General features: G+C 62.8%; 101 protein-coding genes and 1 tRNA gene (2 of these 102 only partly in view). 55 read left to right on the plus strand and 47 right to left on the minus strand.

What is annotated here, in order from left to right:
* The 3 genes in view from RE4_RS13155 to RE4_RS13165 are tightly spaced (at most 35 nt apart) and all read right to left on the minus strand, a layout consistent with a single transcriptional unit that may run on beyond the window.
* Positions 1-1,385 carry the 5' portion of an HNH endonuclease signature motif containing protein gene (locus RE4_RS13155; protein ID WP_060938706.1) on the minus strand. Its footprint begins 73 nt before the window's first position, so the window shows 1,385 of its 1,458 coding nt (coding positions 1-1,385); the start codon lies at positions 1,383-1,385; its stop codon lies off the left edge, out of view.
* A 35-nt stretch (positions 1,386-1,420) separates the two neighbouring features.
* A complete protein-coding gene (locus RE4_RS13160; RefSeq protein ID WP_060938707.1) occupies positions 1,421-2,071 on the minus strand; it encodes a DUF6308 family protein in 651 nt (216 codons plus the stop codon).
* A complete protein-coding gene (locus tag RE4_RS13165) occupies positions 2,064-2,654 on the minus strand; it encodes a hypothetical protein (RefSeq protein WP_020968068.1) in 591 nt (196 codons plus the stop codon). Before RE4_RS13165 ends, RE4_RS13160 begins: the two co-directional genes overlap by 8 nt.
* 158 nt (positions 2,655-2,812) lie before the next feature.
* Here RE4_RS13165 and RE4_RS13170 point away from each other — a divergent pair, with 158 nt between their 5' ends.
* Entirely contained in the window at positions 2,813-3,580 is a 768-nt protein-coding gene (locus RE4_RS13170) for an SDR family NAD(P)-dependent oxidoreductase (protein WP_060938708.1), read from the plus strand.
* 55 nt (positions 3,581-3,635) lie between these two features.
* Here the strand turns inward: RE4_RS13170 and RE4_RS13175 are convergent, their stop codons facing one another.
* Both RE4_RS13175 and RE4_RS13180 read right to left on the minus strand, forming a co-directional pair.
* Positions 3,636-5,963 carry a putative bifunctional diguanylate cyclase/phosphodiesterase gene (locus RE4_RS13175; protein WP_060938709.1) on the minus strand — a complete coding sequence of 776 codons (2,328 nt, stop codon included), beginning with the start codon at positions 5,961-5,963 and terminating at the stop codon, positions 3,636-3,638.
* A gap of 138 nt (positions 5,964-6,101) precedes the next feature.
* The gene (locus RE4_RS13180; protein ID WP_060938781.1) at positions 6,102-7,658 is read right to left on the minus strand and encodes a TM0106 family RecB-like putative nuclease; all 1,557 of its coding nucleotides are present in this window, start codon (positions 7,656-7,658) and stop codon (positions 6,102-6,104) included.
* Positions 7,659-7,782: 124 nt separating this feature from the next.
* Between RE4_RS13180 and RE4_RS13185 the strand changes: the two genes are divergently transcribed.
* The 8 genes from RE4_RS13185 (at position 7,783) to cysC (ending at position 14,874) form a co-directional block, all read left to right on the plus strand.
* The gene (locus RE4_RS13185; RefSeq protein WP_003944178.1) at positions 7,783-8,436 is read left to right on the plus strand and encodes a DUF6474 family protein; all 654 of its coding nucleotides are present in this window, start codon (positions 7,783-7,785) and stop codon (positions 8,434-8,436) included.
* Between the two features lie 14 nt (positions 8,437-8,450).
* A complete protein-coding gene (locus RE4_RS13190) occupies positions 8,451-8,966 on the plus strand; it encodes a hypothetical protein (protein WP_060938710.1) in 516 nt (171 codons plus the stop codon).
* Positions 8,967-9,018: 52 nt separating this feature from the next.
* Positions 9,019-9,687: a YcnI family copper-binding membrane protein gene (locus tag RE4_RS13195; RefSeq protein WP_060938711.1), complete on the plus strand. Its 669-nt coding sequence runs from the start codon at positions 9,019-9,021 to the stop codon at positions 9,685-9,687.
* Positions 9,687-10,205, plus strand: a complete 519-nt coding sequence (locus RE4_RS13200; protein ID WP_020905707.1) for a copper resistance CopC family protein — start codon at positions 9,687-9,689, stop codon at positions 10,203-10,205. Before RE4_RS13195 ends, RE4_RS13200 begins: the two co-directional genes overlap by 1 nt.
* Positions 10,206-10,209: 4 nt before the next feature.
* Positions 10,210-11,151 carry a CopD family protein gene (locus RE4_RS13205; RefSeq protein WP_060938712.1) on the plus strand — a complete coding sequence of 314 codons (942 nt, stop codon included), beginning with the start codon at positions 10,210-10,212 and terminating at the stop codon, positions 11,149-11,151.
* Positions 11,152-11,273: 122 nt separating this feature from the next.
* The gene (gene stf0 / locus RE4_RS13210) at positions 11,274-12,083 is read left to right on the plus strand and encodes a trehalose 2-sulfotransferase (protein WP_019746329.1); all 810 of its coding nucleotides are present in this window, start codon (positions 11,274-11,276) and stop codon (positions 12,081-12,083) included.
* Positions 12,080-12,994 carry a sulfate adenylyltransferase subunit CysD gene (gene cysD, locus RE4_RS13215; protein ID WP_019746328.1) on the plus strand — a complete coding sequence of 305 codons (915 nt, stop codon included), beginning with the start codon at positions 12,080-12,082 and terminating at the stop codon, positions 12,992-12,994. Before stf0 ends, cysD begins: the two co-directional genes overlap by 4 nt.
* Positions 12,994-14,874, plus strand: coding sequence for an adenylyl-sulfate kinase (gene cysC / locus RE4_RS13220; RefSeq protein ID WP_020968064.1), 1,881 nt, complete (start codon positions 12,994-12,996; stop codon positions 14,872-14,874). Before cysD ends, cysC begins: the two co-directional genes overlap by 1 nt.
* On the opposite strand, the gene RE4_RS13225 is transcribed toward cysC, so the two are convergent.
* From RE4_RS13225 to RE4_RS13240, 4 genes are read right to left on the minus strand one after another with little or no spacing between them, the layout of a single operon-like run.
* Positions 14,871-16,241 (minus strand): sulfatase family protein, encoded by a 1,371-nt coding sequence (locus RE4_RS13225; RefSeq protein WP_020905704.1) that lies wholly within the window; start codon positions 16,239-16,241, stop codon positions 14,871-14,873. The two genes, cysC and RE4_RS13225, sit on opposite strands and share 4 nt — an antisense overlap.
* A gap of 56 nt (positions 16,242-16,297) precedes the next feature.
* Positions 16,298-19,495, minus strand: coding sequence for a carboxyl transferase domain-containing protein (locus RE4_RS13230; protein ID WP_060938713.1), 3,198 nt, complete (start codon positions 19,493-19,495; stop codon positions 16,298-16,300).
* Positions 19,492-21,189: an AMP-binding protein gene (locus RE4_RS13235; RefSeq protein ID WP_060938714.1), complete on the minus strand. Its 1,698-nt coding sequence runs from the start codon at positions 21,187-21,189 to the stop codon at positions 19,492-19,494. Before RE4_RS13235 ends, RE4_RS13230 begins: the two co-directional genes overlap by 4 nt.
* Before the next feature lie 25 nt (positions 21,190-21,214).
* Positions 21,215-21,850, minus strand: coding sequence for a TetR/AcrR family transcriptional regulator (locus RE4_RS13240; protein WP_019746323.1), 636 nt, complete (start codon positions 21,848-21,850; stop codon positions 21,215-21,217).
* 1 nt (position 21,851) lies between these two features.
* Here RE4_RS13240 and RE4_RS13245 point away from each other — a divergent pair, with 1 nt between their 5' ends.
* On the plus strand, positions 21,852-22,031 hold the full coding sequence (locus RE4_RS13245) for a hypothetical protein (protein ID WP_060938715.1): 180 nt from the start codon (positions 21,852-21,854) through the stop codon (positions 22,029-22,031).
* A gap of 1 nt (position 22,032) precedes the next feature.
* Here RE4_RS13245 and RE4_RS13250 read toward each other — a convergent pair whose 3' ends face one another.
* Positions 22,033-22,620, minus strand: coding sequence for a DinB family protein (locus tag RE4_RS13250; protein WP_019746321.1), 588 nt, complete (start codon positions 22,618-22,620; stop codon positions 22,033-22,035).
* 18 nt (positions 22,621-22,638) lie between these two features.
* Between RE4_RS13250 and RE4_RS13255 the strand changes: the two genes are divergently transcribed.
* The 4 genes from RE4_RS13255 to RE4_RS13270 all read left to right on the plus strand — a co-directional run bounded on the left by RE4_RS13255 (position 22,639) and on the right by RE4_RS13270 (position 26,347).
* Positions 22,639-23,886 carry a hypothetical protein gene (locus RE4_RS13255; RefSeq protein WP_060938716.1) on the plus strand — a complete coding sequence of 416 codons (1,248 nt, stop codon included), beginning with the start codon at positions 22,639-22,641 and terminating at the stop codon, positions 23,884-23,886.
* Positions 23,887-23,951: 65 nt separating this feature from the next.
* A complete protein-coding gene (locus RE4_RS13260) occupies positions 23,952-25,601 on the plus strand; it encodes an MFS transporter (protein WP_019746318.1) in 1,650 nt (549 codons plus the stop codon).
* A gap of 3 nt (positions 25,602-25,604) precedes the next feature.
* Positions 25,605-26,057, plus strand: a complete 453-nt coding sequence (locus RE4_RS13265) for a DUF6325 family protein (protein WP_060938717.1) — start codon at positions 25,605-25,607, stop codon at positions 26,055-26,057.
* Positions 26,054-26,347: an SHOCT domain-containing protein gene (locus RE4_RS13270; protein WP_019746316.1), complete on the plus strand. Its 294-nt coding sequence runs from the start codon at positions 26,054-26,056 to the stop codon at positions 26,345-26,347. The genes RE4_RS13265 and RE4_RS13270 overlap by 4 nt, the downstream gene beginning before the upstream one ends.
* Before the next feature lies 1 nt (position 26,348).
* Here the strand turns inward: RE4_RS13270 and RE4_RS13275 are convergent, their stop codons facing one another.
* The 5 genes from RE4_RS13275 to RE4_RS13295 all read right to left on the minus strand — a co-directional run bounded on the left by RE4_RS13275 (position 26,349) and on the right by RE4_RS13295 (position 31,220).
* Positions 26,349-27,035: a SagB family peptide dehydrogenase gene (locus tag RE4_RS13275; RefSeq protein ID WP_060938718.1), complete on the minus strand. Its 687-nt coding sequence runs from the start codon at positions 27,033-27,035 to the stop codon at positions 26,349-26,351.
* Between the two features lie 4 nt (positions 27,036-27,039).
* Positions 27,040-28,020 (minus strand): ABC transporter substrate-binding protein, encoded by a 981-nt coding sequence (locus RE4_RS13280; RefSeq protein WP_047889351.1) that lies wholly within the window; start codon positions 28,018-28,020, stop codon positions 27,040-27,042.
* Positions 28,017-28,811 (minus strand): ABC transporter ATP-binding protein, encoded by a 795-nt coding sequence (locus RE4_RS13285; protein WP_020968054.1) that lies wholly within the window; start codon positions 28,809-28,811, stop codon positions 28,017-28,019. Before RE4_RS13285 ends, RE4_RS13280 begins: the two co-directional genes overlap by 4 nt.
* Positions 28,808-29,875 (minus strand): FecCD family ABC transporter permease, encoded by a 1,068-nt coding sequence (locus tag RE4_RS13290; protein ID WP_060938782.1) that lies wholly within the window; start codon positions 29,873-29,875, stop codon positions 28,808-28,810. Before RE4_RS13290 ends, RE4_RS13285 begins: the two co-directional genes overlap by 4 nt.
* 85 nt (positions 29,876-29,960) lie before the next feature.
* On the minus strand, positions 29,961-31,220 hold the full coding sequence (locus RE4_RS13295; protein ID WP_060938719.1) for an MFS transporter: 1,260 nt from the start codon (positions 31,218-31,220) through the stop codon (positions 29,961-29,963).
* A gap of 92 nt (positions 31,221-31,312) precedes the next feature.
* On the opposite strand from RE4_RS13295, the gene RE4_RS13300 reads away from it, so the two are divergent.
* The 5 genes from RE4_RS13300 to RE4_RS13320 all read left to right on the plus strand — a co-directional run bounded on the left by RE4_RS13300 (position 31,313) and on the right by RE4_RS13320 (position 36,454).
* A complete protein-coding gene (locus tag RE4_RS13300; protein WP_003943543.1) occupies positions 31,313-31,501 on the plus strand; it encodes a streptamidine-related RiPP repeat protein in 189 nt (62 codons plus the stop codon).
* Positions 31,502-31,595: 94 nt separating this feature from the next.
* The gene (locus tag RE4_RS13305) at positions 31,596-32,408 is read left to right on the plus strand and encodes a hypothetical protein (protein WP_060938720.1); all 813 of its coding nucleotides are present in this window, start codon (positions 31,596-31,598) and stop codon (positions 32,406-32,408) included.
* Entirely contained in the window at positions 32,405-33,832 is a 1,428-nt protein-coding gene (locus RE4_RS13310; RefSeq protein WP_060938721.1) for a CocE/NonD family hydrolase, read from the plus strand. Before RE4_RS13305 ends, RE4_RS13310 begins: the two co-directional genes overlap by 4 nt.
* Positions 33,825-35,165, plus strand: a complete 1,341-nt coding sequence (locus tag RE4_RS13315; protein ID WP_060938722.1) for a YcaO-like family protein — start codon at positions 33,825-33,827, stop codon at positions 35,163-35,165. The genes RE4_RS13310 and RE4_RS13315 overlap by 8 nt, the downstream gene beginning before the upstream one ends.
* On the plus strand, positions 35,162-36,454 hold the full coding sequence (locus RE4_RS13320; protein WP_060938723.1) for a YcaO-like family protein: 1,293 nt from the start codon (positions 35,162-35,164) through the stop codon (positions 36,452-36,454). Before RE4_RS13315 ends, RE4_RS13320 begins: the two co-directional genes overlap by 4 nt.
* Here RE4_RS13320 and RE4_RS13325 read toward each other — a convergent pair.
* Positions 36,401-37,372, minus strand: a complete 972-nt coding sequence (locus RE4_RS13325) for a saccharopine dehydrogenase family protein (RefSeq protein ID WP_060938724.1) — start codon at positions 37,370-37,372, stop codon at positions 36,401-36,403. The genes RE4_RS13320 and RE4_RS13325 overlap by 54 nt on opposite strands.
* A 51-nt stretch (positions 37,373-37,423) precedes the next feature.
* Here RE4_RS13325 and RE4_RS13330 point away from each other — a divergent pair, with 51 nt between their 5' ends.
* Positions 37,424-38,050, plus strand: a complete 627-nt coding sequence (locus tag RE4_RS13330) for a TetR/AcrR family transcriptional regulator (RefSeq protein WP_019746303.1) — start codon at positions 37,424-37,426, stop codon at positions 38,048-38,050.
* 6 nt (positions 38,051-38,056) lie between these two features.
* Here the strand turns inward: RE4_RS13330 and RE4_RS13335 are convergent, their stop codons facing one another.
* From RE4_RS13335 to RE4_RS13345, 3 genes are all read right to left on the minus strand, one after another.
* Complete coding sequence (locus RE4_RS13335; protein ID WP_003943598.1) at positions 38,057-38,497, minus strand: PAS domain S-box protein; 441 nt, start codon at positions 38,495-38,497, stop codon at positions 38,057-38,059.
* Between the two features lie 111 nt (positions 38,498-38,608).
* Positions 38,609-39,349 (minus strand): ABC transporter ATP-binding protein, encoded by a 741-nt coding sequence (locus RE4_RS13340; protein WP_020968047.1) that lies wholly within the window; start codon positions 39,347-39,349, stop codon positions 38,609-38,611.
* Positions 39,346-40,392: an ABC transporter permease gene (locus RE4_RS13345; protein ID WP_060938783.1), complete on the minus strand. Its 1,047-nt coding sequence runs from the start codon at positions 40,390-40,392 to the stop codon at positions 39,346-39,348. The genes RE4_RS13340 and RE4_RS13345 overlap by 4 nt, the downstream gene beginning before the upstream one ends.
* Before the next feature lie 114 nt (positions 40,393-40,506).
* Between RE4_RS13345 and RE4_RS13350 the strand changes: the two genes are divergently transcribed.
* From RE4_RS13350 to RE4_RS13365, 4 genes are all read left to right on the plus strand, one after another.
* Positions 40,507-41,709, plus strand: coding sequence for a sensor histidine kinase (locus RE4_RS13350; RefSeq protein WP_021332670.1), 1,203 nt, complete (start codon positions 40,507-40,509; stop codon positions 41,707-41,709).
* Positions 41,706-42,323, plus strand: coding sequence for a response regulator (locus RE4_RS13355; RefSeq protein ID WP_019746299.1), 618 nt, complete (start codon positions 41,706-41,708; stop codon positions 42,321-42,323). Before RE4_RS13350 ends, RE4_RS13355 begins: the two co-directional genes overlap by 4 nt.
* 313 nt (positions 42,324-42,636) lie before the next feature.
* A complete protein-coding gene (locus RE4_RS13360; protein WP_060938725.1) occupies positions 42,637-43,875 on the plus strand; it encodes an HNH endonuclease signature motif containing protein in 1,239 nt (412 codons plus the stop codon).
* A 144-nt stretch (positions 43,876-44,019) separates the two neighbouring features.
* Complete coding sequence (locus tag RE4_RS13365; RefSeq protein ID WP_030536654.1) at positions 44,020-44,835, plus strand: siderophore-interacting protein; 816 nt, start codon at positions 44,020-44,022, stop codon at positions 44,833-44,835.
* Between the two features lie 9 nt (positions 44,836-44,844).
* On the opposite strand, the gene RE4_RS31575 is transcribed toward RE4_RS13365, so the two are convergent.
* Complete coding sequence (locus RE4_RS31575; RefSeq protein WP_225989418.1) at positions 44,845-45,273, minus strand: hypothetical protein; 429 nt, start codon at positions 45,271-45,273, stop codon at positions 44,845-44,847.
* Positions 45,274-45,388: 115 nt separating this feature from the next.
* Here RE4_RS31575 and RE4_RS13380 point away from each other — a divergent pair, with 115 nt between their 5' ends.
* Entirely contained in the window at positions 45,389-46,345 is a 957-nt protein-coding gene (locus tag RE4_RS13380; protein ID WP_060938727.1) for a proline dehydrogenase family protein, read from the plus strand.
* Positions 46,346-46,405: 60 nt separating this feature from the next.
* Here RE4_RS13380 and RE4_RS13385 read toward each other — a convergent pair whose 3' ends face one another.
* The 3 genes from RE4_RS13385 to RE4_RS13395 all read right to left on the minus strand — a co-directional run bounded on the left by RE4_RS13385 (position 46,406) and on the right by RE4_RS13395 (position 49,801).
* Positions 46,406-46,849 carry an SRPBCC family protein gene (locus tag RE4_RS13385; protein ID WP_019746286.1) on the minus strand — a complete coding sequence of 148 codons (444 nt, stop codon included), beginning with the start codon at positions 46,847-46,849 and terminating at the stop codon, positions 46,406-46,408.
* A gap of 3 nt (positions 46,850-46,852) precedes the next feature.
* Positions 46,853-48,406, minus strand: a complete 1,554-nt coding sequence (locus RE4_RS13390; RefSeq protein WP_003943578.1) for a succinic semialdehyde dehydrogenase — start codon at positions 48,404-48,406, stop codon at positions 46,853-46,855.
* A 78-nt stretch (positions 48,407-48,484) separates the two neighbouring features.
* Positions 48,485-49,801, minus strand: a complete 1,317-nt coding sequence (locus tag RE4_RS13395; protein ID WP_060938728.1) for an MFS transporter — start codon at positions 49,799-49,801, stop codon at positions 48,485-48,487.
* 71 nt (positions 49,802-49,872) lie between these two features.
* Between RE4_RS13395 and RE4_RS13400 the strand changes: the two genes are divergently transcribed.
* Positions 49,873-50,844 (plus strand): GlxA family transcriptional regulator, encoded by a 972-nt coding sequence (locus RE4_RS13400; RefSeq protein WP_060938729.1) that lies wholly within the window; start codon positions 49,873-49,875, stop codon positions 50,842-50,844.
* 30 nt (positions 50,845-50,874) lie between these two features.
* Entirely contained in the window at positions 50,875-51,252 is a 378-nt protein-coding gene (locus tag RE4_RS13405) for a DUF5313 family protein (protein ID WP_003943558.1), read from the plus strand.
* 7 nt (positions 51,253-51,259) lie between these two features.
* Here the strand turns inward: RE4_RS13405 and RE4_RS13410 are convergent, their stop codons facing one another.
* Complete coding sequence (locus tag RE4_RS13410; protein ID WP_306305300.1) at positions 51,260-53,011, minus strand: oleate hydratase; 1,752 nt, start codon at positions 53,009-53,011, stop codon at positions 51,260-51,262.
* A gap of 22 nt (positions 53,012-53,033) precedes the next feature.
* Positions 53,034-53,960, minus strand: a complete 927-nt coding sequence (locus RE4_RS13415) for a TetR-type transcription factor C-terminal domain-containing protein (RefSeq protein WP_060938731.1) — start codon at positions 53,958-53,960, stop codon at positions 53,034-53,036.
* A 115-nt stretch (positions 53,961-54,075) separates the two neighbouring features.
* On the opposite strand from RE4_RS13415, the gene RE4_RS13420 reads away from it, so the two are divergent.
* From RE4_RS13420 to RE4_RS13430, 3 genes are all read left to right on the plus strand, one after another.
* Positions 54,076-55,029, plus strand: a complete 954-nt coding sequence (locus tag RE4_RS13420; protein ID WP_003943547.1) for a cyclase family protein — start codon at positions 54,076-54,078, stop codon at positions 55,027-55,029.
* The gene (locus RE4_RS13425) at positions 55,026-56,675 is read left to right on the plus strand and encodes a class I adenylate-forming enzyme family protein (RefSeq protein ID WP_060938732.1); all 1,650 of its coding nucleotides are present in this window, start codon (positions 55,026-55,028) and stop codon (positions 56,673-56,675) included. The genes RE4_RS13420 and RE4_RS13425 overlap by 4 nt, the downstream gene beginning before the upstream one ends.
* A 378-nt stretch (positions 56,676-57,053) precedes the next feature.
* Positions 57,054-58,502 carry a histidine-type phosphatase gene (locus RE4_RS13430; protein ID WP_047889331.1) on the plus strand — a complete coding sequence of 483 codons (1,449 nt, stop codon included), beginning with the start codon at positions 57,054-57,056 and terminating at the stop codon, positions 58,500-58,502.
* On the opposite strand, the gene RE4_RS13435 is transcribed toward RE4_RS13430, so the two are convergent.
* Positions 58,448-58,831 (minus strand): helix-turn-helix domain-containing protein, encoded by a 384-nt coding sequence (locus tag RE4_RS13435; protein WP_029254127.1) that lies wholly within the window; start codon positions 58,829-58,831, stop codon positions 58,448-58,450. The genes RE4_RS13430 and RE4_RS13435 overlap by 55 nt on opposite strands.
* 154 nt (positions 58,832-58,985) lie before the next feature.
* Positions 58,986-59,444, minus strand: coding sequence for a hypothetical protein (locus RE4_RS13440; RefSeq protein ID WP_019746277.1), 459 nt, complete (start codon positions 59,442-59,444; stop codon positions 58,986-58,988).
* 170 nt (positions 59,445-59,614) lie between these two features.
* Here RE4_RS13440 and RE4_RS13445 point away from each other — a divergent pair, with 170 nt between their 5' ends.
* Positions 59,615-60,511: an oxygenase MpaB family protein gene (locus tag RE4_RS13445; protein WP_060938733.1), complete on the plus strand. Its 897-nt coding sequence runs from the start codon at positions 59,615-59,617 to the stop codon at positions 60,509-60,511.
* A 182-nt stretch (positions 60,512-60,693) separates the two neighbouring features.
* Here the strand turns inward: RE4_RS13445 and RE4_RS13450 are convergent, their stop codons facing one another.
* Positions 60,694-61,158 carry a GNAT family N-acetyltransferase gene (locus RE4_RS13450; RefSeq protein ID WP_060938784.1) on the minus strand — a complete coding sequence of 155 codons (465 nt, stop codon included), beginning with the start codon at positions 61,156-61,158 and terminating at the stop codon, positions 60,694-60,696.
* 150 nt (positions 61,159-61,308) lie between these two features.
* On the opposite strand from RE4_RS13450, the gene RE4_RS13455 reads away from it, so the two are divergent.
* Positions 61,309-61,884: a hypothetical protein gene (locus RE4_RS13455; RefSeq protein ID WP_238076877.1), complete on the plus strand. Its 576-nt coding sequence runs from the start codon at positions 61,309-61,311 to the stop codon at positions 61,882-61,884.
* Positions 61,885-61,894: 10 nt separating this feature from the next.
* Here the strand turns inward: RE4_RS13455 and RE4_RS13460 are convergent, their stop codons facing one another.
* From RE4_RS13460 to RE4_RS13470, 3 genes are read right to left on the minus strand one after another with little or no spacing between them, the layout of a single operon-like run.
* Positions 61,895-62,830, minus strand: a complete 936-nt coding sequence (locus RE4_RS13460; RefSeq protein ID WP_060938735.1) for a tyrosine-protein phosphatase — start codon at positions 62,828-62,830, stop codon at positions 61,895-61,897.
* 51 nt (positions 62,831-62,881) lie between these two features.
* Positions 62,882-64,045 carry an Rv3169 family protein gene (locus RE4_RS13465; RefSeq protein ID WP_020968030.1) on the minus strand — a complete coding sequence of 388 codons (1,164 nt, stop codon included), beginning with the start codon at positions 64,043-64,045 and terminating at the stop codon, positions 62,882-62,884.
* The gene (locus RE4_RS13470; protein WP_060938785.1) at positions 64,042-65,265 is read right to left on the minus strand and encodes a phosphotransferase family protein; all 1,224 of its coding nucleotides are present in this window, start codon (positions 65,263-65,265) and stop codon (positions 64,042-64,044) included. The genes RE4_RS13465 and RE4_RS13470 overlap by 4 nt, the downstream gene beginning before the upstream one ends.
* A 124-nt stretch (positions 65,266-65,389) precedes the next feature.
* On the opposite strand from RE4_RS13470, the gene RE4_RS13475 reads away from it, so the two are divergent.
* Positions 65,390-66,013: a TetR/AcrR family transcriptional regulator gene (locus RE4_RS13475; RefSeq protein ID WP_029254121.1), complete on the plus strand. Its 624-nt coding sequence runs from the start codon at positions 65,390-65,392 to the stop codon at positions 66,011-66,013.
* 30 nt (positions 66,014-66,043) lie between these two features.
* Positions 66,044-66,520, plus strand: a complete 477-nt coding sequence (rraA, locus tag RE4_RS13480) for a ribonuclease E activity regulator RraA (protein ID WP_003943552.1) — start codon at positions 66,044-66,046, stop codon at positions 66,518-66,520.
* A 15-nt stretch (positions 66,521-66,535) separates the two neighbouring features.
* Here the strand turns inward: rraA and RE4_RS13485 are convergent, their stop codons facing one another.
* Positions 66,536-66,763, minus strand: coding sequence for an RNA-binding S4 domain-containing protein (locus tag RE4_RS13485; RefSeq protein ID WP_003943569.1), 228 nt, complete (start codon positions 66,761-66,763; stop codon positions 66,536-66,538).
* A gap of 88 nt (positions 66,764-66,851) precedes the next feature.
* Here RE4_RS13485 and lysX point away from each other — a divergent pair, with 88 nt between their 5' ends.
* The 4 genes from lysX to RE4_RS13505 all read left to right on the plus strand — a co-directional run bounded on the left by lysX (position 66,852) and on the right by RE4_RS13505 (position 73,205).
* Positions 66,852-70,208: a bifunctional lysylphosphatidylglycerol synthetase/lysine--tRNA ligase LysX gene (gene lysX, locus RE4_RS13490; RefSeq protein WP_019746266.1), complete on the plus strand. Its 3,357-nt coding sequence runs from the start codon at positions 66,852-66,854 to the stop codon at positions 70,206-70,208.
* A gap of 13 nt (positions 70,209-70,221) precedes the next feature.
* On the plus strand, positions 70,222-71,112 hold the full coding sequence (locus RE4_RS13495; RefSeq protein ID WP_081098357.1) for an alpha/beta fold hydrolase: 891 nt from the start codon (positions 70,222-70,224) through the stop codon (positions 71,110-71,112).
* A gap of 78 nt (positions 71,113-71,190) precedes the next feature.
* Positions 71,191-72,600 carry a GGDEF domain-containing protein gene (locus RE4_RS13500; RefSeq protein ID WP_020905658.1) on the plus strand — a complete coding sequence of 470 codons (1,410 nt, stop codon included), beginning with the start codon at positions 71,191-71,193 and terminating at the stop codon, positions 72,598-72,600.
* A gap of 5 nt (positions 72,601-72,605) precedes the next feature.
* Positions 72,606-73,205, plus strand: coding sequence for a histidine phosphatase family protein (locus tag RE4_RS13505; RefSeq protein WP_029254119.1), 600 nt, complete (start codon positions 72,606-72,608; stop codon positions 73,203-73,205).
* Here the strand turns inward: RE4_RS13505 and RE4_RS13510 are convergent, their stop codons facing one another.
* The 6 genes from RE4_RS13510 to RE4_RS13535 form a co-directional block, all read right to left on the minus strand.
* Positions 73,206-74,195 carry an ABC transporter ATP-binding protein gene (locus RE4_RS13510; RefSeq protein WP_021332638.1) on the minus strand — a complete coding sequence of 330 codons (990 nt, stop codon included), beginning with the start codon at positions 74,193-74,195 and terminating at the stop codon, positions 73,206-73,208. It lies immediately after the preceding gene.
* A complete protein-coding gene (locus tag RE4_RS13515) occupies positions 74,195-75,292 on the minus strand; it encodes an ABC transporter ATP-binding protein (protein ID WP_019746261.1) in 1,098 nt (365 codons plus the stop codon). Before RE4_RS13515 ends, RE4_RS13510 begins: the two co-directional genes overlap by 1 nt.
* Positions 75,289-76,383, minus strand: a complete 1,095-nt coding sequence (locus RE4_RS13520; RefSeq protein ID WP_020968023.1) for an ABC transporter permease — start codon at positions 76,381-76,383, stop codon at positions 75,289-75,291. Before RE4_RS13520 ends, RE4_RS13515 begins: the two co-directional genes overlap by 4 nt.
* Positions 76,376-77,332 (minus strand): ABC transporter permease, encoded by a 957-nt coding sequence (locus RE4_RS13525; protein WP_019746259.1) that lies wholly within the window; start codon positions 77,330-77,332, stop codon positions 76,376-76,378. Before RE4_RS13525 ends, RE4_RS13520 begins: the two co-directional genes overlap by 8 nt.
* A gap of 92 nt (positions 77,333-77,424) precedes the next feature.
* Positions 77,425-79,044: an ABC transporter substrate-binding protein gene (locus RE4_RS13530; RefSeq protein WP_020968021.1), complete on the minus strand. Its 1,620-nt coding sequence runs from the start codon at positions 79,042-79,044 to the stop codon at positions 77,425-77,427.
* A 182-nt stretch (positions 79,045-79,226) separates the two neighbouring features.
* A complete protein-coding gene (locus RE4_RS13535; RefSeq protein ID WP_020905652.1) occupies positions 79,227-80,822 on the minus strand; it encodes a Na+/H+ antiporter in 1,596 nt (531 codons plus the stop codon).
* Between the two features lie 26 nt (positions 80,823-80,848).
* Between RE4_RS13535 and RE4_RS13540 the strand changes: the two genes are divergently transcribed.
* Positions 80,849-81,169 (plus strand): UBP-type zinc finger domain-containing protein, encoded by a 321-nt coding sequence (locus tag RE4_RS13540; protein ID WP_019746256.1) that lies wholly within the window; start codon positions 80,849-80,851, stop codon positions 81,167-81,169.
* Between the two features lie 292 nt (positions 81,170-81,461).
* Complete coding sequence (locus RE4_RS13545) at positions 81,462-83,774, plus strand: thiamine pyrophosphate-binding protein (protein WP_060938736.1); 2,313 nt, start codon at positions 81,462-81,464, stop codon at positions 83,772-83,774.
* Positions 83,775-83,857: 83 nt separating this feature from the next.
* Here RE4_RS13545 and RE4_RS13550 read toward each other — a convergent pair whose 3' ends face one another.
* Positions 83,858-85,477 (minus strand): ABC transporter substrate-binding protein, encoded by a 1,620-nt coding sequence (locus RE4_RS13550; RefSeq protein ID WP_020905650.1) that lies wholly within the window; start codon positions 85,475-85,477, stop codon positions 83,858-83,860.
* Positions 85,478-85,838: 361 nt separating this feature from the next.
* Between RE4_RS13550 and RE4_RS13555 the strand changes: the two genes are divergently transcribed.
* Positions 85,839-86,741 carry an SDR family NAD(P)-dependent oxidoreductase gene (locus RE4_RS13555; RefSeq protein ID WP_020968018.1) on the plus strand — a complete coding sequence of 301 codons (903 nt, stop codon included), beginning with the start codon at positions 85,839-85,841 and terminating at the stop codon, positions 86,739-86,741.
* A 1-nt stretch (position 86,742) separates the two neighbouring features.
* On the opposite strand, the gene RE4_RS13560 is transcribed toward RE4_RS13555, so the two are convergent.
* The gene (locus RE4_RS13560) at positions 86,743-87,468 is read right to left on the minus strand and encodes a hypothetical protein (RefSeq protein ID WP_060938737.1); all 726 of its coding nucleotides are present in this window, start codon (positions 87,466-87,468) and stop codon (positions 86,743-86,745) included.
* A 150-nt stretch (positions 87,469-87,618) separates the two neighbouring features.
* Positions 87,619-88,491 carry a hypothetical protein gene (locus RE4_RS13565; protein WP_020968016.1) on the minus strand — a complete coding sequence of 291 codons (873 nt, stop codon included), beginning with the start codon at positions 88,489-88,491 and terminating at the stop codon, positions 87,619-87,621.
* A gap of 212 nt (positions 88,492-88,703) precedes the next feature.
* Here RE4_RS13565 and RE4_RS13570 point away from each other — a divergent pair, with 212 nt between their 5' ends.
* Complete coding sequence (locus RE4_RS13570; protein WP_060938738.1) at positions 88,704-89,252, plus strand: DUF732 domain-containing protein; 549 nt, start codon at positions 88,704-88,706, stop codon at positions 89,250-89,252.
* On the opposite strand, the gene RE4_RS13575 is transcribed toward RE4_RS13570, so the two are convergent.
* The 3 genes from RE4_RS13575 to gltB all read right to left on the minus strand — a co-directional run bounded on the left by RE4_RS13575 (position 89,253) and on the right by gltB (position 96,376).
* On the minus strand, positions 89,253-90,149 hold the full coding sequence (locus tag RE4_RS13575) for a cutinase family protein (protein WP_020905644.1): 897 nt from the start codon (positions 90,147-90,149) through the stop codon (positions 89,253-89,255).
* A 184-nt stretch (positions 90,150-90,333) separates the two neighbouring features.
* A complete protein-coding gene (locus tag RE4_RS13580) occupies positions 90,334-91,785 on the minus strand; it encodes a glutamate synthase subunit beta (RefSeq protein ID WP_020968013.1) in 1,452 nt (483 codons plus the stop codon).
* Positions 91,778-96,376, minus strand: coding sequence for a glutamate synthase large subunit (gene gltB / locus RE4_RS13585; protein ID WP_020968012.1), 4,599 nt, complete (start codon positions 96,374-96,376; stop codon positions 91,778-91,780). Before gltB ends, RE4_RS13580 begins: the two co-directional genes overlap by 8 nt.
* Before the next feature lie 556 nt (positions 96,377-96,932).
* Here gltB and RE4_RS13590 point away from each other — a divergent pair.
* The 4 genes from RE4_RS13590 to RE4_RS13610 all read left to right on the plus strand — a co-directional run bounded on the left by RE4_RS13590 (position 96,933) and on the right by RE4_RS13610 (position 101,219).
* Complete coding sequence (locus RE4_RS13590; protein ID WP_060938739.1) at positions 96,933-98,372, plus strand: phytoene desaturase family protein; 1,440 nt, start codon at positions 96,933-96,935, stop codon at positions 98,370-98,372.
* Positions 98,373-99,577: 1,205 nt separating this feature from the next.
* Entirely contained in the window at positions 99,578-99,949 is a 372-nt protein-coding gene (locus tag RE4_RS13600; RefSeq protein ID WP_024488228.1) for a TIR domain-containing protein, read from the plus strand.
* A 5-nt stretch (positions 99,950-99,954) separates the two neighbouring features.
* Entirely contained in the window at positions 99,955-100,938 is a 984-nt protein-coding gene (locus RE4_RS13605; RefSeq protein WP_024488227.1) for a caspase family protein, read from the plus strand.
* Positions 100,938-101,219: a hypothetical protein gene (locus tag RE4_RS13610; RefSeq protein ID WP_060938740.1), complete on the plus strand. Its 282-nt coding sequence runs from the start codon at positions 100,938-100,940 to the stop codon at positions 101,217-101,219. Before RE4_RS13605 ends, RE4_RS13610 begins: the two co-directional genes overlap by 1 nt.
* Before the next feature lie 546 nt (positions 101,220-101,765).
* Here the strand turns inward: RE4_RS13610 and RE4_RS13615 are convergent.
* Positions 101,766-102,563, minus strand: coding sequence for a DUF6338 family protein (locus RE4_RS13615; protein ID WP_127159951.1), 798 nt, complete (start codon positions 102,561-102,563; stop codon positions 101,766-101,768).
* Positions 102,564-102,961: 398 nt separating this feature from the next.
* Here RE4_RS13615 and RE4_RS13620 point away from each other — a divergent pair, with 398 nt between their 5' ends.
* On the plus strand, positions 102,962-103,378 hold the full coding sequence (locus tag RE4_RS13620) for a TIR domain-containing protein (RefSeq protein ID WP_024488225.1): 417 nt from the start codon (positions 102,962-102,964) through the stop codon (positions 103,376-103,378).
* Positions 103,375-104,334 carry a caspase family protein gene (locus RE4_RS13625; RefSeq protein WP_060938741.1) on the plus strand — a complete coding sequence of 320 codons (960 nt, stop codon included), beginning with the start codon at positions 103,375-103,377 and terminating at the stop codon, positions 104,332-104,334. The genes RE4_RS13620 and RE4_RS13625 overlap by 4 nt, the downstream gene beginning before the upstream one ends.
* 522 nt (positions 104,335-104,856) lie before the next feature.
* On the opposite strand, the gene RE4_RS13635 is transcribed toward RE4_RS13625, so the two are convergent.
* Positions 104,857-105,753 carry a toll/interleukin-1 receptor domain-containing protein gene (locus tag RE4_RS13635; protein WP_158630206.1) on the minus strand — a complete coding sequence of 299 codons (897 nt, stop codon included), beginning with the start codon at positions 105,751-105,753 and terminating at the stop codon, positions 104,857-104,859.
* A 1,383-nt stretch (positions 105,754-107,136) separates the two neighbouring features.
* Between RE4_RS13635 and RE4_RS13645 the strand changes: the two genes are divergently transcribed.
* Complete coding sequence (locus RE4_RS13645) at positions 107,137-107,478, plus strand: hypothetical protein (RefSeq protein WP_060938787.1); 342 nt, start codon at positions 107,137-107,139, stop codon at positions 107,476-107,478.
* Positions 107,479-107,531: 53 nt separating this feature from the next.
* Here RE4_RS13645 and RE4_RS13650 read toward each other — a convergent pair.
* Positions 107,532-107,617 (minus strand) — tRNA-Leu (locus tag RE4_RS13650).
* A 254-nt stretch (positions 107,618-107,871) separates the two neighbouring features.
* Between RE4_RS13650 and RE4_RS13655 the strand changes: the two genes are divergently transcribed.
* From RE4_RS13655 to RE4_RS13680, 6 genes are all read left to right on the plus strand, one after another.
* Positions 107,872-109,290: an FHA domain-containing protein gene (locus tag RE4_RS13655; RefSeq protein ID WP_060938745.1), complete on the plus strand. Its 1,419-nt coding sequence runs from the start codon at positions 107,872-107,874 to the stop codon at positions 109,288-109,290.
* Between the two features lie 186 nt (positions 109,291-109,476).
* Complete coding sequence (locus RE4_RS13660) at positions 109,477-109,941, plus strand: FHA domain-containing protein FhaB/FipA (protein ID WP_003943418.1); 465 nt, start codon at positions 109,477-109,479, stop codon at positions 109,939-109,941.
* Positions 109,938-111,362, plus strand: coding sequence for a PP2C family protein-serine/threonine phosphatase (locus RE4_RS13665; RefSeq protein ID WP_003943416.1), 1,425 nt, complete (start codon positions 109,938-109,940; stop codon positions 111,360-111,362). Before RE4_RS13660 ends, RE4_RS13665 begins: the two co-directional genes overlap by 4 nt.
* Positions 111,362-112,813, plus strand: coding sequence for an FtsW/RodA/SpoVE family cell cycle protein (locus tag RE4_RS13670; protein WP_003943414.1), 1,452 nt, complete (start codon positions 111,362-111,364; stop codon positions 112,811-112,813). Before RE4_RS13665 ends, RE4_RS13670 begins: the two co-directional genes overlap by 1 nt.
* Positions 112,810-114,276, plus strand: a complete 1,467-nt coding sequence (locus RE4_RS13675) for a peptidoglycan D,D-transpeptidase FtsI family protein (protein ID WP_007735774.1) — start codon at positions 112,810-112,812, stop codon at positions 114,274-114,276. Before RE4_RS13670 ends, RE4_RS13675 begins: the two co-directional genes overlap by 4 nt.
* Before the next feature lie 3 nt (positions 114,277-114,279).
* Positions 114,280-115,343 carry the 5' portion of a protein kinase domain-containing protein gene (locus tag RE4_RS13680; protein ID WP_019746232.1) on the plus strand. Its footprint extends 295 nt past the window's final position, so only the first 1,064 of its 1,359 coding nucleotides appear in the window; it begins with the start codon at positions 114,280-114,282; its stop codon lies off the right edge, out of view.

The following is a 115,343-nucleotide window of genomic DNA, read 5'->3' on the forward strand; positions in this document are numbered from 1 at the left end:
AGCATCACCGGCGTCCACAACCTGTATGTCTTCACCTGATGGTGATGACGACACAGGCATTGGAGGTTGCTCACAATGGTCCACCCTCCACGTCTCGGATCGGAAGGATCGTACTCGGTAATGTGGTCGAGTTGGCACCTGTTCGCGGGCACCGAACAACCAGGGAACCGGCAGTGACCGTCGACGGCCCGCACCAATGCGGCCAGAGCCGCTCCCGGAGCATAGGTCAGCGCGCCGGGAGGTGGATCGGGCTGGGCGCCATGCCCATCCGATCTTCGAACTATGTCCGGGGCTCGCGCGACCAACCGTTGCATCGCCCGAATCCGATCTCCGCAGCCTTTCGGTTCGCGACTCAGGCGATCGCGTCGGGCGACAAGCGGCAGGACAGCCGGAGTATGTTGCCGGCGCGGTCGATTCCCGGCGGCCTGAGAGCGAAAGTCGACAAACAGTGCCTGCCAAGTGGAATCGGCGGCAAGCTCGCGAGCAAAGTCGGGATCGATTGGCCCGTACCCGTCGATACTCGCGGGATCTGACGTCAACCCGAGGAGCGTCGGCAGATCGCACACGATGTGCAGCAACGGCTTCCGACGCGAGGGCGCAGTTGATCGACTTGCTGGGGATACTGCCTCGCACGTTTCGCTGCCACACTGGCAAGTCAGCCCGTTCTCACCGTGCAGGAGAGCAACCAGCGCGTCGGCCCGGCGCGTCGAGGCATTTCGTGGATCGTGGTTGCAGACGCTTCCGGCGGCCTCGTTGATCAGGCCGAGCGCTTCGACAGCCTCGTTCGCGCTGAGTGTTGCCTGCAACTGGGCGAGTCCGTGACGGTCTGCACGCGTGCGAACATCGCGGTGCTCCAGCATCTTCCGGCGACGTTCGGCAGCAGCATCCGGATCGTAGGCAAAGAGCTGACGTTCGATGTCGCGCTCCAGTTGCCCGGGCGGAAGACGGTGCGCCGAGGCAAGTACCCGGCGCTCGAGTGCTGCGATCGCCTCGGGGTCGACCCCGGTGAGTCCGTCGACAATCTTGCGCACGCGCGCATAGTCCAGCTCGCCGGCAGCAAATGCGGCCTTGGTGAGCGGAAGGAACTCGCGCAAGGCGTCACCGATCTCGATGTGAACTTCGGCTGTGCGCCGCGAACACGTGAGCATGACCGCGATCTCGTTGCACGCGATCCGCCACGCCTTGTCGACATCACCGGACACGTCGAGTTCCGCATTGAATCTCGACTCCGACAACATGGATGCACCGAGCACCTTCTGTGCGGCCAGCATGTTCTCGCTCTGCGCCGTTGCAAAGAGCATGTCCGGCAGCACGAGTGGATCGACGACAGGACGGCCGTCATCTACAACTGCCCCCACACCGCCCGTCGATCCATTATCGAACATACATTCGACACTAGACCTGCCCACCGACAAGAAAGCTAGAGTGCCGGTTTGTATCCCTTACCCTGCATCCAGGCGAGCAAATCCAGCACCCGGATCGCCGGAATGGCATCGTCCAGTCCGGCCCGAACTCGCAAGTCGAGCAATCGCACGTGTAATTCTCCGTCGTGCAAGGCCTCTCGTACCGGTTCCAGATGGGCAGCCTTCGTTCCCAACTCCCGCCCGATGACGTCGTCGTAGATCGGGTAGAGCCGCGGACGCTTGCGTGCGATCAGTTTGGACGCCATGGTTCGCCCGACGCCGTGAATCTCTCGAAGCGCCGTCTCCAACCGCCACACCGGAGATTCCGGAGTGAAGGGATCGGGTTCGTTCGACAGATCGCGATCGGGGCCCACGTCGGCCAGGAGTCGGTTCAGTTCGGCATTGTTCTCCCCGAGTAGGAAGAAGGCCCCTTGCGCCGGAACCTGAACCGACAGAAGCGTCACCGCAACAAGATCTTCCGCGGTAAAGGTGTTCGCATCACGATCGCGGTTGCCACTGGGATCCCAGGAATCCCACAGCGCACCGGTACGGAGATAGCCCGTCTTTCGGAGCGGCCTCGTGAAGTATTCCTGCAGCACGTCGACCGCGCCGGCATCGTCCCCGTCTCGCAGCACACGCGGGAGGCGGATGGGCAACTGATCAACCATGGTCGAGCGACCTTTCCAGTACATATTTGGCGAACCCGGAGTTGTGATATTGCCGAAATGGGCCCTTGCCCTTGGCAACAAGATGCTCCGCGAGTGGACGTACCGTCGTCACGTCGACAGGCAGTAGGGCGAACTGTTCCAACGCATCCGAGTCCTCGAGACTGCAGTCGATCACGGTCCCGTCGCCGTCGGCGGACGCCAACTCGGTGCGTCTGATGGCGACCAGATCGTGCTTGGCATCGAGTTCTTCGATGCTGCAGCCGGTTCGCGATTCCAGTGCCGAACTGGATACGTACACGGACATGACGTGCTCGATCGGCTTACCGCCGACCAGATGGCACTCGACGCTCAGAATCTCCATCGGACCGATGTTGAGTGTGAACAAGCGATGGCGCTCCGCCGATCGATTTGTCGACGGCAGGCAACTGATCGTCCACTGTTCGATCTCGACGGCGGCCGGCGCATCGAACGCGTAGGAGAGAACCTCGGCAATCAGCTCGGCAAGATCTTCGAAGAGCGGGTCGCGCTGCAACCGCTCGAAATTCTCGACAGAAGCGGCGGGACGCACAGGCGCCTTGCTCACGCAGGTCCCCTCTCGTCCGGTGCTTTGCTCTCAGACCTCGCGTCCAAGGTACCCAGCCCTACGCGGGTCTCGCGCGTTCGCCCTCACATACACCCTCGCGTTATGGTTCTCGACACGCACCACCGCCTTACCGATCGCTAACTCGAGGAGCACACGAAGTGGAAATCAAGGGAACCGCAGCACTGGTCACCGGAGCGGCATCAGGCCTCGGCGCCGCAACAGCCAAGCGCCTCGCCGACGCCGGCGCTACCGTCTTCGGCCTGGATCTGCCCACGTCGATCGAGCGCGCAGGCGACAACGTCCCCGCCGGCGTCACCCTCATCCCCACCGACGTGACCAGCGGCGAAGACGTCGAAGCAGCGATCAACCAGATCGTCGAGTCGGGCTCGCCGCTGCGTATCGTCGTCAACTGTGCCGGTGTCGGCTGGGCCGGACGCATCCTGTCCAAGAAGGGTCCGCACGACCTCGAGCTGTTCCGCACGGTCATCACCGTCAACCTGCTCGGCACCTTCAACGTCATGCGCCTCGCGGCCGACGCCATCTCCAAGACCGAGGCCGTCGACGAGTCCGGCCAGCGTGGCGTCGTCATCAACACCGCTTCCGTTGCTGCCTTCGAAGGACAGATCGGCCAGATCGCGTACTCCGCTTCCAAGGGCGGCGTGCACGGCATGACTGTTCCGGCTGCCCGTGACCTCGCGCAGTTCGGCATCCGCGTCAACACCATCGCCCCCGGCATCATCGACACCCCGATGCTCGCAGGCGTCACCGACGAGTACCGCAAGGGCCTCGAGGCCGGCGTTCCGTTCCCGTCCCGCCTGGGCCAGCCGTCCGAGTACGCGCAGCTCGCGCAGATGATCGTCGAGCACGACTACCTCAACGGCGAGACCATCCGCATGGACGGCGCTCTCCGCATGGCGCCGCGCTAACTTCCCTGCTGTGCGCCTTTATTAACCGCCCGCGGTTAATAAAGGCGCACGGTTGTCAGAACGAATGAAAATACCCACCACTGGATTGGGCAGTTGCGCTGAGGTACTCGGCCACTTCCGTCGCCGGCATCGGTCGGCTGACGTAGTAACCCTGAACCAATTCGCAACCCGCGGTGAGCAAGAGCCTCAGCTGGTCGGCCGTCTCCACGCCTTCCGCCAATGACTGCATACCGAGCGCCTTCGCCACCTCGACCACCGAAGTGACAACTGCCGAATCACCCTCGCTCAGTTCGGTGATGAACGACCGGTCGATCTTGAGAATGTCCAACGGCAGTTTCTTCAAACTCTCGAAAGACGAATAGCCAGTTCCGAAGTCGTCCAGGGCAATCGCAATTCCGGTGGCACGCAGGCGATCCAGCTCGGCGACGGCAAGCTCCTCTACCGCTCCCGTCTCTGTGATTTCCAGCTGAAGCCGTTTGCTGGACAGACCGGATGCCTCCAGCGCATCGTTGACTGCTGATCCGAAGCCGGACGACATCAGTTGCACCGGAGAGACGTTCACCGTCACGTAGGTGTCATCGGGCCAGGTCGTCGCTTCGGCGCAGGCCATGTGTAAAACCTGAAGCCCCAGCGGGACAATCAAACCCGTCTCTTCCGCGACATCGATGAAGATGCGCGGCGCAAGCACTCCCCGCACCGGATGGTTCCAGCGAAGCAGTGCCTCGAAACCCTCGACGCGGCCGGTGTCCGCACGAACCTGCGGTTGGTAGTACAGCTCGAACTGCCGAGACTCGATCGCGAGCCCAAGCTCTTGCAGGGCCGATGCTCGTTCCCTGGCCCGCGCCCGCAGCGCCGGTGAGTATTTTCCGACCCGGTTCTTGCCGGCAGATTTTGCCGCATACAGCGCCAGGTCGGCGGACATGACAAGCGTGTCCGCGTCTTCGGAATCTGCCGGTGAGCTGGCATAACCGATCGATGCACGAACCTCGATGCGATTCCCCCGCACGAAAAACGGCTCACGCAATGCACCCAGATAGCGAGCAAACACCTCGCCGCCGCCCCCTGTTCCCCGCAGGACGACGCCGAATTCGTCGCCACCGATTCGGGCACACATGGCACCGTCGACCACCCGATTGAGCCGTGCAGCAACGGAAATCAGCAATTTGTCGCCGACGGGGTGTCCTAACGTGTCGTTCACCGACTTGAAATTGTCCAGGTCGAGGATGCCGACAAGAACCTGCTCGCCGGTCCGGACAGCGCCGAGCGCGTCGGACAGCTCCGTGCCGAACGTCCGGCGATTCGGGAGCCCGGTCAGTCCGTCGGTTGCAGCGAGCCACAGAATTCGCCGCTCGTAGTTGTACTTCTCGGTGATGTCCGAGCCCACGCCTCGCCAACCCACGAACTCCATGGCCTCGGAAAGCCTGGGATGACCCGACAGAGACCACCATCGGTCGACGCCGCCGACACGAACGGGAATGACGACCTCTCGAAACGGCATGAGGCGGTCGAGGTGATCTCCGATGACGTGGACCGCGGCTCGACCACTCTTCGTCGAACCGACGTCGAGCCGATCCAACAATCCGCGCAGCGACAGGGTTCGCAGGTCGGAGACGGAGACTCCCGAGATCTGCGACAGCCGAGCGGAGGTGTGCGACAACGTCCCGGTGGTGTCGACTTCCCACAGCCAGTCACGAGACCCGCCCTCGAAATCGTCGAGAAGCAAACTGACCGTCTGGCGCTCGGCAGCAGCCTCGAACTCGGCAAGACAACGACTTCGGAACGACGCCCACAGATAGACAACGCCGACGCACAGAATACTGATGTAGACAACGAGTTGAAACGAAAGGACGAAGTACTCGGCCGTCGCCCCGGCAAGCATGACGAATAACAATCCCAGGCCGTGCACCAGAATCCAGGCCAAACCCAGCGACCGAACAGTCGACAGCGCAACTGCACCGGCACCCACCACACCGGCGATGGTCGCGATCAGAACCAGCTTTCGTGAACCGTCTATCACCGGAAGCATCTCGGCCGCGAGGATCGTGTACAAAACACCCAGCAGTACCACTTCGAGCATGAGTGCCCAGTAGTCGCACCGGGTCGTGTGCTTGGGCGAATACCTCTCTCCCTGAATGGCCCTCGGCAGCCACACACGCACCGAATTGAGGATGACTGCGAGCGCTGCCACTCCCCAGATCAGGCGGAACTCTTCGTGTTCCGGCGGCACGACATAGGCCAACAAAGCGCACGCACTGAAGAAATTCGCGACGTTGGCCAGCGGAGCTACCGTTGTCACTTGACGGACCTGGCGAGAGAAGAGGTCGCGCCGCTCGACGTCAGACAGTTCGGCGTCGCTCGCACTCGAAGTCAGCCTGCTCAGCATGCAACACCCTCCATCGTGGAGCCGACCAGATGAAGGTAGCGCGGATGCGGGCTCGGGGCACACGATGACGAGAAACTACGAATTGAAACACACTGTTAAATAGGATGTTTCAGACAATAGCGACAGAACGGATCAGCGCTACAACTCGGAAGCCAGCGGAATTTCCTTCTCCGCACGGTCCGTCATCCACTCACGTAGGACCTTGGTAGCAATGACGTCGTCCTCGTTGTATTGCAGGATGCGTGTCCGCTGCGTCTCGTCCGGCTCACCGTCGTAGCCGACCGCCTCGCGGTACCACGCCATCGACGCTTCACCACCGGCTTCGGCGTCACGCCAGTTGAACCCGGCGACGGGGGCAATCTTCTTGAGCCCCTTGCCGTTCGGGCAGATGAACTGATCGCTCACCGCTTGATAGATGTCGACCCACTGCGGACTGTCGATGAACTCGCGGATCTCGTCCTTGCTCGGAATCCCGGGCTCACCGGCAAACCTGCGCGCCGAGTCCAACAACCACTTGTCCTCGGCCGAACGCGAATAGCAGTACGCGGCAAAGGTTTTACCCGAAGCAGCGGCTGCGGCACGCTCCGCCATCAGCCAGCCCCAGAACTCCGCGAACGACCGCGCCTCGTCACGCGTCGGCAGCGGATCCCACGTCGCAAATCCTCGATACATCGAGAAGCCACCGACATTGAGCAGCGTTCCCCACAGGTAGGCGCCGTGCTCCTGATAGCTCTCCATGTCGACGTCGATCTCGATGTCCGCCCGAGTCACCGAGATCTTCTCGAACCGCCGCACCAACGGAGCATCTGCCAACCACGCCTTGGCGATCACGACTGCGTCGTCGAAATTTCCGTGCGGCCAATCCTCGAGCGGCTCACCGTCCCAGGCGGCCAGCTGATCGATCGTGTTACAGCCGACGTCGCGCAGAAGCTCCGCTCGCGATCCGACAGCCACCAGGCTGACATCGCGGTTGCGAACCAACTCCTGCTTGCATTCGGTCCACCACGGGCACGACTTGCACTCGCTCACCTGTGACGGAGACGTCAGCACCTCACCGCGGGCAACAGCGATACGGTCGGCGAAACGCTCGTCGTAGTCGTCGAGAATCGCACTGAGGTCGTGGACGAGGACGCAGTCTCCGTTGTATCCGATCGCGCCTGCCGTGAGCGACGGGCTCGCCAGCCCACGACGCGCGAGCATCCGGTAGACCTGCGCGACGCGCATCTGATCGCGGACCTGACTGCGGACCTTGCGTTTGGGATCGACCGCGGGCTCCCATTCGAAGAGCCCCGAGGTGATCGCGCCCTGGCCGGGATCGGTCACCTTGTGATTGACGACAATGACGGGGATGTACCCGCCGCCCTCGTCGTCACGGATGAGCATTTCGCAGCGGCCCTTGCGTCCGGTGTCGCGCTCGACCGGCAAGACCGCGCCCCAGATCCGGTCCGCGCCGGCCTCACAGGCAGCAAGTGTGTCGCGAGCCTGAGCCGACGCCGATTGATCGGGGTTGATCTTCACCCAACGCTCGGGAGCAGCGCCGATCACCAGTTCGGCGATCTCCGTGCGCTTCGCGATCGCGGCATCCTGGCGCTGCTTGACGCCGGTGTCGACGGGTTCCGAAGCCGATTTCCCGGGAAACAACCCGTCCAGACGCACCCGATGACGGCATCGGGTCAACGCCCCCGAATCGATGATCGGGAGCTGGGGCGCGGGGTTGTTAACGGAACACACGATGACGAAGATTATGTGCTCCCCTAGGCTGAAGCCGAAGCGCAGGTACCTGGCAACACACAAACACCTGGAAACGGGGTCCTTTTCGATGGGGTTGTTCAAGAAGCGAAAGTCTCGTGCCACCCGCAAGGCGGAGGCAAAGGCTCTCAAGCACAAGGCTGAGGTCGAGGCGAAGCTCAACGCCAAGAGCCAGCGTAAGCGCGACAAGGTCGAGACCAAGTCGCTCAAGAAGCTGGAGAAAGCCGAGATCGAGTCACAGCACAAGATCGAAAAGGCGCAGATCGCGACCCTGAAGGCGCAGGAGAAAGCCGCTGCGAATCAGGGCCTGACTGTCGCCAAGGTGCGTAAGTACCTGGGTGTGGCACGTCTGCTTGCTCCCGTTCTCCTGCCGATCGCCTACCGCGCTGCCACGGCTGTGCGCGCCCAGCTCGACACCACGCGCGCGCAGAAGATGGGCATCGCCGTCGACCAGCTCGGTGACTACACCGGTCACGGCGCGAAGTTGAGCGCTCGTATCGCCGGTGCCGAGAGCTCGGTCACCGAGATCCTCAGCCGCAAGCCCGACGACGCGGAGACGCAGCGTTTTGCCGCCGCCATCCGCGAGCGCCTCGGCGATCTCAGCACGGCAGTTCGCGCTGCCGAGCAGATGCCGCAGGCTCGCCGTAAGGCAGCTCACCAGGCCATTTCTTCCGAACTCGACGGCGTCGAAGCAGATCTGCTCGCACGTCTCGGCGTGCGCTAGACCTGAGAACGCCAGTGAGAGCAGCCGAGCAGACCGCGCCCCTCCGGGGGATCTCTGTCGGTTCCGCTTCGGCTGCTCTCGCTGTCGCCGCGCATGGAATCGGCGGAGGCGAGCTGCCACAGTCGTCGTCGCTGACCCTGCTGCTCGCCGTCTGCGCAACCGTCGGCGCCGTGACGGCCACCCTTCCCGCCCTCTCCCGGGGGCCCGCTGCCCTGATCGTGGCTCTTGGCCTGGGTCAGCTCGCCGCGCACACCACCATGACGCTCTCCGAGCACGCTCATTCGCCCGCTCCGGGATTGGTGATGCTCGGTGCTCACGCCGGTGCCACCGTCGCCTGTGCGGTGGCGGTCCTGGCCGCCGAGCGCCTCTACCGCGTTGTCACCCACGCTCTCCACGTCGTCCTGGCGTCCCTGGCTCCCGCCGCCGTCACTTCCCGCGGCCACACCGTCTCGACCGGAATCCATCACGGACCCGTCGACGCCCTTCTTCGCGCCAGCATCTCGCGGCGCGGTCCTCCTGCCCTGGTCTGAAGATTCGTAGAACTCCCCACCCCTTCACCAGACCAAGAGGACACTTCCCGACATGAAGAACACCCTGATTTCGCGTGCGGTTGTCACGACCGTCGCTACCGGCAGCGCTGTGCTGCTGGCCGCCGGAATTGCTTCAGCACACGTCAGCGTCGTCGCACCAGGAGCTACGCAGGGCGGATACTCCGTTCTCACGTTCCGCGTGCCCACCGAATCCGACACCGCTTCGACCACCAAGCTGACGGTGGGCCTCCCCGACCTCAAGTCGGCACGCACCGAACCGATGCCCGGTTGGACCGCCGTCGTCGAGAAGGACCCCACCTCGCTGGTCGCGAAGTCCGTGACCTGGACGGCCGACCCCGGCGTCGGAATCGCCCCCGGCCAGTTCCAGCAGTTCGTTCTTTCCGCCGGCCCGCTGCCGGAGCAGGAAGAGGTCGAGTTCAAGGCCGTGCAGACGTACAGCGACGGCAACGTCGTCAACTGGGATCAGGAAGAACTTGCCGACGGCAGCGAGCCGGACAAGCCTGCGCCGACGCTGACTCTCGCCGCATCCACCGGCGATGCTCACGGAGCGCCTGCTGCCGATAACACTGCCGAGACGTCCGCTGCATCCGAATCTTCTTCGTCAGACAACACCGCGCGCTGGCTCGGCGGCGTCGGCCTGGTGCTCGGCGCCTTGGGCGCTGCACTCGGCCTCGGCGCACTGGTCAGGAGCAAGCGCTGATGAGTACCCGGATCAAGGTCATCGCCGTCGGCATGCTCGCGATGCTGGCCACGATGCTCGGAATGGGCACGGCCAGTGCGCACTCCGCGGTTGTCGGCTCCAACCCGGAAAACGGCGCGTCCATTCAGGTTGCGCCTGACAAGGTTTCGGTCACGTTCAACGAGGCTCTGCAGGCGCAGTTCGCGGCGCTGACGGTCACCGGCCCGGACGGCAACCTCTGGACCAAGAGCGATCCGTCCGTCGAAGGACCCACTGTCAGTGCAGACCTCGGCGATCTCGGGCCGACCGGCGTCTACACCATCGCGTACCGAGTCACTTCCGCCGACGGCCACCCCGTCAACGGAACTCTGACCTTCACCCTCACCGAGGCGGGGTCGGGCACTCCCGGCGCTGCCGCTGCGTCGAGTACGGGTGAGTCGGAGTCCGGCAGCATGCCGGTGTGGATCTTCATCGTCGCCGGCGTCGTCGTGTTCGGCGGTGCGCTGTTCTTCGTGCTGCGTAAGCCGAAGTCGAGCTGATCGCGTGACGGGTACGGCAAACAGGTGGTGGTTGCTGTTTGCCGTACCCACAGCTCTGCTGGGAGTCCTCATCGCCTGGGGCCTCGCGAGCCCGTCGGGACCCGAATCGTCGAGCACTGTCCGCGTTCTCGCGATCGGATGCGGCTCGTTGACGCTCGGCATCGCGACGCTTGCCTGGATGGGCCGCAGTGAACGCCGCCCGGCAACAACCCCCGCCGTCATGTGGACTCAGCTCACCGCGGCGGCAGCGGTTTGGCTCGTCGCCGAGATCACGCTCCTCGTGCTCAATGCCGCAGCCGCAGACGGCGCCCCGGTCACCTCACTGACCATCGGGCACTTCGGCGCATTCGTCTCCGAGGTCAACGTCGGCCGCGTCGGTGTCGCGATCATCGCGTGCGCGTTTGCCGTGGTCTGTTACGGCATCTACGGGTTCACCAATCCCGAGGCGGTGCCCGTCGCACCGGCATTGGTCGTCTCCGCGTTGGCGCTCGCCGCCCGCCCGATCACCGGGCACATGGCGCAGCAGAGCTTCGGATCGATCCTCGACGCCGTTCACGTCCTCGCTGCGGCCTTGTGGTTCGGCGTGCTCGCCGCACTCGCGCTTGCCGTACCGTCGCGCGGTGCCTGGGCGATCTGGTTGCCCAGGTACTCCGCCCTCGCCTGGCGATGCGTCCTCGCGTTGGTCGTCACCGGTATCGTCAACGCCGTCGTGCGACTCGACTCGCTCTCCGCCTTCTACGACACCGCTTACGGCCGGGTGATCCTCGCCAAGATCGTGGCGATCGCAATGCTCGTCGCGCTGGGATGGTGGTGGCGCCGGACATGGGTGGTCGCAAGTGCTGCACACCGCATGAGTTCGGACGGATCCCTGCGCCGCGCCATCGGTGAAGTTGTCTTCATGGCCATCGCATTCGGGCTCGCCGCGGCCCTTGCGACAACTGCGTAAGACGTGCCTCAGCACAAGATTTCGTGACCCGCACATTTAACGTTTCACGTCGAGATTTAACCTCTACGTGAGTTTATTTTCCCAGCTTGCGGCGGTTTCCGGCCACCCTTAGCGTTGCTCGCATGACGGAGGCCCAACGCTCGTTTCTCGTCTGCGCTTCGCAGCGCAGTGGCAGTACTTTGCTGGTCGAATCCCTGCGAGCAACAGGGGTCGCGGGTGAGCCGGAAGAGTTCTTCCAGTACCTCCCCGAGACCTCGCGTTCGCCGCAACCGAGGCAGTGGTTCGAAGACGTCACGGACGAGTCCGTCCTGGGGCTGCTCGCCCCGTTCCACCCGGGTACGCCGGACACCCGCACCTCCGAGCAGTGGCGCACACAACTTCTCGAACTCGGCCGAACACCCAACGGAGTCTGGGGCGGCAAGCTGATGTGGAATCAGACACCGCTCCTGCTCGATCGCGCAGCCGGATTGCCGTGGCGCAGTGGGACAGATCTACGTTCCGCACTCCACGACACTCTCGATCACGACCTGCAGTTCATCCACGTCTATCGAGAAGATGTTGTCGCTCAGGCTGTATCGATGTGGCGAGCCGTGCAGACGCAGGTCTGGCGCGACGACGCGACCCCACCGAATCTCTCGGACGGTGCGCAGTACAACGCGCTCGGAATCGCACACCTGGTGACGATTCTCGGTGAGCAGGAACGACAGTGGAAGCGCTGGTTCGAGGAAGAGGACATCTCCCCCATCGAGATCGGGTTCCGCGATCTCACCGAAGACCCGCAGTCCGTGGTCGCAAAAACCCTCATTTCCCTCGGTCTCGACGGACAACTGGCCCCACCACCGCCGCTGCGTCGTCAGAGCGACGGACGCTCCCGCGAATGGGTGCAGCGTTATCGCATCGACGCAGAACAGAACGGATACCCCGTCACATGAGCACCGTCACCGATGTCGTCGACGAACTCCGAGTTCTCGAATCCGAAGCGGTTCACATCATTCGAGAGGTGGTGGCAGAACTCGAAAGACCGGTACTGCTCTTCTCGGCCGGCAAGGACTCGATAGTCCTGCTTCGACTCGCCGAGAAGGCGTTTCGACCCTCCCCACTCCCTTTCCCGGTCCTACACGTCGACACCGGTCACAATTTCGAGGAAGTCATCGAATTTCGCGACCGCCGAATCAAGGAGGGCGGGCACACACTTCTGGTTGCTTCCGTTCAGGATTCGATCGACCAGGGTCGAGTGCAGGAGTCGACCGAGACCAGCGGATCGCGAAACCGCCTGCAGACCAGAACTCTGCTCGACGCTCTCGAAGGCGGGCGATTCGACGCCGCATTCGGCGGCGCCCGCCGGGACGAGGAACGTGCGCGAGCCAAGGAGCGAGTCCTGAGCTTCCGTGACGAGTTCGGCCAGTGGGACCCTCGGGCGCAACGGGCCGAACCGTGGTCGCTCTACAACGGTCGGATCAGACGCGGAGAGTCCGTTCGTGTCTTCCCGCTGAGCAACTGGACAGAACTCGACATCTGGCGCTACATAGCCCAGGAGGAACTGGAGTTGCCGCCCATCTATTTCGCGCACGAACGGCGGGTATTCGAGCGCGACGGAATGCTCCTCGCTGCTTCGGAATTCAGCACCGACGCCGAGAACGCCGCGGCAACGACCGAGTGGGTGCGATATCGAACCGTCGGCGATCTGACCATCACCGGCGCCGTTCGATCGCACGCCACCACCATCGACGACGTCGTCACCGAGATCTCGGCCGCGACGGTTTCCGAACGAGGCGAGACTCGCGCAGACGACCGAACCTCGGTCGCCGCGATGGAAGACCGAAAGCGTGAGGGCTACTTCTGATGACCACCACCATCACTCGCCAACTCCTGCGGCTGGCCACGGCGGGTAGCGTCGACGACGGCAAGAGCACGCTGATCGGCCGACTGTTGCACGACACCGACAGTCTGCCTACCGATCACCTCGATTCCGTGACCGACGAGCACGGAGTCGCCGACCTGGCTGCACTCTCCGACGGATTGCGCGCCGAGCGTGAACAGGGCATCACGATCGACGTCGCGTACCGATTCTTCTCCACTCCGACCAGAAGTTACGTACTCGCCGACACCCCGGGACACGAGCGCTACACGCGCAACATGTTCACCGGAGCATCCAACGCCCACGTAGCGGTCCTGCTGGTCGACGCGAGGACCGGCGTGCTGCGTCAGACGCGTCGACACGCCAGAATCGCAGCGCTACTGGGTGTTCCGAACCTTGTGGCCGTGGTGAACAAGATCGATCTGGTGGGCTTCGACGAAGCGAGATTCGCGCAGGTACAGGAAGAATTGCGGGTATTGGCACGCCAGCTCGGGCGAGGCGACGTACTTGCCATACCCGTCTCCGCGAAAGCCGGCGACAATGTCGTGACCCGCTCGGAGAACACCGAGTGGTACAACGGGCCGACACTTCTCGAATACCTCGAAGGCGTCGAACTCCATGCGCCCGCAACGCACATCGAGGAACTTCGGCTTCCCGTGCAGTGGGTTTCGCGCCCCGATCCGCAGAATCGGCGCCGGTACACCGGCCGAATTTCGGCGGGCACACTGAGCGTCGGAGACGAGGTAGTGGTACTGCCGTCCGGATCGAAGAGCACCGTGATCAGCCTGGACACCCTCGACGACAACCGCAGTACTGCCGTTGCACCACTGTCAGTTTCGGTGGAACTGGCCGACGACATCGACGTCGGACGTGGCGACGTTCTGGTCAGCGGCGGTGCGCAGGCCCATTTGCCGGTTCTGGCCCGAGAACTCGAAGCCACGATCTGCTGGTTGTCGAACACTCCACTGCGAGCCGGCGATCGGATAGCGCTCAAACATACTTCCCGGACCGTGCGCGCGACCGTTCAAGAACTGCACACCCGACTCGACCCCGAGACGCTCGACGAGCAGGACAGCCCAGTCGAACTGGGGCTCAACGACATCGGAACGGTCACGCTCCGAACCAGTTCCGTGGTGGTCGCCGATACCTACGACCACAATCGGGACTCCGGCGCTTTCATTCTGATCGACGAGCAGAGCAACGACACCGTCGGCGCCGGCACCATTCTCGAACCACGCGTCGTCGTTCCCGGTGAGCAGACCCGCAACGACATCAAGTGGCATCCGTCTTCACTCGAACGTCAGCGGCGGTGGGCGTCGACGACCCAGAAGGGCGCGACGATCTGGTTGACCGGCCTGCCTGCCTCCGGAAAATCCACCGTCGCTGTGGCTGTCGAACGTGCGCTGGTCGACGCGGGACGCACCGCGTATCTCCTGGACGGTGACAACGTCCGCCACGGTATCTCCGACGATCTCGGGTTCTCGCCGGGAGACCGGGCCGAGAACATCCGGCGCGTCGGGCATCTCACTCGGCTGTTCGCCGATGCCGGCGTCGTGGCCATCGCGTCGATGGTCTCGCCGCTGCGTTCGGATCGAGCAATTGCGCGTGCTCTCAACGAAGCTGCCGGGCTCACATTCCTCGAAGTTGCCGTCACCACTCCCGTCGAAGAATGCGAACGCCGAGATCCCAAGGGCCTGTACGCGCGTGCGCGGGCCGGTGAACTGAAGGGGCTCACCGGAATCGACGCACCGTACGAGACTCCGGAGGACCCGGACCTGGCTTTCGACACGACAGGCGCTGACATCAACGAACTGGTCGGGCGGGTCATCGCATTGTTGGAGGAGCGCGAAACCGCTAGGCCCTAGGGGTTTTCGGTGTCCGACTCGAGGTAACCGCGGTCCGCACTGTAGGCGGACCGCACGTTGGGTCGGACACCGATCTTCTCGAGGTACGCCGCCATGCGATGCACCGCCATCGCGCTTCCCAATGCCTCGTCCGGGAGACGATCATCCGTTTCGGCGCGCCACGTGTGAAGCTGCGAGGACAATTCCGCCTGTATTGCCGAGACTTCCGGTCGATCGATCAGATTGATCTTCTCGTCGGGGTCGGCACGGAGGTCGTACAGCTCCCGGGGTGCGCGTACCGCCAGATGCTCGGTGCCGAGCGCCTTTCCGGAAAGACTGTCCTCTATGTCGAGCGGTAGATCCAGAGCGGGGCGGACGGCGTAGTTCTCGATGTAGCTGTAGTCCTTGGTGCGCACCGCGCGAATGGGATCGAAACTGTCGTGAAAGGTCTTCTCCGTGAACAAGGAGGTTCGGACAGGTTCGGACGGCTCGGTTCCACGATCGACGAGGGCATCGGCGTGCGAGCGCCCTTCCACCTCGGTGGGGACGTCGATACCGAGGAGATCGAGAATGGTCGGAACAAGATCCACACCGCTGAACAGCGTCTCGTATTCCTTTCCGCCACTGCGATACCGAGCCGGAGGGCGAGCGATCAACGCAATGCCGGTGCCGGGGGCGTAGAGCGTCGACTTGGCACGTGGGAACGCGGCGCCGTGATCGGTGAGAAAGAAGACCCACGTGTTCTCGTCGAGCCCCTCTTCCTCGAGGGTCCCGAGCAGATCACCCACCGCGGCGTCGGCTACCTCTACGCTGCCGTGGAATTCGGCCAGGTCCTCGCGTACCTGCGGCACGTCGGGAAGATATCCGGGCACCTCCAGCGCTGCGGTGTCCGCCGGGGTATAGCGATCGGCCGGGTACGGCCGATGCGTTTCGAAGAACCCCGTGGTGAGAAGGAAAGGCTCGGGCGGGAAGCGTCGTAGCCAGTTCTGGGCGCGCGGAACCACGTAGTCGCAGAACGAGTTCGTGACGTCGTACTCGTGATAGCCAAGCCGCTTCGGGTACGCAGTCTCGTGCTGCATGCCGAAGAGCGAGGTGTACCAACCGTTGTCGGAGAGGATCTGCGGAAGCGTCTGCACCTCAGCGTGGTACTCCCAGCCGTGGTGCGCCAACCCGATCAGACCGTTGTTGTGCGGATACCTGCCCGAGAAGAGAGAACCGCGCGAAGGTGAGCACAGCGGCGCCGTCGCGTGTGCATCGGTGAACCGGATGCCCTCTGCCGCCAGCCGGTCCAGGTTGGGGCTGTTGACCCCGGCGACACCGTAACTCGCGAGGTGTCGGCCCAGGTCGTGCCAATGAATGATCAGGACGTTATCTCGCGCAGCCGACACGTGGGCAAGGCTAGTTGCCCTGCCCACGTGCGGCAACAGCTCGAATCAGCAGGATCTCAACTGTTTCTGCCGAGCTGCCTGATCCAGGCGCGGGTGTCGGCGGGATCGATGACATCGTCCAGTTCGAACGTGGTGGCCGCCATCAATGCCTTGCCCTGTGCGTAGGCCAGTTCCACGAACTGACCGAACAGAGTTTCCCGAGCCTCCGGGTCTTCGACGGATTCGAGTTCCTTACGGAAACCGAGGCGCACGGCACCTTCCAGACCCATCGGCCCGATCTCGCCGGTCGGCCACGCCACCGTGAACTCGGGTGCGTGGAAGGAACCACCGGCCATCGCCATGGCGCCCAACCCGTAACCCTTGCGCAGGATGATCGTTCCGAACGGCACCGTGAGGCGAGCACCGGCTACGAAGAACCGGCCGAACCTTCGGACCGTCGCCTCCTCCTCCGAGTCCGGGCCCACCATGAATCCCGGTGTGTCGCAAAGGGTCACCAGAGGGATGCGGTGCGCTTCGAGCAGTTCCAGGAAATCCGAAGCCTTGTCGGAGGCTTCCGCGTCTATCGCTCCGCCGAGATGCTCGCTGCTGTTCGCCAGCACACCGTACGGAACTCCTTCGACACGAACGAGTGCCGTCACTACACCGCGACCGTAATCGCGACGCAGTTCCAGGACACTGTCGACGTCCGCGATCGCCTCGATCGCTCCACGAACGTCGTACGAGCGCAGGCGATTCTCCGGCACCACATGCCGGGAGAGCCGCGGATCCGGAGCCGTCCACGCCTGGCTCGCACCCTGGAAGTAGCCGAGGTACTGCTTGGCCAGCGCCACCGCATGAGCGTCGTCGTCAGCCACCAGGTGTACGACGCCGTTACGGCGCTGCACGTCGATGGGGCCGATGTCCTCGGGGCGGAAGTTTCCGAGCCCGCCGCCCTCGACCATGGCAGGGCCGCCCATGCCGATGTTGGCGTCGGGCGTCGCGATCAGTACGTCGCAGGCGCCGGCCAGGGCCGCGTTGCCCGCGAAGCAGCGGCCGGACACGACAGCGACCATGGGTACGCGGCCGCTCAGCGCCGCCATGGCACGGAAGGTTCCCAGTTCCAGGCCCGCTCCCGCCCCTGCATCGGTGTCACCGGGGCGACCACCGCCGCCTTCCGCGAACAGCACTACCGGAACTCGCTTGCGATCGGCGATCTCGAGCAGGCGGTCGGTCTTGGCGTGATTGCGCATGCCCTGGGTACCGGCCAGCACCGAGTAGTCGTACGAGATCACGACGCTCTCGCCGCCGCTGATGGTCGCCACTCCGCCGATCAGACCGTCAGCAGGAGTGTTGGCGATCAAGTCTTCCTCGCTTCGCCGACTGCGCTGCGCAGCCAGTGCGAGAGCGCCGTACTCGACCAGGCTGTCGTCGTCGACCAGGTCGTAGACGTTCTCGCGAGCAGTCCGCCGCCCCAGCTTGTGGCGCTTCGCCACTGCCGCGGGCCGCGCCGCGTCGAGGGTCACCTCATGACGAGCGATGATTTCGGCGAGGTCCGGACGTACGTCGTCGAGGTCCACCTCGTCGACCTCGGCGAGCTTCGATCCCGCGCTTGCGCTACGGACGACGAGCAACGGTTCGCCCGCACTCACCGATCTCCCCGGTGACGACAGGACCCGGACCACTTCGAGGTCACCGGGCGCCGAGAGAACATGCTGCATTTTCATCGCTTCGAGGACGGCGACCTGGCCACCCGCATGGACGCCGTCACCGACTGCGGCAAGTTCGACGACGATTCCCGCCATCTGTGCACGGACCACGTCCTCGTCCGGCGCCACGTCCACACTCGCGGAGGGAGCTTGTGGGCCCGCTTCGGGAACGAGGTCCGCCAATCGAGAACCCAACCAGTCGACGTCGACCAGGCCGTCGCGGAAGTCCTTGTCCGACAGTAGTGCCTGCAGGAATTCGAGGTTGGTCGCCACGCCGTCGATGGTGAACTCACTCAAAGCAGCAATCGACTTGCGCACAGCGGCAGGAAAATCCGATCGATGCGTGTGGGTGACGACCTTCGCCAGCAGCGAATCGTAACGCGCACTCGGCGAGAGTCCGACCGTACCGAAGGTGTCCACTCGCACGCCGGGTCCGCCCGGAGGAGTGAAGTTGTCGAGCGTGCCGGAGGACGGTAGCGCATTGCCGTCCGGCGTCATGGTTTCCATGTTGACGCGCGCCTGTATCGCGATCCCCGACGCCGACGCCACGGATCCGACTGTCTCCGAAACCTTCTCGACAGCAGTGATTCCGGTTGGCAGGTCCAGGTCCTCGAACGGAACTCCGTCCGCGATAGCGAGTTGCACGGCGACGAGGTCGATTCCGGTGACCTCTTCGGTCACCGTGTGCTCCACCTGAATTCGGGGATTGACTTCGAGGAAGACGAATCCGCGTTCCTCGACCAGGAACTCGACCGTCGCGATGCCTCGGTAGCCGACCTCGGCGCACAGCCTTGCGGCCGCAGCGTGAAGACGCTCGCGCAGGGCCCCCGACAGCCCCTGCGCGGGCGCAACCTCGATCAACTTCTGATGCCGACGTTGGACGCTGCAATCACGGTCACCCAGAGCGAGCGCGTGGGTTCCGCCTTGCCCCGGCGCCGCCACGATCTGCACTTCGATGTGCCGAGCGTGCTCACTGAGTACCTCGGCGAACAGTGCCGAACTGCCGAATCCCGACTGGGCTTCGGCCGCACACACACGGTACGCGTCGTCGAGCGCTTTCGGGTCGCGCACCGCGCGCATGCCGCGGCCACCGCCGCCGCTGAGCGCCTTGATCATGATGCCGCGGGAGTTGCGCTCGAAGAATTCACGCACCTCGTCGAGGTCGGCGTTCGCCGATGTCGACGGCAGGACCGGTACGCCGGAGTCGACCGCCGCAGTGCGGGCGCTGGCCTTGTCGCCGAAAGTCCGGAGAACCTGGGCGTCCGGGCCGACGAAGACGATGCCCGCCTCGGTACACGCCTGCGCGAATTCGGCATTCTCACTGAGGAATCCGTAGCCCGGGTGCACGTGCGTGGCGCCCGTTTCGGCCGCGATCGTCAGCAGTGCGCTCTGATCCAGGTACGCGGATGCGCCCGACGCTCCGAGCGGCACCGACTCCGTGGCCGCCGCGACGTGCGGACTGGACGCGTCGTCCGCGGCGTACACCGACACCGTTTCGATCCCGAGTTCACGGGCAGTTCGAATGATCCGCAGCGCGATTTCGCCGCGGTTCGCAATCAGCAGTCTCACTTGTCCCCCTGAGTGCGCTCGAACAGATCGCCCTTGCGCACCTTTCCTGTTGCAGTCATCGGAAGCGCCTCGAGCACTTCCACTTCGGGCACCTTGTACGTAGCCATGTTCTCCTTGGCCCACGAGACGATCTCATCGGCCGCGGTGTCGGAACCCTCGACCAGCTGGACAAACGCAAAAGCCACCTGCCCCTTGTCCGGGTCCGGTTTCGGTACCACCGCAGCCTTTTCGATCGCGGGATGCAGCATCAGCAGCGCTTCCACCTCGGAGGGAAAGACACTCATGCCGTTGGTCTTGATCATTTCCTTGTTCCGCGCCAAATAGTGCAAACCGCCACGCTCACTGAACTTTCCGACGTCACCGGTCTGCAGCCAGCCGTCACGGATGGCGTCGGCGGTGGCCGCCTCGTTGCGGTAGTACGCGGAAAGGATGGACGGGCTGCGCACGATGATCTGCCCGTGCTCGCCGACGGGAACCGGCCTGCCGTCGTGATCGACGATCAGAACGTCGGTGCCGGGCACCGGAATTCCGCAGAACACCGGCTCGCTTTTCAGGTCGTAGTCGCCGTCCTGGAAACCGAGAGTGATCGTGTCCGCGGTGTGGGTTTCGGTCATGCCGTAGCTCGCTTCGCGCAGAACACCGCCGGTAGCCTCGCGCCACCGCTGGCGCGTGGCCGGATCGAGTTTGAGAACAAACGAGACTGCCATGGCGTTCTGGAGTGTCGAGAGATTTCGCTCCGAGAACCCTGATGTGTCCATCAGTTCGACGTAATTGTCGACGGTTCCGACCAGCGAGGTCACACCGTAGGTCTCGACCGCGTCGAGCGTGGTCTCCGCATCCCAACGATTCAGCAGGACAACGGTTCCGCCGTTGACGAGCGGAACCAGAATGCCGAAGTCCTCACCCGCGATCCAGAAGATCGGCAGAAACACCAGGGATACCGGCGGATTGGCGCCCACCTGGTCACCACCGGCAAGCGTCGCGGTGGCCGCGGTGTAAACCATGTGGCGCTGAGTGTGCTCACAGCCCTTGGGCATTCCCGTCGTTCCGCCCGTGTAGTTCAGGGCGGCGAGGGAATCGAGTTCGGTGGCAACGGGAGTCGCTCGCTCACTGGTGATGATCGACTGCCAGTCGCTCAGGCGCGGATCGTCGACCTCGAAGGGCAGTTCGACGGTGGGGATCGCAGTCAGCATGTCCGATACTGCGGTCTTCGCGACGTGTTCGAGTGAAGTCTGTGAGCGAACCTTCTTCACCAGCTTCGAGAAAGTGTTCTGCGTCAGTAGGACCTTGACGCCGGCATCGTTGAGTTCGTGAATCAATTCGTGTTCACGGAAGAGCGGATTGATGGGCGCGTGAACCGCACCGACCTTGAGAATGCCGAGCATCGCGATGTGGAACTGCGGGCAGTTGACCAGGTGAACGCCGACACGATCACCTCGTTCGACTCCGAGTGAAAGCAGCCATCCGGCAAAACGATCCGAAAGCTCGTCGTACTCGGCGTACGTGATGACGCGGCCGTAAAAGACGATTGCGGGAGTATCCGGCCGCTCGAGCGCCCAATGCCGCAAGTAGTCGACAAGTCCCCCGCCTTCGAGCGGATACTCGACGGAGCGGGGAATCCCGGCGGGCCAATGCGCCTGCTGCAGCGCAGTGATTTCCGCCAGAGCCGCTTCGAGCACGTCTTGTTCTGCCACCGATCACTCCATTCGTAAAAGAAATCTATTTCGACTCTTCGAACCCGATCAACCGTTCGGACATCGTCGTCATATCTGCAATGAACTGGTTCTGCTCTTCGACACTCGCCTTACTCAGTCGTGCTCCACCGGCCATCTGTGCGTCCGAGATCATCTGAACGAGCACCGGGGGCGAAACGCAGGGATCTACATCGTGAACCTGTCGAATACGTTCGACGAAGCGTACGTAGCGGCTCACGAGCTTTTCGCGAACTGCTGACCAACTGCGCTCGACCTCGGAATCCACCCGCGCCCGGTGCTCGATCACCGCGAGCAGGTCCCCGTAGGTGTACACGGCCGTGATGAACGCCGACGTGGTCGTTCTGAGAACTTCGCGTAGATCCTCGGCCGCTGGCCCCTCCATGTGCTGGGCGTCGAGAAACCGTCGGCACATCATTTCGGCGACGGCACGAAAGACCTCGTCCTTCGACGAGAAGTACGCGTAGAAGGTCGCTCGGGACACATCGGCCCTGGTGGTAATGGTCTCGACGGTCACGGCGTCGTATCCGAGTTCGCCGAAACAGAGGGCAGCGGTGTCGAGCAGGCCCGCCCGACGTGGACCGTCCCCGAGCTTGCGGGCTGTCCGCGCTCGCTCCTGCGTTTCGCTGGTGGTCACCGTCACAGTGTGTGTTGACGTTGACGTCAATGTCAAGAATTGCGGCATCCTCGCCGCCGTTCTCGTCGGCTCAGTCGCGAAGATGGGCGAGAAGAAAATCGTCTCCCGGATCACCCGTGGGGCCGGCGACATGGTCGGCCCGGCGATCGTCGTCGTGGTGATCGGTGCGGCAGCGGTATTCGAGTAGTTCAGGCGTGGTGGGCCTCGCGTGCCGCCGTCTCCAGACGGTCGTTGTACTCGGCCCACCACGCCTCATCACCGGGAGCCAGATTGTTGTCGCCCGCCTTCATCCCAGCAGCTCCGTCGATCAGCTCCCGCACGATGTCCGCGTGGCCGGCGTGCCGATGGATCTCGGTGACAACGTGAACGAGTATCCGGTGCAATGTGACGTCGCGACGATCCTCCGGCCAGTGCTTCACGAAGCCGGGGGCGTCCAGATCGTGCTGCTCGATCGTGGCGTCAGCGAAAGCCCAGGTGCGGCGATAGGTTTCGACGATGTCGGCACTGGACTCATCGGCGCGGGCCCACATGTCGACGTTGAGTTCCTCCGAACGCAACCACGCCGGTAGATCGGGAACCCGACGGCCGAACGTCGGACCGAAATACCCGAGCTCGACGCCGATCATGTGTTTGACCAGTCCCAACAAGTTGGTCCCTGTCCGGGTCATCGGACGCCGAATGTCATACTCCGACAGCCCGTCGAGCTTCCAGACGAGCGCGTCACGTGCTGCCTGCAGGTACCGCTGGAGATCTTCCTTTTCCGAGTTGGTGGTCATGAAACCAACCTAAACCGAGTGGAGCAGACATTGACAGCGGTGGAGGATCTGACCGAGGTTGCCTCCCGGGCCGTCGCCGCCGAGCGTGACGCCCGGTCGGTGCGCTGGCACAACCCGGCAGCCGTCCGCAAGGCTGCCGCGTCCGTGCGTGATTCGCTCGACGACGAACGATCAGCGCTGAGCCGACCGTCGTACAGCGGTTTGTCGCCGTCGCCGCACATGGCTCGCCAACTCGAACTGATCACGACGTTGCAGCCGCCGCTGCCCGCCGACGCCGGCATCAGCACCGCCGCGCAGGCCGAGGCCGACGCCGTCGCCGCGGTGACCACCGCGCGGATAGCCTTGCGCGCCGCCCACCTTGCGGTTCTCGAAGCACGCGTCGCCGCGCTCGATGCCGGAGATACCGAAACCGTCGCCGCCGCGATCCGCGGTTACGTCCCGCTGAACTCGGGCAACCCCGTCGTCCGGCACGTGCAGGGTCTCGGCTCCCGGATCCGTGAGGAAGCACGGCACGTCGTGAGTGGCAAGCCTCGGTCGATCGCTTTTCGACTGGGGCTGAGCCTCGGAATGGGCTTGGCGTACCTGGCATTCATTCGCCTCTTCCAGTGGGACGCCAAGGAAGATCGACTGCCTTACCTTGCGCTGTACGCACTCTCGGGTGTGGTCGGAAGCGTCGTGTGCACCAATGCGCTCAGCTTCGACGCCGGCCGCGTCCGTGCTGCTTTGTCCGGCGGAACCAGGCTCTGGCACGTCCTCGTCGCGAAGAATGCGATGATGCTGCTTCTCGTCGGCAGCGCCGGGTTCCTGCTCAGTGCCATCCTCGCGTGGCGCTCCGGAAGCAGTGCTGATCTGGTGAAGGCGTGCGGTCAGGTACTGACCATGATCCTGCTGTGGCTCGGCGTCGCCAACGTGATGTCCGTGGCCTTGCCGCTGCGGGCCGAACCGATGACGGCGAGGCGCCACGACGGCACATGGAAGCAGTTCCTGCTGTCTTTCGTCATCTCGTACGGTGTCGGACTGATCGTCAATCTGATGCTCTACTGGCGAGTCTGGGCGAAGACGACGCTGCTCGAGCAGATGGGCGGTCCGTGGATTCCGGTCCTGCTGCTCCTCGCGAGCGCGGCCGCGACGTGGCTGTTGCTGACCGTCCTGGCCGTACTCCTGGCCGAGCAACCACGCTTCCGGCGCGCCTTGCAACGGGAGATGGTGGTCTACCGCGAAGAAACCAACCACTTGCAGGCGACCATTCAGCACAATTCCGGCTAATGTAACCGTGCGTGGCTGATCCGGGCACGCCGCGAGTACACGCAGTGTCGAGGAAGGCGTGACCCATGATGTCCGTAAAGCCTGGCGCAGCCGATACGTCGGCCGCCGTAACCACCGCCTCCTGGCTACCACTGATCGTGGTGGTCCTCACGCAGATTCAGGCGTCGTTCGCCGTCAATGCGCTGACCGTCTCGATGGCCGGCATCACCACCGATCTCGACACTCCTGCAACAAGTGTCGGCACCGCGATCACCGCAGGCACCTTTGCCATGGCTGCCTTCATTCTGCTGGGCGCCAAGATCGGCGCCCGCTACGGGACGCGTTTGGTCTTCCAGATTGCCGTCGCGATTCACGGTCTCGCGATGGCTGCGGTCGCTCTGAGCCAGAGCCCGGCAATGCTGTTCGTGGCGCAAGCCGCGTCCGGCGCCGTGATCGCTCTCATCGCCCCCGCGTTGACGGTTTTCATCGCCACGAACTTCAATGGCGATCAGCAGGCAAAGGCCATCGGTTACCTGGCAGCAGCAATCCCCGCAGCCGGTGTGCTGGCACTACTCATCGCCGGTTCCTTCGCGACGACCATCGGGTGGCGTTACTCCTTCGCCCTCGTCGTGGCGCTCGCCGTGGTCAACCTGGTCCTGAGTTTCCGTGTCAAACCTGTTCCCCCGCAGAAGGACATCACCATCGATTGGGCCGGCGCCGCACTGGCTGCCGTTGCCGTCATCCTGCTCAGCTTCGGTTTCAGCGGCCTGAACTCGTGGGGCGTCATCCTGGCCACCGACGCTGCGCCGTTCTCGGTCATCGGTGTTTCACCCGCGGCCATCCTGATAGTCCTCGGCACCATCTGCGCGCAGGGATTCTTCCAGTGGACGCGAAGCCGCAAGGCGCAGAACAAGCCTCAGCTCTTCAACCTCGACGTCCTCAAGACCGGCGCCGAGCGCGCCACCACGATCTGCATGGCGACGATGATGTTCGTGGGAACCGCGGCCAACTTCCTCATTCCGCTGTACATGCAGATCATCCAGGGCCGCAGCAGCTTGCAGACGTCGTTCTCGATCATCCCGTACACACTCTCGATCTTCATCGCGAGCACCGTCGTCGCGCGCCTGTACAAGACGTACTCCCCGCGTCTGATCGCACGAGCCGGGTTCGTCGTTGTTGCCGCTGGACTCATCCTGTTGGCCTTCACCATTCGTGGTGACTGGCATCAGATCTTTGTTGTCATCGGCCTTATCACCCTCGGCCTCGGGCAGGGCGCCATCGTTGCGCTGGTGTTCAACACCCTCCTCACCGCAGCTCCCAAGGAACTGGCCGGTGACGTCGGCGCCTGGCGAGGACTGGTACACAACATGTCCGGCAGTGTCGGCATCGCGGTGGCCAGCGTGTTCGCCGTCGGAATCCTCGGTACCCTCGTCAGCTCGCAGCTGATCGACAACCCCACCATCCCGGCATCGCTCAAGGTCGAGTCAGGGATCAATCTCGACCAGGTCAACTTCGTCCCCAACGATCAACTCGTCGTGACGCTCGAAAACACCTCCGCGACACAGGCACAGATCGACGAAGCCATCCGGATCAACACCGAAGCGCGCCTGCGCGCACTGCGAACCTCGCTGCTCGTACTCGCCGGGCTCTCTCTGCTCGCCATCATTCCGGCCGGGCGCATGCCCAACGAAGTACCTGCTCTGGACGAACCGCAACCCACGAAGGGCAAGAAGTAACCGATGTCCAACCAAGACCAATTCGGTCCGATCGAATACGTTGCCGTCGAGTTTCCCAGCGGTGCACCGACCTCCGCGGGATTCGAGCAGCTGCTCACTCTCGTCGACTCCGGAGTGATCCGCATCCTCGACCTCGAGTTCGTCACCAAAGCCGCCGACGGATCGGTATCCGTCGTACCCGCGTCCACCTTCGAACTCGCAGATTTCGATTTGGCGCAGTTCGACGGCGCTGCCTCCGGACTGCTCGACGCCGGCGACATCGCTGCCGTTGGTGACGAGTTGGCCGCCGGAAGTGTTGCCGCCGTACTCGTCTACGAGGAACTGGCAATACTGCCGGTCATCGAGGCCTGGACCCGCAGCGGCGCAAAGGTTGTCACCGAAGGTCACCTGAGCGTGGACGAACTGGCTGCTGCACTGGACAACACCGCACCGGATACCACGGAGAAGGACGCATGAGTTTCTTGAGGCGAGCCGGCCGCGTAGCCGTCGCAAGCTCCATTCACGGCAATGTTCAGCGCCGTCAGCGGACCCGTTGGGCCGCCGAAGATCAGGCCCGCGCAGCGCAGGTCCAGCCGGTGCCGCCGATTCCCGATCTACCGCCCCTCCCGCCGCAGGCAGCTCCGGCAGAATCGGAAATGTCGATGGACGCGAAGCTCGAACAGCTCACCAAGCTGGGTGAACTCAAGAACGCCGGCGTATTGACGGAGGCCGAGTTCGAGACCCAGAAGGCGCGCATCCTCGGCTGAACTAGCTGGGCCGCCCGAGTGCAAAAGCCATGACGGGAAGCTGCGTCGTCGCGAGATTCAACAGAGATGCCACTCGGGCATCGGTGAATCCTGCGATGGCGCAGCCCACAAGTCCCATCGCCTCGGTCACAAGGTACAGATTCTGAACCAGCACACCGGCATCCACGTGCATCGTGCGGTAGTGCCGCATCGCGTACTTCTCGAGCGGCGCTTCCACGTCGGCGACCACAAACAGAAGAACCGGGAACACGTCGACGAACTCGGGCTGGAGAAGGCTCGCTCGAAGGTTTCCTTGTACGCCACCCGGCCGAACGGCCTCAGCACGGCCTTCCTGGATGTACCGGTACACCCCGGCTCCAAGCGAGTGTCCGGGTTGGCTGACAACAAACGACAGCGTCAGTTCGCGCATCCCACCGGCCGTCGGGCTGCTGACCAGACTGTGGTGCAGCACATTTGAAAGCTCATCGATTCCCAAAGCAACTTGCGCTGGGTTGTAGTGGCTCCGTCGTGCCTGCAAGATATCCGGAAAGCCCTGGGCCGGCAGTGGCGTCGGCGCCGGTAATTCAACGAACTCAGACGTCACCGGCGGCAGGGCGGCCTCGTCGAACAGTAGCTCCGACGGAGCCACCGTCCGGTCAAGCGCAGCATGCAGCGATACGACGGCCTCGACCCGCTCGAGGGCGGTCAAGACCTCACGAACCCGGGTGCAGCAGGCGAGATACCTCGGCAGCTCCGTCGATCGACACCAACTCACCGGCGAACCACGCCTCCGGGACGGCAAAGATCGCATTCGACGTCGCGGCAGGCGTCCCGGCAAATGCGGTGCGAGCAGCCTCGAGTGTGGATTCCCGAGCCGACTCGGTGGAGTAAACGACAAGAATTGCCTGCGGCGACTTCGCGAGTATCGATTCGGTGGCTACCTGGCCGAAGTACTTCCCATCCGGAAGGTCGCTCTCGTAGAGGTTCTTTCCCCCGGCCGCCTCGAGCACGCTGCTGTAGAGGCCCCTCGCCAGAGCGTAGGACTGCCCCTCCGAAACCTGAACCATCACAGTGGGAACCGGCTCCTTCCCGGCCACGGATGCCTCGGTTTCTGCGAGCGACTTCTTGCCATCTGCCAGGAGAATTGCTGCTTCGTCACTTGTTCCGGTCAGGGCACCGAGACCGTCGATGTCGGACCAGACGTCGTCGATCCGCCCCTCGGTGACCGCCTTGTGGCAGTAGCCGCTGTTCACGAAGATCGGGATGCCGAGGTCACGCAATTCGTCCATGCTCTGCAGTCGGTCACCGTCGAACCAATATTCCCCGTCGGAGACGATCAGATCCGGACGGGCGTCGAGCAACGCTTCTTTCGCGGGAACTCCGGTGCTCAGTACCGGCACGGCCGCGAACTGATCCGCGAGTTCGGGGCTGGGAGGAGAGAGATCGGTATTCGATTGTCCGACAATGCGGTCGGCGGCACCGAGTTGAATCAGAAGCTCCGTCATCGACGGATACAGCGAGACAATCCGCTCCGCCGTCTTGGGCAACGTGACCTCGCGGTCACAATTGGTGACGGAAATCTTCTCGGACGACGACGTCGCCGAATCCGCCGTGGAGTTTCCGCATGCGGTCAGTACTGCAGTGGCGGTAACGGCCGAGCACAACAGCGCGGCAGTACGTATCGAGGATTTCAAGACACTGCTTCTTTCGTGTGTAGTAGCGGAGGGGCGAACGAGAGCAAGGGACGCCCGGTCAAGGGGTGAGTGCCGAGATGCACCTGAACCCCGAATACTTCGGACAGCAGGTCCTCGGTGAGGACCTCGGCCGTTGGTCCTGTCGCGACAACTACCCCGCCGGAGAGCAGACAGACGTAGTCGCAATATGCTGCGGCCAAGGCGAGTTCATGGATCGCGACAATCGTCGTAGTACCGAGTTCGGCGACCAATTCCATCAATTCGAGTTGAGCTCGGATGTCGAGGTGGTTGGTGGGCTCGTCCAAGACCAGCACCGAAGGTTGTTGAGCGATCGCCCGGGCCAACATCACACGCTGCTTTTCTCCGCCGGACAGTTCGGCGAAGAGTCGTGATCCGAAGCCGTGCATACCGGTTCGCGCCAGGGCGGCACTGACGATGTCCCGGTCGATTTCACCGAGTCGAGAGAATGCGCTGTGATGCGGCGTCCGGCCCGTCGCCACCACCTCGCGGACGCTGAACGAGAAGTCGGATGAATGCTCCTGCCCCACAACACCGATGATGCGTGCTGCTGATCGGGGCGAGAGATCGTCCCAAACATTCACCTCGTCCACCTTCACGATTCCGCTTCTCGGCTTCATCGAGCGATACAACGCGCGCAGGAGGGAGGACTTTCCACTACCGTTCGGCCCGACGAGTCCGACCACGCTCCCCTCGGGCGCTTCGAGATCTACGCCGGAAACCACCAGACGCCCACCTCGAACGACGTGAATCCCGCTGGCCGACAATCTCATGACTGCGCACCTCCGTCGCGTCGAAGTAACCAGAGGAAGAACGGGGCACCCAATCCGGCGGTGATGATTCCGAGCGGCAATTCGTTGGGCGCATCCAACATCCGAGCCGCAAGATCGACGATCACCAGGAAGGTTGCACCGACCAGCGCGGTTGCCGGCAGCAGCTTGCGGTGGTCGGATCCGACCAGGAGTCTTACGGCGTGCGGCACGAGTAGCCCCACGAAACCGATTCCGCCGGCAACGGATACAACAACCGCGGTCAGCAACGACGCGATCACCAGTAGTAGCAACCTGGTACGGCGCACGTCGACGCCCACCGATTGCGCGCTCTCGTCTCCCATAGCCAGCGCGTTGAGTTGGCGAGACTGCGTCAACAGCACTGCCGCACAGACGGTGATCACTGCGGCGGGCACACCGAGATCCGACCAACCTGCCCCGCTCACCGAACCGAGTAACCAGAAGAGCACTCCCGAAAACTGACTCGGATCGGCGCGCAACTGCACAAAACTTGTTGCAGCCGAGAGCAGATAGCCGATGGCAACTCCGGCCAAGACCATGCGCAGCGGGACAAGCATTCCCTCGCGCCGACCCAGTACGAGAACCGCGATCAGGGAAACCATGGCCCCCAGGAAGGCTGCCACCGGAACACCGATCGACAGGCCGGTTCCGATGCCCGTCGTCATGATCAGCACTGCGCCGAAGGACGCTCCCGAACCGACACCCAAGATGTACGGATCGGCAATCGGATTGCGCACCAACGCTTGCAGCACTGCGCCGGCCAGTGACAACCCGGCACCCGCCAGTGCTGCGATCAGAATGCGCGGGACCCGCAGTCCCCACACGATCCGGTCGAGTAGCGGGTCGACCGGCGGCCCACCGGCGTGCGCGTACAACACCGCGAATACGTCGGCGAAGGACAGCGACGCAGCGCCCGACCACACCGCGACGGTGGAGACGGTGGCAAGAACCACGGCCGTGGCCAACAGAAACGGGACGTATCCGCGGTCGCCGACGGGATGCGCACGCGACGGGGCATCAGGTACTGCTTCGCTGGTCAGCGTCATCGCACTCCTGAATAGGTAGGGGTTCACAGGGATGAACAGGTGGATCTAACCATAACGACAGTCGTTTTCATTAATAGTGACATGCTCATCTGTGCGGACAAGGGTCGGTCCGCAGGGCGCTCACCCACGCAAAGAGTGCCCCGACCAGCGCAAAGCTGCACGCAACGAGGTAGGCGGTGCCGATATCCCATCGTCCTGCAATTGCCCCGGCAATCAAGGCACCCACCGGCGAACCACCCCAGGCGACCATCCTCGCCGTGGTGTTCACGCGCCCCTGTAGACGATCCGGAGTCAGACGCTGACGTGCACCGATGCCGTTGAGGATGGTGACAGTCGCACAGCCGGAGTAGACGGTCAGAGCGGTGATCGCTGCGGCGGTGTTGCTGGTTGTCGCAACGACGAACAGCACCACCGGGGCGATGGTCAACGCACCGACCGTGATCGCGCCGACCGGCCATTGCGCCGGTAGGCGTGGGAGCAAGACTGCGCCGACCACGCCACCCACGGAGACTGCTGTCCACACGGCCCCGATCATCGGACTCGACGTCGAAATCCCCAGCCTCTCGGTCGCGTACACCACCAGGAGCGCCGTGACAGCACCCTGCGTCAGCGAATTGACGAAGCCGACGCCGGTCAAGGCTCGCAGGAGCGGAGACTGCCAGAGGAAGCTGAGGCCTTCGCGTATGTCACGCGCAATTCCGGGTTCCGACCTCTTCGGCGCCGCAGGAATACCCGAGAACGAGGCTCCGATCGACGCCATGGCCAGCCCGGCCAATACGTAGGCCAGTGCATCAGCACCCAATGCGTAGGCCGGGCCGATCGACGCCACGAGCACTCCGGCAATAGCCGGAAAGGCAACATCGACGAGCGTGCTGGAAGTCCACAGCGCACTGTTGGCGGTCGGTATTCTCTGCCGACCGACCAGCGCAGGCAACGCTCCGAAAGCTGCGGCATCGAACCACACGAAACACGTTCCGATGCACATCGATACGCCGACCGCGTGCCATGCCGTCAACACACCGAGCGCCTGAGCCGCCGGAATACTCGCCAAGGCAAGAGCAGCGACGGCCTGCGCACACAGGATGACCGTCCGCCGGTTGACTCGGTCTGCCACGGCGCCCGCGAACAAGCCGAATACGAGGTACGGCAGAACCGTCCCCGCAGCCGCGAGCGAGGTGAGAAACGGAGACCGGCTGATGTCGAACACCAGAATCGGCATTGCCACACCGGTGACCGCCGCACCGGCCACGGCAATCGTGCGAGCCGTGAAGAACAATCGAAACGATCTGTCCCGAAACACATGTGGTTGCGCTTCGGCGGATCCCGTCGTCGAGGTCTCGCTCATGTATGCACTCTCTTGTACCTGTTGCTCTCCGTGGCGATCTTTCGTACGGTGGCATCGTAATGGAAATGGTTTCCATTACGGAAGGGATGACAATGAGCAACATTTCGTTCGACAGCGTCTCCAACTCGGCTCCGGCCAATGCACTCCAGGGCGTCGGCACCAACGCCCTCGTCGACAACCCGTTCACCTTCGAGCCGGTTGCCGAGGCGACGTCCGCACATGCTCTGCAGGGTGTGGGCACCAACGCCCTCGTCGACAACCCGTTCAGCTTCCAGAGCTGAAACCTTCCCTGATCCGGACTGTTTCGACGGTCTGATCTGCCGATGACCCCGCCCGCATCCGACTCGTCGGGTGCGGGCACCGACAAGGAGATCCGTGTACGCCCTCGCCGACGGACACCACCTGTATCCGACACCGGACGGTGTTTGGCATTACCTGACACCGGACGAGAACGCAGTCACGATCGGTGCGCCGGCCGAAGACCTCGCGGAACTCGACAACTTTCTCAGGCGCTCTGGTTCGGTGCTCGGCCCGGGAGCGATCGAGATCGCCGACGCTCTCGTCTCTCGCGGCGTGCTGGCTGTTCCAGGTCAAGTGCCAGAGATTCCGGGTCCACAGCGTGTGCTGATGGACGGGGTCGGACCCGTTGCCGATGCCTGCATCGCTCTGCTCTCCAAGGCTCTTCCGGACCTCGACGTCGTATCCACCACTGCGCCAATCGAAGACGACGTTGCGTCGTCGGACCTCGTACTGTCGGTTGCCGACGCTCCTCCTCACGACGCGTGGTCGGAACTCGATACCTGGTGCCGCCACAGCCGAACTCCGTGGCAACGCGTCCACGCAGAGCTGGGTGAGATCTGCATCGGTCCCTTCTTCGACGGCATCGACAGCGCGAGCTACCGGGACGTCTGCGGTCGACGCCTTGCCGCGTCACGCGTACCGGATCACCTTCTGGCGCTGTGGAACCACCTCGCCGACAGTGAACGTCGTCCGCTTGGACTTTCACCCACCACAGCCGCAATGGTCAGTGCACTTGCATGTTCGGGCGTCGTGGCTAGTTCTTACGGCGCACCGCAATCACACCTTCACCACCAGATCCGGATGAATCCACGAACCCTGATGATGACTCGACATCCCGTGCTACCACTGCCAGGCGGCGTTCTCGAACCTTCGCCGACGCTCCGGTGATCTCACTCGGAGTGAAGATCCCGGCAGCAGACGGTTCTTCGCTGGCTACGGATGTGCTTCTCCCAGATTCTTCACCTCGGGGACTGATCGTGATCCGCACCCCGTACGGACGCGGGTGGCATCTGGCCGAGGGGGTCGAATGGCGATCGCGAGGAATTGCATTCATCTGTCAGGACGTACGTGGACGGCACGATTCCACCGGATCTTGGGAACCCTACGTTCACGAGCGCGAGGACGCCGCCGCCCTTGCCGAGTGGCTGCAGGATCAGCCGTGGACACCCGAGTGCGTCATCGCAAGCGGGGCTTCGTATGCGGCCGGAACTGCGTGGGCCTTTACTGCCGAGACCAACGGCGCCGATCGGGCATTTCGTGCTCGCGGCGTCGTCTCCAAAGTGCCGACCATCGGAAGCGACCGCGTCAAACGTGATCCCTCGGGGATACTTCTCCTCGCCGAGCATCTGGCGTGGTGGGGCGAGCACGGAGATTCGTCTTCCTCTCGTGAGGGTTTCATCCCTGCCCTGATGCGCTCGGATTCGTCTTTGCTGGAACATCTCCCGGTGCAGTCGATGATCGAGGAGGTTGGCCTGACCTCCGATTCACCGGGCTGGTTGACGCCGATCCGTCGCGCTCGTGAGCGCGAAGACTTCGGTGGCGATGATCTGGTGTCCGCGGACGAACTCTCCGAACTCGACGTCGCCGGGCTGCACATCGGCGGTTGGGACGATGCGATGATTCGGGAGACACTGCGGCACTTCGCATCCGTGTGGCGTGCGCCGCAGAGTTTGATCGTGGGTCCCTGGGCGCACGACCTCCGCCCTGGAAGGGTCGGCGAGACAAGTTTCGGCCGCCTTCAGGTCGAGTGGATGGAATCGATATTCTCGGCGCGGCCCGTGACCATCAATCGGGTGTTCGACCGGGGTGCAGGCGATTGGTCGACCGAACCGTATGTCACGGGTGCGAATCGCGTTCGTCTCGAACCAGACCCGAGGACGGCGCCTTTCAACTTCACGCACCACGCAGACGAGGGCCGAAACGACTGTGTTGTCTGGACTTTCGACATGGAGGTCGAGTGTGTGCTGTCGGGAATGCCTTCGGTGGAGTTGACAGTGCATTCGCCCGAGGGCGAAGCTGACTGGATCGTCGAGCTGAGCATCGTCGATAGCGCCGGAGTCACCAGGTCGATCGCTCGTGGGGCCGGCGTCAGCCTTTGCTCCGGCACGTTGACCATAGATCTCGATCCCGTGTTGCACACTGTGCGCGCGGGTGATGTCTTGACACTGCGGATCGCCGGCTCGGACTTCCCACGGCTCGCACGCAATCTCGGAGACGGTGATCGCTATCGAGGAACACGCAGTACCGCACTGCACCAATCATTTTCCGGGTCGTTGACCCTGCCGATACTCGGAGGAACTGCCGGTGGATGACTTGCTGGTCGACGCCCGGAGCGGCGTGCTGACCTCACTGGAACCACACATTCGCTCGGACATGCCGACGGGCTGGGTCGGTTGGGCCGCGAGGGTGGCCGACACCAGAAACTTCGGCGGCAGCGGTTCACTGTTTCGCGCGGACCCTTACGGATTCGGGGCTTCGATACGCGACGACGCAGCAGCTCGCGGGGCTGCAACCGGTGAGGCAGTCGAAAGATATTGCGGCAACGTGGTCCCCGAAGATCTGATCCGCAGTAGTGCGTCAGCGCTGGAACTGGCAGGCTCACGGGTCGTCGATCCGGCGAAATTTGCGTTGTACAGCGAGGATCAGTACCGCCTTCCCGGATTCCCCTTTGTTCCCTTCACATCGGCTCTGGAAGTCCGCTGGGCGCTGGGTCACACCATGGACGAAAAAGTGCCCACCTATGTGCCAGCCGCCCTGACCTATCTCGGGTACTATACCGGCACCCGTCGCGGCGAACCACCGATCGCGTCGTTGCAGTACGCCGGAATCGCCGCGGGACGCTCACGCGCCGAGGCCGAGATGTCTGCTCTGCTGGAACTTCTCGAACGCGATGCCACCGCACTGTGGTGGTGCGGGGACCGGTCACAGCCGGCAATCGAGCTTTCCGACTGGGAGCGGTTACCTGCGCACCGCCAACTCGGGGATCTGGAGAGCCAGGTCCGCAGCGTTCGAGTGCTTCTGCTTCCCTCCCCCTTCGGCATTCCCGTCGCCGCAGTGTGGATCCGGGATGACCGACGTGGATTGGTCGCGCTGGGCACAGCTTGTCGACCAACGGTGGAGGCGGCAGTCTCGAAGGCGCTTGTCGAGGCGTACGCCGTACTTGCCATCACGATCGACCTCGCCGACCCCGACGGGCCGACCTGGCGCAGCGTGGCGGACGGAACGCTGCCGGCGCACCTGTACAAACCCTTTCGGGCCGACCGTCGTTACCGGGACGAGTTCGATGCGCAGTGGAAGGACGTCGTCGATCTGCCGACCGTCGCCCAGCTGTATCTCGACCCCGTGATGGCTGAGGCAGCGGAAGAGCATCTTTTCGACTACACCGAAACACGCTCGGTATCAGAGGTTCCCGACGAAGATCCTGTGAATCTTGCTTCTCTGGTAGTCCTTCTGACGTCTCGAGGGTACCAACCGATTTCCGTCGATCTCACCACCCGCGACATCTCGATTGCCGGGTTGCACGTCGTCCGCGTCCTGTCTCCCGGCCTCTACAACAATGCGCCGGCAGCTTTTCCCCTTCTTGGAGGTAGCAGATTGACCAGCGCATCGACCACCCATCTGCATCTGCCGGTCCCTCTCGCATGAGGTCTTTGCTCGTCGACCGCCGAACTGGGATCATTCGAGAGTTGGTCGACGCCGTTGTTCCCCAGCACTTTCCGCCGGAGTTCAAGCTGATTCACTCGTATGTCTGCGATTCGGCACGCTTTTCACCCTGGTCCAGCGACTCGGCGGGCGCCGGATATTGCTTCGATCTGGGTGACCGTGCGCGGCCTACCGCAGCTGCGGTAGGCGAAGCGGTGGAACGGTATTGCGGCAACATCGTCGCCAAACCGATCGTCCGCGGGTCGGCTGATGCATTGATCGGAGCAAGCATCGACCTGTCACAACTCGCGCGTTTCGACGCCGCCCAGTACGCGCAGCCACAGTTCCCGTTCGTCGAACCAACCGACGATCTCGAGTTGGACTGGACTCTCGGAGTCGACCTGATCACGGGTTCGGATATCTGGGTACCGGCCGAACTCGTCTGGGGTTCGTATCCTCATTTCGTCGCCCGGACGGGTCCGGCGATCTCTCCAGTAGCTCAGGCGGGTCTCGCCGCCGGTCCCACGACGGAATTCGCGATACGGAATGCAGTGCGCGAGATAGTCGAGCGCGACGCGATGACGCTCTCCTGGACCGGAAGGCGCGGCGTTCGGATTGTCACCGGGATGCCAGAGCAGCTCCTTCGACTGGGCAATCACGAAACCCTGTCGACGAGATGGCTGGCATTCGAGAGTGATTTCGGGATCCCGGTACTCGGCGCCCTCGTCCGCGACCACCGCACCGGATACTCGACCATGGGAACCGCCTGCCACGAGGACGCACAGACCGCTGCGTTCAAGTCGCTCGGGGAAGCGCTTCAGCTGCAACTTCTTTCCGCCGACTACGACGACCCGGAGAGCGGCATCGGTCGAGCCGCGGCCTCCCCGACCAGCCCGCTTGCGCCTTGGCGAGCTGACCGAAGCTATGCAGGCGCCTACCGATCGGACTTTGCCGACGTCATGGACTACGGATGCCACTTGCAGCTCCACCTGGACCCGGAGATCCAAGCACGATTCGAGAGTGAGCTGGCAGGTGCCGTCGTCGGCGAGGTGGACCTCGACTCTCTGACGTCACCCATCGACACCGAAAGCGCACTGACAGGTTCGGGTTTCAGGCCGGCATGGGTCGATCTGACCACAACTGATGTTCTCCGCGCCGGCCTGCGCGTCGTCCGCGTCGTCGTTCCCGGTTGTCTCACCAATGCGGCCGCCGGATTGCCGTTTCTCGGCTCGCCCCGACTAGTCGACGGTCTTGCCGGACGTCCGCCTCGTACCATCCCATTGCCGCACTGACAGTTCCGGAACTGCCAGTTGTAACGACTCTGCGGTCTCCACCGCGTGAAACCAAGTCGGCTTCGAGATTGCACTGTCTCGAATCACCTGCACGGCACGCGCGGCGATGGTTGCCGTCGCGGCCGACTGGCTACGCCCCGAAACCCACAGCGCCGGGCCGGTATCCGTTCGGGCCATCGCAACCCAACGATCCGAACCCCACAGCTTCTTCGGCACAACCTTCTGGAGGGCGGGCGCCCACGTCATGGCTGCAAGCCCGAGTGTCGCTGTGGACGTGTCCAATCGCAGGTACGTCCGCACCGGAACACCAAGGTCGCGCGTCAACGCATGTTGGTCCGAAAAGTCCGCCCGCACAGCAGGACCGGATCGGTACCCGGTCGCGTCCGCCGGCATCCGAAACGTCTTCATCCCGGTGTAGTTCCGGATCGATCGCCCGTCGGGATCGGGAAACCTCGTTCCCAACATCCCGTACGTCCACGCCGTCGCGGCCGGTCCGTGTAGTTCTCCGCCGCCGAGGCCGATCACGATGTCCACGGGTCCCCCGCCGAGTCGATGCGCTTCGGCGGCAAGGACACTGGTCAATCCCGGCGCCAATCCGACGCCCATCAGAACTGGGCCGTCGACCGCTTCCAGTTCTTCGCAGTAGCTCGAGGTTGCCGTGATGTCGACGAACGCCGCCCCACCGCGTACCGCTTCTTCTGCCAGGCGAACGTCGTCGAAACCCGACGCATTCACCACGACATCGAAGTCTCGAACCACAGCCGCGTACGCGCCTGGTTCTTTAAGATCAACGACGACGTCCGCGCGGGCACGATCGCGCCCGGCGGAGTACGCGGAGATTTCGGGGACCTTCGCGAGTTGTTTCATCAGGGGAATCCCGACGGCACCGTAGCCACCGAGTACAAGAACCTTCGTCATTATTTCGCCTCCCGAGTCGCTAGAGTTCGACTCTAGAGTTAAACTCTAATCATGACTGAGGTTCTTCGGGAAGACACGTCGGCGCGGCGCAAGATCATCGAGGCAGCGCGGGAAGTTTTTGTCGATCCCGGCTACGCGGCCGCCACGATCAAACAGCTTGCCGCGGCGGCGGGCGTGTCGGTGCAGAGTGTCTATTTCGTGTTCGGCAACAAGCCGAGCGTGCTGTCAGCACTGCTCGACGTGGCCGTTGCGGGCGACGAGGAAAAGACGGCAACTCTCGACCGGCCGTGGGTGGCGGCAGCACTAGGCGCCCCACATCCACTCGGGCAACTCCGGATTCAGGTTCACCACGGACGGCTCATTCTGGAGCGCACCGCAGACATCCTGTTGGCACTGCGGGCTGCCGCTTCCGCCGACGAGGACGCCGCCCGCCTTTGGCAAATCAACCGCACTCAGCGACGCACGGTGCAGGAACATCTGATGGTCGGCATAGTCGAAAAAGCGCCAACCGTCGACCTCGAGACCGCCGTGAACGTCGCACTCACGCTGCTCAGTCCCGAGACGTACACAGACCTCGTGGTCGGCGCGGGTTGGACCGGCCAAAAGTACGAAGAATGGGTGGTCAACACCCTTGCCGCCACCCTGGGCCTGGACCGAACCGTCAAATCCCGGAAGTAGCTGGGACTACTTGGTGGGCTTGTCGTCGATGTGCCGTGGGTTGTTCCACAGGCGTTCCGTCAGATCGTGAAGGACGGCGAGGGTGATCGTGTCGTCGTCCCGTCGGAGCAGAGACTGACTGACCGTCGCGCGCACCAATGTGCTGTCCGAGTGCACGAACTCCTTGACCGAGCCCGGCTCGGAACTCAGTTCACGATGAGCCTGCTCGGCACTGACGTCGTCGGCATCCTTGTCGTAGAGAATGTCCTGCAAACGCAAAGCCGAGACGGCCTTCTTGGGATATCCCAGCATGTCAGCGAAGGACGGGTTGGCAAAAACGATGCTGCCGTCGCGGTGAACGGCCATGACCGGCACCGGAAGCCTGTCGAGGAGAATCAGAGCAGGCATCTGCTCCAGATCCGCAATCGGCGATTGTGGCGGCTGCGCAACATTGCGGCGGCGTTCCATAACACGTCCTCTCAAGTTGCCCGAGTCGACAACAGTCTAACTGCCCAGCAAATCGCGGGTTGACTTCCCGCCCGGATGCAGTGACGAATGCCCGAATCGTGCCCGCCTGAGTTACGCCGCGAGCGCCTCCTGGTCCTCCGCCAAGGAACCGTCAACAACACGATAGACAGTATCCATCCGAGACAGGTGACTTCGGTCGTGTGTCACGAGAAGGGTTGCCGCCTCGTGTTCCCGCACCACCCCGATGATCAGATCCATGACAGCGGCACCGCGCTCCTGATCGAGCGCGCTGGTGGGCTCGTCGACCACCAGAAGCTGCGGATCGTTCATCAATGCTCGCGCGAGATTGACGCGCTGTCGCTGCCCACCCGACAGCTGAGACGGTCGTTTTCCGCTCTGATCCGCGAGCCCGACAGCGTCCAGCAAATCCATCGCTTTTGATTTCACGGCCTTGCGACGGGTCCGTGACGTGAAAACGGACTGCCCCAGATGCGCCATCACCTCGAGCTGCTCCAGAGCCGTCAACGACGACACGAGGTTGGACTGCTGGAAGACGATTCCGATCGACGAGCGTCGCAATTCCGACGCCGCCCTCCGACTCAGCGCCGCTATGTCGGTGCTGCCTTCCGGCGTCCGGAGATAGACGTGCCCGGAATCCGGACGGATCAGGGTCGACGCCACCGCCAACAGGCTGGACTTGCCTGAACCCGAAGGTCCGGTGATTGCGGCGATCTCGCCGCGGTGCAGTCGCAGAGACACGTCGTCCAGCGCCGTCACCCGCGATTGCCCGTCGGGAAACGTCAGATCGACGTTCTGGATGTCGAGAACTGTGGTGCCGGTTGTCATGGTCATCGTGCGCTCCCCAATGCTGTGAGTGGATCGGTGGTCGAGAGGAATCGAAGTGCAAAGGCCGCGCCGAGCAGGCCGAGTCCGATCAATGCCACGGCAGGTACGACGGTGGTCGATGCGTCCAGGACAAACGGCATGGCGTCACCGATCAGCGAGCCGGCCACGGCCGTCAGCCCGATTCCGACGGTGACGCCGGCAATCAGGACGATGAGGGCCTGACCCAGTGCGTCGCGCACCAGAGAACCGGTGGTTGCGCCGAGCGCTTTCAACGTCGCGATGTCCGGGGTTCGCTGGATCGTCCACACCGTGAAGAACGCACCGATCACCAGGGCCGAGATCGCGAACAACATGAGCGTCATCAGGGTCAACGACCCGTTCTCCGATTTGTACGAACCGATCGCGTCGAGCGAACCGCTGACCGTCGTCGACGTCGTCGCGGCTGACTTGTCCGTTGCGGAAGCGTCAGAGGCTCCGGTGACAGCCAGTACTGTCGCAACGCCGCCGCGTGGATTGGCCGCCTGCCAGTCACCGAGCGTCATCCAGACGACGGGCGAATGGCTGTACCAGTCGTCACCGCGAACGTCGCTGACGGTGAACTGCTGCGTACCGACGCTCACCTGATCGCCGGCGCCCGCCCCCAGATCGCGGGCGGCACCTTCGCTCAACACCACCGTGCCTGACGCCGACGGCGTCACGTCACCGAAACCGCCGTCAGCACCGAACAGGGCCACCGACTTCTGATTTCCGTCGGCCAATCCTGCCTTCCCGCGGCCGATTCCGATGGGATCGACATCCTTCGCGGCCCCGGCCCAGGCGTTGACCTGGTCCTGTGTGAGCGCCGACTCGTCGAACGACGCCCCAGCTCCGGTGTCTGCAAACACCACCGTGTCGGCATTCATGGCCTCGATGGCCGACACGTTCTGATGGCGAAGTCCTGCAGTCAACCCGCTGAGAAAACTGACGAGAAGTGCAACCAACAGAACCACGACGGAGATCAGCGCGAAACGACCTCGCGCTGCCCGTAAGTCCCTCATTGCGACAAACACTGTGAATTCCTTTCCTGTGCTTGCCTCTACGCTCTCGCGGATGCAGACTCTTTCCATCGCACCTCGGATCGACATTCCAGCGCTCGAAAGAACCATCCCGGTTTACAACTTTTGATGGATGAACCAGGCCCGAACCTCGCTAAGCTGGGCGAGATGCACCGATCTCCGCTCACGCCTGTCTTCGCCGGCCTACAACTGGGCCTGCATGTCCTTGTCATGGCGCTGGCCGGTGTGGTGTTTCTTCGAGCGCTGATCGACGAATCCGACCTCACCGCAACAATCATCGCGTTGGCCGTGATCTTTGTTGCCGTCTATCTTTTCGGGGTTGCCAAAAGGCTGCGCGGCAACGCTGCCCGCTGGTGGCTCGCCGTGCTGACCCTCGTCTGGATCGCGACGATGGCGGTATCCGCCGACGCCGCCTACCTCGCGTTCGGACTCTTCTTCCTCTATCTCCATATTCTGCGGCGCCCCTGGAGCCTGCTGGCCGTCACCGCGGCAACGGCTGTCGCCGTGATCGGCACCGGATTGCATCGCGGGTGGACAGTGGCCGGCGCCGTCGGCCCGATCATCGGCGCCGCCGTAGCCGTTGCTATCGGTCTCGGATATCAGGCGCTTTACCGCGAGGCAGCGGAGCGCGGACGTCTCATCGACGAATTGATGAACACCCGTGAAGAATTGGCGTCGACGTCTCGCGATGCCGGAAAATTCGCCGAACGTGAAAGGCTCGCGGCCGAGATCCACGACACCGTGGCCCAAGGACTTTCGAGCATCCAGATGCTCCTCCACGCTGCCGAACGCGCCGATCCGGAAAGCCCGGCCATCCGGCAGATCAGCCTCGCACGGGAAACTGCAGCGGACAGTCTTGCCGAAACCCGCCAACTCATAGCCGAATTGACACCGGCGGCCCTGGACGGTCAGTCGCTCGCCGATGCGCTTCGTCGAATCTGTGAACGCGCGAGCAGTCCTGAACTGGAAGCGCGATCCGTGGTCGAAGGTGAGGCAATCCGGCTGCCGATGCCCCTCGAAGCAACACTGGTGCGCATCGCCCAGGGTGCGGTATCCAATGTTCTCCGCCACGCGGATGCAACCAGAATGGCTGTGACACTGACGTATTCCGACAACACCGTCAGCCTCGACGTGGTCGACAACGGCCGCGGCTTCGACGTGGAAGTTCTCGAACGTGGACCGGCGGAATCGTTTGGCCTCAACGCAATTCGACGACGCGTCGAACTGCAGGGCGGAACGTTCTCCATCGAGTCGGAGCCGGGACACACGGCCGTCGCGGTGACGTTTCCCCTCGATGTCGGTGAACAGTGATCCGCCTGCTGCTCGCCGACGATCACGCGATCGTGCGCGCCGGACTGCGAGCGCTGCTCGAAAGCGAATCCGACATCGAGGTGGTCGGCGAAGCAGGGACCGCCGAGGAAGCCATAGCCTTCTGCGCCACCACGCCGGTCGACCTCGTGCTCATGGACCTGCGGTTCGGGCCAGGCAAGACCGGGGTCGACGCCACCCGCGCGGTATGCGCGCTGCCGAATCCGCCGCACGTACTCGTTGTGACCAACTACGACACGGACGCGGATATCTTGAGCGCCGTCGAAGCCGGAGCCAGCGGCTATCTACTCAAGGACACACCCCCGGTCGAGTTGCTGTCGGCCGTCCGCGCCGCTGCGAGCGGGGACAGCGTTCTCTCACCTGCCATCGCGTCGAAGCTCATGACTCGCGTCCGTAAGCCCGAAACCAGCCTCAGCCCAAGGGAAATCGAGGTGCTGAAGCTGGTGGCGGCGGGTCGATCCAACCGCGAGATCGGTAAAGAACTGTTCCTGAGCGAGACCACGGTCAAATCGCATCTGGTCCACATCTTCGGCAAGTTGGGCGTGAAGTCGCGGACGTCGGCGGTAGCTCGTGCGCGGGAGTTGGGTTCGATCTGAGGCTTTGGACAATTCAAGCGGGGCAAATTGAGGTCGCCAACCAAACTGGACTAGTACCAGGGCCCAACATGACCGATCAACACCTTCGCCGCCAACGTTCTCAGTCGGACAGTCTGATACGCCGAATTCTAAAACCAATGCATAGAAACGCCAACGCACGAACCGGCGCTCTCTCGCCACGAGCGAATACGCGGGTGGAGTGAAAAACTTGCTCGAATACTGATGCATTTCAACAATTCTCAAACTCCTACGGTTACCGAAGTTGTCCGCTTTGTCTCTGGCTATCGAAAGTTTGTTCGATTATACTTTCGGTATGGATAGTCGGGAAGCATGGCAGCTGGATGGTGAGGGCCTCAAGGGTGAGGTTCTGGATCTGGTGCGCGCCCGGCACGAGTTGCAGTCGCGGTTGGTGTTGCTGATCGTGGAGATGTTTTCCCGTGACGTTCTCGGTGGGAAGGGTTTTCGGGCGATCGCACAGTGGTTGCACGGGTCGACGAATCTTGAGATCGGTGAGTGCAGTCTGCTGGTCGGACTGGCGCGGTTGTTGATGCTCGAACCTGTTGTCGCGGATGCGTTTCATCGCGGTGATGTGGATGCGTTGAAAGCCCGGCAGGTGGCGTCGTTTTGTCAGCATCCGCCGAAGAACATGACCCTGGCGGATGTGGACAAGGCTCGCGAGATTTTGTTGTCGTTGGCGTCGAAGAACATTGCGGATTGTGATGCGGTGCGGGCGGCGATTCGGCGGATCGAGAAGCAGTACGGCAAGCGTGAGGACGGCGTCCCGGTCGGGGAAGATTCCGAACGTAACGAGTTCTACGCCTCGAAAGGCTTGTACGGGCGAGTGTCGGTGAAGGGCGACTTGGATGCTGTGAACGGGGCCCGGTTGATCACCTTGTTGTCGAGCCTGTCCGCTCCGACACCGGAGAAGGACGGCGTCAAGGACACCCGCACGCCTGCATTACGGCGCGCGGACGGGTTCTGCGAACTGCTGCGCCGCTACGAGCGGGCGGGGTTGGGTCCGATCGAGGGCGGCGTGAAACCACACATCACGGTCACCGCATCGGCGAAAGACATGACCGATCTGCAAGCCTTGAAAGACCTCCTGCCGTCCACTGAGGAACTCGGGTTTGCGTGGACGGATTGGGTGGGCCCGATCAGTATCGACACCGCACGGATGCTCGCCTGCGACTGCACCGTGACGCGGATCTTGTTGGATGAGAATGGTGTTCCGCTCGACTGCGGTAAGGAAGCGAGAACAGCGACTGTTCCGCAGCGGCGGGCGTTGGCAGTTCGTGATGGTGGGTGCGCGTTCCCAGGGTGCGGGACTCCGTCGGGGTGGTGCGATGCCCATCATATTGTTCACTGGAACGATGGTGGCCCAACAGATCTCGACAACCTGATCTTGTTGTGCGGTCATCACCACCGGACGATGCACCACACCGAGTGGCGTGTCGAGATCGGCCCGGATCGGAAGTCGGTGTTCTATCCGCCGATGTCCGTTGACCCGTATCAGCAGCCGATCGGCGGGAACAGCCCGCCGACAGCCGCCTGAACGGGCATAACTGAAAATGCCAGCGTATGCACCGGGGAAGAATCATGCCCCGGGGCATACGCTGGCATTTTCGGTTGCGCGCGATGTCCGTCTTGCGACAGCATCTGTCTCCACTTCGACACGCAGGACCAATAGGGTCGAGGGATGTCTTTCTGCGAACCCGCCCGCGTTGTCACCGTCACGTCCCTGACCCCGCACATGCGGCGAATCAGCATCGAGGCAGAAGGTGACTGGCACTGGCCGACCGGCGGACAAGGCGACGAGCGCATCGATATCGCGTTCCCGAAACCCGGTGAAACAGAAGCAGATTACGACTACTTCAACAATCCCGACTACGGCAAGGCCGATCTCGGAACCGAGCCACCGTGGCGGCACTACACCGTGCGCAAGGTGCACGACGGCGGCCGACGTCTGGACATCGACTTCGTCGTGCACCCTGGCGGTATTGCAGCGGATTGGGCCCTGCGGGCCGAACCAGGTCACCTACTAGGCGTCTTCTGGTCGGACAGTTCGCGGTCCCACTACCAAGCACCGGCGGGTCCTCGCTGGCAGCTGCTGGTCGCAGACGCCACGGGTCTCCCCGGACTGGGCAGGATTGTCGAAGAACTTCGAGAGGGCGATGTCGCACAGGCGATCATCGAGGTCGAAACCGAAGAGGATCGACAGGAATTTGTCACTCGCGGCGACGTCACGTACACGTGGCTCGTGGGGAGTGGCCTCGGAAAGGCGCCGAGCGCGCTGTTCGAAGCTGTGGAGAAGGTCGAGTTTCCCGAATCCGAATCGGCCGACGTCTACGCGTGGGTGGCGTGCGAAAGCGCAACCAGCCGTCGTATTCGTAAGCATCTGAGGGAAGTTCGAGGAATTGCTCGCGACAAGCACAATGTTGTCGGGTACTGGCGAGAGGGCGCCGACGGCCACGTTTCCGGCATGAACAGCGAGGAAGTCACCGTCGGCGCCTGAGCGCCGTAATCACTCTGCCGGCAGTGTGTCGGTAGATTCTGCGTGAGCCTGCTGCACGTCAGCCGGCTTTTCCGCCAGCATCTCGAACAGTGCACGGCGTGCCTCGGCAAGAATTGCCTCTGCCTTGGCGACCTGCTCAGCGGTCCCACCTGCGGCTACCGCGACAGCGGCACCTCGGAGTAGACCCATCGCGGGACGGAGCGCTGCGCCGGCTTCACCGAAGTGAGGGCGGCCGTGTCCGCGCTGGTCGGGTCGACCAAATCCGCTCTGGTCGGGCCGACCGCGTCGGCCTTCGGGGCGTCCTTCTGCTCGGTCTTCGAAGCGACCCTCGGGTCGCTCTCCATCGAATCCTCGACGGAAACCGTGTCCACGATGCGGGCCTCGGCGGCCATGCTCGCGACGTTCTTGCATTTCTGGGTTGTTGTGTGGGGCGTACATGTTGTCCTCCTGGACTGTCTGTGTTTGTTTGACGTATCGACGATATATCGACAATAGATCGAACGCAAGGGTCCGGAGAATAATTCCCGCACCCTCGTCCGGATACGCTGAAGCCGTGAACACGGATCTACAAGCCCAGGCCGCAGACGTCCTACGCCGCCTCGCACTCGACGAATCCCTGAAAGAACGCACCATGGCGGACGCTGCGACTGCAGCTCTCGCACGGAAAGTCGCCGCTCGCTACATCGGCGGCGAAACCATCGACGACGCTTTCGACCGCCTCCCCTCGATCTTCGCGCGAGGACACAAGGCGAGCATCGAATACACCGGGGAAAGCGTCCGGGATCCCGAGCTCGCGAACGCCGAAACCGATGTTTTCGTGGAACTCGCGGAACGAATCGGCACGTCGGGTGTCGAGAGCACCGTGTCGTTCGACCTCTCGCACATCGGCTTGGTAATCGATCCGGAGCAGTGCTTTCGCAATGTCGTGCGCCTGGCCGAGGCCACGGAACGCGCAGGTGCCGAGCTGATCATCTCCGCCGAAGCGTCCGATCGCACCGACCTGGTCCTCGACATGCACGCGCGGCTGGCCGAGCGCTTCACTCACGTGGGGATCACTGTTCAGGCCCGACTGCACCGGACCGCAAAGGATCTCGCCGCTCTGCTGGACCGACCCGGCCGCATCCGTCTCGTGAAGGGCGCCTTCCTCGAAGCCGAATCCGTCGCCTACCCACGCGGTAGTGCCGAACTGCGAAGCGCGTATCTCGACTACGCAGCCCGAATCGTCGAATCGGGTCACCAGGTTTCCATCGCGACGCATGACCGCGACATCCTCGAAGCATTACGCGCCGAGCATGATTCGAAGCTCAGAGCCGACCACGTGGAGTTCGAGATGCTGCTCGGTCTCGGTACCGAGCAACTGGACGCACTCCGAGCCGCGGGCTTCACCACACGCGAATACGTCATCTTCGGAACACAGTGGTGGCTGTACGTACTCAATCGCATCGCCGAAGAGCCGGAGCGTGTCTACACCGCGCTCGTCGACGCCGCGCTTGTCACCACTGCAAACTGATCCGCAGCAACACAAGTGGGGCTGCACTCGAATCGAGTGCAGCCCCACTTGTGTATGTTTCTAGCTCTCCAGAAACGCCTTGATGCGCGCCAGAGTGGTTTCCATTCCGGTCTGCATCAGCTGATCTCGACCCCGACCGAGCAGGCCGCTACCCGACATCATGCGGACGTAAAGCGCAGGCGTCGCATAGATTTCACGAGTCTCGGTAAGCACAGTGCCCGTTCCCGAAGGCTCGAGCACGTACGTCCACCGAGCCTTCGGCTCGTCCGATTCGAAGGAGAACTTCCGGCAGTCGACCACGTCGACCACCGTGCAGTGCGTGCTCCACCGAATCAGGCCGTGCTTGTTGGTGCCCTTGAACTTTGCACCCACAGTGCCCGGAGTTCCGGAAGTCCATGTTCCACCGGTGTTTTCAGGGCTGAAGCGACCCATACCTTCGATGTCGCTGACAACCTTCCACACCGATACCGGAGTTGCCTCGATGTACGCGCTGGCGGTTTCCACCCGTTACCGGCCCGGAACCCAGGACATGATCTTGATGGCGTGAGGCATGAGCTTTGCCCACACCTTGGCCGGAAGTCCGCGCGGTCCACCGAGATTCATGACGCGGGTGGTGGCAACGGTCTGCGGCTCGGTGTACTTGATCAGCCCCTCGGCGCCGTGACGACGACCGACGCCCGAGACACCCATGCCGCCCATCGGTGCTGCGGTGCTGCCCCAGGTGGGTGCGTAACCCTCGTCGACGTTGACGGTGCCGGCGTGGATGCGCGCTGCGATGGCTTCGCCGGCAGCCTTGCTTCCCGCCCACACACTGGCGTTGAGGCCGTACTCGGTGTCGTTGGCCGCAGCGATGGCCTCTTCGACGTCCTTGACGGGGTAGATCGAGACGAGCGGCCCGAAGGTCTCGTCGCGGTAGCACTCGGCGTCTTCGGGAACCCCGGTGAGCAGCGTGGGCTCGTAGAACAGCGGTCCGATGTCCGGGCGGGCCTTGCCGCCGGCAATGACGGTGGCGCCCTTGACCACTGCGTCGTCGACATGCGCGGAGATTGCCTTGACCTGGGCCTCGGAGACGAGGCTGCCCATCTCGATTCCGAATTCGTAACCAGCGGCGAGGTTCATCTTCTTGACGCGGTCACCGAACATACGGATGAACTCGGGTGCGATGGACTCTTCGACGTAGATGCGCTCGATGGAGATGCACAGCTGACCGGAGTTGGAGAAGCACGCACGCACAGCGGCGTCGGTGACCTCGCGCAGGTCTGCGCCGGCCGCGACGATCATCGGGTTCTTGCCACCGAGTTCGGCGGAGAAGCCGATCAGTCGACGGCCGGCCTGCTCGGCGAGGAGCTGACCGGTCGCGGTGGAACCGGTGAACATGAGGTAGTCGGTGTTCTCGACCAACGCGGTGCCCACGACGGAGCCCGGTCCGGGAACCACGGCGAAGAGGTCGCGGGGCAGTCCCGCCTTGTAGAGCAGTTCGACGCAGGCGAGCGCGCAGTACGGCGTCTGGCTGTCCGGCTTGAGGACAACGGCGTTGCCCGCGAGCAGCGCGGCGATGGCGTCGGACACGGCCAGCGTCATCGGGTAGTTCCACGGCGAGATGACGCCGACGACACCCTTGGGCTGGTATCGAACGACGGTCTTCGTCAGACCCGGAAGCATGCCGGAGACGCGACGCGGGCGCAGCAGCTTCGGCGCCACACGTGCGTAGTGACGCGACGTCATCGAGATGTCGAGGACTTCTTCCTGAGCTGCGGTACGCGACTTTCCGGTCTCGGCCTGAGCCATGTCCATGAGGGCGTCGCGGTTCTCCAGGATGAGATCGCGGTAGCGGTGGAAGACGGCAGCGCGGTCGAGGACGGAGCGCTTGGCCCATTCCTTCTGGGCGACGCGGGCACGGGCGATGGCCGCAAGTGCGTCGTCGGCGGTGCCAACGGGGATGGTCGCCAGCTCCTTGCCGGTGAACACCTCGGTGATGGACTTCGTCGGGCGATCGGCAACATTGTCGATGGCGATCAGATCGGCGAGCCGCGAGAAGGTCGCAGCGGACGGAGCAGGCATTTCAGTACCCCTACTGGTGAGTAGTTCTTGGAGTTACACACAACTTACCCCGTCGGTGGTACCGATCACAGTGCCGAATCAGACAGAGTCAACCAATACTGCCTCTTTCGGACGTTTTGCGATCAACAACGACATGACTGCAGCGATCGCGCAGAGCGCGCCGGCCACCAAGAATGCAGCGTCGTACGAGCCGATCTGATCACGAACGAGGCCGGCCAAGAAGGCCACCAGACCCGCACCGATCTGATGAGATGCCAGCACCCAACCGAACACGATGGGGGCGTCGGCGCCGAAGTGCTGACGGCACAGCGCGACCGTCGGCGGAACCGTCGCCACCCAGTCGAGCCCGTAGAAGATGACAAACGCGATCATCGGCGGATTCACGGTGTTGGCGAGCAGCAGCGGCAGGAAGAGCAGCGAGATTCCGCGGAAGAGGTAGTAGATGCCGAGAAGTTTTCGCGAGTCCATCCGGTCGGTGAACCAACCCGAAGCAATGGTGCCGACCATGTCGAGGATTCCGATCAACGCCAACAGGGACGCGGCCGTCGTGATCGGCATTCCGTGATCGTGCGACGCCGGGACGAAGTGCGTTCCGATCAGGCCGTTGGTGCTCGCGCCGCAAATCGCGAAGGTACCGGCGAGAAGCCAGAACACCTTGGTCTTCGACGCCATCACCAGCACCGAGATCGCCCGGCCTCCGGCGCCGCCGCGCTGGTAGACAGGCTTGGCGGGTGGGGCGTAATCGGCGGGCGCGCCGTACGGCGTCGTTCCCACGTCTGACGGATAGTTACGCAGGAACAGCAGAACGAACGGCACGACGGCCAGTGCGGCAAACGAAACTGTGAAGGCGACGCTCTTCCAGTCGTACGTTTCCGCGAGCTTCGCCAGGACGGGCAGGAACACCAGCTGACCGGCAGCACCACCGGCCGTCAGGATGCCGGTCACGAGACCACGCTTTTCGACGAACCAGCGATCGACGACGGTGGCGACAAACGCCAGCGCCATCGAACCGGTGCCGAGACCGACGAAGACACCCCACAGCAGAATGAGTTGCCAACTCGAGGTCATGAAGATCGTGAGACCACTGCCGAGCGAGATGAGCGCCAACGCCGAAGTGACGACCGCCCGGATACCGAACCTTTCCATCAGGGCAGCGGCGAACGGCGAGGTCAGCCCGTACAGGATCAGGTTGACCGAGACGGCGGCCGAGATGCTGGCGCGCGACCACCCGAAATCCTCGTGCAGCGGATCGATCAGCACCGATGGGGCAGCGCGGAAGCTCGCCGCACCGACCAATGCCAGGAATGCCACGATCGCGACGGACCACGCGCGGTGAAAGCGCGGGGATCTCACCTGCTGCGGGCCCGATTCGGGGAGAGCGGTCTCAGAAGTCACAGAGAGAATTCTGCAGTTCGGATTCGATCGAGAACAGTGGCCAGATTGCCAATATATGAAAGGATCGAGCCATGTCTGTTCCGCATCGCGTCGTCGTACTGGCTCTGAACGGAGTCATTCCCTTCGAACTCGGGATCCCCGCGCGTATCTTCGGGCGTGCCATCGACGTCGAGGATCGGCCGCTGTACGAGATCCTGACGTGCACCGTCGACGGCAATCCCGTGCAGACCGACGCTGACTTCAGCATTTCGGTCGACCATGGGAGCGAGTTGCTCGCCACCGCCGACACCGTCGTCATCCCCGCGTCGTACGAATTGGGCCCGGCCTTCGACGAGGGGTATCTCTCCCCCGAATTGGCCGCAGCATTCGAACACATCCGCCCGGGGACCCGGCTCGTCTCGATCTGCACCGGTTCGTACATCCTCGCCGCGTCCGGTTTGCTCGACGGACTCCGTGCTACGACGCATTGGCGCAACACCGACCATTTCCAGCGTGTCTATCCCAAGGTGAACGTGGATCCCGACGTGCTGTTCGTCGACGAAGGCCACATCCTGACCTCGGCCGGCGCGGCGTCAGGCGTCGATCTCTGTCTACACATCGTCAGGCGCGACCACGGCATGGAAGTGGCGAACACCGTCGCGAGGCGTTGCGTCGTACCGCCGTGGCGCGACGGTGGCCAAGCGCAGTACATCCGCCGCCCACTTGCCGACAAGCCTTCGGAATCGACTGCCGACGCTCGGCACTGGGCCCTCGAACATCTCGGCGATCCGATCACGCTGGCAGACCTGGCGACGCGTGCCAACATGAGCGTCCGCACCTTCAGCCGTCGATTCCGCGACGAAGTCGGAACCACGCCGAACCGCTGGTTGACCAGCAGACGCGTCGATCGGGCACGTGAATTGCTGGAGGAATCCGATCTGTCGATCGATGCAATTGCAGCTCGAACCGGCTTCGGGACTGCGACATCGATGCGTCAACACATGAACGAAGCGCTCGGCGTTTCACCGAGCGCCTACCGACGCACGTTCAAGGCACCGGCGTAAGCGGCAGTACCAGGCACTATCCTGGAGGCCATGGCCGAACAGACTCGCCCGAACTTTCCCCAGTACTGCGGATACCTCCTGGGGAAGACGCTCCCCGACCGGTACCAGGACTGGGTGCGGAACGATCTGGTCGGACCGGGTGCGCAGGCTCGCTACATCATTCGTTTCACCGTGCCGGCGACGCTGATTCTTCTGCTGTTCCTGTTGATTCCGGGACCGATCTGGATTCCCTTGGCCATGATGGCTTTGCTGCTCATCCCGCTCGCGTACTTCGTCGTGGCGCTCGGGACCATCTACCGCCGTCACCGCCTGCTGAGCCACGGACTCGATCCCGAACTGCTCGACGAGAAGGCCCAGCGCCGTGCCGATCGCACTCGCGAGGACTACGAGAAGCGGCACGGTCGCTGAGCACCCCTCAGCGGAACATCGTCACTGCGGCCTTGGCGAGGACCTTCGGATCCTTCTCGTAGTGATGCATCTTGGTGAGCTTGTCTTCCGGAATCCCCAGGAACTTGTAGACGGCCACCTGAGCGCACCGCACCGAGTACTGCTCGGTGAACACCATGTCGAACGGCAACTCCGCGAACTGACTGATGAAGGCCAGGTTCTTGGAGTGCTTCGGCACCACCAGCGGCCGGTCGCCGACGGCTCGCCGATTGAACAGCGCACTGGCGTAAGGCATGTGGCTGGGAATCGAATTCACGACGCTGTCCATAATCTCTTGTCGGCGCGCGGCGAGCGCACCGCTCTCGTCGAGTGCCTCGAGATGCCCGAGAGTCTCTTCCAGCATTTCGCGCCCGGTCATCTCGATGAACGGCTTCTTCACGTAGTCGCCGTCCTTGCGCGGGAACAGACAGTAACCCCAGAAGACTCCTTCGTTCTCCTTCTGCGCGTGGTAGTGCGGCTGATGGTGAACCACGATCGACAGAAGCACGTTCGAGTCCACGAACGTGTTGAGTGCATTTCCGGGGAGCTGCTTGGTGATTCGGGAAATCTCGTTGATGAGCTCGTGTGACGAAGTGGTGACGGTGAAGCTGGTCCACTCACTCTGCGCCCGGTCCCCGAAGAACTTGTCGGGATTCCCGAGATCGTAGAAATGCTCGGTGGCCTGCTTCCACAGCAGCGCACTCGGCGCGTATCTCATGTCTTCGACGATCGGAGTATCCAGATCGCCGATCGACGAACTGTCGGTGATGCTGCCGTTGGTGTCGAAGACGAAATCGCCTTCCGCCACGTCGATTCGGCCCTTCTCGCCGGTGCGGACGTTCTCGTAATCGAGTCCCGTCACGATGATCTCGTCTCGAAGCGGGGTGTCCTTGAACACGAACTCCGTGATCTTCAGTTCGTTGACGAACTTCACGCCCTTACCTTCGAGGAAGGTCCGCATCGGCAAGATGATGCTCTCGTACTGGTTGTACGGGGACCTGGTGACACCCGCAAGCGTCTGAATGCGGCTGAACTCGAGAATCATTCGGTTCATGTACCGGCGAAGCTCCATCGCCGAACTCACCCGCTTGAAAGCGAAAGTGGTCTCCCACATGTACCAGAAGTTGGTGGTGAAGAAGTGCGGAGTGTCCTCGAACCACTGCTCGATGCTGATGTCGTCGAGTTTTGCCTCGTCCGACTCCGGCATCGTCATCAGCTTCGTCAACAAGTACCGGTCCTTGTTGTCGAATTGCATGTGCTTGTAATCGTTCTCGCCCTTGTTGCGAATACCGTCTCGGTCGATCAACCGTGCGACGTCATGCGTGGGGTGCGCGTGGTCGAAGTCGAGAATGTCATCCGTCACCGACTTTCCCGGGTTGTCCAGCGACGGAACCGCACTCAATACGTCCCAGAGGTTCTCGTAGGTTTCCTCGTTGAGCATGCGGCCGCCGCGGTTGATGAAACCCGCGTCGTTACCGAGTTCGCGATGGCCGTACTGGTGCTGAAACGTAGCGGCGGATTCGCCGTCGTTCGCTCCGTGCATGTCCAGGCCCATGATGGTGATGTCCTCACCGTTCCACTCACCGTCTCGAATCAGATAGACGGCAGCCGAGAGGTTTCCGATGCCGGCACCGATCATGTAGGCCTTGTGAGACAGATTGGAAGACATTGGGTTTCGTTCCTTACTCGAGTCGCGGTACGGATACCTTCCAAGCATGGACCCGTTTGCCCGCAGGCGCATCACCCGAACCGGATGACGTCCGTCACGGTCGCTGAAGGCGCACCAGATCCAGCGCAAAACGCGCGTAGTCGCGTGCAATTTCCTCGGGGGTTTGTGGTCCGCTCGGCCGATACCATTGCGCGACAGAGACACACATCACGACAATCGCACGCGCGGCCTGTCGCGGCCGATCCGTCTCGAACACACCGGCGGCGATTCCGTCGTCCACTTGCTTCGTCATCAACCATTGCTGGTAGTTGCGTGATTCCGTGATGCGCAACCTGTTCTCGGCTGTGAGACTGCGCATTTCGCTGGCGCCGAGGAATCCTTGATCACGCCGATAGATATGGAACAAGGTCACACATTCGACAAGGAAAGCCAATCTTTCGTCGGGACTTTCGCCCTCTTCGATAGCCGCCAACGATCTCGTGTTCAGTTCAGCCATGGTGAGGTCGAGAATTTCGGCCAACATCTGTTGCTTACTGGAATAGTGGTGATACAGACCCGGAACACTCATCTGCGCACGTTTGGCGATCTCACGCATCGCAGCGCCGTGATATCCGGTCTTCACCATCTCCGCGAGCGCGGCAGCCAACACCGGATCGAACGAACTCGGACCGAACCTTCGCCACTCGTTCGGGCGAAAATGTGCGTCCGGGTCGGCGTCGTCGCCTCCCCATCGCGGCTGTTCCGGCGGACGCACTATCGCAGCCGGGAGCAGAGCGTCGAAACGCACTCCGAGAATCCCGCCGATTGCCGCCAACCGGTCGACGCTGACTCTGGTCTTTCCGGTCTCGACAGCGCTGAGGGTAGCCGGGCTGACATCGAGACGCCTGGCCAATTCACGCAGCGAGAGCCCGCTGTGACGCCGCGCTTGCCGGATCGACGCCCCGATCAGGACAGCATTCTCAAATTCGGTCACAGTGTTCAGTATTGCCGAACATAGGATTTCCAACAATGCGATGACCACGGAAATCTATGAACGTGTTGACTACTAGTTATCGGCCTGAACATGATGTGGATCACAAAGACCCAGGTCCGCCCGAGCGATCGTTCGGTGTCGGTAGCGAGAGGATCGAATCACCATGACCGAGGCGCCATATCTTGGAGAACTCCTGCGCGACGCACCCAGCAACTGGGGCAAGTGGGGAGAGTCCGACGAGGTCGGTTCACTGAACTACCTCGACGCCGGACAGGTGCTTCGCGGCGTCGGAACCATCAAGCAGGGTTCCGTGTTCACACTCCAACGTCTTATCGGCGATCCCAAGGGTGATCCGGTCTGGCCGGGCCGGAGCCCCGCCGAGCGCACACAGATCTTCGACGAGAGCAGCTGGGACGGCGACGACGCCCCCAACTTCCCCGGCGGCCTGCATTACGCGGACGACAAGATCGACGCATTCCTGCAGGGCTCGACGCAGTACGACGCACTCGGCCACGTCTGGTACGACGGCGCCCTGTGGAACGGATACTCGGCTGATACCACTGTCGGCGGCCTGGAGAAGGCCAGCGTCGAACCGATTGCCGACCGCGGCGTCGTCGGACGCGCAGTACTTCTCGACATGGCGAAGTTCCGCGGCAAGGAAAACCTCGACAAGGCCGAAACCTTCACGCACCATGATCTTTTGGCCTGCGCCGAAGCGCAGGGCGTCACCATCGAGAAGCGTGACATTCTCGTCATCCGCACCAACTTCCTCAAGCTGTTCTTCGACCAAGGCGAGGCCTTCTACGAGGGCTTCTGCGAGCCCGGCTTGATCTACAGCCCCGAACTCGTCCAGTGGTTCCAGGACATGGAGATTCCGAACCTCGTCACCGACACCATTGCCAACGAGGTCACCACCGACCCCGAAAACGGTGTGGCACTGGTTCTCCACAACGCATTGATGCGCAACCTCGGTGTGGTGTTCACCGAGATCTGCGATCTGGAGAAGCTGGCCGCGGACTGCGCGTCCGACGGCCAGTACACGTTCTTGTACGTCGCCGCACCGCTCAAGGTTGCCAAGGCCAGCGGCTCTCCCGTGAATCCGGTTGCCATCAAATGACATACGAAGATCGCCCTTGGTTGGCGTTGTACCGCAACGACGTTCCCCCCGACATCGACGTCGAACAGCCCACAATGCTCGAAATGTTGGCGGCGGCGGTCCGCTCTGATCCGGACGCCACGGCTGTGAAGTACTTCGACGGTCAACTCAGTTTCGCCGAACTGGATCAGCAGAGTGACGCCCTGGCCCGCGCACTACGAGCAGGTGGTCTGACGAAGGGAGACCGTGTCGCACTCTTCCTGCAGAACGTTCCGCAATTCGTGCTCGCCCTCGCCGGAATCTGGAAAGCCGGCGGCGTCGCAGTCTCGATCAATCCCATGAGCCGTGAACGAGAACTGGGATACCAACTCGAAGATTCCGGAGCAGCGGTTCTGATCGCTCTCGAGGGGCTCTACGAGTCCGTCGGCCGCAACGTCGTCTCCGACTCGCCGGTCAGGCGAGTCATCACCACCTCGGAACTCGAGTACCAAAGCCGCAACGATCCACGGGTTTTCGACGGAATCGTGAAGAAGGATCTCGGTACCGACGATCTCGCGACGCTGATCGACCAGCATCGTCTCGGCGATCCGATCACTACCGACGCTGCACCGGAAGACATTGCGGTACTGACCTATACGTCGGGAACCACAGGTCCGCCGAAGGGAGCGATGACCTCTCACGCGAATATGACCTTCAACGCCCAGGTCTACCGTGACTGGCTGGGGCTCACCCCGAAAGACACGGTTCTCGGCGTAGCACCGCTCTTCCACATCACGGGGTTGATCGGTCACATCGCGGTGTCCGTCCTGGCGAGAATGCCGCTGGTGCTGGCCTATCGCTTCCAGCCCGAGGTGATGCTCGACGCGATTCGTGAGCACCGCCCGACATTCACAGTCGGCGCCATCACTGCGTTCACCGCACTGCTCAACACTCCGGGTTGCGCGCCCGCAGACTTCACCTCCATGCGGTTGCTGTATTCCGGCGGCGCACCCATCTCGCCGACAGCCGCCGAGGCAGTCCGCGCCATGACCGGTGCTGCGCTGCACAACATCTACGGGCTGACCGAGACCACGTCGCCCACTCACGCCGTTCCCGTCGGGGCGGACACGCCCGTCGACCCCACGTCCGGGGCACTGTCCGTCGGCGTTCCAGTACCCAACACCGTGGTCCGCATCGAAGACGAGGGCGGTGCGGTCCTGCCGATCGGAGAGATCGGTGAATTGGTCGTCCGTGGTCCACAGGTGGTGCGCGGTTACTGGAACAAGCCGGAGGAGAGTGCGTCGGCCATTCGCGACGGGTGGTTCCACACCGGCGACGTCGGTTTCATGGACGAAGCCGGCTGGTTCTACGTCGTCGACCGTAAGAAGGACATGATCATCGCGTCCGGTTACAAGGTGTGGCCACGCGAGGTCGAGGACGTTCTTGCCGAGCACCCCGCAGTCCGTGAGGCGGCAGTCGTCGGGATCGCCGACGAATACCGCGGTGAGACGGTGAAGGCGTTTGTCAGCCTCGTCGCGGGGGCGTCCGTCACCCCGGAAGATCTGATCGATCACTGCAAGCAGCGGATGGCGGCGTACAAGTACCCACGCTCCGTGGTGCTGGTGGAGGAACTGCCCAAGACCGTCACCGGCAAGATCTTGCGACGGGAGCTGCGCACGACCTCCTGATCACAGGGCAGCGGGCGGACTTCACGGTCCGCCTGCTGTCTGATCGCGCACAGTTTTAGGTCGACCACGCAATCGGGGTAATGGAACAGTAATATGTGCTGAGTACCCACGGACAAACGGGAGACATCAGTGAGCAAGTTCGGACGTAAGAAGCAGCCCACGCCCAAGAGCTACCAGTGGCTGGCCATGACCCTCATCGCGTTGTCGCTCTCCGTGTCGATCGGGATTGCCGCCAAACCCTCCTGAGCTCGGCGGATCCGAAACTTGTAACCCCGCGTCCATCTGCACATGGGCAAATAGGAGCAATTCGGACGCTTAGCTGTTCTAACTTTCCTTCCGTCGTGTCACCTCGGCACCGACGGAGAGGATCAACTCACCATGCGAAGCTCACGCTTCGGCGTGCTGGCCGCTGCCGGCGCTGTCGGACTCGTGCTTGTCACCAGCAGCGTCCAGTCGATCGCCACGGCGTCACCGTTCGGTTCGCTCGACGCCGGTTCGAGTTCCGGTTCGACAGAGACACCGACCGTCAGCAACGGCGGTTTCACCTCCAAGACGCCCTACACTCCCGGCCAGCGCATCGCCGACTATCAGGCGCCGCCGACCGGATACATCCCGGTGTACACGGAAAGTGTTGCGCGCCATGGTTCCAGAGCACTGTCGAGCCTGAAGTACGACGACCTGAGCCTGCAGCTGTGGGAAATCGCCGAAGCCGAGAACGCATTGACACCCGTCGGCAAGGAATTCGGCCCGGCGCTTCGTGATCTCATGGACGCCAACAAGAAGCTGGGGTACGGCAACCTCAGCGGACTCGGGGTCACCGAACATCGGCAGCTCGGAGCGCGCGTCACCGAGCGCCTCCCTCAATTGTTCGACGCCATCGCAGCGCAACAGGGCACCATCACTTTGACTTCGTCGGGCGTCGACCGTGCCGTGGACAGCGCCGAGAACTTCGCTCAGGGCCTGACCGGTGCGTTTCCGGCCGTCGCCGGTGACGTTGCGCCGGTGACCACGGATGCCGACCTTCTCTACTTCCACGACTCGGATGAAAACGCCGACTACAAGGACTACGAAGAGTCGGATCCTCGACTGAAAGCCGTCGACGACCAGATCGCCGATCTTCCCCGCACCCGCGAGGTCTCGCGGCACATGATGCTCAGGCTCTACTCGGAGGACTTCGTGAACCGGCTGAGTGCGGGCGAGTTCTCACTCGTCGACCGTGGCAAGGGTTCCAGCACGATCGACAACGAGGTCGACGCCGCGTACATGCTGTACAACACGTACATCATCACTCCGGGCATGGCCGAAGAAGGCAAGTGGAATTTCGAGCGGTTCATCGACTCCGACGACGCTCAGTGGCTCGCGTACACGAACGACGCCGAGGACTTCTACGCCAAGGGCCCTGGCTTCACCGGTGAAGACGTCACCTACCGGATGGCAACCGTCCTGCGCGACGAGTTCCTGCGCGGCTTGCAGGAACACACCGGCGACGCCGCCGTACCGGGAGCAGACTTCCGGTTTGCACACGCAGAAACGATCATCCCCTTCGCTGCGCTCCTGAAACTGCCGGGGAGCACCGTCTCGCAGGCCGAGGGTGATCTCTACACCTATGCGAACAACCCCTGGCGCGGAGCGAATGTCAGCCCGATGGCCGCCAACGTGCAGTGGGACGTCTACGCCGGACCGGACGGTGATCGGCTGGTCCGAATGCTCTACAACGAGCGCGAGACAGCATTTGCTGCCCCGTGCGCTCCGGTGAGCGCCGGGAGTTTCTTCTACACGCCGGCCGAACTGGCCCGCTGCCTACCGGAGATTTCACCGGCGGCCTGAGGTCCGGCAACTCGGGATCCAGCCAGCGGTCGACGAGGGCGCGCCCATGCCTGGTGCAACGCCAGCATGCGCGCCTTCTCGTCGTCTTCCATCAACAAGGCGTCGCAGATACGTACGATGACCGGAGCCGAAACACCAACGGACGTACCCTGTTCCAGCCGCTGATAGTGATTGAAACTGATGTCGGCTATCTGCGCGACATCACGCCGACTGAGGCCGTGCATGCGGCGAGCACCCTCGCAGCGCATGCCGACCATTTCGGGCGCAAGACTGTTTCGTTTCTCGACGAGCATCTGGCTCATCAACTGACGCGCGCTCGACCCGTTCACGTCGCCACCTTTTCCATCCCTGAAATATGCTTTCAACTAACACGTTTCAGAATATGGGATGGGACGGACACGGCGGTATCTCCGAGATGACAGATAATCACGCGATACCGCCAACCCTGTGCCCGTTCAGGCTGTGACGATCAGGGGCCGAAGATCAGGCTATGAACCTGCCGATCGTCGGATTCGACTGGCAGATGGGACTACTGCCCCAATTGATCGAACCGAACGCCGTCGCAACGACATTGCCGACGCCGGTATTCACCGTCGCAGAGAGATACGGGTACGCCCCTACCAGGTCGACGATTCCGGACTTACCCGTGTCGGTGTTGACCCACGCAACGGTCACCTGACCCGCCGCCGGAATGGGCGCGGCTGCCGGGAACGAATCGAAGCGAATATCACCCTTGGCGATGGGCGGATTGGACTCTGGTCCGGACTGGCCGGTGAGCCCGGTCAACGAGGCCAGTGACCCCTGATTCGGGCACCCGATGGTGACGGCGGCGCCGCCGAAAGGGTGGGGCGGATCAGCCGAGGCGACTCCGGCGAACATGACGCTCGCGGCAATCGGTAATCCGATGGCCGCAAAAACCCCGGCCGTGCGTGTGACGCTCATAGCTGCTCCTCGGGTCGACAACACTTTCCGGATACCCCTGGTACAACGCCCGAAACGATGGAAAGTCGACTATTCACACCCCTAGACAACGCGTGTTGTCAGAACTACAGTCGGTGGTGCAGCTCACACCTACCTCTGCAGCGCGCAGACCAGTCCCAGGGAGTGTTCAGATGAAGCGCTACGACCTCCGCAGTCGCACGGATCGACTCGATCCCGAAACCGATTACGAAGAGATGTCGCGCATTCTCGCGGCGCAAGAGTTTCCCTGGGACATCAATCAGGCGCTCAGCTTCGCCCTTTTTCGCACGTACGCCGTTCCCTCGATCGGCAAACTTCTCTTCTCCACCGGGGAGTTCACCGACAAGGTTCAGAAGCGCTACGACGACACCAGCCTGATCCTCGACGCCATCCTCGAGCACGGCCTCAGCAGCACCGAAGGCCGCAAGAGCGTGCGTCGTATGAATCAGATGCACGGTTCGTACGACATCTCCAACGACGACATGCTCTACGTACTGGCAACCTTCGTCGTCACCCCGGTCAGATGGCTCGACGAGTACGGCTGGCGGAAGATGACCGACAACGAGATCGTCGGGTCGACGAACTATTACCGCCACCTGGGTCGGTACATGAACATCAAGGACACTCCTGACACCTACGAGGGGTTCGTCAAACTTCTCGACGACTATGAGCGTGAACACTTTTCATTCGACTCCGGAGCGCGGGCCGTTGCCGATTCCACCCTCGACCTGATGTGCACCTTCCCGCCCAACAACCTGGCGCCGAAGGCTCTGGTCAAGGGATTCGCGTTCGCCCTCATGGACGATCACCTACTCGACGCCTTCCACTACAAGCACCCGAGCACCGCGATGCGCGTCGTCTCACGCGGCGCGCTGAAAATCCGTGCGCGTCTGCTGCGGTTCTTCCCGGTGCGCACGAAGCGGAAATTCGCCCGCGAGCTGCCCAACATCCGCAGCTACCCGAGCGGTTACAAGGTCGAAGACCTCGGCACCTTCCCCACGGGATGCCCGGTCAAGCACCTGCAGGCAGACCAGCAGGCCCAAGCGTAGGTGCGTTGGGATACATCAGATTCACGGACGAGTTTGTCTGCGGGACGTTCAGGAGGCGATGGTCATGATTCCGATACCGCCGTACGGACTCGGTGACAGTTGGAAGATCTGGACTCCCTGGCTGGTTCCCATCGTGGAGTGGTGGAACTCCTGGCACCCTGCGATGGGCTGAATCGCCTTTCTCAGGCCTGAATGAGGGAGGAGTCGCGACCAGTACGACGCAGGGTGATCAATTCGTGGTTTGTCTCGGCATCGTGTCGGCGCCCCTCTTCTTCGAAGTCCATCAGCGCATAGAACCTGCGGGCGCGATCGTTGAGGGTGTAAACCTCGAGTGTCACCTCGCCGTGCATGGTTGTGGCGTGTTCCACCAACGCCCGACCGACGCCCAACCCTTGCGACGCCGGCGCGACGAACAGTCCCCCGATCTCGGAGCCGATCATTCCCAACAGGCCGACAACTTCGGAGTTGTGCTCAGCCACCCAATTGTCGGCCTGAATCAGATAGACCTCTCGCATCTTCTGCTCCCGTTCGCCCGTTCCCTCACCCGTAAGGAACGGATGGGCTTCACGGGCAGCGCGCGACCACAGGTCGACGACCACATCCTCATCCGACGGTATGTAGCGGCGAATGATCAGATCCTGATTCACAATCCGACCATACCCTCCGGCATCAGAGAGATAGCCGGCGCTGAAAGTGACCAATTCTCGGTTCAACGCACGACGGCCTCGACGTAAACCAGTGGCAACAATTCCATTCGTTGCCATCCCACAATTACTGCCTTGTGCGAGGGTTGTCCGATGACTGACGGTGATCCGGTAACTAAGCGCGGAGGTCCGGCATCCTGGTGGAAGGTGACAGCGATTGTCGCCGCTGTGCTTGTCGCTCTCACATGCGGCGTCATCGTGTGGTCCTTCATGCCGCCGGTTGTGTACTTTCCGTTTTTCGCGCTCGCCGCCTCAGTGTTGCTGGGTTTGGGTGGAGTGTGGTTGATACTCAGCCTGATTGGTTGGATGAAGTACAAAACGCTCCGGTTGAGCACGATCGCGCCGGTGATAGTCCTCGTCACCGGCGCGATCGTGACCTTGTCCGTCCCTTCGCGTGTTGCGTTTGCATTGTCGAAAGATTCTCTCGAAGCAGTGGCGGCGGACTGCCAGAAGTCGTTGGACAACCAAACAATTGGCGTCTACCGGGTCCTGCAGGTCTGGCCCGTCGGAAACGGGTGCCGCTTCCACATCGAGGGCGGTCTGATCGATTCGATCGGATTGGCGTACTTACCCGACGGCGCACCATATCTCGGCAAGCCCCGCCGCGACGGCGAGATCGGATACCAGGGGTTCGACGGCGACTGGTACTCGTTCGTTCAAGCGTTTTAGCGGCGCGCAACTAGTCGACGAGCTTGGCCTTCAGAAGTGCGATCGTGTCCGCAGTGAGTCCGAGACCTTCGGTGAGATAACCGTCGACGGTTCCGTAATCGCTGGCTATCTGCGCGAGTCCAGCTTCCAGGTACGACGCATCGACACCGAGGGCCGGCTCGAGATTGGTCGCTACCTGCGGGCTCAGAGCCTGAGAGATCTGCGCAAGGATCTTCTCGTTGGTCGCCTGAAGGTAGGTGTTGCTCAACAGATAGTCGTCCATGATCGTCTGGGCGGGGACACCCGCGATGGTCTGCAGCAACATCGCGGTCCAACCCGTGCGATCCTTGCCTGAAGTGCAATGGAACAACTGCACCCCGTCACCAGCAGCGATGTCCGAGAGAACCTGCTTGAAGCCGGCGCGGCGCACAGGGTCGGTGACAAAACTGCGGTTGGTGTCGACCAAGAACTGCTTGGCCTCTTCCGGCGACTTGATCGTTGTGGCGAGCTGAGTGAGATCCTTGAACTCGATGGGGATGTTCGTGTACGTCACACCGTCCGGGAGCTTGTCCGCGCCACCGATGAACGGGTTGGAGATCTCGGTTGAACCGCGGAGGTCATAGGCGTCGGCAAGTCCGAGGCCGGTGAGCGTCGCCTTGTCTGCGTCGCTGGTCGCGGTCAGCGCATTGGACCGGTAGATGACGCCGCGCTTGAGGTGCGAGCCGTCGACGGTGGCGTATCCCCTACCGTCATTGCCGGCGACGTCGCGAAAGTTGGCCACGGAGGCCAAGTTCGGTGTCGGCGCGAGCACAGGATCGAGCGAGCCGAGATCGACCGATCCCGTGTTGAGAGAGCCCAAGTCGAGCGGGATGGCCGTGGCGGGAGCGGCAAACAACAGGCCTCCGGTGACAACAAGTGCGGCGGCCTTCGCAGTGCGAGCGAACAATATTCGTGAGCGTGTGGACATGTGGCAATACCTCTCGCTGTAGTTTGGGATTTGTGGTTTGGTGAGCTGGAGTTACGGTGCGACGTCACCGATTCCGGTGAACCCGTATCGCTGATGGGGTCCGATGACTGCTACCTCGAACAGTCCTGTCCCGGTGCGAGTTACGCCGTCTTCTACAAGGGTGAACCGGGCCAAGTTGTCGACCGGGCACAGCATCTTCTTCCACGGTTCGATGTCCGAAACCTTCTCTCGCAGGCCCTGAACCACCAGTTCTCCCTGCCACATCCCGTGGCGCCAATCCTGCTCGAGTCCGTAGCCCGTACCGACACCGATGTAGTTGGGCAGAATCGGTTCGCAGGTTATCTCCAGGATGTGGTCGGATTCGCCTGGTGCACCGGGACGCCGGAAGTACAGAGTTCCGCTCTTCACCTCGCGGGTGCCGGAAATGAAGGTGAGCTGGTGGTCCGGTCGACCCAACCACTCCGGCTCGCGCGAACGATCCGCCCAGACGCGTGTCGCATCCTCCAGAATTCGGCGTCCCTGTTGATCCTCTTGAACGACCGTGACGACGGTGAAGTCCCCGAATTGCATGATCGAGTAGATCCAGAAGAAGTTCTGACTGCCGGCGATCGACGGATCCGCCTTGCGTCCAGGAGGTTCCGCCTCGCCGACCGGTCGAACACCCCAGGATCGATCGCGATTACCCCGCCACGTCTCCGGGGTGACCGGGATGACGTCGCCGTCGACGGTCAGGGATCCGGACCATGTTCCGGTTTGCACGAATCGTTGCGTGTCGAAGGTGACTCGTTCGAGCTGGCGATGGAAATGTCTGGCCTCGAGATTGGCGGGGCCGTCGGACTCGAAGGTGAGGTCGAAGCTCAGGTCCGGCGCTTCGGGACTCGGGTCCAACACCACCCGCAGACGGTGCAGACCCTCGATGATCTCGATCCTCAACGGGCCTACTGACAGGTCCATACGATCGTCGCCCAAGGCGCGGGATGCCCGGAAGACGATATGGTCGTCGCCGCGCCGAAGAACCGCAAAGCCGTCGCACACACCAAGATTGGGGTACTGACCGAGACCGATGATGAGAAACAGCGGCTCGCTGTCGCCGTCGACGCCGGCATGGCAGTTGAAGTAGTAGCGGTCGTAGAAGTTTCGATCCGAGGTGCCCACGTGGCGGATGGTCTCGGCGATCTGATGTACCGGGTAGTCGTCGAGCGGGGACAGTGTCATCGTGCATCTCCTGTTGCGACCGACGCTGTTGTGAGCGTGGCTGTAGCGAGCGATTCCCAATAGGTGCCGTCGAGCATGGCTTCGAGTGTCTTGTGGTGCAGGATCATCTCGTCCGGATTGTCGGGGAATTCCGCCTGACCGAAAGCCACTGCGCGACTTTGGACTCGGAACATGATCACCGCATGCCGCAGCGCGGCGTACACGATGTAGAAATCTAGATCCGCAACCTGGTGGCCGGAAAGCGAGCCGTAGACCTCTGCCACGGCCTCGCGACGAAGGAAGTCCGGCATTCCGGGGAGTCCGGCCATGGCAGCGAGATCCTCGAAGAACCTGTGCTGGAAGATCATCCAGCCGAGGTCCAGTTCACGCGGCCCCAGTGTGGCCATCTCCCAGTCGAGGACCGCCGCTGGTTCGAAGTCGCGGTAGATGACATTTCCGATCCGCGAGTCACCCCAGCAGAGCACTGCGGAACCGGCATCGGCGGGAAAGTTCGCTTCGATCCAGTCGAAGCCGCGCTCGATCAACGGAGATCCTGGTCCGTCGGCTGTTGCCCACTCGTAATAGCGTCGCTGGTCCTCGAGGTGCGCGCGAAGTGCTTCTGCCCCAGTCGGTTCGGCACCGCCGCCGCACAACTCGGGGAGAGCCAGGTGTGGATCGGCCATAGCGTGCAACTCCGCCAGCACTCGGACCGATGACTGCTGGAGTCGAGAACAGTCGTCCGCTGAAGCCTCCGAGAGCCAGGATCCGAACGTGTACGGCATGACGTCTGGCGGGATTTCGCCCTCGCGCCGTTCCATCACGAAGAACTCGCCGCCGAGCGCGTCCGGGTTGCTCTCGGACCAGTACACGCGCGGGATCGGCACCGACGTGTGGGCTGCGACGGCGCTCATGACCCGAAACTGCTGGTCCAGGTTGTACGACGGGAAGATCGGCACCGCACTGTCTCGCGGAGCGATACGGGCGACCAGGCGATGCTCGGCTCGAATCCCGTCCTCGATCCACGTTGCATCGAACAGCACGGTCTCGTTGGACATGCCGTTCGCGGCGGGCACCTCGACCGAGGTCACGGAAGGTTTCGAGCCTCGCCACAGCACGCTCGCGAGCCAGCCTTCGAGGCTGCGTCGCATCTCGGCCGGGTCATTGCGGGATTCGCCGGGCCTGGCGAATTCGGCGTAGTCGGGATCTCCGCCTGAGGTTTCTGTTTCGGTTCGAAGGTTCATCACCACTCCTCGTGGTTCGGTGGCGCCGATGCGCACGTGCCGATAGTCGATACAATATGTATCGACTAAAGCCGTGACAGAATGTAACGGCCATCACAGCGATACCGCAAGGGATTTGCCCAAAATGTCCAAAGATTCCGAAACTCAGCACCGCCTGGGCCCGCAGCGAAACCCTGCAATCGACGACGCAGTACTGGACGCGACCAGGCAACTGTTGGAAGAAAAGGGGTATGCGGGCACGTCCATCGACGCCATCGCCACGCGTGCCGGAGTGGGGCGTCCGGCCATCTACCGTCGGTGGCCGTCGAAGGCACACATCGTCAACGACGCGATCTATCCGGTACTCGACGTCGAACAGGGCGCGGACATCGACACCGAACTCGGCGCCGAGGGCACGATCGCGGATCAGATTCGCGCGCTTGTGCAGGGCGCGGTGGCACTGTTCGCCGCTCCCGCCACCCGAGCCGCGGCGCCCGGACTGATGAGCGAAGTGCGCACAAACGCGGAATTACGCGACGTTCTCGTGGTGCGGCAACTGGCCGGAGTCCGCGTCGAGCTGAACCGCCGACTGGAAGCGGCGAGGGAGCGCGGCGACATCCGAAGCGGCGTCGACGCCGACGCTCTTCTCGACATCATGGCGGGCGCGGCCATCTTTGCGATGTCGGTTCGCGACGTCTCGGACCCGGGACCGTTTGCCGATTCTCTCGCCGACATAGTGCTGAACGGCATACTCCCCGACGACAACTAGGCCCGAGCCCCGCCGACTATCCTGTGGGGCATGACCGAGCCTGTAGCGACCGCTGACCTTGCCGACGAGATCGGACCCGACATCCGTAGCTGCGACACGCAGTTCACCCAGTTCGGTGGACGTGAAGTGTTTGCCGGCCCCATCACGACCATCAAGTGCTTCCAGGACAACCTGCTCGTGAAGCAGACCCTCAGCGAACCGGGCAACGGCGGAGTCCTCGTCGTCGACGGTGACGCGAGCATCCACACCGCCCTGGTCGGCGACATCATCGCCGGCCGCGGCGTCGACAACGGCTGGGCCGGCGTCATCGTCAACGGAGCTGTCCGCGACTCGGCGATCCTGCGCACCCTCGACATCGGCGTCAAGGCACTGGGTACCAACCCGCGCAAGAGCACTCAGACCGGTTCGGGCGAGAAGAACGTGCCGATCGAAATCGGCGGAGTCACCTTCAACCCCGGCGAGATCGTCTACAGCGACCAGGACGGCGTCGTCGTTCGCGAAAGCTAGTCAGAAGTCGCGGGATCAGGCGGGGGCTTCCACTTTGGCGGCCATCCCGCCGATCTCGACGACATCGCCGTCACGAAGCTGGCGGCCCCGACGATCTTCGACCTCACCGTTGACCGAAACCATGCCGTCGGCGATCACTTCCTTGGCCTCCGCGCCCGATTCGATGAGGTTCGCGAGCTTGAGAAACTGACCGAGCCGAATCATTTCGTCGCGGATGGGTACTGCTGGAATGTTGTCGGTCATGTCAATCATCTTCCTCCTCCCACAAAACTGGACACGACAGACCACACTTAGCGTGAGGATCTGATCGACCGGTAGGAGAGGAAGCTCGATGGCACCATTGACCGAGGTATCGGACACCACTGCAGAGTTGGTCGAATCGCCACCCGAAAATCCGCGCCAGGCGCGGCGATTCCGCAAAGGGCGGTTCAGCCAGGTTCCCCATATCTCGGGATTGATCCTCGGAGTCTTCTCCGTACTGGTGTTCCTGTGGAGCATCTCGCCGGTTCTGCGGCACATCCTCCGCGTCCCACGCGAATACATCGACAGCTACTACTTCGACGCACCGGATACGAGCCTGTCGTGGGCGCTCGTCGTCGCCCTGCTCGCCGCGGCCCTCGCGAGTCGCAAGCGCATCGCCTGGTGGCTGCTGACGATCTACCTCGCGCTGATCACCCTCACCAACATCGCCTCCACGATCGTCGACAAGAACCCGAACAACGCCGTCGCCGCTGTCGTTTTGCTTGTCGTGATCGGAATCCTCATCGCCGCGAGGCCCGAGTTCTACACACGCGTACGACGCGGCGCCGGTTGGAAAGCGCTCGGCGTACTGATCGGCGGCATGGCTGTCGCGACCGTGATCGGTTGGGGCCTTGTCGAACTCTTCCCGGGCGACCTGCCGCAGAACCAACGATTCCTCTGGGCCCTGAACCGCGTCACTGCGGCGGCTTCGGTCGACAACGAGGTGTTCGACGGCCATCCACGCGTCTTCGTCAACACGGTCCTCGGTCTCCTCGGCGCCATCGCACTACTCGCCGCCGTCATGACGCTCTTCCGCGCGCAACGCTCCAACAACGCCCTCACCGGCAACGACGAATCCGCGATCCGCGGGTTGATCCAGAACTTCGGCGCCGACGACTCCCTCGCTTACTTCGCCACCCGCCGCGACAAGGCCGTCATCTTCGCGCCGAGCGGCAAGGCCGCGATCACGTACCGCGTCGAGATCGGCGTCTGCCTCGCCAGTGGTGATCCCATCGGCGATCCCGAGGCGTGGCCGCACGCCATCGAAGCGTGGCAGGACCTGGCCTCGCAGTACGGCTGGGCGACAGCCGTCATGGGCGCCAGCGAAACCGGGGCGACGGCGTACAAGAAGGCAGGCTTGAGCGTCCTGCAACTCGGCGACGAAGCGATCCTGCGCACCCGCGAGTTCAACCTCAACGGACGCGACATGCGCCCGGTACGCCAGGCCGTCACCCGCGTCAGGCGCCACGGCGTCACCGTGCGGATGCGACGCCATCGCGACATCCCGCCCGAGGACATGGCGGCCGTCATCATCCGCGCGGACGACTGGCGTGACACCGACACCGAGCGCGGCTTCTCCATGGCGCTCGGCCGACTGGGCGATCACCTCGACGGCGACTGCCTCCTCGTCGAAGCCGTCATGGGCGAAGGCACGGAGGACGAAAGCGTCGTCGGCATGCTTTCGCTCGTGCCGTGGGGACCGAACGGCGTTTCGCTCGATCTGATGCGTCGCAAGCCGACGGCACCCAACGGAGTCGTCGAATTGATGGTCTCGGAGTTGGCCACACGTTCCGACGAGATCGGCGTCGTGCGGGTCTCGCTCAACTTCGCCGTCTTCCGCTCGGTGTTCGAGGAAGGTTCGCGCATCGGCGCCGGCCCGATCCTCCGTATCTGGCGCTCGGTGCTCGTCTTCTTCTCCCGCTGGTGGCAGCTCGAAGCGCTGTACCGCTCCAACGTGAAGTACCAGCCGGATTGGGAGCCGCGTTTTCTCTGCTTCGAGGACAACCGTGAGCTGCCGCGCGTCGGATTCGCGTCGGCCATCGCCGAAGGCTTTGTGGTTCTGCCCAGTTTCGGGCGCAAGTCGAGCCAGGTCGTCAAGCACACCGGAACACATGCGGCGGTGCCGGCAGCTCTGGTGACTTCCGAAGGACTGCACGCCGACGGCAGCCCGCCGGACTCGGCGCCGTCGTTCACGACCAACGGTCCGCGTCGACCCGAGCAGGTCCGCGTGCGCATGAACAAGCTCGCGCAACTCGCCGACGAAGGAATCGCCGCCTACCCCGTCGCCTACCCGCCGACGCATACGATCGCAGCCGCAGCGAAGTCGCCGGAGGGCACCCGCGTACGCATCGCGGGACGCCTGCTGAGGGTTCGCGACTACGGCGGAGTCGTGTTCACGGACGTGCGCGACTGGTCCGGCGACATCCAGGTCCTGGTCGACCAGGACAACGTCGGCCGGGAGAAGCTGGCGGAGTTCGCTGCCGAGTTCGATCTCGGTGACCTGATCGAAGTGAGCGGAACCATCGGGCGCAGCCGCAAGGGCGAGCTGTCGCTCATCGCCGTCGAGTGGCGCATGAACGGCAAGTGCCTGCACCCGCTGCCGGACAAGTGGAAGGGCCTCTCGGATCCCGAGACCCGAGTCCGCCAGCGGTACCTCGACATCGCCCTCAACCCGAAGGCCCGCGAACTGCTCGAGGCCCGAAGCGCCGTCGTGAAGTCGCTGCGCGATTCACTCGGTGGTCGCGGATACCTCGAAGTCGAGACCCCGATCCTGCAGCAGGTGCACGGCGGCGCGAACGCCGCTCCGTTCCTGACACACATCAACGCGTACAACCTCGACCTCTATCTCCGCATCGCACCCGAGCTGTACCTGAAGCGTTTGTGCGTCGCGGGTATGGAGAAGGTGTTCGAGATCGGCCGCGTGTTCCGCAACGAGGGCGTCGACTTCAAACACAATCCCGAATTCACGATCCTCGAGGCCTACGAGGCGCACAGCGACTACGAGGGCATGATGCGGATGTGCCGCGAGCTCATCCAAGCCGCGGCCGTCGCAGCGTTCGGGCGCGAAATCATCATGCGACCCGGCCCGGACGGCGAATTGGTCGAGGTCGACATCTCCGGCGAGTGGCCGGTGAAGACGATGCACGGCGCCGTCGCCGAAAAGCTTGGTGTCGACGTCTCCCCCGAGACGAGTCTCGAAGACCTGCAGAAGCTGTGCGACGCCAACGAGATCCCGTACCAGTCCAGCTGGGATACCGGCGCCATCGCGCAGGAGATGTACGAGCACCTGGTCGAGGACTACACGGAGTTCCCGACGTTCTACACCAACTTCCCCACCTCGATGTCTCCGCTCACCCGGCCGCATCGCAGCATCCCCGGCGTCGCCGAGAAGTGGGACCTCGTCGCATGGGGTGTCGAACTCGGAACCGCGTACAGCGAGTTGACCGACCCCGTGGATCAGCGCAACCGGCTCACCGAGCAGTCGATGCTCGCGGCCGGCGGCGATCCAGAAGCGATGGAATTGGACGAGGACTTCCTTCAAGCCCTCGAACACGCGATGCCGCCGACGGGTGGTCTCGGGATGGGCGTCGACCGAATCGTCATGCTGATCACGGGCGGCAGCATCCGCGAGACGCTGGCCTTCCCCCTCGCGAAACCGCGTCAGTAGTCCGGATTCTCACGTGCCGGAATTGTTCCACGTGAAACCACCGGGCGAGATCTTGCAGGTCGGCGAGAGCCGACTGCATGTTCTTGCCGAGGGCGACGGCCCCGTCGTCGTCCTGTGCGGCGGACTGGCGGGCAACTGGTTCGACTGGGATGACTGCGCGCGTCATCTCCAGTCGGACCACACCGTCGTCCGCTTCGATCGCCCGGGCTTCGGACTCAGCGAGCCGTCTTCCGACGTGCCGACCGTCCGCGGCGAAGCTCAGCGGATCCGCGACGTGCTCGACACTCTGGGACTGACTGGTCCGGCCGTCGTCGTCGGCCACTCCATCGCCGGCTTCTATGCCGAAGGCTTCTCGCGACTGTTCCCCGATCGGGCGGCGGGGATGCTGCTCCTCGATTCCAGTGCCGAGAAAGAACCGAAACGTCTTTTCCCCCGTGACCTGCTGCTGATCGCCTCCCGGGCCGCCGCGGCCTCGTTCAGCACCACCGGACTCCAACGACTCCTCGGCACCACGACGCGCAAGATCCTCAACCAGTCCGTGCCGCCGAGCGGGTCGTCCGAAGCCACCCTCGAATGGGTCAGGAAGATCTACCGCGAGCCTCACTATCTGGAGGCGGCGATGATCGAATACGTCGCGTACACCGATATGGCGCTGGAGCTCACCGCTTTACGACACTCGAGCAAGCATCCACTGCCCGACATCGACCTCAGCGTCGTTGCCGCACACACTGGCCACACCACTCCCTGGTCCATCGCCTGGATGGCAAAGCAGCAGAAACTCGCCACCTACCTCGGCGGGAGTTTTCACGTCCTGCGCCCGGCGCATCACCACGCGATGATCGATCAGCCCGAGGAGTTGGCGAACTTGATTCGGCGCCTCACGCAGCCGAACCCTCGGGAATGACACTTCAACGTACAACTCGGACAGTAGCCGGATCATTGCTAGGCTCGGACAGCTTCTGCTTTCTACGACAGGCTGGCCATGGATCGTTCGACAACCCGGGTGCGCTCGTCGCTGATCTTCGTCGCCATACTCGTTGTCGCACTCGCCGGCATCGCCGCCCGTCCGCCCGGGTTTCTGTCGACCTTCTGGCCCGCCAACGCGATCCTTCTGGGCATTCTCCTTCGTAACCCACGCTCGTTTGCGCCGATCGGACTCGCTGTCGGCGGCGCCGCGCTGCTGACGGCGGATCTTGCGACCGGAAGCCCCGTGCAGAGGGCCTTCGAACTGAATGCGATCAATCTGGTCGGCGTCACGACAGGATTGATCGCCGCGAACTTGCTCGGCTGTTTTCCGCGGCGGATCTCCGAGACCAAGTACACGACCAGAATCTTCGTCGTCTCGGTTCTGGCGTCGTTCACGGCTGGGTCCGCGAGCGCGCTGCGCACTCAACTCCACGAAGGAAGCGGTGCGGGAACGGAATTGGTGGGTTGGTTCTTCGCCGACCTGTGCACCTATCTGATCGTGCTGCCCATCCTTCTTTCCGCACCTCCGTTCGACCACGTCCGTCGTACGTTCGGGCCGTCCGTGCGGCAGAATCTGCGACTTCGACGGGTCGCCCAGATCCTTCTGCCGCTGGCAGCCCTCCTCGCCTGCCTCCCGCTGGCCCTCGAAGTGCAGGGAGCCCTCGCATTGCTGCTTCCGATGCCGGCGCTCTTGTGGTGCGCGATGCGCGTCTCGCTGTTCAGCACTTCGCTCCTCGCGGCTGGGTGGAGCGCGTGGGCGCTGATCATGGCGGGCCAGGGGCGGTTGGCCCTGGCCGATCCGGTTCACCTGCTGAGCGAAGGTGTAACCACCAGGATCTCCGTCATCTTGATGGCGCTCTCCCCCATCGCCGTAGCCGTCGCCACGGGCGCACAACGACGCGCTGAACGTGAACTCCAACGCATCGCCGAATGCGACGCCCTGACCGGAACGCTGAGCCGACATGCGTTCTGGACCCAGTCGCAGGAACTCCTCGACACCCAACACACAGCGCGAAAATCGATCGCCGTCATGATGCTCGATCTCGACCACTTCAAATCGATCAACGACAACCTCGGCCACCTCACCGGAGATTCGGTCCTCGAACAATTCGGAAACACCCTCCTCGCCACTACCGAAGGACTGGGACTGTCCGGTCGCCTTGGCGGTGAGGAATTTGCCGTCGCCGCCGCCGACTGCACATTCGAGGAAGCAATTGCCCTGGCAGAACGCATCAGGCAGAGGCAGGAGGCGCACTCCCGATCCATCCGCGGCTTCGCCGGAACGGTCAGTATCGGAGTCGCCTGGGTAGATCAGGCCATGGCCGAGATGGACGCTCTGCTCGACATCGCCGACACCGCCATGTACCAGGCGAAACGCGAAGGCCGAAACCTCGTGGTGGCCGTCGATCTGTACATGGCAAGGTGACGTGGGTGCAACTACTCCTGATCCGACACGCGCTCCCCGAACTGGCCGAGGTCACCGAAGGCTTCGCCGATCCCTCACTGACCGACGCCGGTCGCGTGCAGGCACTTCGGCTGCCTGCGGCATTGGCCCCCTACCGGATCACCGGGCTCTTCAGTAGCCCGCAGAAGCGCGCACTCGAGACCGCGGACCCGGTAGCGCAGGCATTGGATCTTCCGGTCACCCAGCTCGAGGGTCTGGCGGAGTACGACTACGAGCAGCCCCACTACATCCCGATGCACGAGGTCTTGGAACGCGCACCGGAAACGTATGCGCGTATCAAGGCCGGATGGCTACCCGAGTCGGTGGACGGCGACACTTTTCGTGCGCGAGTCCTCGGTGCGATCGACGACGTCGTAGCCGCAACCGACAACAACGCCACCGTGGCGATCTTCTGCCACGGCGGCGTCATCAATATCGTTCTGCAGGAACTACTCGGGCTGGAGCGTCCGTTGACCTTCCCGATCGAGTACGTGTCCGTCACGCGAATTCTTGTTTCCCGGGACGGTAGCCGCAGGGTCGGGTCGATCAACGAAACCGGTCACGTACGCAACATGCTTCGCGTGTAGTCACACGTTGTGGCACGCCACCTGATGACCGCCCTGGACGAGACGAAGTTCGGGAACTTCCTCGGCGCAGAGATCCGTGGCCAGCGGGCACCGAGTACGGAACCGGCAGCCGCTGGGCGGATTGAGCGGCGACGGCAGTTCGATGACCTTCTGCTCGACGTTCTGCGCTGCGGTGACGGTGGCATCAGGATCGGGAATCGACGACAGCAGTAGCTGCGTGTACGGGTGCAGCGCGCGGTTCTGCATGTCTTCTGCGGGAACGATTTCGCAGACGCGGCCCAAGTACATGATCATCACGCGGTCACTGATGTTCTTCACGACGGCCATGTTGTGCGCGATGAACAGCAAAGACAGCCCGTGACGCTTCTTCGCATCCTCGAGCAGGTTCAGAATCTGCGCCTGCACGGAGACGTCGAGGCTCGAGACCGGCTCGTCACAGATCAGGACTTTGGGATCGAGCATCAATGCACGGGCGATGCACACACGCTGGCACTGTCCGCCCGAGAGTTCGCGCGGGGTCCGGTCCCACACCATGTCCGGGTCCAACCCGACCTCGGCAAGAACCTCGCGTGCCCGAGCTTCGATGGCGGCCTTGTCTTTTCCGCCCCAGATCGACGGACCCTCGGTGATGAGAGCCTTGACCTTGCGACGCGGGTTCAGGGAGGAGATCGGATCTTGGAAGATCATCTGCAACTGAGTGCGGCTGCGACGCAATTCTTCTGCGCCCAGTGCCGTCATTTCGGTCTCTCCGAGGCGAATGGAGCCCGACGTCGGTGAGGGCAACTGCATGATCGCCCGGCCCGCTGTGGACTTGCCACAGCCGGATTCACCGACAACGCCCAATGTTTCACCCGGAGCGACGGTGAAGCTGATCCCGGACACGGCGTGAACGGTCTGCCCCTTGCCGACGTTGAATTCGACGACCAGGTCCTCGACCGTCAGGGCCGCGTCCACCGTCTCGGGCTTTCTGGTTTCGGTTGCTGCAGTCATCAGACCATCTCCTTCACCGCGAGCGTCAGGCCCGCTGCGGTAGTGCCGGCCTTCTCGTTGGCGACCAATGCCGTTGTGCCTTCAGGGGTGTCGACCGGGTAGTGGCACGCGAACGTGTGACTTTCGGTTGTGTTGTCTCCCAGGCCACCGGGAGCCAGAGCCGGTTCGCCGGTCAGGCAGTCGTCCTGGGCATACCGGCAGCGAGCGGCGAAGCGGCAACCGGTGATCGGCTTCGTCATGTCCGGCAGTCCACCCGGAATTGTCTGCAGCACTGTGTGCGTCGGCGATTCGAGTCGCGGAATCGCGGCCATCAGCGCTTCGGTGTACGGGTGGCGCGGACGAGTGAACAACTCCTCGGTGGCCGACGTTTCCACGACGGACCCGGCGTACATGACGGCGACGCGATCCGATCGTCCCGAGACCACACCGAGGTCGTGGCTGATCAGGATGACGGCCATGTTGAGCTTGTCGTTGAGCGAGGCGAGCAGGTCGAGGATCTGCTTCTGCACGGTCACGTCGAGAGCTGTGGTCGGTTCGTCCGCGATCAGCAGTTTCGGCTCGCAGGCCAGGGCCATCGCGATGACCACACGCTGACGCATACCGCCCGAAAGTTCGTGGGGGTACTGATCGAGCCGACGCTTGGGCTCGGGGATACCCACCATCGACAGGAGTTCCGCTGCGCGATCGCGAGCCGCGTCCTTCTTCAGACCCAGGTGGAACTTCAAGGATTCGGTGATGTGGGTACCGATGCGCTTGAACGGATTGAGCGAGGTCATCGGATCCTGGAAGACCATGGCGATCTCGGGTCCCCAGAAGTGCTTCATCTCCGACTTCTTCATGGTCGACATGTCGCGGCCGGCAAACGTCACCGTCCCGCTGATGTCCAGAGCCGGACCCTTCTGCAGCAGACCCATGATGGTGCGTCCGAGAACCGACTTGCCGGAACCGGATTCACCCACGATACCGAGAGTTTCACCGGCGGAAACGTGGATCGAGACACCGTCGACTGCTCGCAACTGGCCACGCGGAGTGGCGAATACGGTCCTGATGTTGTCCGCCTGCAGTAGCGGAACGCCGTTCTGAACTGAAGTGGTCACAGCTTACTCCGATACTTCTCGCCGATGAGGTTGAAGGAGAACACCGTCAGGAAGAGGAAGACGCCGGGAACCAGAACGATGAACGGATGCTTCTCCACGATCCCGCCCTGGCCTTCCGCAATCATGTTGCCCCAGGTCGGATCAGGTTGTGCGATACCGAGTCCGAGGAAGCTGAGTGATGCTTCCGCGACAATCAGGCCGGAGACGGCCACCAGGCCGAGCGCGGCGACCGGAACGAGGACGTTGGGAACCAACTCGCGCCAGATGACGCGCCATTTGGTGGCGCCCATGGCCCGCGCGGCAAGCACGAACTCCCGTTGGGCGACGACGATGGTGTTGGCCCTGGCGATTCGAACCATGCTGGGAATGCAGAGAATCGAGAGTGCGAGGGTGATGTTGCGCAGGTTCGACGTGAGCACCGCGGCCAGTGCGATCAACAGCACCAGAGAAGGAATGGCCAGCAGCGAGTTGGTCAGGATTCCGACGACTGCGTCGACCTTGCCGCGGAAGTAACCGGCCATGACGCCGATGGTGCCGCCGATGATCATGCCGATCAGTACGGCGCAGATGGCCACGGTCAAGGATGCCCTGGCACCGAACAAAGCGCGGGCAAGCAGGTCGAGACCGAAGTTGTTGGTACCCAACGGGTGATCGGAGAGCAGGCTCGGCGAGGCGAAGCCCGGCTCGGCCAAGGTCTTGACCGTGTCCTTGTACTCACCGAGCGGCAGCAGCGGTGCGAAGATCGCGGCCAGGATCAGCGCGGCCAGCCAGATGCATGCCAACCAGTACGAGAGATCGAACTGACTGCCCCACTTGGACGTACCGAGCTTGCCGAGACCCTTGAAGAGGAAAACCAGGGCAACGAGCGCGAGCACGATGCGGACGGTCATCATGATGGCCGAACCGAAGAGTGCGGTGCCGAGCAGCGCAACGCCGATCACCGTGAGAATCGATCCGATCAGGACCAGATTCTTGGGCTGTTCCAACGTCTCGACGGGACCGGGAGCCAGCAGGACTGTCTGCTGCCGGTATGTCATCACCTCGGACGGGGCCGGCGACGGGGCCGCTCCGTCTGGCGTCACTTCAGACATGGACACGACGACTCCTCGGGTCAAGATAGGTGTACAGAACATCGATCGCACTGTTGACGAGGACGTAGATGACCGCGATCACGACCACCGCGCCAAGCAGCATCGGCGAATCACCTTGCTGCGCTGCGCGGACGATGAGCGTGCCCATTCCGGGCAACGAGAAGAGCGTCTCGACGATCACGGTGCTGCCGATCATGCCGCCGAGAGCCAGACCCATCATCGTGATGAGCGAGAACGACGACGGTCGGAGCGCGTCACTGAAAAGCACTCGCAGCGTGGGCATTCCCTTCGCCTTCGAAGCGAGGATGTAATCCTCACGGAGCGTCGTCACCAGATCGGATCGGAGAACGCGAGTGAACATCGCCATCTCGAGGAGGCTGATGGTGATAGCCGGGAGTATTGCGTGTGAGAGGTTTCCGGAGAGGCTGTCCCCGATGCGCACCCACTGTGATCGCGGGAACCAGCCGAGCCAATTGACGGTGACCATGATCAGCAACAGACCGGCGAGGAAGCTCGGGACGGAAAGAACACCGAACGTCGCGGCGCTGATGACGCGGTCGATGACGCCGCCTTCGTGGTGCGCCGACCAGAGTGCGAGCGGCACGGCGACGACGAGTGCGATGACCAGACCCATCACGGCCAACTGAACGCTGACGGGCAGTGCCGAGCCGATCGCAGTCAGAACGTCCTGCTGCGGGGGAACAAGCGAATTACCGAGGTCGCCCTGGAGAGCGCTGGTCAGCCAGTCCCAATAGCGAACCAGGAGTGGATCGTTGAGCCCGAGCTGCTGCCGAACTTCCTCGTACTCGGCGGGCGTTCGGCCTTCACCTAGAACGGAGACAGCAGGATCGCCGGGGATCAGTGATGCCAGCACGAAGGTTCCGAAGCTGACGATCAGGATCACAATGACGAGCTGGCCCAATTTCTTACCTATTGCGCCGATGTTCATCGATTTCGTCTCCTTCGGACAGCGAGCTCGCAATACACAGCAGTTCCTCTGATTTCAGGTCTTGGTTCAAGCTCTCCAGGACTTCAGGCTCTCTAGGACTTCCAAGCTCCGTCGAAGAGCACGATTCCGTCGAGGCTCTGCTCGAGACCGTGAACGTTCTGGTTCCAGACGTCGAGTGCGGCGACGTTGCCCCACACCTGCCACGGGACGGTCTCGTTGGCGCGCTCCTGAATCTGTGCCAGGACTGCCTTCTTGTCGTCGTCGGTGGTTGCGACGCCCAACTTGTCCAGGAGAGCGTCCATTTCGGCGTCGGAGTAGCCGGTGGCGTTGTTGCGGCCGCCGGACTTGATGCCCGTGTACAGACGCTCGTAGGGATCGGCCTCGGCGAGGCTCAGTGCGGCGGTGCTCATGTCGTAGTCGTGATCGGCATACATCCGCTTGACCAGATCACCTGCACCGGTGACGTATTCAATCTGAGCGTCGAAGCCGACTGCGTTGAGCATCGCCTGGATGGCCAGTGCCGTTGCCTGGGCGGACGGTTCCTGGATGGAGAGGAAGGTGATCTTTCCGTCGTAGCCGTCGGCCTTGGCCTGATCGAGCAGTTCCTTCGCCTTGGCGGGATCGACGCCGATCGGTGCGACGTCGTTGTGCCAGCGCGAGGTGTCCTGGAAGATCTCCTGGCCGGGCAGTCCCTTGCCGTTGTTGACGCGGGTGTTGAGCGTTTCCGGATCGACGGCAAGCGCCATCGCCTGGCGGACACGAACATCCGAGCCCGGGCGACCCGGGGCCATGTTCACGTTCGCGATGTAACCGAGCGACGGGATGTCGACGAAGCCGGGGTAACCCGACTCGATCAGATCCAGGATCGGGGTGAGCGTACGCATGTACGCGGCGTCGATGCCGCCCGTCTTGAGGGCTTCAGCGGTGGGCTGAGCGCCGACGATGCTGATCAGCTTGAGCTTGTCGATGTTCGGCGCGCCGTCGTAGTAGTCGGGGCGAGCAGCCAACAGCAGTTCCTCGTTGGGAGCGAACTTCTCGAGAGTGAACGCGCCGGCACCGATCGGGGTGAACTGGTCGCCCTGCTGGGCGCTCGGGGCGACGATCATGCCGGGTCCGGTAGCGAGCATCGACTGGATGCCCGTCCACGGATCAACGAGGTTGAAGACGACAGTCGTCGCGTCGGGGGTGTCGATCGAGGCAACCTTGGAAGCCCACAGGCTCGACTGCGGTCCCTTGTTGGTGACGTAGCGGTTGATACTGTCCGCCACTGCCTTGGAATCGAAAGCTGTTCCGTCGCTGAATTTCACACCGTCGCGGAGCTTCAGCGTCCAGGTCTTGCTGTCCGAACTCGCTTCGAGCGACTGGGCGAGCTTGGGCTCGAACTTCTGCCCGATGGGGTCGTAGCGCATGAGCACGTCGTAGATGGCGCTGAGCTCGCTGCCGCCGGTGGCGCCGGCAACCTGAGCCTTCGCGGGATCGAGAGTCGTGACCGCCGAGTAGCCGCTGAACGTCAGCGTGCCGCCCTTGGTGGGAGTGCCGGGGTCGGCCTGCTCGTTGACCATGCCGATCTTCAGCGAGGAACCGGAATCAGCAGATTCGCCGCCGCCATTGCTCGAGCCGTTGTCGGCGCACGACGCCAGGAACATACTTGCGGTGATCGCCAGCGCAGCCGCAGCCAATCTGCGACTTCCGCGGCGGGAACTACGACTCATTCGAATGCCTCCAAGGCGGGGTAAGACCGTGACGTGATGTTGAACACGAAACAGTCTGTGACGGGAGGCACAGAAAATTGGATCGAGTCTCGCTCAGTGGAATCGGTTAAGTTGCAGGCCTCAACGGCCAGGTAAACCGACCCTGGCCAGCGATTACCCTCACCGACATCAGACCAGCCGGTCTAGTCCCGGTCGAGCGTGGCTTCCTCGAGATCGAGCTCTCGAAGTACCTTGCGGAGAACCTCGTCGTCGATCCGGCCGGCATCGCGCTCGGCGATGAACACACCTCGCTCGGCATCGATCATCTCGAGGCGCAGCGAGCGGAAGGCGTTCGACGGGCTCTCCCCCAGATCCTCGTCGCTGCGTCCCAGTCGCTCCCACGCCGAGTTCGCGCGGTGGGTGTTCCAGCTTCGCAAAATGTCTGCGGCACGATTCCGGACCTGAGGGACGTCGTCGGCGTCTGCTCCGACCAATTCGTCCAGGCGCGCCGCAGCAGCGCGTGCAGCCTTGTCCTGAGCCGCCGCCTCGGCGCGTGCGTCGGACTGCTCCTCGTCTCCTTGCACACCGAGGACACGGATGACCCACGGCAATGTCAGGCCGTGCAGCAGCAGCGTGCCGACCACGACGACAAACGTCAGGAACAGGATCAGCGAACGGCCCGGGAAGTCTTCACCACTGTTGACCGTCAACGGAATCGCGAAGGCAGCAGCCAGCGACACGACCCCTCGCATACCGGCCCACGACACGACGAACACTGCCCGCGCCGAAATCTCCGGCTCCCTCGCTCGGATACGGGGCGACAGCCAACGCGGTACGTACGTGAACGGGAACACCCAGGCGATCCGCACCACCACGACGGTCACGAGCACGGCAATCGACGCCCAGACGACGATCGAGGTGCTGTACCCCTGCAATCCGTTGACAACACTGGGCAATTGGAGCCCGATCAACAGGAAGACGAAGGACTCCAGGATCAGGTCGACGGCCTTCCATACCGCCGTGTCCTGCAAGCGCGTCGCATAACTCGCGCGGGTCGAGCGCTGGCCGAGGAACAATCCGGCCACGACGACCGCGATGACGCCCGACGCGTGGACCTCTTCCGCAGCCAGGTAGGTGAAGAACGGCACCACCAATCCGATTCCACTCTCCATCACCGGATCCTGGAGTTTGCCGCGAACCTTCGAGATGACAAAGCCCACGGCGAGGCCGATCACCGTTCCACCGACCGCTGCGACGAGGAAGGTCTCGAAGCCGCCGATCAGTGTCGCACCGGTACCCACCGCCGCCGCGAGAGCGACCTTGTAGGCCGTCAGAGCGGTGGCGTCGTTGAGCAGGCTCTCCCCGCCCAGCAGGGTCATGATTCGGCGCGGCAGACCGAGCTTGCGTCCGATTGCGCTCGCGGACACCGCGTCCGGCGGCGCCACGATGGCGCCGAGAACCAGTGCGGCCGCAATCGAGAACTCCGGCACGATCAGGTAGGCGACAAAGCCCACCGCTGCCGTCGTCGCCAGGGGCAGCCCCACTGCGAGAAATCCGATCGGACGCAGATTGGACCGCAGTGCCAGGTATGAACTGTCCAGCGCCGCCGAGTAGAGAAGTGGAGGCAACACGACGAACAGGACGAGGTCCGGATCGAGCTCCAACTCCGGAACACCGGGTATCTGGCAGGCGATCAAACCGACCAGGACAAGGATCAGCGGCGAAGACAATCCGAACCTTCGCGCGACCGCCGCCACCAGCAACGCCGCTACTACAACCCCCAGTAATATGCCGTTCACTCTGGCAGCATGCAGTATGGAAGGCGATGAAGAAAATCCTGAAGCGAGCAGCAGCTCGCACACAGCAGCCCGCACCCGCTCCGACCGGTTGCGAGGAACTAACCAATGCGCCCGAAACGGATCCGGCGGCGCTGACGCCCGGCGTCTGCCAGGAGTGCGCCGAGTTGGGCGAGGATAACTGGTCTCACCTGCGCATGTGCCTGTCCTGCGGCCACGTCGGGTGCTGCGATTCCAGCCCCCATCAGCACGCGACCAACCACTATCGCGACACCGCGCACCCGGTCATGCGCTCGCACGAGCCCGGCGAATCCTGGCGCTGGTGCTACGTCCACGATCTGATGGATTGAGCGCGCACGACTCGCATTGTGCTGCGCATAGTGCCCACCTCGCACGGCGCACAGGGCCCGGTGTTGCGCACATTGCTCAATCCACTGGGTAGCTATTGCCCAATCTGTATGCCGATGATGGACTTTGACGCAGAATCTGCACAACAGATCGACAGGTGCGGCTGGACTTTGCCGCGCCGAACGGTTCGGCCTCAGGAAGTCCTGCCAAACATCACAACCACATCGTCGGCCCCATGATCTGGGGTACAGGCGGTGCGGCGATCGATGTCAACTATTGAAGGCAGGACCGGCCGTGAACAGCCCCAGCATCAACCAGAACGCTCCCGAGCCACTGGCGGAGATCGAGAAGCGCGTTCTGTGGTTGTCGACCGCGATGATCCATCACGCCAACCGTGTCCGTCCGAATCCCAGTGGGCTCAAAGTCGGCGGCCACCAGGCCTCGTGCGCGTCGATGGTCTCGATCATGACGTCGCTGTGGTTCGGCCAACTTCGTTCCGGCGACCGGGTTTCCGTCAAGCCGCACGCGGCTCCGGTGCTCCACGGCATCAACTATCTGCTCGGTGAACTCGACGAGTCGTACCTGACAACGCTGCGCGAGTTCGGGGGCCTGCAGAGCTACCCGAGTCGATCAAAAGATCCTGATCCGGTGGACTATTCGACCGGATCTGTGGGAATCGGTGCGACGGCTCCCATCTGGGGCGCCATCGCACGCCGATACGTCGACGCCTCCCTCGGCGGCGCCGGAACCGGGCGTCAGTACTCCCTTGTCGGTGACGCCGAACTCGACGAGGGCGCTGTGTGGGAAGCAGTTCTCGATCATTCGGTTGCCGAACTGGGTGAGATCGTGTGGATAGTCGACCTCAACCGCCAATCACTCGACCGGGTGGTGCCGAACATCGCGGCCACCCGCCTGGAGCGCATGTTCTCGGGCGCCGGCTGGCAGGTCATCACCGTGAAATTCGGCGCGCTCCTGGAATCACTGTTCACCCGGCCGGGCGGCACCGCGTTGCGCGAACGAATCCTGGACATGCCGAATCCGGAGTACCAGCGTCTGCTGCGATGCACGGCCGACGAGGTCCGTCTGAGGCTGCCTGGCGACGCGGCGGACGCCGACGCGATCACGTCGCTGATCAACGACCTCGACGACGCCACGGTGCTCGAGGCCATCCGCAATCTCGGTGGCCACGACCTCGACGCTCTGCGAGAGGCGTACGCGCAGATCGACGACACCCGTCCCACCGTGATCATCGCGTACACGATCAAGGGTCGGGGCCTGCCGACGCAGGGCCATCCGCAGAACCACTCGTCGCTGCTCACCACCGAGCAGTACGAGATTCTGGCGGCGGAACTCGGCATGGATCCGTCGAAGCCCTGGGAACGGTTCGAGGCGGACGGCCCGTCAGGTCGCATCTGCGCCGAAACCGCTGAGCGCCTGGCTCGCCCGAAGGTGGAGCATCTGATGCCCCCGGCAGTTCCGAAAGACATCGGCCGTACCCCCTCCGGCACATCCACCACTCAGGCAGCTCTCGGGCGGGTGCTACTCGACCTCAGCCGAGAGGCGCCGGACGCCGCGAAACGTGTTGTCACACTGAGCCCGGACGTCAGTTCCACCACCAACCTGGCAGGGTGGCTGAACAAGGTCGGGGTTTGGTCCCCCAACGAGCGGCACAACTGGTTTGCCGACGACGCCGAAACGATCATGCACTGGCGTGAGAAGCCCACCGGTCAGCACATGGAACTCGGTATCGCCGAGACCAACCTGGTCGGGCTGATGGGCGAACTCGGTGCAACCTGGAGTCGCTGGGGCCAGCCGCTCTTCCCGATCGGCGTGATGTACGACCCCTTCATCGAGCGGGCTCTCGAACCGTGGTCGTACGGCATCTACGCCGGTGGACAGTCGATCATGGTCGGCACTCCGTCGGGCGTCACCCTGGCAGCCGAAGGCGGTGCGCACCAGTCGATCAAGACTCCGTCCATCGGACTCGAACAGCCGGGGTGCGTCAGTTTCGAACCGGCATTCGCCGTCGACGTGGAGTGGACGCTCCTCGACAGCATCGGACGCCTCGGCCGACCAGACGGCAGCTCGTCGTATCTGCGCCTGTCGACCCGTCCGGTCGATCAGGCCTTGGCCGCGGTGCCGGCCGATCCGGCCGCGCGAGAACGCCGTCGACGTCAGGTGGTGGCCGGCGCGTACACGCTGCGGCACAACCCTGATCCGGTCGTCACCCTGGTCGGTATGGGTGCCACCGTCACCGAAACACTTGTCGCCGCCGAAAGACTGGGCGAGCAAGGTATTTCCGCCGATGTCGTGTGCGTGACCAGCCCCGGCTTGCTCTTCGAAGCACTCCAGTCTCGGCGCGGTCTCGCGGACGGTCCGTCATGGATCCTGGATCAGGTCTTTCCGAGTAGCCGGTCCGCGCCGATGGTCACCGTTCTCGACGGGCACCCGCACACCCTCGCGTTCCTGACGGGAATCAACAACGTTCCGGGGGCTGCGCTCGGAGTGAGCCGGTTCGGCCAGGTCGGTTCACTCGAAGACGTCTACCGGTACCACGGACTCGACTCCGACAGCATCGTCCGCGCCGCCCTCGATCTCACTTCTTGATCGGCCACACTCTCTGATGCCGAGAAGCGTCCCCGCGGGGACGCTTCTCGGGTCTGATCAGTTCTCTAGTTCTTCAGAGGCCTTCAGTTCTTCCAGGCCTTGTCGAAGAACATGATTCCGTCCAGGCTCTGCTGAATGCCGTGGACGTTCTGCCCCCACACACCGAGCCACGGAGTGTTGCCGTAAACCTGCCACGGCACAACCTCATTGGCGCGCTCCTGAATCTTGGCGAGCACCTCGATCTTCGCGTCGTTCGACGTCGCTACACCCAACTGGTCGAGCAGCGTATCCATCTCGGGGTCGGAGAAACTCGCGGCGTTGTTTCGCCCACCGGTCTTGAGGTTCGAGTACAGACGCTCGAACGGATCGGCTTCCGCGAGGTTGGCCGAACCTGTTGCCATGTCGAAGTCGCGGTCGGCGTACAAACGCTTGACGACGTCGGCAACCGAGTTGACGTACTCGATCTGGAAATCGAAACCGACGGCGTTGGCCATCGACTGCAGTGCCAAAGCCATCGCCTGCGCCGAGTTCTCCTGCAGCGTCAGGTATGTGATCTTGCCGTCGAAACCGTCGGCCTTGGCCTCGTCGAGAAGCTGCTTCGCCTTGGCGGTGTCTACGCCGATCGGAGCGACGTCGTTGTGCCAGCGAGAGGTGTCCTGGAAGATGACCTGCCCGGGCAGACCCTTACCTTCGTTGAGTCGGTTGTCGAGAGCGACGGGATCGGTCGCGAGAGCCAATGCCTGACGCACCCGCACGTCGGCACCGGGACGACCGGGAGCCGTGTTGACGAGCGAGAGGTACGACAGCGACGGGATGTCGACGAAGCCCGGGTAGCCGGAGTCGATCAGATCCAGGACGTTCGGAAGCGAACGCATGTACGCGACGTCGGTGCCGCCGCTCTTGAGGGATTCGGTGGTGGACTGTGAACCGACGATGCTGATCAACCGCAGCTTGTCCACGTTCGGGGCACCGTCGAAGTAGTCTTCCCGAGCGTCGAGGATCAATTCCTCGTTGGGAGCGAACTTCTCGAGGGTGAACGCGCCCGCGCCGATCGGGGTGAACTGATCGCCCTGCTGGGCGCTCGGCGCGACGATCATGCCGGGTCCGGTGGAGAGCAGTGACTCGATACCGGTCCACGGGTCGACAAGATTGAAGACGACCGTCGACGCGTCCGGGGTGTCGACCGACGCAACCTTCGACGCGTACAGGCTCGACTGCGGTCCCTTGTTGGTGACGTAGCGATTGAGGCTCGCTGAGACGGCCGCCGAATCCACCGGAGTGCCGTCGCTGAACTTCACACCGTCGCGCAGTTCGAGAGTCCACGTCTTGAAGTCGGAACTCGGTTCCATCGACTCCGCGAGTTTCGGAACAAATTCCTTCGACGCCGGGTCGTAGCGCAGCAAGGTGTCGTAGATGGCGCCCAACTCCGAACCGGCGACCGAACCGGCGATCTGAGTCTTCGCGGGGTCGAGATTCGTGACAGCGGAGTACCCGCTGAACGTCAGCGTGCCGCCCTTGACCGCGTCACCCTCGCCGGACTGCTCGTTGACCGGGCCGATGGACAACCCCGAACCGGAATCCGGTGCGTCGCCGCTCCCACCCCCGTTCCCGCTGTCAGCGCACGACGAGACGAACAGGCCGGCGGAGACAGCCAGCGCGACGGCGGCAACCTTGCGGTGACCGCGCCGAGAACTGCGACTCATTCAAAACCTCCAGGTCAGAAACTGTGATGTGAAGCATTGTCGAGACAGTTTGTGATGTAAGGCACAGGTATTAGTCGTAGGTCCCGCTCAGTGGAATGGAGCGAGAAGATTGTTCAGTTTTCGAGCGACATTTGCAGGTCAGGACGTTAGCGAAGGTCAGGAATTCATTCCGATTCAAGCGCCCTCGACGGGTGGATCGCCGAAGCACCGTCGAGGAGTGGGCAGCCGCGGCCAGTGCAACCTGCAGATGTGTGGACTCGAACGACTCGTACGACACGGAGCCCCCTCATCGGATACCTTTCGCAGAGGGGAAGTCAGCTAGAGACACACGCCGCAAACGTACACACGAAAAGGGCAACCAATGGGGCTACTGAAGGACGTCACCGGCTGGCGACGCGGCACGAAGTTGCAGCGTCGACTACGCGACCTCACCGGCACGCTCGTAGTTGTCACCGGTGCAGGCAGCGGCATCGGGCGTGAAACGGCCCTCGCCTTCGCGGCCCAGGGAGCTATCGTCGTCGTCTCCGACATCAACCTCGAAAGCGCGCAGGACACTGCGGCACTCATCAACACACCCACTCAGGCCAGCGGAGCCGAAGCGGTGTTCGGTGGCGGTTCGCACGCCTACCAGGTGGACGTGTCCGACGAACAGGCCGTGATCCGATTCGCGGAGACAGTCGCGGCGCATCACGGCGTGCCGGACATCGTCGTCAACAACGCTGGAATCGGGTTCTCCGGGACATTCGCCGACACCGAGCAGCGCCAGTTCGAGCGCGTCATGGACATCAACTTCTGGGGAGTTGTCTACGGCTGCCGAGCATTCACCCCGATGATGATCGACCGGGGAACCGGCGGACACGTCGTCAACCTGTCCTCGGCCGCCGCCTACACACCCCAGAAGGCCCTCACCGCGTATTCGACAAGCAAGGCAGCGGTATTCATGCTCTCGGATTGCCTACGGGCAGAGCTGCTTCCACACGGCATCGGCGTCAGCACCATCTGCCCCGGCCTCGTGCACACGAACATCCTCAAGACCACCGAGTTCGCCGGGACCACCGCCGAAGAACAACTCGAAAATCAAACCAAGGTCGACAACTTCTACCGCAAACGAAACTTCACCCCCGACCGGGTGGCCAGTGCCATCGTGAAAGCAGTTCGCACGAACAAGGCCGTGGTGCCCGTGACCGTCGAAGCCAAGCTCGGACGCACGATCAGCCGGTTGTCTCCCGGGTCGATGCGCGTCGGAGCTCGGTTCGAGATCTAGGTCAGCTTCCGAAACTCAGGCTGCCCGTGAAACCCTGCTGCACATCGGCTTCCGAGCGGGGAAGAACCTCGTAGGTGCTGGCGTACTGGCCGCTGAAGCCGGTGACGGTGATCGGGCGTCCGACTGCAATGGCGTCGACGTCGATTCCGGTCTGGGTGTTGACGAAGATGACGGTGTTTCCGTCGACGCCGGACACCAGGATCTTGTGGCCGTACGGCAGATCGTCGACGACGGGTCCGCTCACGATCCCGGACACCGTCACGAGACGACCTTCGCTGCCCTCACCGATTGCATTGAGGGGCAATCGCGCCGGGCTGATCTGGGTGGTCGTGCCGATTGCCTCGACGGCAGTCGGGCGGACGACGAGCAGGCCTTCCTGATCCGCGAGGACTCCGGTGACCTGAACCTGATCGCCGAGAGCAATCCCGGAGTTGTTCGGATCGCTGATGTAAATGCCCGAATTGCCGCTCTGGAGACCAAAGCCCTTGTCGTAGAAGCTGGATTCGAACACTCCGGACGGCGTAGTCGCGGTTCCGACGACGGTGACCGTCGTTCCGATGGCCTGCGCACGGGCTGCCGCGATGGAGTCCGCGGACACCTCACCGACAACTGCTGCCGGCTCCGCCGTTGCTGCGGTGCCGACAAACATGGTGGCTGCGGCAGCAACTGCCAGTGCCGTCACACCTCGACGCAGGACCGGACCGGCAAGAACGCTGTCTCGAAACATGTTTGAGGACTCCCCTGTGATTTCGTGGCCGCGCAGGTCCTCCTGATGGAGTGCCGCCTTCGCCCACCCTGAGGCACAGGTTATTACAGGTCGGACGCCGCAGCGGTGGTGACATTCCGTCACCACCGCTGCGTCTAGGCATCCGAGTTTCTAGGAACCGGAGCTTCCGGACGAACCGCTCGAGCCACTGGAACCGCTGGATCCTGTTCCGCCACCGAGATCGTCGAGAGGATCGCTACCGGTGAGCCCGCCCGGATACAGGTAGGCGTCGGAGATCGTGCTGAGCGAGGTTCCGGACGTGGCCGGTACCTTTGCTCGCCAGTTGACGATCGGATTCAGCACTCCGAACGGTCCGCAACCACTGGCGGCGGGCAGCGCGAAGCCGGTGGCCTCGTTCCCGACCGGGCTCACCTTCAGCGCAGTCGACGGAAGCACCGTGTAGGTAGGGACCACCGACGGGTCAGGCGCGAGACGAAGATTCACCGGCGCCGCCGCGGAACCCAGGTAGCAGTTGTCACCGAGGAACGCGTTGTTGATCTTCATCCGCACCGGGATGCTCAGATCCATGTCGGTGATGATTCCGTTGAGAGTCGGCGCAGCCGTTGCCTCCACCTCGGCCGTTACTGCGGCAAGGCCGAAGAGATTGCCGAACGGAAGATCGATTCCCAGAACGCCGCCGGGAACGGTCAACGGCTTGGAGTAGACACCGTTGTGTCCGTCGTCGCGCGGGAGAAGAACGGTGGACTCACCTTCACCGGAGCCGGCCTCGGCGGCAATGATCATGTCGCCTTTTCCGATCGGGAGGTTGAAGCCGTTGTTGTCGAAGGTTCCGCTCTGAACCACTACCGACACACAGGATTCGGCAGTAGCCGGACACACTGCGGCGCCCGGTACCGAATTGTCGACCGGGTCCTGAGCCGAGGCCATCGGCGCTGCAAAAGCCAGCACTGCACCTGCGGTACCTGCAATAACGGCCACGCGCGTGCCGAGACGTCTGTTGCCGTTCTTGTGAGATTTCTGCACTGATTTCTCCCTGCCGTTTATGTGATGGGGGACGAAACTCGCAGTCATTGCTTGTGTTTCGACCGCCGCCGACAAGGACTTGCGGTGTGCTCCTACTCACAAGTAACAACTGAACAGATGTATATCACAGGACTTCGACTTAAAAACAGGGCAAAAGGGAGTTTCCTTAAAACGGACAAACTAAGCGGTACGGTGTGTAACACTCACGGGTGATGAACACGAACAGACTGGCCCTCTGCGTCGCGGCAGCGGGCCTACTCCTCAGCGGCTGCAGCAGCCAATCCGACAGCAACGCAGCGGAATCCACATCTGCTGCCACCAGCACGTCGATCGCGGCAACGTCGAGTTCAGCTGCCCCCGAGTCACTGTCGGCGCTGGCGACCAGCCCACCCGCCGCAACTCCGGAAGCCGCGCCGAGCGTCGTCGAATCGACGCCCCCACCGGTAACGCTGCCGGTAGCGCCACCGGCGAACGCACCGATCGACGCACGCTCACCGGACGAGATCGTCGCGAACGCAGGCGAGAAGGGGCAGCGGTACATCGCCGCTCTACGTCTGGCCGGGATCCCGCCCGCCGGAATGGATTCCGCCGAGATCCTCTACGCCGACGGCACCTGCAAGGCTCTGGCCGACGGCATGCCGCGGTCCGAGGTGCTGGCGGAGTTCAACTCCGTCGGAGAGGTGTACTCACAGATCACGCCGATGTCTTCGCAGCGGATCGCCGAGATCTACGTCGACACCGCGGAGCAGACGTACTGCTGATCAGGCCTTGCCGGCCAACCAGTTGTGCAGCCAGGATGTAGCCGAATTGCCTGCGCCGTCAACAACGTAACGCGTGTAGTCGGTGTGAACCTGCGAGCCGTAGAAGGCGACCAGTTGATCGACGCGCCGCGAGTTCGCGCCTGGATCGAGCTGAGCCATCAGTGCGGGGAGTCCGCCTGCAGTGACCAGATCGTTGACGATCACGGCGGCCTCGTCGCGAAGCGAGAGAGCGTTTGCCGGAGTGGGGTCGGAAACCTGAGCCATGAACCCGGCCAGACGCATCACGAAATCGTCCTTGGGCGTCGAGCAGTACAGATCACCGACGGCGCACAGCGTCACCGTTTTGCCTGACAGCCAACCGAATCCACCGATGCGAGCGCCGCTGGCTCCGTTGCCTCCGACAGCGGGTCCGATCAGGACGTCTGACTCGGAGCGGCGGGGATCGGACAGAAGGCCGACGCCCTCGACGCGAGTCGGGGGAACAACGCCGATGCCGGTTCCGATCTCGGCTGCGAGATCGCCTGCCGCGTCGGCGCCCTGGCTGTATCCGACGATCGCGAAGCGGGTGTCACCGCACGAGGCGGCCATCGCGGCGATCATGCCGCGGGCGTTGTCGACAGCCTGCTGCTTCGACTTGGCGTAGACGTTGGACTCCCACGGGAAGGCCGTTGCCGAGTACGTGACGTAATCGGTGCGTACGGAACCGGGAAGGCCGTTGGTGACCGGGGCAAGCATGCCGGCACCGGGAGAAGTACCCGAAGGCTCCCAGGTTCCCGGAATGGCCACGACGTACAGACCGGGGCAGGGATCAGCCGACGCCACGGGAGAACTGACAACCGGTACCACTACTGCCGCAGCTAGTGCCGACAACACCGCAACGAGACGCCTCGCACGCATGAAACTCCCCTGATTTAACTTAAGCAACCCATACACCACTATCGATGCTCCGGAATCATACTGTCTGGGCGTTGTGTCTGTCCGATGCACGATTGATGAAGGTTTGTTACAGATCGTGCGAACTACTTGCAGAAACAAAGCCGCACCCCACCGAATGCGATGGGGTGCGGCTTTGTAAGAGCCTCTAGCGCTGCGGAGCCGCTGTCGGGTGGATCGGTGACGGAAGGGCGGTGACACCCTCGAGGTAGGTGTCCACAGCGGCTGCTGCGGAACGTCCCTCGGCGATGGCCCAGACGATCAGGGACTGACCGCGGCCCATGTCACCGGCCACGAACACGCCGTCGACGTTGGTGTTCCACTTCGACGTGCGGGCGACGTTGCCGCGCTCGTTCAAGTCGACACCGAGATCGGTGAGCAGACCCGGCTTCTCGGGACCGACGAAGCCCATTGCCAGGAGCACGAGATCGGCTTCGAGCTCGAAGTCAGAGCCCTCGACCTTCTCGAAACGACCCGACTTCATCTCGACCTCGTGAGCCTTGAGTCCGGTGACCTTGCCGTTTTCACCGACGAAGTTCTCGGTGTTGACGGAGAACAGACGCTCGCCGCCTTCCTCGTGAGCCGAAGCCACGCGGAACATGAGCGGGTACGTCGGCCACGGAGTCTGCTCGGCGCGAGTCTCCGGGGGACGCGGCATGATCTCGAACTGGTGCACGCTGGCTGCGCCCTGACGGTGCGAGGTGCCGAGGCAGTCCGCGCCGGTATCGCCGCCGCCGATGATGACAACCTTCTTGCCCTCAGCGGTGATGGTGGGAGCGTCGAGGTCACCCAACTGCACGCGGTTGGCGATCGGCAGGAACTCCATCGCCTGGTGGATGCCGTCCAGTTCGCGGCCCGGGATCGGCAGATCGCGAGCTGCGGTGGCGCCGCCGGCCAGAACCACTGCGTCGAACTGCTCGCGCAGCTCGTCCGCGGTGATGTCCACGCCGACATTGACGTTGGTCTTGAAGACGGTGCCTTCGGCTTCCATCTGCTCGAGACGGCGGTCGATGTGCCGCTTCTCCATCTTGAACTCGGGGATGCCGTAGCGCAGCAGGCCGCCGATGCGGTCTGCCCGCTCGAAGACCGTCACTGCGTGACCGGCGCGGGTCAGCTGCTGCGCTGCAGCCAGACCGGCCGGACCACTGCCGACAACTGCGACCCTCTTGTTGGTGGCGTGCGCGGCGCGAACCGGCTTGACCCACCCTTCGTCGAAGGCCTTGTCGATGATCTCGACCTCGACCTGCTTGATGGTGACCGGATCCTGGTTGATGCCCAGGACACAGGACGCCTCACAGGGTGCGGGGCACAGACGACCGGTGAACTCCGGGAAGTTGTTGGTCGCGTGCAGACGCTCGATGGCGTCGTGCCAGTGGTCCTTGAAGACCAGGTCGTTCCACTCGGGAATCAAGTTTCCGAGAGGGCAACCGTTGTGACAGAAAGGAATTCCGCAGTCCATGCAACGGCTGGCCTGGGTCTGGAGGGTTTCCTTCGGAAACTCCTCGTAGACCTCTTTCCAGTCGAGCAGGCGCAACGGCACCGGCCGGCGAACCGGAAGTTCGCGCGACGTGTGCTTCAGGAAGCCGCTTGGATCACCCACGAGCTGCCTCCATAACTGCCTCGTCCACGTTCTTGCCATCCTTCTCTGCGGCCGCGATGGCCAAAAGAACCTTCTTGTAGTCGCGGGGCATCACCTTTGCGAAGTGACCCACCTGCTGCGACCAGTCGCCGAGGATGCGCGTGGCAACCTCGGAGCCGGTTTCGTCGCGATGACGTTCGATGACGCTCTTCAACCAGGTGAAGTCGTCGCCCGAAAGATCCTCGAGGTCCACCAGTTCGGTGTTGAGGTTCTTCTCGAATGCCTTGTCGGGGTTGTAGATGTACGCGACGCCACCGGACATGCCGGCGCCGAAGTTACGTCCGGTGGCTCCGAGGATGACCACCTTTCCACCCGTCATGTACTCGCAACCATGATCGCCCACACCCTCGACGACGGCAGTGGCGCCGGAGTTACGGACTGCGAAGCGTTCGCCGACGACACCGCGAAGCAGAGCCTCGCCGCTGGTGGCGCCGAACAGGATGACGTTGCCACCGATGATGTTGTCCTCGGCGACAAAGCCTTCCGCTGCATCGAGCGGCGGGCGTACGACGATGCGTCCACCCGAGAGGCCCTTGCCGACGAAGTCGTTGGCGTCGCCGTGCAGGCGCAGGGTCATACCGCTGGGCACGAAAGCACCGAAGCTGTTACCGGCGGAACCGGTGAACGTGATGTCGATGGTGCCCTCGGGCAAGCCCTCTCCACCGAACGCCTTGGTGACCTCGTGGCCGAGCATGGTGCCGACCGTGCGGTTGACGTTGGTGATCGCGGACTCGAACGAGACCGCCTCACCCTTGTCGAGTGCGTTGCGGGCCGAGACGATCAACTGCTGATCGAGCGCCTTGTCGAGACCGTGATCCTGCGTTCCGGTGCAGTGGACGTCCTGGTCCATGAACGCGGACTCGACCTGGGTCAGGATCGGCGACAGATCGAGATTGCCTGCCTTGCTTCCCTTCCAGTGATCGAGAGCGCGCGTGGTGTCCAGCATGTCGACCTGGCCGACTGCTTCGAGCAGCGTGCGGAAACCGAGTTCGGCGAGAAGCTCGCGAACCTCCTCGGCGATGAACATGAAGAAGTTCTCGACGAATTCCGGCTTGCCACTGAAACGCTGACGCAGCAACGGGTTCTGTGTCGCGACACCGACGGGGCAGGTGTCGAGGTGGCAGACGCGCATCATGATGCAGCCCGAGACAACCAGCGGTGCGGTGGCGAAACCGAACTCCTCGCCGCCGAGCAGGGCAGCGACGACGACGTCGCGACCCGTCTTGAGCTGGCCGTCGACCTGCACGACGATGCGGTCACGAAGACCGTTGAGCAGCAACGTCTGCTGGGTCTCGGCGAGGCCGAGCTCCCACGGTGCGCCCGCGTGCTTGACGGAGGTCAGCGGGGTGGCACCGGTGCCACCGTCGTGACCGGAGATCAGAACGACGTCGGCATGTGCCTTGGAGACACCGGCCGCGACGGTTCCGACGCCGACCTCGGAGACCAGCTTCACGTGGATGCGGGCCTGCGGGTTGGCGTTCTTCAGGTCGTGGATCAGCTGAGCGAGATCCTCGATCGAGTAGATGTCGTGGTGCGGCGGCGGCGAAATCAGCCCGACGCCAGGCGTGGAGTGCCGAACCTCGGCCACCCACGGGTACACCTTGTGAGCCGGAAGCTGGCCGCCCTCACCGGGCTTGGCTCCCTGCGCCATCTTGATCTGGATGTCGGTGCAGTTGCTCAGGTAGTGCGAGGTGACACCGAAGCGTCCCGACGCGACCTGCTTGATGGCACTGCGACGCAGATCGCCGTTCTCGTCCGGCGTGAAGCGCGACGGATGTTCGCCGCCCTCACCGGAATTGGAGCGGGCGCCCAGACGGTTCATCGCGATGGCGAGAGTCTCGTGAGCCTCGGCGGAGATGGAGCCGTAGCTCATCGCACCCGTCGAGAAACGCTTGACGATCTCGCTGGCCGGCTCGACCTCGTCGATCGAGATCGACGGCCGCTTGCCGATGTTGAAGTCGAACAGACCACGCAGAGCGGCAAGGCGCTCCGACTGGTCGTTGACCATGGTCGTGTACTCCTTGAACACCTCGTACTGACCTGTGCGAGTTGCGTGCTGGAGCTTGAAGACCGTGTCCGGGTTGAACAGGTGGTACTCGCCTTCACGACGCCACTGGTACTCGCCGCCGACCTCGAGCTCGCGGTGAGCGCGCTCTTCGGGGCGATCGAGGTACGCGATGCGGTGACGTGCTTCGACGTCGGCTGCGATCTGGTCGAGGCCGATGCCACCGAGCTGCGACTGCAGACCGGTGAAGTACTCGTCCGTCAGCTCCTGCGAGAGGCCGATGACCTGGAACAGCTGAGCACCGGTGTACGACGCGAGCGTCGAGATGCCCATCTTGGACATCACCTTCAGGACACCCTTGCCGGCTGCCTTGATGTAGTTCGCGATGCCCTTCTCGAGGGTCAGGCCCTCGAGTTCCTTGTTCTGCAGGAACTCGTCGATGGTCTCGAAAGCCATGTACGGGTTGACCGCTGCGGCACCGAAGCCGATGAGGAGCGCCATGTGGTGCACCTCGCGGGCGTCGCCGGCCTCGACGATGAGACCGACCTTGGTGCGCGACTTCTCACGAACCAGGTGGTGGTGCACGGCTGAGGTGAGGAGCAGCGACGGGATCGGCGCGTAATCCTCGGTGGACTCGCGGTCCGAGAGCACGACGATGCGTGCGCCACCCTCGATTGCCTGCGAGACCTGGTACTTGATGCCCTCGAGCGCACGACGGATACCGTCGCCGCCTTCCTTGACGGGGTACAGGCCGCGGATCACAACGCTGCGGAAGCCCGGGAATTCGCCGTCGTCGTTGACGTGAACGAGCTTCGACAGGTCGTCGTTGTGCAGGATCGGCTGCGGGAGCGCAATCTGCTTGCAGGAGTCCGCATTCGGGTGCAGCAGGTCGCCCTCGGGGCCGATGGTCGCGCCGAGGCTGGTGACAACCTCTTCACGAATCGCGTCGAGAGGTGGGTTGGTGACCTGAGCGAAGAGCTGCGAGAAGTAGTCGAACAGCATCCGCGGACGTGACGAGAGCACGGCGATCGGAGTGTCGGTACCCATCGAGCCCAGTGCCTCGGCACCGGAGAGAGCCATCGGCTTGACCAGCAGGTTGACCTCTTCGCTGGTGAAACCGAAGAGCTGCTGACGCAGCACGACGCGCTCGTGCGACATGTACGTGTACGGGCGGTCCGGCAGGTCGTCCATGTGGATCAGACCTTCGTCGATCCACTGCTGGTACGGGTGCTCGGCAGCGAGTTCGGACTTGAGTTCGTCGTCGCTGATGACCCGGCCCTGCGCGGTGTCCACGAGGAACATGCGGCCGGGCTGGAGGCGGACCTTGCGGACCACGGTGGACGGATCGATCGGCAGAACGCCGACCTCCGACGCCATGACGACGAGGCCGTCTTCGGTGATCCACAGACGCGACGGACGCAGACCGTTGCGGTCCAGCACGGCGCCGATGACGGTGCCGTCGGTGAAGCACACCGACGCCGGTCCGTCCCAGGGCTCCATGAGAGCCGAGTGGTACTCGTAGAACGCCCGACGAGCGGGGTCCATGCTCTCGTGCTTCTCCCAGGCTTCCGGGATCATCATGAGAACTGCGTGCGGCAGGCTGCGGCCGGCGAGGTGCAGCATCTCGAGCACCTCGTCGAAACGAGCGGTGTCACTGGCGCCCTGGGTGCAGATCGGGAAGATCTTGTCCAGGTTCTCGCGGCCACCGAAGACGTCGCTGTCGATGAGGGACTCGCGAGCGCGCATCCAGTTCTCGTTGCCGGTGACGGTGTTGATCTCACCGTTGTGAGCGACCCGGCGGAACGGGTGCGCCAGCGGCCACGACGGGAACGTGTTGGTGGAGAAGCGCGAGTGGACGAGTCCGAGTGCGCTCTCGACACGATCGTCCTGCAGATCGAGGTAGAAACCCTTGAGCTGCGGGGTGGTGAGCATGCCCTTGTAGACGAACGTCTGGCCGGACAGGCTGGGGAAGTACACGGTCTCGCTACCCGGGCCACCCTTGCCGGCGCCTTCTGAGCCGAGTTCGTGCTCGGTGCGCTTACGCACAACGTATGCACGACGCTCGAGATCCATGCCGGTGTACTTGTCACCCTCGGAGCCGATGAAGATCTGACGGAACGTCGGCATCGCGTCGCGCGCCAGTGCGCCCAGCGAGGAGTCGTCTGTTCCGACCTCGCGCCAGCCGAGAACCTTCAGGCCCTCTTCGACGACGATCTTCTCGACTGCAGCAGCAGCCTCGTGTGCATCGGCATCGCCCTGCGGGAGGAATGCGATACCGGTTGCGTACGCGCCTTCGGCGGGCAGCGCGAAGTCCACGACAGCTCGGAAGAACTTGTCGGGAACCTGCAGCAGAATGCCCGCACCGTCACCCGTGTTGGGTTCTGATCCGGCAGCGCCGCGATGCTCGAGGTTGACCAGAGCGGTGATCGCCTTTTCGACGATGTCCCTGCTGCGGCGACCATGCATGTCGACAACAAATGCGACTCCACAGGAGTCGTGCTCATTGGACGGGTGATAGAGGCCCTGGGGGCCTGGAAGTTGCTTCATACCCAGCCTTCGTATGCCATAAAGATGCACCGACGACCAGCAGCGCTGATGGCCATCAACTTGCAATGCAAGTCCTTCAAAGCACCGACACGACGATGTGTTCGGTACCACCGAAGTAGCCGCCCTGCGCAGACGCGATGGTGTGCGTTCTGGCACCCGGCGACGTGAGTCTTCGGTCGGTTGAAACTTTTGTGAGTCAACCGTGTAACGAAAACGATAATTCAGAACCCCGGCACGGGCGCAACTAAGGTAGCCCTATAATTGCTCTGAACTGCGGCGATGCAGGGAGCCAGAAGGCCCCTCGACAGATTTCGGAGCTGCGTCTGTGCAGAGAAGTTCCGATTCACAGGATACCGAATCCGCAGGAAACAGGCGCGATGGGCGATGAATGCAACAACTGGCCGCAGCGATAAGAATCAGCTGCGGCCAGTGCGCCTCGAACTGTAACAAAAGTTGATCGATCAACCAAGGTCTAGGCCTGAATTGTTTGCTCGCAGAATGCCATCGCTGTAATTTCCGTAGGCTCACATCTGAGAAGACGGGTGGCGAAGAGCAAATGACAACAGCAGTAGTGGTGGGCAGTGGTCCCAACGGTCTCGCGGCGGCGATCGAACTCGCCCGCGCCGGAATCGACGTCCATGTCATCGAGGGTGCGGACAAGATCGGCGGCGGCACCCGCAGCAGCGAATACATAGTCGACGGACTCGTCCACGACGATTGCTCCGCCTTCCATCCCACCGCTTTGGCTTCTCCATACTTCAAGGCCCTCGACCGCGAATTCGGGCTCGCCAAGCACGGCCTGACGTGGCTGTGGCCCGAGATCGATCTGGTCCATCCACTCGACGACGGCACCGCCGGGGTTCTGTGGCGCGACATCAACCGGACCGCTGAAGGACTGGGTGCCGACGGTAAGCGCTGGCTCGACGTCTTCGGATACCTCGCCGAGAACTTCGACGAGTTGGTGCAGGACGTCTTCCAGCCGATCGTGCATCTCCCGAAGCATCCGCTGATGCTCGCGCGTTTCGGGACGGGCGCTCTGCTTCCCGCGACGGGTTTCGCTCGGATGTTCAAGACCCCACAGGCGCGGGCACTGTTCGGTGGCGTCGCGGCGCACATGTTCGGGACGCTCACCATTCCTCTCTCCAGTGCTGTCGGCTCGATGCTCACTGCGGCCGCTCATGCTCACGGTTGGCCTGTGGCACAAGGTGGTTCGGGCTCAATTGCAGCCGCCCTCGCGTCGATCCTGCGCAGCCTCGGTGGCACCATCGAAACCGGGAACTGGGTCACCAACTACTCCCAGATCGCCGACTACGACATCGTCATGCTCGACATCGCACCCGACGCGGCCGGTCGTCTGCTCGACGGCCGGCAGCCCGACCGCATTGCCCGGGCCTACCGCAAGTTTCGCTACGGCACCGCCGCGTACAAGGTCGACTACGCCGTGCGTGGTGATTCCGACGGAAGCGTCGTGCCGTGGACGAATCCGCATGCCCGCAAGGCCGGCACCCTGCATCTGTCCGGGACGATTTCGGAAACGGCTGCCGTGGAACGCCAGACCGTTCGGGGTCAGATGCCGGACAAGCCTTTCATTCTGTTGGGCCAGCAGTTCTTGGCCGACCCTTCCCGTTCCGTCGGAGACATCCATCCCGTGTGGGCGTATGCGCATGTACCGCATGGCTATCCGGGTGACGCCACCGATGCGGTCACGCGTCAGATCGAGCGCTTTGCGCCGGGGTTCCGGGACCGGATCGTGGGCGTCCACGTGCGCAATGTGCCGCAGATGCAGGCGTACAACCCCAACTACGTGGGTGGCGACATCTCCGCGGGGGCGAACACTGCGCGGCAGATCATCGCGCGCCCACGGTTCGGGCTGGACCCCTATGCCACCGGCGCCCCGGGCGTGTACCTCTGCTCTTCCGCGACTCCCCCGGGCGGCGGGGTCCACGGGATGGGTGGGTTCAATGCCGCGCGGGCAGCACTGCAGTCTAGGGGTTGAGGCGTCCCCGATGGGGACGACATTTCGGACACACGTGAACCCATCGTCACTATCCAAGGAGACGGAGAACTTCTGCCGGACACGCCCGAAACACAAATACGGGCCGTAAATCGAGCACGCCTGCGCTTCGGCCGCGCCTCTGAGCAAGAGGTTGAACTGACCCTGTTGCCGCGTTGGCTGTGTCGGTTCAGATCGAGACCGGCGTAGCGACCGCCGGCGAGAAACTACTGGCATTGGTCCACATCGACGACGAATGGAAACTCGCGATGCCATCGACATCAAACTTTGTACGGGTCGAACTCCTGATCCCCGACGCGCTTCCCATGTTTCTCAGCCCGGTTCAACCCTGCCGTGTTGGCGCCGAGTAATGGCTTCACGGCGGTGCAGATGGATCGGATCACAAAGTTGGAGCCGACCCTCCGACGCCATGGCCACTCGAATATTCAGGTGGAGGATGACCGCTCGACAATCGCTTCTGTCCACCTCTGCCACTCCACCTCTGCGCGCTGACATGCGAACTGATCTGCAAACAACGGGGTTCAATCCTTCAATGCCGTCGGAAACCCCGGTCGCCCGCAGAGATTCGACGTTGATTGTCGACACGGGTTTTCGACGCACTCCACCTGCGCAATCGCCGCGGCTGACCAGATGCCGAATATCGATCCATTCCCGACAAGACGTACATTCCTCTTGTCACAGACGGAGCGTTTCACGCAGAAACTAAAGTCGGCGCTGACGCGAGGTATCGGTTCGCTGCACCCGAATACCCGAAGCGTCTCATTGATCGCCGCATCGCGCACTGTTGAGACGCTAGTTTTGGTACGTACTTCTGAGACGAGGCCAACCGGGACGATGCCCGATCCCACGCACAAACGAACAGGTGCCTAAATTCCAAGGAAGTGAGACACCCAGCTGACATCCTGAAACGAGGAAGTCAGCGGCCGCCGCAACTGCAATTGGGTGAGTCCAGCTGACGGGGCGTCGCTGGCACCGTGGAGGCCTCACCGACCGTCCCGGTCTACCCGAGTAGTACTTGCAGAACGGAAGTTGACCGATCACACGGTGCTCAAAGGATTCGGCAAATGCGGGTTACCGGCGTGTCAGCATCTCAACATTCGATGATGTCGGAGGTGACCGGTAGGTTTCCTATTGAGTTCATTCGCAGCCCATGAGGGCAGCAACTCGGGTGTTGAGGAGATCACACAGTGGCTGAGACCAAAGTCGTTTTTGTCGCATTCGCGATGGAGGACGAACGGCAGCGTGATTTCTTGAAGGGTCAATCGCTGCACCCGCGTGCACCATACGAATTCATCGATATGTCGGTCAAGGAGCCGTACGACTCGGGATGGAAAGAAAAGGTCCGCACCCGTATCCGCCGCTCACACGGTGTGATCGTGCTGGTAAGCAAGAACTCGCTGACCTCGGACGGTCAGGCGTGGGAGATCCAGTGCGCCAAAGAGGAAGGCAAGCCAATCCGAGGTATCTGGGCCTACAAGGATGACCGCACGGTCCTCGCCGGGGTGAGCACGGTTACGTGGAGCGATGACAACATCGCCGGCTTCATCGATTCGCTGTAGCCGATATGCGTAAGGCACTGATCGTCGGCATTGACCACTACGACCACATCTCCCCACTCAGCGGAGCAGTAAACGACGCCTACAGCGTCAAGAGCGTCCTGGAGCGCAACGCTGACGGCACCCTCAACTTCGCCACCCCGCGGCTGATGACCGGCACCGGTCCGACCGCCCGGATCACCCGCACGCAGCTGCGCGAGGCGGTGGAGGAGCTGTTCAACGATGATGCGGATATCGCGTTGTTCTACTTCGCCGGCCACGGCTACATCGATGACACCGGCGGGTTCCTCTGTGCGAGCGACAGCACGTCCGGTCACGACGGCCTTGCCCTGTCCGAAGTGATGTCGATGGCCAATCAGTCCAAAGCGAAGAACAAGGTCATCATCCTCGACAGCTGTCACGGCGGAATCGCGGGAACGAGCGCGGTCGCGAAGCAGGTCGCAGAGATCTCCGATGGGGTGACGATCCTCACCGCATCAACTGCCGAGCAGTATGCGATGGAGACAGGCGGCGGGTCCGGAGTATTCACCAGTTTGTTCGTCGACGCGCTCAGCGGCGCTGCCGCCAACCTCGTCGGTGCGATAACCCCCGGCAGCGTGTATGCGCACATTGACCAGTCGCTGGGAAACTGGGCGCAGCGGCCGGTGTTCAAGACGAACGTGAAGAAGTTCGTCTCGCTCCGGGAGACAGATGCGCCGATCGAGCTGGCTGAGCTCCAGAAGCTCACAGTCCTGTTCCAGGACCCCACAACTCAGCTGGCGTTGGACCCGAGCTACGAGCCCGAACGCTCTGGCAGCGAAGACTCATCGGTGCCTGCGCCGGACCCCGCAAAAATGGCGGACTTCGCCGTGTTGCAGAACCTCGTCAAAGTCAACTTGGTCCGACCCGTCGACGCCCCGCACATGTGGCATGCCGCGATGAGGTCGACAGCGTGCGAGTTGACGGTACTCGGCCAGCACTACTGGAACCTCGTAAAGCAGAACCTGATCTGATGCCCACCGACGATCAGATCCGCCGCGTTCTCGAGAGTGATGACCTGATGCTGCGCCTAGCGACGGCAGAGCACGAACGGTGGGCGCACTGGCAGCAGTACGTCCATGACCAGGGCGAGCGGCGGGAGGACGGCGCGTTGGTGATCCCCGCCGAACTGGTCGCCCGGTGGGACACGCAGATCGCCACCCCATACCCGGACTTGTCTACTGAAGAGCAGCAGAGCGACCAGGATCAGGTACGCCGGTACCTACCAATTGTCATCAAAGCGCTCACCGACTGACGTCGCCCAAAGCGTCGTGAACCAGTGGCGACTCGAGTCCTAACTCCGAGCCCCGACGATTGCATGTCAGTTCTGAGACAGCAAGTTTCAGTGTCGCCGCCCGCGGAATCTGCATCGTAAATCCTGTGACCATAAACCTGTCCGCCACGGCAGAATTCAGCCTGAAACACCTCGTCGTCTACATGACAGACGACGAGGGAGCGACTGAAAATATTGATCGCTTCCTGGGACTACTGATCGGATCGGTGAAACAGTCCTGTTCTGAACAGGTCCAGAACTGACGAAGCCGCCGCCCAAATATGGACGACGGCCACGCGAGAATACTCGCTTAGATTGTACGAACGCAGATTAGTTCGAACTGCTTGAGGGCCCGCTTGAACTTGAAGGTTCGGCGGGGCGGGATTGAGCTGACGCAGGCGGAGGCTTCATCTCGCTCCGTGGAACACGCGCCGAGGGGTACCCACCTTTGCGTTCGAAGGTGCTCGGATCGGCACCCTTATTCTGTGGCATCAGCTTGCCTCCCATGCTTGTTGGCTCTCGTTCATCCTACGCTGGATAGAAGTCCAGGTATTTAATCTCATCCCACCTGATCAGCAGGTTCTTGCCGAGACTTTTAGGTAACTGCTCATTGACCGGGATGGGGTTCCCAGCGGTATCAGTCGTCTGCATTACGAAGGCCCCGTTTATAGGGTCAAGTTCGAGCTGGTCGGAGAGATACAGATCTCCGGATTCTGGGTAGCCACTGGCATACGACTCGTTCCATACGGCGCCGATCAATGCATCGTTGTTGAGGTGCAGGACGACCCATCCTTTGAGGTTGGGTCGGCTCCAAAAATAGTCCCATGCTCGCGGAGCTGGGGCGATGTCTGTGTAAAGGTTGATCGACCGGACTGCGATCTGTTTGATCGTCGTCCGGTTGTAGCTCGACTTCTCTTCGTTCCATGCGTTCAACCATCGTTTTACTCTCTCTACGACGCGCCCCCGCCGAGTGAGCGATGTGAGCGGGGCAGCACCGACCGCATCATCACGAAGCTTGTGACCCCACGCAGTAAATCGACCGATCGCGAATGGCGTCACAAGATAGGCGATAAGCAGGACCCAAACCCATCCACTCACCCGTTCCCCTCTAGCAAGGTGCCCAGTCACCACGTAATGGGAGTAGAGCCAATAAGTCAGTGGAGAAATGAGCACCTGGAAGGCAACCGAGAACCCAAGCATTCGAAAGATCTGATCGGCACCGCGAAGACCCCATCGACCAGAACGTTGTTCACGTGCGAGTTCATACAGAGCTCCAGGGAGAAGTGCGAGAAGCGCCACGGCCAGGGCTTGAAATGTCGACGGCATAGAACGGGAGCATAGCGCCCAGGAAGAGACGACCAACCCTGGTCGGGCTTGATTCAAGGAATCGAACGGCTTCTCAGGGACTGTCTCAGATTCGAGATCTCTTTGTGAACGTAGGCATTGATTCTGACTCTCCGAATTATTTGCCACGTTTTCGCAGAAGCATTTGGCACGGCTGGTCCGTCACCACCAAATCGCGGAAGAACGATTGGTTCTCCGTATCCCGAAAATAATCCATTCCAAGATCGAGGTCGGAAGGGTGGTGGTGAATCACACTGACGCTTGATCGACAGAGTCGAAGCTGTACCTACCCTCCTGCGTGACATGTGTGGTTGAGCAAATTGTGTCGGTGCCAGTGAATACACTTGGCGTCACTACCGCACCGACGAACTGAGGACCATATGGCAGACCCCAGAGCCTTCGCGAGTTTCGACTTCGACAACAACGCCACTGAGAAGGTGCTGTTCGCTGGTCAGGCCAAGAGCACTTCGCCTACGCCGTTCACGGTGCAAGACTGGTCTAGCAAAACCGCTCTCCCGCAGGATCAATGGGAGGCGCTGATCAAAACCAAAATCGCCCAGACCAATATGCTCATCGTTCTCGTCGGCAAATGCATGGCTTCAGCGACCGGCGTGACCAAAGAGATCGCTATGGCGTCGGCGTTGAACGTCCCGATCTTCGGTGTGTATGTCGGCGGCGCCAGCACCTCGAGCGCGCTGCCAGTAGGCCTGCAGCGCAATCGGACTATCGAGTGGAACTGGATTGCTATCGCAGCTGCGGTCAACCAGATGATGACTGAGAAAAAGAACGCTCAGTGAAGCGGGCACTTTTGGTGGGTATCGACCACTACCCTCAGTTCGGCCACCTCGCTGGTTGTGTGAATGACGCAACAGCACTGCAACCGCTGCTATCGCGCAACGAAGACGATTCACCAAATTTCGCTTGCCGCCTTGTAGTTGGTCGCGACGATCAGACCGCGGTACACCGAGATGTCTTACTGAGAAGAATCGACGAACTTCTCGCTCCGGGTGCAGATTTCGCACTCTTCTACTTTGCTGGTCATGGGGCTTCGTCAGGAGGGGATGTCTCGCTGGTGACGTCCGATGGCACGCAGGACACTCCTGGAGTGAGGTTTGTGGAGGTCCTTGAGAAAATCCGTGCCAGTCAGGTGAAGGAAGTCATCGTGATCCTCGATTGCTGCTTCTCCGGTGGTGCCACATCTGTTCCCGCACTCACTGACGACGCTGCGGTGCTGCCGCAGGGTTTGTCGGTGCTTACTGCGAGTCGTGGCGACCAAGTATCGATGGAAACTGCGGCAGGCCGTGGACAATTTTCTACGTATTTCGAAGGTGCCCTCGATGGCGGAGCAGCTGACGTACTTGGACATGTCAACGTCTCCGGGCTCTACGCATACCTATCAGAATCGTTCGGTGCCTGGGAGCAACGACCAACATTCAAGTCGAACATCGATCGACTTCACGATGTCCGCAAATGTGACCCTCGGGTACCGCTGCCTGTACTGCGCCAGCTCACTTCGTGGTTCCCGAACCCGCACAGTATTTTCGCATTGGACCCGTCCTTTGAACCAACGGAGGAGCCAAGGGATCCCGAGAACGAGGCGACCTTCGCTGGGCTTCAGAAGCTGCGTGCGTGCCGGTTGATAGAGCCCGTCGGTGAGGACCATTTATACTACGCGGCAATGAATTCGTCAGGTTGCAAGCTGACCGCTCTTGGAAAGCATTATTGGAATCTCGTCGATGCGGACCAGCTATGACAAATATCGGGGTCACCGGACACCAGCTGATACCAGCTGAGGCTATCGACTTTGCGGTTCACGGTATTCGGAACTTGCTCACCACGGCAAGTCCCCCTCTGATAGGTATCAGCAGTCTTGCCGCAGGTGCTGATCAGATTTTCGCGAATGAACTCATCGCTGCGGGTGGAAAACTCCACGTAGTCGTCCCGGCGGCCGGCTATGAAAGCACCTTCTCAGTCGAGGATAAAGAGCACTATCGGGACTTACTCGCAAGCGCCGCAGATGTCACCCACCTTCCGTTCACTGAACCAGACGAGCAAGCGTACGACGCAGCCGGACTTTGGATAGCTGAACGATGCGACCTACTAATCGCGGTGTGGGATGGAGAACCTGCCCGCGGATTGGGTGGAACCGCAGATGCCGTGGCACATGCTGAGAGACTTGGTCGCACCATACGCATTCTCTGGCCTGAGGGAGTTCGTCGCCAGTAGTGCGAACCCGGCATTTGTCACCTGTCAGCGAAGATCGTCGCGCGGCACCTCAGTTAACAGGTCTGGGTCCCGATGCCCATCGTCCCAGCGGCGCCACACCAGCCTCTTCCATGGCGAACAGAACATCGCGCCTCTGGGGAACCCCGAGCCGGTCGTAGAGGCTATTCAAAACCTGCCATTCCTCGGACTCCAGGCTGGCCCCCCGCAGGATGCGCCGCACTATCTGAACTGCAATAGTTCGAGCTTCGGCTCGATTTGAAATGACGTTAGCCAGAGTTCCGGCTTCACCAGTCCTACCACTCTCGAGTAGGGCCATCGCCACCTGGCGCTGCTTCACCGATACGGCCTCATGACTTGTGGCCAACTTCAACAGCTCGTCGAGTCGATTGCCTAGGACAAGAGCTCGAACGTCCTCTTGCCGAATGTTGTCGGTACCGCTCCGGATGTCCCGGCCAAGTCTGCCGAATACCTCCTCCAAGTTGGCCACCAATTGCCGCTGCTGGATCGCGGGCACCTCGCGAACAATCTCGGCCGCGAGCGGCACTACGCCAGACTGCGGTTGGGATTTGGTCTCGTCTGCGACGGACCTGAGAAACTGGGTCACTGATGTCACATCGTCGAGCGTGACCGACGGGTAAGCCTTCATAGGCTCCCACAAAATTTCGAAACCCACCCCAGCCAGTAGCGGCACTGTTGGCTTCGACTGGTACCAGAAGCATGCCCACTCAGCAGAGATCCAGGGACGATCCGCCGAGTTCGGCGTGACGATCGACCAGAGGACGTCGCACTGATCGAGCCCGTGCTTAATCTGGTCAATCCATGGAAGGCCTGGTGGTGAATCCCTTGGCATCAGGAAGAAAGTGAGTCCGAGGTTGCGGCCAAGTGACTCCGTCAGGTACGCCGCGATAGGAGCGTCGATGGCCGCATGACTGATGAAAACCTTCACAATCACTGAGCCTATCGCTGGTCTCTACTCACCGTAGTGGGAACAGCCTGGGTTTCTGAGAATCTTAGTTGCGGTAGCAACCAGTGAGCAGCACTCAATTCGCCCCAGTCCCCATATTTCCGAACTCACCAAAGCACATTTCATAAACGATCCATATCTTCAGTCACTGCGACGGTGACACCACCGACCTGGATTTCTGCGCAGTGGATAGTGTCCATGAGGAGTCGAAGCAGCGGAGTCGAGTGGAATTCCTCTCGGCGGCTCGTGACGCCAATCGCGAGTCTCTGGGGAAAGAACTACGAATAGTGTTGCCAGTAAGACGGATTCGGAACCATCGATGGCATGTCAGTTTCTGAGACCGAGCGATCTCCTCGACGGTCGGTGCCTTTATCTACGAGTTCGTTGCCCTGGCGTAGCTTTCGGATGACCTGTTCCGGCGCGTGTCGTTTACGTCCAGCCAGGAGTTGAGCCTTTCATGTCCTTGATCAGTTCAGAAGGATTCTCGTCGCCTGTGGGTCACTTGATGAGGTAATGCCAGAAGCAGAGTGTCTCATACGCAGATGATCAGAATTCTCATCTGCCGGAAGATTATTCACAAATATCCGCTGAGAAATTTTATCCAATTGAATGACATGACCCTACGTGATCATCCGGTGGTAGTTTCGCTTTGCCTGCCCGTCTTGTAAGCTGGCCTCAGCAGGAACCGAAGGTCCGGACATTGATCCAATCCCAACGGGGCCTCTCTTCAATCAAGACTCCCGTGCGTTCTCGTCCTCCCGGACCCCAACCCTCCGCTGCAGGTGGGAAATCCGGTTCGCCGGGTGATACACGCCAACGTCGGAATTCGAATACTACGGTAAGTACGAATTATCGTAGTATTCGCGCGGTCTTATTCGGTGGAGCGCTCGCGATCGGCCACGGTCGGTTGAACCGGGTCTCGTGCTGACCGGCGCCGGCGGCCCGACGTGTGCCGCCACGAGAGTCCGGCCAGGAAATGTCAGACCCCGCCCTCAGGGTTCGGGAAAGGCACTTCTCGCAAGTGGACAACAGATCGGAGCGCGCGATGACGAGAGCGTCGTGGCCGGCGCCAGGCCTGACGTAGCGGCGCCGAAAGTGGTGCCCAGAGCCAACGAGTCGTTCAATCAGCTTGCCGCGATGGATCATTCGGAGTTCACCAGTCGATACAGGGCCTTCGTTCACGCGAAAACTCGCGCGCAGTCCTCACTCGACTTGAGAATCGACTCAGATCCGTTGTCCAAGCACCCGGTGCCGAACCACCCCGCGATGGGGTGAATGTCCGTTATCTTCCTCGATAGTGGTTGCAATCTCCTGGCTGCTTGGCATCCCTGCACGGATGCTGTCACCACGAAAGGGAGCACATCTGTGAATGGACTCGAAACGCGTACTCGTTTGTCCCGAACCACCGCGGCCCTCGGTGTCGGCGCGCTCGCTGCCGCGATCACCTTCGGCAGTGCAGTTGGTACTGCATCAGCCGACACCCCGGTCGCCGACTTCGGCAGTATCTCGTTCTCGGTGACCAACGGCCCCGACAACACCATCTACGACATCAACGCCATCATCAATCTCCCACCCGGCACACTGCCGCCAGGGATGATGACCCCGCAGATCACTACGCCCGCCGCGACCCCTCAACCAGTCGGCAACCCGTTTGCGGGCACCGCATTGGACTTCGTTCTGAGCTTCATCCAGGCTGCGGCCAGATAGCCGACAACAAAAAACGAGGCCACCAACTCTTGTGAGTTCGTGGCCTCGTCTTGTGGTGGGCGAAGGGGGACTTGAACCCCCACGTCCCGAAGGACACTGGCACCTGAAGCCAGCGCGTCTGCCATTCCGCCACTCGCCCGAGCAACGCCGAAACATTATCACGACAAACTTTGAAAGTTCTATTCGTGCAGTTCAGAGCACGAATCGATGAACACCGAGCACCCGAAAGCCCAGAACCGATACCATGCTGAAACAGCGGCCAGGTACTGCCGAAGCGACATTTGACAGTACCGTGGAACCTGTACAGCAGTTTGGACGACACGCGACAAGGCGGTGCCGGCGCTACTTGCCGAGCATTTTGCCGTCGTAGATGCGAGGCGAGAGGAGGGCCCGATGGGCATCGTGCAGCGTTTCGAACGAAAGCTCCAAGGAGCTGTCGGCGACGCATTCGCGCGGGTCTTCGGTGGTGGTGTTGTGCCGCAGGAAGTAGAGGCGGCGCTCCAGCAGGAGGCACGTGACCGCGTCGAGCACCTCGGCGGAGGAATCCTTCTCGCCCCCAACAACTACGTGATCACCATCAACAACTCCGATCACGAAGAGTTGGCAGCTGATCGCGAACTGACGACCAAAGCTTTCAGCCGACACCTGCAGGATTTCATCCGCGATCAGGGTTGGCAGACGTACGGCGACATCTCGGTCACATTCGAGCCTTCGCCTACGCTCCACACCGGTCAGTTCCGCACCCGCGGAACCGTCGACCCGGATGGTGACGCCGAGCAGGCATCGCCGCCGTCGCATGTTCCGCAGGTTTCGTCGCGGCCTCCACAACGGCCGCCTCAGCGACCCGCACCGATTGTTCCCCCTGTTTCCAATCCAGTCCCGTCACAACCAGGAGCCGGCCCCATGACGCAGAACTCAGGCTACGAACCAAGCCGCGAACCGGCGGGTCGCCAGCCCGAACCGCAGCAGCCGGCACGGAACGGGTACTCCCACGACGACGGCGGTTACGCCGCTCCGCAGGGCCAGGAAGCGCCGTATCAGAACGGTTACGACCGCGGCGACGGTTACCGCACGGGCGACGACCAGCAGGGCTACAACCAGCAGCAGGGTGGCTACGACCAGCAGGCGTACCCGAACCAGCAGCAGCCGTACGAGCAGGCCGGTTACGACCAGCAGAGCTATGACCAGCAGGGCGGCGGTTACGACCAGCAGGGTTACCAGCAGCAGCCGTACGACCAGCAGGGCTACGGCCAGCAGGCGTACCAGGGTGGGTACGACCAGCAGGGCTACCAGCAGGGCGGTTACGACCAGCAGGGTTACCAGCAGCCGTACAACGGCCAGTCCTACGATCAGCCGGGCTACGACCAGCAGAGCTACCAGCCGGGCGGCTACGACCAGCAGGCGTACACACAGCAGCCGTACGAGCAGGCCGGCTACGAGCAGGGCGGCAACTTCGAGCAGACGCAGGCCTACCCGCAGCAGGGCTACGCCCAGCCGCAGGGCGGTTACGCACCGACGGCCCAGAGCTTGACGGCAACCCTGCAGCTCGAGGACGGCAGCGGACGGCACTTCCAGCTTCGCGACGGCAGCAATGTCATCGGCCGTGGCCAGGAAGCTCAGTTCCGCCTCCCGGACACGGGCGTCTCACGTCGCCACATCGACATCCGTTGGGACGGCCGCACCGCGATGCTGTCCGATCTGGGATCCACGAACGGCACCACCGTCAACGGAGCACCGGTCCAGGACTGGCAGCTGGCAGACGGCGACATCATTCGTGCAGGTCACTCGGAGATTCTGGTTCGCATTCTCTGAGCTGAGAAACGGACGCCAGGATTTTTCCGATAACAATCGAACATTCGGCGGTCCGTCGGCGCGCCGCCGTCACGCGGCTGTCAGTATCGTGATCTTCGGGGCCCAGAGCCCCCTATGATGCTGCCAGTCGACAATGCTCGAACCCCGCTGCGGCGGGGCTCGAGCCATAGAAGGAGGTGGACAGCCGTGCAGGGCCTGATTCTGCAACTCACACGGGCGGGCTTCCTGCTCCTACTGTGGCTGTTCGTCTGGGCAGTCCTCCGCACTCTCCGCTCCGACATCTATGCCGGCTCCGGGGTCAGGGTTCCGCCGCGGTACACCCGCGCCGGAAAGGTCCTGCCCTCGTTGGGCAAGGCGAAGGTGCCTCGGTACCTGGTGGTCACGCAGGGCGCCCTCGCCGGCACCCGCATCACCCTGGGTTCTCAGCCAGTCATGATCGGCCGCGCCGACGATTCGACGCTCGTTCTCACCGACGATTACGCGTCGACGCGCCATGCGCGGCTCTCGCAGCGCGGAGCTGATTGGTACGTCGAGGATCTCGGTTCGACCAACGGCACCTATCTGGACCGCGCCAAGGTCACCACTGCGGTGCGCGTGCCGCTGGGCACTCCGGTTCGCGTCGGCAAGACGGTAATCGAGCTACGCCCGTGACCCTTGTTCTCCGCTACGCGGCGCGCAGCGACCGCGGTCTCGTGCGCTCCAACAACGAAGATTCCGTGTACGCCGGTGCACGCCTGTTGGCTTTGGCCGACGGCATGGGCGGACACGCGGCCGGTGAGGTCGCGTCGCAGTTGATGATTGCCGCCCTGGCGCATCTCGACGACGACGAGCCCGGCGAGGATCTGCTCGGCAAGCTCGAGGCAGCCACCCGCGAGGGCAACGATTCCATCGCCGATCACGTCGAGGAAGAACCCGAACTCGACGGCATGGGCACCACGCTCACCGCGATCCTCTTCTCCGGCAGCAAGCTCGGCCTCGTGCACATCGGCGACTCGCGCGCCTACCTTCTGCGCGACGACCACCTGACGCAGATCACCCGCGACGACACTTTCGTGCAGTCGTTGGTCGACGAGGGCAGGATCACCGCCGAACAGGCACACACGCACCCGCAGCGATCCCTGATCATGCGGGCGTTGACCGGCAACGAGATCGAGCCGACGCTCACCGTGCGCGAAGCCCGCGCCGGCGATCGCTACCTGCTCTGCTCCGACGGCCTCTCCGACGTGGTCAGCGACGAGACCATCGAGAACACGATGCGCGAGGGCTCGCAGGAGCAGTGCGCCGACCGTCTCATCGAATTGGCGCTGCGCAGCGGCGGTCCCGACAATGTCACCGTCGTCGTCGCCGATGTCATCGACCTCGACTACGGCCAGTCGCATCCCATCGTCGCGGGCGCCGCGTCGACGGAAGAGGAAGAGGACGCCCCTCCCCCCAACACCGCTGCCGGCCGCGCCGCTGCCATGCGTCCGCCGCGCGCGACGCCCAAGCGAGTTGTCTCCCAACCCGAACCGGAACCGAAGAAGAAGCGGAACCGGCTGTGGTGGGTGGTCCTCGCCGTGGTGCTGATCGCACTGGTCGGCGTCGGCGCCGTGATCGGCCGCGCCGTCATCCGCAACAACTACTACGTCGGCGAAGACAACGGCCGCGTGACGGTGTTGCGCGGAATCCCCGGTTCGGTGCTCGGCTACTCGCTGCAGGACGCGGATCTGGTGGGTTGCGTCGGCGACGACGACGTCCTCACCCTCGTCTCCCCCGACGCGATTCCCAGCAACTGCAACATCCTCGAAGTGACGGATCTGCAGCCGTCGGCGCAGGAGCAGGTGCGCGCCGGGCTGCCGTCCGGCAAGCGTGAGGATGCGCAGAGCCAGATGATCCGTCTCATCGGCGGCGATCTGCTGCCTCGTTGTGAGCCGGTTCCGACGACGACGGCCGCGCCCACTCCCCCGCCGGCACCGGAGACCACTCCGGCTCCTGCGCCGCCCGCTGAGCCGGCCACGCCGACGACGGCAGCACCCACGACTACGCCTACGCCGACCGACATTCCCGGTCAGACTTGCAGGACGGTCAACTGATGTCGTCCAACGCAGCTGCGGGGACGGCTTTTCCGAGTCCGCCCGGAGGTTTTGCCCCGGCGCCGGTCCAGTCGACCCGCCGAAACGTGGAGCTGCTGCTCCTGGGCTTTGCCGTCATCATCACGACGGTCTCGCTTCTGCTCGTCGAGGCGAGCCAGGAACAGAAGATCACTCTCGATCTGGCCAAGTACGCGCTTGCGTACACGGGCTTGTTCCTGATCGCGCACTTGGCAATTCGGCGGTATGCGCCGTACGCCGATCCGCTGTTGCTCCCGATCGTCGCCCTGCTCAACGGCCTCGGGTTGGTGCTCATCCACCGACTCGACCTCGCCGACGAACAGACTGCGCTCTACAACGGCGTCGAGGCACCGTCACCGGATGCGAACCAGCAGGTCATGTGGACTGCACTGGCGATCACCGGTTTCGTGCTGCTGCTCGTGTTCTTGAAGGACTACCGCCTGATGGCGCGGTTCAGCTACACGCTCGGCCTCGCAGGTCTGGTGTTCCTGGCGATTCCCGCGATCCTGCCGGCGAAGTTCTCGAGCGTGAACGGCGCAAAAATCTGGATTCGCCTGCCCGGATTCAGCATTCAGCCAGGTGAGTTCGCGAAGATCCTGCTCATCATCTTCTTCGCGTCGGTGCTCGTCGCCAAGCGCGACCTGTTCACCTCGGCCGGTAAACACTTCCTGGGCATGGACTTTCCGCGTGCCCGCGACCTGGGCCCGATCCTGCTCGCCTGGATCGTCTCGGTGGGTGTGCTCGTCTTCGAAACCGACCTCGGTACGTCGTTGCTGCTCTTCAGCACCGTGCTGGTGATGCTCTACATCGCGACCGAACGTGTGGGCTGGCTGGTGATCGGCGGCGGACTGCTCGCCATCGGATTCTTCTTCGCCTACAAGATGTTCGGCCACGTACGCGTGCGCGTCGACACCTGGCTGGACCCGCTCGGCGACTACGCCAACACCGGTTATCAGATCTCGCAATCGCTGTTCGGCCTGGCCACCGGTGGTATCGCCGGAACAGGTCTGGGCAGTGGCCGGCCCAACCAGGTGCCGTTCGCGAAGACGGACTTCATCATCGCGACCATCGGCGAAGAGCTCGGCTTGATCGGCCTGGCCGCTGTGCTGATGCTGTTCCTGCTTCTCATCGTGCGCGGCCTGCGTACGGCGTTGGCGGTGCGCGACAGCTTCGGCAAGCTGCTGGCCGCCGGTCTGTCGTTCACCATCGCGATCCAGATCTTTGTCGTCGTCGGCGGCGTCACCAAGCTGATCCCGCTGACGGGTCTGACAACACCGTTCATGTCGTACGGCGGCTCGTCGCTGCTCGCGAACTACCTACTGCTGGCCATCCTCGTCCGGATCTCGGACGCGGCTCGTGCGCCGGTAGTGACGAAGAAGAAAGGTCCGCCCCCAATCGCTGACGCCAATACCGAGATGATGCCGCGCGTATGAACACTCCACTGCGCCGCGTCGCGATGGCCGTCATGGTGATGGTCGTCGCGCTCCTCGCCAACGCCACGTACGTACAGGTCATCAAGGCTGACGACCTGCGAGCCGACCCGCGCAACTCGCGGGTGCTGCTCGACGAGTACTCACGCCAGCGAGGTCAGATCTCGGCTTCCGGTCAGGTGCTTGCCGCCTCCCGCGCCACAGACGACCGGTACAAGTACCTGCGCGAGTATCCGAATCCGTACCCGTACGCACCGGTCACGGGCTTTTACTCGATGCAGTACGGCAGCGCCGGCCTCGAGCGCACCGAGGACCCGATTCTCAACGGCTCGGACAACCGGCTGTTCAGTCAGCGCTTCTTCGACCTGGTGTCCGGACGCGATCCGCGCGGCGGCAACGTCGTCACGACGCTCAATCCGGCGATGCAGCAGGTGGCGTACGACCAGCTGACCAGCAAGGGTTACACCGGTTCCGTCGTCGCGATCGAGCCGAGCACCGGACGCATCCTGACGATGGTCAGCACGCCGAGCTACGACCCGAACCTGCTTGCCAGCCACGACGGTGCCGAGACCACCAAGGCGTGGGACGAGCTCAATGCCGATCCCAACGATCCGTTGGTCAACCGCGCTATTTCGCAGACCTACCCTCCCGGCTCGACGTTCAAGGTGCTCACCACGGCCGCAGCTCTGGGCAACGGTGCGACGCCGGACGACCAGCTGACCGCGGCTCCGCAGATCACGCTGCCCGGCACCAGCACGACCCTCGAGAACTACAACGGCAGCACCTGCGGCCCCAACCCGACGGCGTCGTTGCGCGACGCGTTTGCGCGCTCGTGCAACACGGCTTTCGTCGAACTGGGCATCAAGGACGGCGCGGACGCCATCAAGGACGAGGCCAGCGCTTTCGGCATCGGGCCCAACACTCCGGCGATCCCGCTGCCGGTCGCTGACAGCACCGTCGGCGACATCTCCGACGACGCGGCTCTCGGCCAGACCAGTATCGGCCAGCGCGACGTCGCGGTGACCCCGCTCGAGAACGCAGTGATCGCCGCTACCGTCGCCAACGGTGGTGTGCGGATGCAGCCCAACCTGATCTCCCAGTTGCAGGCACCGGATCTGACCGATCTCAGTACGCCGTCACCGGTGTCGATGGGTCAGGCGATCTCGCCGGCAGTGGCGGCAACGCTGACTGATCTGATGATCGGCTCGGAGAACTTCACCGGCGGCGACGGCAAGATTCCCGGGGTTCAGATCGCGTCCAAGACCGGTACCGCCGAGCACGGCGTGAACCCGCGGGAAACTCCGCCGCACGCCTGGTACATCGCTTTTGCACCGGCGCAGAATCCGACGGTCGCCGTGGCCGTCATCGTCGAGAACGGTGGTGACCGCGGACTTGCCGCTACCGGTGGCTCGGTTGCTGCGCCGATCGGTCGTGCAGTCATCGCAGCCGGAATCCAAGGGGGCTGAACCGTGGCGTTGAACAACGGCGCTTTGATCGCCGATCGTTACCGATTGATCCGTCTCATCGCCACCGGTGGGATGGGTCAGGTGTGGGAAGCCACCGACTCCCGGCTCAACCGTCGCGTCGCCGTCAAGGTACTCAAGTCCGAGTTCTCTTCCGATCCGGAGTTCTTGGAGCGCTTCCGCTTCGAGGCCCGCACCACCGCGCAGCTCAACCATCCCGGTATCGCCGGAATCTACGACTACGGCGAGACCCGTGACAGCTCGGGCGATTCCACGGCGTACCTGGTGATGGAACTCGTCAACGGTGAGCCGCTCAACGCCGTCCTGGCACGCGTCGGCCGCCTGGCGGTTCCGCATGCCCTCGACATGCTCGAGCAGACCGGCCGCGCCCTGCAGGTCGCACACGACGCCGGTGTCGTGCACCGCGACGTGAAGCCGGGCAACATCCTCATCACGCCGACGGGCCAGGTGAAGATCACGGACTTCGGCATCGCCAAGGCCGTCGAGAACTCTCCTGTCACGCGTACGGGAATGGTGATGGGCACCGCCCAGTACATCGCGCCCGAGCAGGCTCTCGGTCAGGACGCGACCGCGGCGAGTGACGTGTACTCGTTGGGAATCGTCGGATACGAAGCACTTTCGGGTCGACGCCCGTTCACCGGTGACGGCGCGCTGACCGTCGCGATGAAGCACGTGCAGGAAACCCCGGCGCCGATGCCGGCCGACCTGCCGCCGAACATCCGCGAGCTCATCGACATCACGTTGACCAAGGATCCGGCCGGCCGCTACGCCAGTGGCGGTGAGTTCGCCGACGCCGTTGCAGCCGTTCGGGCAGGGAGGCGTCCACCGCCGCCCGGTCTGCTCGCCACCGGTGCCGCGAGCGCGTTGCCGGCTACGGGTGCCACGCAGGTCATGCCGCCGACGTACGCGGGCCCGGTGACGGGCGCAGCTGTTGCGGACGACGCGGCAGCCGGCGGAATGACCAGTGGGCAGAAGGCCGTGGCATGGGCCGGCGGCGGATTGATCTTGTTGGCGTTGATCATCGGCGGAGTCTGGATCGCGACCGACGG

It is taken from the genome of Rhodococcus erythropolis NBRC 15567 (assembly GCF_001552595.1).
Taxonomy (GTDB): Bacteria; Actinomycetota; Actinomycetes; order Mycobacteriales; family Mycobacteriaceae; genus Rhodococcus_F; species Rhodococcus_F erythropolis.

Coding starts and splice junctions, on each gene's coding strand:
- RE4_RS13160 (WP_060938707.1), bottom strand. CDS start 2,071: ATGGTTGATCAGTTGCCCATCCGCCTCCCGCGTGTGCTGCGAGACGGG.
- RE4_RS13175 (WP_060938709.1), bottom strand. CDS start 5,963: ATGCTGAGCAGGCTGACTTCGAGTGCGAGCGACGCCGAACTGTCTGAC.
- RE4_RS13185 (WP_003944178.1), top strand. CDS start 7,783: ATGGGGTTGTTCAAGAAGCGAAAGTCTCGTGCCACCCGCAAGGCGGAG.
- RE4_RS13195 (WP_060938711.1), top strand. CDS start 9,019: ATGAAGAACACCCTGATTTCGCGTGCGGTTGTCACGACCGTCGCTACC.
- RE4_RS13200 (WP_020905707.1), top strand. CDS start 9,687: ATGAGTACCCGGATCAAGGTCATCGCCGTCGGCATGCTCGCGATGCTG.
- stf0 (WP_019746329.1), top strand. CDS start 11,274: ATGACGGAGGCCCAACGCTCGTTTCTCGTCTGCGCTTCGCAGCGCAGT.
- cysD (WP_019746328.1), top strand. CDS start 12,080: ATGAGCACCGTCACCGATGTCGTCGACGAACTCCGAGTTCTCGAATCC.
- cysC (WP_020968064.1), top strand. CDS start 12,994: ATGACCACCACCATCACTCGCCAACTCCTGCGGCTGGCCACGGCGGGT.
- RE4_RS13250 (WP_019746321.1), bottom strand. CDS start 22,620: ATGACCACCAACTCGGAAAAGGAAGATCTCCAGCGGTACCTGCAGGCA.
- RE4_RS13260 (WP_019746318.1), top strand. CDS start 23,952: ATGATGTCCGTAAAGCCTGGCGCAGCCGATACGTCGGCCGCCGTAACC.
- RE4_RS13265 (WP_060938717.1), top strand. CDS start 25,605: ATGTCCAACCAAGACCAATTCGGTCCGATCGAATACGTTGCCGTCGAG.
- RE4_RS13270 (WP_019746316.1), top strand. CDS start 26,054: ATGAGTTTCTTGAGGCGAGCCGGCCGCGTAGCCGTCGCAAGCTCCATT.
- RE4_RS13285 (WP_020968054.1), bottom strand. CDS start 28,811: ATGAGATTGTCGGCCAGCGGGATTCACGTCGTTCGAGGTGGGCGTCTG.
- RE4_RS13290 (WP_060938782.1), bottom strand. CDS start 29,875: ATGACGCTGACCAGCGAAGCAGTACCTGATGCCCCGTCGCGTGCGCAT.
- RE4_RS13295 (WP_060938719.1), bottom strand. CDS start 31,220: ATGAGCGAGACCTCGACGACGGGATCCGCCGAAGCGCAACCACATGTG.
- RE4_RS13300 (WP_003943543.1), top strand. CDS start 31,313: ATGAGCAACATTTCGTTCGACAGCGTCTCCAACTCGGCTCCGGCCAAT.
- RE4_RS13320 (WP_060938723.1), top strand. CDS start 35,162: ATGAGGTCTTTGCTCGTCGACCGCCGAACTGGGATCATTCGAGAGTTG.
- RE4_RS13325 (WP_060938724.1), bottom strand. CDS start 37,372: ATGACGAAGGTTCTTGTACTCGGTGGCTACGGTGCCGTCGGGATTCCC.
- RE4_RS13330 (WP_019746303.1), top strand. CDS start 37,424: ATGACTGAGGTTCTTCGGGAAGACACGTCGGCGCGGCGCAAGATCATC.
- RE4_RS13335 (WP_003943598.1), bottom strand. CDS start 38,497: ATGGAACGCCGCCGCAATGTTGCGCAGCCGCCACAATCGCCGATTGCG.
- RE4_RS13340 (WP_020968047.1), bottom strand. CDS start 39,349: ATGACCATGACAACCGGCACCACAGTTCTCGACATCCAGAACGTCGAT.
- RE4_RS13350 (WP_021332670.1), top strand. CDS start 40,507: ATGGATGAACCAGGCCCGAACCTCGCTAAGCTGGGCGAGATGCACCGA.
- RE4_RS13360 (WP_060938725.1), top strand. CDS start 42,637: ATGGATAGTCGGGAAGCATGGCAGCTGGATGGTGAGGGCCTCAAGGGT.
- RE4_RS13365 (WP_030536654.1), top strand. CDS start 44,020: ATGTCTTTCTGCGAACCCGCCCGCGTTGTCACCGTCACGTCCCTGACC.
- RE4_RS31575 (WP_225989418.1), bottom strand. CDS start 45,273: ATGTACGCCCCACACAACAACCCAGAAATGCAAGAACGTCGCGAGCAT.
- RE4_RS13390 (WP_003943578.1), bottom strand. CDS start 48,406: ATGCCTGCTCCGTCCGCTGCGACCTTCTCGCGGCTCGCCGATCTGATC.
- RE4_RS13400 (WP_060938729.1), top strand. CDS start 49,873: ATGTCTGTTCCGCATCGCGTCGTCGTACTGGCTCTGAACGGAGTCATT.
- RE4_RS13405 (WP_003943558.1), top strand. CDS start 50,875: ATGGCCGAACAGACTCGCCCGAACTTTCCCCAGTACTGCGGATACCTC.
- RE4_RS13410 (WP_306305300.1), bottom strand. CDS start 53,011: ATGCGCCTGCGGGCAAACGGGTCCATGCTTGGAAGGTATCCGTACCGC.
- RE4_RS13420 (WP_003943547.1), top strand. CDS start 54,076: ATGACCGAGGCGCCATATCTTGGAGAACTCCTGCGCGACGCACCCAGC.
- RE4_RS13425 (WP_060938732.1), top strand. CDS start 55,026: ATGACATACGAAGATCGCCCTTGGTTGGCGTTGTACCGCAACGACGTT.
- RE4_RS13430 (WP_047889331.1), top strand. CDS start 57,054: ATGCGAAGCTCACGCTTCGGCGTGCTGGCCGCTGCCGGCGCTGTCGGA.
- RE4_RS13440 (WP_019746277.1), bottom strand. CDS start 59,444: ATGAGCGTCACACGCACGGCCGGGGTTTTTGCGGCCATCGGATTACCG.
- RE4_RS13445 (WP_060938733.1), top strand. CDS start 59,615: ATGAAGCGCTACGACCTCCGCAGTCGCACGGATCGACTCGATCCCGAA.
- RE4_RS13455 (WP_238076877.1), top strand. CDS start 61,309: ATGACTGACGGTGATCCGGTAACTAAGCGCGGAGGTCCGGCATCCTGG.
- RE4_RS13460 (WP_060938735.1), bottom strand. CDS start 62,830: ATGTCCACACGCTCACGAATATTGTTCGCTCGCACTGCGAAGGCCGCC.
- RE4_RS13465 (WP_020968030.1), bottom strand. CDS start 64,045: ATGACACTGTCCCCGCTCGACGACTACCCGGTACATCAGATCGCCGAG.
- RE4_RS13470 (WP_060938785.1), bottom strand. CDS start 65,265: ATGAACCTTCGAACCGAAACAGAAACCTCAGGCGGAGATCCCGACTAC.
- RE4_RS13475 (WP_029254121.1), top strand. CDS start 65,390: ATGTCCAAAGATTCCGAAACTCAGCACCGCCTGGGCCCGCAGCGAAAC.
- rraA (WP_003943552.1), top strand. CDS start 66,044: ATGACCGAGCCTGTAGCGACCGCTGACCTTGCCGACGAGATCGGACCC.
- RE4_RS13485 (WP_003943569.1), bottom strand. CDS start 66,763: ATGACCGACAACATTCCAGCAGTACCCATCCGCGACGAAATGATTCGG.
- lysX (WP_019746266.1), top strand. CDS start 66,852: ATGGCACCATTGACCGAGGTATCGGACACCACTGCAGAGTTGGTCGAA.
- RE4_RS13500 (WP_020905658.1), top strand. CDS start 71,191: ATGGATCGTTCGACAACCCGGGTGCGCTCGTCGCTGATCTTCGTCGCC.
- RE4_RS13510 (WP_021332638.1), bottom strand. CDS start 74,195: ATGACTGCAGCAACCGAAACCAGAAAGCCCGAGACGGTGGACGCGGCC.
- RE4_RS13520 (WP_020968023.1), bottom strand. CDS start 76,383: ATGTCTGAAGTGACGCCAGACGGAGCGGCCCCGTCGCCGGCCCCGTCC.
- RE4_RS13525 (WP_019746259.1), bottom strand. CDS start 77,332: ATGAACATCGGCGCAATAGGTAAGAAATTGGGCCAGCTCGTCATTGTG.
- RE4_RS13530 (WP_020968021.1), bottom strand. CDS start 79,044: ATGAGTCGTAGTTCCCGCCGCGGAAGTCGCAGATTGGCTGCGGCTGCG.
- RE4_RS13540 (WP_019746256.1), top strand. CDS start 80,849: ATGAAGAAAATCCTGAAGCGAGCAGCAGCTCGCACACAGCAGCCCGCA.
- RE4_RS13550 (WP_020905650.1), bottom strand. CDS start 85,477: ATGAGTCGCAGTTCTCGGCGCGGTCACCGCAAGGTTGCCGCCGTCGCG.
- RE4_RS13555 (WP_020968018.1), top strand. CDS start 85,839: ATGGGGCTACTGAAGGACGTCACCGGCTGGCGACGCGGCACGAAGTTG.
- RE4_RS13560 (WP_060938737.1), bottom strand. CDS start 87,468: ATGTTTCGAGACAGCGTTCTTGCCGGTCCGGTCCTGCGTCGAGGTGTG.
- RE4_RS13570 (WP_060938738.1), top strand. CDS start 88,704: ATGAACACGAACAGACTGGCCCTCTGCGTCGCGGCAGCGGGCCTACTC.
- RE4_RS13575 (WP_020905644.1), bottom strand. CDS start 90,149: ATGCGTGCGAGGCGTCTCGTTGCGGTGTTGTCGGCACTAGCTGCGGCA.
- gltB (WP_020968012.1), bottom strand. CDS start 96,376: ATGAAGCAACTTCCAGGCCCCCAGGGCCTCTATCACCCGTCCAATGAG.
- RE4_RS13590 (WP_060938739.1), top strand. CDS start 96,933: ATGACAACAGCAGTAGTGGTGGGCAGTGGTCCCAACGGTCTCGCGGCG.
- RE4_RS13605 (WP_024488227.1), top strand. CDS start 99,955: ATGCGTAAGGCACTGATCGTCGGCATTGACCACTACGACCACATCTCC.
- RE4_RS13610 (WP_060938740.1), top strand. CDS start 100,938: ATGCCCACCGACGATCAGATCCGCCGCGTTCTCGAGAGTGATGACCTG.
- RE4_RS13615 (WP_127159951.1), bottom strand. CDS start 102,563: ATGCCGTCGACATTTCAAGCCCTGGCCGTGGCGCTTCTCGCACTTCTC.
- RE4_RS13620 (WP_024488225.1), top strand. CDS start 102,962: ATGGCAGACCCCAGAGCCTTCGCGAGTTTCGACTTCGACAACAACGCC.
- RE4_RS13655 (WP_060938745.1), top strand. CDS start 107,872: ATGGGCATCGTGCAGCGTTTCGAACGAAAGCTCCAAGGAGCTGTCGGC.
- RE4_RS13670 (WP_003943414.1), top strand. CDS start 111,362: ATGTCGTCCAACGCAGCTGCGGGGACGGCTTTTCCGAGTCCGCCCGGA.
- RE4_RS13675 (WP_007735774.1), top strand. CDS start 112,810: ATGAACACTCCACTGCGCCGCGTCGCGATGGCCGTCATGGTGATGGTC.